The sequence below is a fragment of the Pseudomonas parasichuanensis genome (assembly GCF_021601385.1).
Classification (GTDB): domain Bacteria; phylum Pseudomonadota; class Gammaproteobacteria; order Pseudomonadales; family Pseudomonadaceae; genus Aquipseudomonas; species Aquipseudomonas parasichuanensis.
Genome location: NZ_BQHO01000002.1, coordinates 56,798 through 168,826, shown reverse-complemented (window position 1 = coordinate 168,826; position 112,029 = coordinate 56,798). Strand labels below are relative to the sequence as shown.

Annotated in this window: 102 protein-coding genes, 1 tRNA gene, 4 pseudogenes and 1 riboswitch (2 of these 108 only partly in view); of the genes and pseudogenes, 57 read left to right on the top strand and 50 right to left on the bottom strand. The window is 64.6% G+C overall.

Annotated features, from left to right (window positions below; genetic code table 11):
* The 4 genes from L6D77_RS02380 to L6D77_RS02365 all read right to left on the bottom strand — a co-directional run.
* A protein-coding gene (locus L6D77_RS02380; protein WP_232881998.1) for a DUF3422 domain-containing protein crosses the window boundary here: on the bottom strand, nt 1–675 show its 5' portion. It extends 543 nt beyond the left edge of the window; the window shows 675 of its 1,218 coding nt (coding positions 1–675); the start codon lies at nt 673–675; its stop codon lies beyond the left edge, outside the window.
* A 436-nt stretch (nt 676–1,111) separates the two neighbouring features.
* Entirely contained in the window at nt 1,112–2,542 is a 1,431-nt protein-coding gene (locus tag L6D77_RS02375; RefSeq protein ID WP_232881999.1) for an aldehyde dehydrogenase family protein, read from the bottom strand.
* Between the two features lie 13 nt (nt 2,543–2,555).
* Nucleotides 2,556–4,055, bottom strand: a complete 1,500-nt coding sequence (locus L6D77_RS02370) for a purine-cytosine permease family protein (RefSeq protein ID WP_232882000.1) — start codon at nt 4,053–4,055, stop codon at nt 2,556–2,558.
* Between the two features lie 86 nt (nt 4,056–4,141).
* Entirely contained in the window at nt 4,142–4,531 is a 390-nt protein-coding gene (locus L6D77_RS02365) for a YybH family protein (protein ID WP_232882001.1), read from the bottom strand.
* Nucleotides 4,532–4,748: 217 nt separating this feature from the next.
* Here L6D77_RS02365 and ycaC point away from each other — a divergent pair, with 217 nt between their 5' ends.
* Nucleotides 4,749–5,369 (top strand): isochorismate family cysteine hydrolase YcaC, encoded by a 621-nt coding sequence (ycaC, locus tag L6D77_RS02360; protein WP_125860386.1) that lies wholly within the window; start codon nt 4,749–4,751, stop codon nt 5,367–5,369.
* Nucleotides 5,370–5,393: 24 nt separating this feature from the next.
* On the opposite strand, the gene L6D77_RS02355 is transcribed toward ycaC, so the two are convergent.
* The 10 genes from L6D77_RS02355 to L6D77_RS02310 form a co-directional block, all read right to left on the bottom strand.
* A complete protein-coding gene (locus tag L6D77_RS02355) occupies nt 5,394–6,554 on the bottom strand; it encodes an MFS transporter (protein WP_232882002.1) in 1,161 nt (386 codons plus the stop codon).
* Between the two features lie 245 nt (nt 6,555–6,799).
* A complete protein-coding gene (locus L6D77_RS02350) occupies nt 6,800–7,096 on the bottom strand; it encodes a cupin domain-containing protein (RefSeq protein WP_232882003.1) in 297 nt (98 codons plus the stop codon).
* 166 nt (nt 7,097–7,262) lie between these two features.
* Nucleotides 7,263–8,363, bottom strand: a complete 1,101-nt coding sequence (gene ychF, locus L6D77_RS02345; RefSeq protein ID WP_232882004.1) for a redox-regulated ATPase YchF — start codon at nt 8,361–8,363, stop codon at nt 7,263–7,265.
* Nucleotides 8,364–8,386: 23 nt separating this feature from the next.
* Nucleotides 8,387–8,971 (bottom strand): aminoacyl-tRNA hydrolase, encoded by a 585-nt coding sequence (gene pth / locus L6D77_RS02340; protein ID WP_110995623.1) that lies wholly within the window; start codon nt 8,969–8,971, stop codon nt 8,387–8,389.
* A gap of 78 nt (nt 8,972–9,049) precedes the next feature.
* A complete protein-coding gene (locus tag L6D77_RS02335; protein ID WP_232882005.1) occupies nt 9,050–9,637 on the bottom strand; it encodes a 50S ribosomal protein L25/general stress protein Ctc in 588 nt (195 codons plus the stop codon).
* A gap of 121 nt (nt 9,638–9,758) precedes the next feature.
* Entirely contained in the window at nt 9,759–10,700 is a 942-nt protein-coding gene (locus L6D77_RS02330) for a ribose-phosphate pyrophosphokinase (protein ID WP_099773531.1), read from the bottom strand.
* A 47-nt stretch (nt 10,701–10,747) separates the two neighbouring features.
* Nucleotides 10,748–10,822 (bottom strand) — tRNA-Gln (locus L6D77_RS02325).
* 20 nt (nt 10,823–10,842) lie between these two features.
* Complete coding sequence (gene ispE / locus L6D77_RS02320) at nt 10,843–11,703, bottom strand: 4-(cytidine 5'-diphospho)-2-C-methyl-D-erythritol kinase (RefSeq protein ID WP_373870559.1); 861 nt, start codon at nt 11,701–11,703, stop codon at nt 10,843–10,845.
* 6 nt (nt 11,704–11,709) lie between these two features.
* Nucleotides 11,710–12,327 carry a lipoprotein insertase outer membrane protein LolB gene (gene lolB / locus L6D77_RS02315; RefSeq protein WP_110995620.1) on the bottom strand — a complete coding sequence of 206 codons (618 nt, stop codon included), beginning with the start codon at nt 12,325–12,327 and terminating at the stop codon, nt 11,710–11,712.
* A gap of 3 nt (nt 12,328–12,330) precedes the next feature.
* Nucleotides 12,331–14,055 (bottom strand): tetratricopeptide repeat protein, encoded by a 1,725-nt coding sequence (locus tag L6D77_RS02310; protein WP_232882006.1) that lies wholly within the window; start codon nt 14,053–14,055, stop codon nt 12,331–12,333.
* A 236-nt stretch (nt 14,056–14,291) separates the two neighbouring features.
* Between L6D77_RS02310 and hemA the strand changes: the two genes are divergently transcribed.
* From hemA to L6D77_RS02280, 6 genes are all read left to right on the top strand, one after another.
* Nucleotides 14,292–15,569 carry a glutamyl-tRNA reductase gene (hemA, locus tag L6D77_RS02305; RefSeq protein ID WP_232882007.1) on the top strand — a complete coding sequence of 426 codons (1,278 nt, stop codon included), beginning with the start codon at nt 14,292–14,294 and terminating at the stop codon, nt 15,567–15,569.
* A complete protein-coding gene (gene prfA / locus L6D77_RS02300; RefSeq protein ID WP_232882008.1) occupies nt 15,566–16,648 on the top strand; it encodes a peptide chain release factor 1 in 1,083 nt (360 codons plus the stop codon). The genes hemA and prfA overlap by 4 nt, the downstream gene beginning before the upstream one ends.
* Entirely contained in the window at nt 16,648–17,478 is an 831-nt protein-coding gene (gene prmC, locus L6D77_RS02295) for a peptide chain release factor N(5)-glutamine methyltransferase (protein ID WP_232882009.1), read from the top strand. The genes prfA and prmC overlap by 1 nt, the downstream gene beginning before the upstream one ends.
* On the top strand, nt 17,472–18,227 hold the full coding sequence (locus L6D77_RS02290) for a molybdopterin-synthase adenylyltransferase MoeB (protein ID WP_232882010.1): 756 nt from the start codon (nt 17,472–17,474) through the stop codon (nt 18,225–18,227). The genes prmC and L6D77_RS02290 overlap by 7 nt, the downstream gene beginning before the upstream one ends.
* On the top strand, nt 18,220–19,017 hold the full coding sequence (murI, locus tag L6D77_RS02285; RefSeq protein ID WP_232882011.1) for a glutamate racemase: 798 nt from the start codon (nt 18,220–18,222) through the stop codon (nt 19,015–19,017). Before L6D77_RS02290 ends, murI begins: the two co-directional genes overlap by 8 nt.
* 114 nt (nt 19,018–19,131) lie before the next feature.
* Nucleotides 19,132–19,650: an acyloxyacyl hydrolase gene (locus tag L6D77_RS02280; protein ID WP_232882012.1), complete on the top strand. Its 519-nt coding sequence runs from the start codon at nt 19,132–19,134 to the stop codon at nt 19,648–19,650.
* A gap of 106 nt (nt 19,651–19,756) precedes the next feature.
* On the opposite strand, the gene L6D77_RS02275 is transcribed toward L6D77_RS02280, so the two are convergent.
* The 5 genes from L6D77_RS02275 to L6D77_RS02255 form a co-directional block, all read right to left on the bottom strand.
* On the bottom strand, nt 19,757–20,443 hold the full coding sequence (locus L6D77_RS02275; RefSeq protein WP_232882013.1) for an SDR family NAD(P)-dependent oxidoreductase: 687 nt from the start codon (nt 20,441–20,443) through the stop codon (nt 19,757–19,759).
* Nucleotides 20,440–21,882 (bottom strand): deoxyribodipyrimidine photo-lyase, encoded by a 1,443-nt coding sequence (phrB, locus tag L6D77_RS02270; RefSeq protein WP_232882014.1) that lies wholly within the window; start codon nt 21,880–21,882, stop codon nt 20,440–20,442. Before phrB ends, L6D77_RS02275 begins: the two co-directional genes overlap by 4 nt.
* A 4-nt stretch (nt 21,883–21,886) precedes the next feature.
* Nucleotides 21,887–22,765 (bottom strand): MerR family transcriptional regulator, encoded by an 879-nt coding sequence (locus L6D77_RS02265; protein WP_232882015.1) that lies wholly within the window; start codon nt 22,763–22,765, stop codon nt 21,887–21,889.
* On the bottom strand, nt 22,755–23,723 hold the full coding sequence (locus L6D77_RS02260) for a YbgA family protein (RefSeq protein WP_232882016.1): 969 nt from the start codon (nt 23,721–23,723) through the stop codon (nt 22,755–22,757). The genes L6D77_RS02265 and L6D77_RS02260 overlap by 11 nt, the downstream gene beginning before the upstream one ends.
* 107 nt (nt 23,724–23,830) lie before the next feature.
* Nucleotides 23,831–24,817: an NAD(P)/FAD-dependent oxidoreductase gene (locus tag L6D77_RS02255; protein WP_232882017.1), complete on the bottom strand. Its 987-nt coding sequence runs from the start codon at nt 24,815–24,817 to the stop codon at nt 23,831–23,833.
* 187 nt (nt 24,818–25,004) lie between these two features.
* Here L6D77_RS02255 and L6D77_RS02250 point away from each other — a divergent pair, with 187 nt between their 5' ends.
* Both L6D77_RS02250 and hemH read left to right on the top strand, forming a co-directional pair.
* Nucleotides 25,005–25,910: a TIGR01777 family oxidoreductase gene (locus L6D77_RS02250; RefSeq protein WP_232882018.1), complete on the top strand. Its 906-nt coding sequence runs from the start codon at nt 25,005–25,007 to the stop codon at nt 25,908–25,910.
* 13 nt (nt 25,911–25,923) lie between these two features.
* Entirely contained in the window at nt 25,924–26,937 is a 1,014-nt protein-coding gene (gene hemH / locus L6D77_RS02245) for a ferrochelatase (RefSeq protein WP_232882019.1), read from the top strand.
* A gap of 59 nt (nt 26,938–26,996) precedes the next feature.
* Here the strand turns inward: hemH and L6D77_RS02240 are convergent, their stop codons facing one another.
* Together L6D77_RS02240 and upp are read right to left on the bottom strand one after the other, a co-directional pair.
* Complete coding sequence (locus L6D77_RS02240; RefSeq protein ID WP_232882020.1) at nt 26,997–28,271, bottom strand: uracil-xanthine permease family protein; 1,275 nt, start codon at nt 28,269–28,271, stop codon at nt 26,997–26,999.
* A 2-nt stretch (nt 28,272–28,273) separates the two neighbouring features.
* Complete coding sequence (gene upp / locus L6D77_RS02235; RefSeq protein ID WP_110994785.1) at nt 28,274–28,912, bottom strand: uracil phosphoribosyltransferase; 639 nt, start codon at nt 28,910–28,912, stop codon at nt 28,274–28,276.
* 163 nt (nt 28,913–29,075) lie between these two features.
* On the opposite strand from upp, the gene L6D77_RS02230 reads away from it, so the two are divergent.
* From L6D77_RS02230 to L6D77_RS02215, 4 genes are all read left to right on the top strand, one after another.
* Nucleotides 29,076–29,633: a hypoxanthine-guanine phosphoribosyltransferase gene (locus L6D77_RS02230; protein WP_125465523.1), complete on the top strand. Its 558-nt coding sequence runs from the start codon at nt 29,076–29,078 to the stop codon at nt 29,631–29,633.
* Nucleotides 29,634–29,635: 2 nt separating this feature from the next.
* Entirely contained in the window at nt 29,636–30,109 is a 474-nt protein-coding gene (locus L6D77_RS02225; protein WP_232882021.1) for a WbuC family cupin fold metalloprotein, read from the top strand.
* A 79-nt stretch (nt 30,110–30,188) separates the two neighbouring features.
* Complete coding sequence (locus L6D77_RS02220) at nt 30,189–30,659, top strand: hypothetical protein (protein WP_125465521.1); 471 nt, start codon at nt 30,189–30,191, stop codon at nt 30,657–30,659.
* 70 nt (nt 30,660–30,729) lie between these two features.
* The gene (locus L6D77_RS02215; protein ID WP_110994788.1) at nt 30,730–31,020 is read left to right on the top strand and encodes a PA4642 family protein; all 291 of its coding nucleotides are present in this window, start codon (nt 30,730–30,732) and stop codon (nt 31,018–31,020) included.
* 208 nt (nt 31,021–31,228) lie between these two features.
* On the opposite strand, the gene mqo is transcribed toward L6D77_RS02215, so the two are convergent.
* Nucleotides 31,229–32,734, bottom strand: coding sequence for a malate dehydrogenase (quinone) (mqo, locus tag L6D77_RS02210; RefSeq protein ID WP_232882022.1), 1,506 nt, complete (start codon nt 32,732–32,734; stop codon nt 31,229–31,231).
* Nucleotides 32,735–33,340: 606 nt separating this feature from the next.
* Nucleotides 33,341–33,574, bottom strand: coding sequence for a hypothetical protein (locus L6D77_RS02205; protein WP_232882023.1), 234 nt, complete (start codon nt 33,572–33,574; stop codon nt 33,341–33,343).
* A gap of 144 nt (nt 33,575–33,718) precedes the next feature.
* On the opposite strand from L6D77_RS02205, the gene L6D77_RS02200 reads away from it, so the two are divergent.
* Nucleotides 33,719–34,303 carry a YajG family lipoprotein gene (locus L6D77_RS02200; protein WP_110994791.1) on the top strand — a complete coding sequence of 195 codons (585 nt, stop codon included), beginning with the start codon at nt 33,719–33,721 and terminating at the stop codon, nt 34,301–34,303.
* Nucleotides 34,304–34,397: 94 nt separating this feature from the next.
* Here L6D77_RS02200 and L6D77_RS02195 read toward each other — a convergent pair whose 3' ends face one another.
* Nucleotides 34,398–34,604: a hypothetical protein gene (locus L6D77_RS02195; RefSeq protein WP_232882024.1), complete on the bottom strand. Its 207-nt coding sequence runs from the start codon at nt 34,602–34,604 to the stop codon at nt 34,398–34,400.
* 158 nt (nt 34,605–34,762) lie between these two features.
* Here L6D77_RS02195 and L6D77_RS02190 point away from each other — a divergent pair, with 158 nt between their 5' ends.
* Entirely contained in the window at nt 34,763–35,023 is a 261-nt protein-coding gene (locus tag L6D77_RS02190) for a hypothetical protein (RefSeq protein WP_232882025.1), read from the top strand.
* 218 nt (nt 35,024–35,241) lie between these two features.
* On the opposite strand, the gene L6D77_RS02185 is transcribed toward L6D77_RS02190, so the two are convergent.
* Nucleotides 35,242–36,408 (bottom strand): 1-acyl-sn-glycerol-3-phosphate acyltransferase, encoded by a 1,167-nt coding sequence (locus L6D77_RS02185; RefSeq protein ID WP_232882026.1) that lies wholly within the window; start codon nt 36,406–36,408, stop codon nt 35,242–35,244.
* Between the two features lie 125 nt (nt 36,409–36,533).
* Here L6D77_RS02185 and L6D77_RS02180 point away from each other — a divergent pair, with 125 nt between their 5' ends.
* Genes L6D77_RS02180 through L6D77_RS02170 form a run of 3 tightly spaced genes read left to right on the top strand, consistent with a single transcriptional unit; the run spans nt 36,534 to nt 37,610 of the window.
* Nucleotides 36,534–36,716, top strand: coding sequence for a CPXCG motif-containing cysteine-rich protein (locus tag L6D77_RS02180; protein ID WP_045196022.1), 183 nt, complete (start codon nt 36,534–36,536; stop codon nt 36,714–36,716).
* The gene (locus L6D77_RS02175; RefSeq protein ID WP_110994796.1) at nt 36,716–36,976 is read left to right on the top strand and encodes a putative signal transducing protein; all 261 of its coding nucleotides are present in this window, start codon (nt 36,716–36,718) and stop codon (nt 36,974–36,976) included. Before L6D77_RS02180 ends, L6D77_RS02175 begins: the two co-directional genes overlap by 1 nt.
* Before the next feature lie 13 nt (nt 36,977–36,989).
* Nucleotides 36,990–37,610 (top strand): SOS response-associated peptidase, encoded by a 621-nt coding sequence (locus L6D77_RS02170; protein WP_232882027.1) that lies wholly within the window; start codon nt 36,990–36,992, stop codon nt 37,608–37,610.
* A 101-nt stretch (nt 37,611–37,711) separates the two neighbouring features.
* Here L6D77_RS02170 and L6D77_RS27440 read toward each other — a convergent pair whose 3' ends face one another.
* Both L6D77_RS27440 and L6D77_RS27435 read right to left on the bottom strand, forming a co-directional pair.
* Complete coding sequence (locus L6D77_RS27440) at nt 37,712–38,455, bottom strand: methyl-accepting chemotaxis protein (RefSeq protein ID WP_373870562.1); 744 nt, start codon at nt 38,453–38,455, stop codon at nt 37,712–37,714.
* Nucleotides 38,456–38,569: 114 nt separating this feature from the next.
* A pseudogene (locus L6D77_RS27435) lies at nt 38,570–38,770 on the bottom strand (HAMP domain-containing protein); the annotation flags it as partial.
* Nucleotides 38,771–40,004: 1,234 nt separating this feature from the next.
* Here L6D77_RS27435 and L6D77_RS02160 point away from each other — a divergent pair.
* Nucleotides 40,005–40,820: a M48 family metallopeptidase gene (locus tag L6D77_RS02160; RefSeq protein ID WP_232882029.1), complete on the top strand. Its 816-nt coding sequence runs from the start codon at nt 40,005–40,007 to the stop codon at nt 40,818–40,820.
* Between the two features lie 134 nt (nt 40,821–40,954).
* Here the strand turns inward: L6D77_RS02160 and L6D77_RS02155 are convergent, their stop codons facing one another.
* The 3 genes from L6D77_RS02155 to L6D77_RS02145 all read right to left on the bottom strand — a co-directional run bounded on the left by L6D77_RS02155 (nt 40,955) and on the right by L6D77_RS02145 (nt 43,805).
* Complete coding sequence (locus tag L6D77_RS02155; RefSeq protein WP_208642806.1) at nt 40,955–41,539, bottom strand: TMEM165/GDT1 family protein; 585 nt, start codon at nt 41,537–41,539, stop codon at nt 40,955–40,957.
* Between the two features lie 90 nt (nt 41,540–41,629).
* Nucleotides 41,630–41,751, bottom strand: a riboswitch (yybP-ykoY riboswitch).
* Nucleotides 41,752–41,789: 38 nt separating this feature from the next.
* Entirely contained in the window at nt 41,790–42,788 is a 999-nt protein-coding gene (locus L6D77_RS02150; RefSeq protein WP_232882030.1) for a class I SAM-dependent methyltransferase, read from the bottom strand.
* A gap of 51 nt (nt 42,789–42,839) precedes the next feature.
* Entirely contained in the window at nt 42,840–43,805 is a 966-nt protein-coding gene (locus tag L6D77_RS02145) for a 2-hydroxyacid dehydrogenase (protein ID WP_232882031.1), read from the bottom strand.
* Nucleotides 43,806–44,035: 230 nt separating this feature from the next.
* Between L6D77_RS02145 and L6D77_RS02140 the strand changes: the two genes are divergently transcribed.
* The 3 genes from L6D77_RS02140 (at nt 44,036) to L6D77_RS02130 (ending at nt 49,368) form a co-directional block, all read left to right on the top strand.
* A complete protein-coding gene (locus L6D77_RS02140) occupies nt 44,036–45,718 on the top strand; it encodes a fatty acid--CoA ligase (protein ID WP_232882032.1) in 1,683 nt (560 codons plus the stop codon).
* Nucleotides 45,719–46,051: 333 nt separating this feature from the next.
* Nucleotides 46,052–47,977, top strand: coding sequence for a DUF1302 domain-containing protein (locus L6D77_RS02135; RefSeq protein WP_232882033.1), 1,926 nt, complete (start codon nt 46,052–46,054; stop codon nt 47,975–47,977).
* A 26-nt stretch (nt 47,978–48,003) separates the two neighbouring features.
* Nucleotides 48,004–49,368 (top strand): DUF1329 domain-containing protein, encoded by a 1,365-nt coding sequence (locus tag L6D77_RS02130; protein WP_232882034.1) that lies wholly within the window; start codon nt 48,004–48,006, stop codon nt 49,366–49,368.
* A 115-nt stretch (nt 49,369–49,483) separates the two neighbouring features.
* Here the strand turns inward: L6D77_RS02130 and L6D77_RS02125 are convergent, their stop codons facing one another.
* Entirely contained in the window at nt 49,484–49,636 is a 153-nt protein-coding gene (locus L6D77_RS02125) for a hypothetical protein (protein WP_232882035.1), read from the bottom strand.
* Here L6D77_RS02125 and L6D77_RS02120 point away from each other — a divergent pair.
* The 5 genes from L6D77_RS02120 (at nt 49,635) to L6D77_RS02100 (ending at nt 56,450) form a co-directional block, all read left to right on the top strand.
* Nucleotides 49,635–52,352, top strand: a complete 2,718-nt coding sequence (locus L6D77_RS02120) for a winged helix-turn-helix domain-containing protein (RefSeq protein WP_232882036.1) — start codon at nt 49,635–49,637, stop codon at nt 52,350–52,352. The genes L6D77_RS02125 and L6D77_RS02120 overlap by 2 nt on opposite strands.
* Nucleotides 52,353–52,514: 162 nt before the next feature.
* Nucleotides 52,515–54,122 carry a tetratricopeptide repeat protein gene (locus L6D77_RS02115; protein WP_232882037.1) on the top strand — a complete coding sequence of 536 codons (1,608 nt, stop codon included), beginning with the start codon at nt 52,515–52,517 and terminating at the stop codon, nt 54,120–54,122.
* Nucleotides 54,119–54,811 carry a sensor histidine kinase gene (locus L6D77_RS02110; protein ID WP_232882038.1) on the top strand — a complete coding sequence of 231 codons (693 nt, stop codon included), beginning with the start codon at nt 54,119–54,121 and terminating at the stop codon, nt 54,809–54,811. The genes L6D77_RS02115 and L6D77_RS02110 overlap by 4 nt, the downstream gene beginning before the upstream one ends.
* 179 nt (nt 54,812–54,990) lie before the next feature.
* Nucleotides 54,991–55,635 carry an MBL fold metallo-hydrolase gene (locus L6D77_RS02105; protein ID WP_232882039.1) on the top strand — a complete coding sequence of 215 codons (645 nt, stop codon included), beginning with the start codon at nt 54,991–54,993 and terminating at the stop codon, nt 55,633–55,635.
* A 95-nt stretch (nt 55,636–55,730) separates the two neighbouring features.
* Nucleotides 55,731–56,450 (top strand): YiaD family glycine zipper/OmpA-like lipoprotein, encoded by a 720-nt coding sequence (locus tag L6D77_RS02100; protein WP_125465502.1) that lies wholly within the window; start codon nt 55,731–55,733, stop codon nt 56,448–56,450.
* Nucleotides 56,451–56,497: 47 nt separating this feature from the next.
* On the opposite strand, the gene pta is transcribed toward L6D77_RS02100, so the two are convergent.
* Nucleotides 56,498–58,588 (bottom strand): phosphate acetyltransferase, encoded by a 2,091-nt coding sequence (pta, locus tag L6D77_RS02095; protein WP_232882040.1) that lies wholly within the window; start codon nt 58,586–58,588, stop codon nt 56,498–56,500.
* Nucleotides 58,589–58,620: 32 nt separating this feature from the next.
* Nucleotides 58,621–58,923 carry a DUF3565 domain-containing protein gene (locus L6D77_RS02090; RefSeq protein ID WP_232882041.1) on the bottom strand — a complete coding sequence of 101 codons (303 nt, stop codon included), beginning with the start codon at nt 58,921–58,923 and terminating at the stop codon, nt 58,621–58,623.
* Here L6D77_RS02090 and L6D77_RS02085 point away from each other — a divergent pair.
* The 3 genes from L6D77_RS02085 to L6D77_RS02075 all read left to right on the top strand — a co-directional run bounded on the left by L6D77_RS02085 (nt 58,922) and on the right by L6D77_RS02075 (nt 61,260).
* The gene (locus tag L6D77_RS02085; RefSeq protein WP_023630340.1) at nt 58,922–59,407 is read left to right on the top strand and encodes an FKBP-type peptidyl-prolyl cis-trans isomerase; all 486 of its coding nucleotides are present in this window, start codon (nt 58,922–58,924) and stop codon (nt 59,405–59,407) included. The two genes, L6D77_RS02090 and L6D77_RS02085, sit on opposite strands and share 2 nt — an antisense overlap.
* Before the next feature lie 140 nt (nt 59,408–59,547).
* Nucleotides 59,548–60,030 carry a glutathione peroxidase gene (locus L6D77_RS02080; RefSeq protein WP_232882042.1) on the top strand — a complete coding sequence of 161 codons (483 nt, stop codon included), beginning with the start codon at nt 59,548–59,550 and terminating at the stop codon, nt 60,028–60,030.
* A 126-nt stretch (nt 60,031–60,156) separates the two neighbouring features.
* Complete coding sequence (locus L6D77_RS02075) at nt 60,157–61,260, top strand: NADH:flavin oxidoreductase (protein WP_232882043.1); 1,104 nt, start codon at nt 60,157–60,159, stop codon at nt 61,258–61,260.
* Here L6D77_RS02075 and L6D77_RS02070 read toward each other — a convergent pair.
* Complete coding sequence (locus tag L6D77_RS02070; RefSeq protein WP_232882044.1) at nt 61,229–62,446, bottom strand: glycosyltransferase family 4 protein; 1,218 nt, start codon at nt 62,444–62,446, stop codon at nt 61,229–61,231. The two genes, L6D77_RS02075 and L6D77_RS02070, sit on opposite strands and share 32 nt — an antisense overlap.
* 176 nt (nt 62,447–62,622) lie before the next feature.
* On the opposite strand from L6D77_RS02070, the pseudogene L6D77_RS27430 reads away from it, so the two are divergent.
* Nucleotides 62,623–63,393, top strand: a pseudogene (locus tag L6D77_RS27430) (PAS domain-containing protein); the annotation flags it as partial.
* 114 nt (nt 63,394–63,507) lie between these two features.
* On the top strand, nt 63,508–63,939 hold the full coding sequence (locus L6D77_RS27425; protein WP_371923703.1) for a methyl-accepting chemotaxis protein: 432 nt from the start codon (nt 63,508–63,510) through the stop codon (nt 63,937–63,939).
* Nucleotides 63,940–64,029: 90 nt separating this feature from the next.
* On the opposite strand, the gene cysZ is transcribed toward L6D77_RS27425, so the two are convergent.
* Nucleotides 64,030–64,758, bottom strand: coding sequence for a sulfate transporter CysZ (gene cysZ, locus L6D77_RS02060; RefSeq protein ID WP_232882046.1), 729 nt, complete (start codon nt 64,756–64,758; stop codon nt 64,030–64,032).
* A 327-nt stretch (nt 64,759–65,085) separates the two neighbouring features.
* Between cysZ and trxB the strand changes: the two genes are divergently transcribed.
* Nucleotides 65,086–66,042, top strand: a complete 957-nt coding sequence (gene trxB, locus L6D77_RS02055; RefSeq protein WP_125465494.1) for a thioredoxin-disulfide reductase — start codon at nt 65,086–65,088, stop codon at nt 66,040–66,042.
* 62 nt (nt 66,043–66,104) lie between these two features.
* Here the strand turns inward: trxB and nadC are convergent, their stop codons facing one another.
* Complete coding sequence (gene nadC, locus L6D77_RS02050; RefSeq protein ID WP_232882047.1) at nt 66,105–66,953, bottom strand: carboxylating nicotinate-nucleotide diphosphorylase; 849 nt, start codon at nt 66,951–66,953, stop codon at nt 66,105–66,107.
* A 245-nt stretch (nt 66,954–67,198) separates the two neighbouring features.
* On the opposite strand from nadC, the gene L6D77_RS02045 reads away from it, so the two are divergent.
* The 5 genes and pseudogenes from L6D77_RS02045 (at nt 67,199) to L6D77_RS27415 (ending at nt 73,079) form a co-directional block, all read left to right on the top strand.
* Nucleotides 67,199–69,304 carry a DUF1631 domain-containing protein gene (locus L6D77_RS02045; RefSeq protein ID WP_232882048.1) on the top strand — a complete coding sequence of 702 codons (2,106 nt, stop codon included), beginning with the start codon at nt 67,199–67,201 and terminating at the stop codon, nt 69,302–69,304.
* A 77-nt stretch (nt 69,305–69,381) separates the two neighbouring features.
* Nucleotides 69,382–69,948, top strand: a complete 567-nt coding sequence (gene ampD, locus L6D77_RS02040; protein ID WP_232882049.1) for a 1,6-anhydro-N-acetylmuramyl-L-alanine amidase AmpD — start codon at nt 69,382–69,384, stop codon at nt 69,946–69,948.
* A complete protein-coding gene (ampE, locus tag L6D77_RS02035; RefSeq protein WP_232882050.1) occupies nt 69,945–70,775 on the top strand; it encodes a regulatory signaling modulator protein AmpE in 831 nt (276 codons plus the stop codon). Before ampD ends, ampE begins: the two co-directional genes overlap by 4 nt.
* 324 nt (nt 70,776–71,099) lie before the next feature.
* Nucleotides 71,100–72,221 (top strand): annotated as a pseudogene (locus L6D77_RS27420) (HAMP domain-containing protein); the annotation flags it as partial.
* 144 nt (nt 72,222–72,365) lie between these two features.
* Nucleotides 72,366–73,079 carry a methyl-accepting chemotaxis protein gene (locus tag L6D77_RS27415; protein WP_371923702.1) on the top strand — a complete coding sequence of 238 codons (714 nt, stop codon included), beginning with the start codon at nt 72,366–72,368 and terminating at the stop codon, nt 73,077–73,079.
* A 156-nt stretch (nt 73,080–73,235) separates the two neighbouring features.
* On the opposite strand, the gene L6D77_RS02025 is transcribed toward L6D77_RS27415, so the two are convergent.
* Nucleotides 73,236–74,012, bottom strand: a complete 777-nt coding sequence (locus tag L6D77_RS02025; RefSeq protein ID WP_232882052.1) for a TatD family hydrolase — start codon at nt 74,010–74,012, stop codon at nt 73,236–73,238.
* A gap of 1 nt (nt 74,013) precedes the next feature.
* Complete coding sequence (gene cra / locus L6D77_RS02020; RefSeq protein ID WP_232882053.1) at nt 74,014–75,009, bottom strand: catabolite repressor/activator; 996 nt, start codon at nt 75,007–75,009, stop codon at nt 74,014–74,016.
* Nucleotides 75,010–75,305: 296 nt separating this feature from the next.
* On the opposite strand from cra, the gene ptsP reads away from it, so the two are divergent.
* From ptsP to L6D77_RS02005, 3 genes are read left to right on the top strand one after another with little or no spacing between them, the layout of a single operon-like run.
* A complete protein-coding gene (gene ptsP / locus L6D77_RS02015; protein ID WP_232882054.1) occupies nt 75,306–78,158 on the top strand; it encodes a phosphoenolpyruvate--protein phosphotransferase in 2,853 nt (950 codons plus the stop codon).
* A 1-nt stretch (nt 78,159) separates the two neighbouring features.
* On the top strand, nt 78,160–79,104 hold the full coding sequence (gene pfkB / locus L6D77_RS02010; protein ID WP_232882055.1) for a 1-phosphofructokinase: 945 nt from the start codon (nt 78,160–78,162) through the stop codon (nt 79,102–79,104).
* Nucleotides 79,104–80,840, top strand: coding sequence for a PTS fructose-like transporter subunit IIB (locus L6D77_RS02005; protein ID WP_232882056.1), 1,737 nt, complete (start codon nt 79,104–79,106; stop codon nt 80,838–80,840). The genes pfkB and L6D77_RS02005 overlap by 1 nt, the downstream gene beginning before the upstream one ends.
* Nucleotides 80,841–80,971: 131 nt before the next feature.
* Here the strand turns inward: L6D77_RS02005 and L6D77_RS02000 are convergent, their stop codons facing one another.
* On the bottom strand, nt 80,972–81,193 hold the full coding sequence (locus L6D77_RS02000) for a DUF3820 family protein (protein WP_232882057.1): 222 nt from the start codon (nt 81,191–81,193) through the stop codon (nt 80,972–80,974).
* A 204-nt stretch (nt 81,194–81,397) separates the two neighbouring features.
* Here L6D77_RS02000 and L6D77_RS01995 point away from each other — a divergent pair, with 204 nt between their 5' ends.
* On the top strand, nt 81,398–81,874 hold the full coding sequence (locus L6D77_RS01995) for a ferritin-like domain-containing protein (RefSeq protein ID WP_232882058.1): 477 nt from the start codon (nt 81,398–81,400) through the stop codon (nt 81,872–81,874).
* On the opposite strand, the gene L6D77_RS01990 is transcribed toward L6D77_RS01995, so the two are convergent.
* Nucleotides 81,871–83,373 carry a GGDEF domain-containing protein gene (locus tag L6D77_RS01990; RefSeq protein ID WP_232882059.1) on the bottom strand — a complete coding sequence of 501 codons (1,503 nt, stop codon included), beginning with the start codon at nt 83,371–83,373 and terminating at the stop codon, nt 81,871–81,873. The two genes, L6D77_RS01995 and L6D77_RS01990, sit on opposite strands and share 4 nt — an antisense overlap.
* 948 nt (nt 83,374–84,321) lie before the next feature.
* On the opposite strand from L6D77_RS01990, the gene L6D77_RS01985 reads away from it, so the two are divergent.
* Both L6D77_RS01985 and L6D77_RS01980 read left to right on the top strand, forming a co-directional pair.
* Nucleotides 84,322–84,561, top strand: a complete 240-nt coding sequence (locus L6D77_RS01985) for a hypothetical protein (RefSeq protein ID WP_232882060.1) — start codon at nt 84,322–84,324, stop codon at nt 84,559–84,561.
* Entirely contained in the window at nt 84,558–84,809 is a 252-nt protein-coding gene (locus tag L6D77_RS01980; RefSeq protein ID WP_232882061.1) for a DUF3077 domain-containing protein, read from the top strand. Before L6D77_RS01985 ends, L6D77_RS01980 begins: the two co-directional genes overlap by 4 nt.
* Nucleotides 84,810–84,942: 133 nt before the next feature.
* On the opposite strand, the gene L6D77_RS01975 is transcribed toward L6D77_RS01980, so the two are convergent.
* The 6 genes from L6D77_RS01975 to L6D77_RS01950 form a co-directional block, all read right to left on the bottom strand.
* Nucleotides 84,943–86,268, bottom strand: coding sequence for an OprD family porin (locus L6D77_RS01975; RefSeq protein WP_232882062.1), 1,326 nt, complete (start codon nt 86,266–86,268; stop codon nt 84,943–84,945).
* Nucleotides 86,269–86,473: 205 nt separating this feature from the next.
* On the bottom strand, nt 86,474–86,698 hold the full coding sequence (locus L6D77_RS01970) for a hypothetical protein (protein ID WP_232882063.1): 225 nt from the start codon (nt 86,696–86,698) through the stop codon (nt 86,474–86,476).
* Nucleotides 86,699–86,827: 129 nt separating this feature from the next.
* Entirely contained in the window at nt 86,828–88,252 is a 1,425-nt protein-coding gene (locus tag L6D77_RS01965; protein WP_232882064.1) for a heavy metal sensor histidine kinase, read from the bottom strand.
* A 157-nt stretch (nt 88,253–88,409) separates the two neighbouring features.
* On the bottom strand, nt 88,410–89,081 hold the full coding sequence (locus L6D77_RS01960) for a heavy metal response regulator transcription factor (protein WP_232882065.1): 672 nt from the start codon (nt 89,079–89,081) through the stop codon (nt 88,410–88,412).
* A 9-nt stretch (nt 89,082–89,090) separates the two neighbouring features.
* Entirely contained in the window at nt 89,091–92,183 is a 3,093-nt protein-coding gene (locus tag L6D77_RS01955; RefSeq protein WP_232882066.1) for a multidrug efflux RND transporter permease subunit, read from the bottom strand.
* Nucleotides 92,180–93,346 carry an efflux RND transporter periplasmic adaptor subunit gene (locus tag L6D77_RS01950; RefSeq protein ID WP_232882067.1) on the bottom strand — a complete coding sequence of 389 codons (1,167 nt, stop codon included), beginning with the start codon at nt 93,344–93,346 and terminating at the stop codon, nt 92,180–92,182. Before L6D77_RS01950 ends, L6D77_RS01955 begins: the two co-directional genes overlap by 4 nt.
* A 272-nt stretch (nt 93,347–93,618) precedes the next feature.
* Between L6D77_RS01950 and L6D77_RS01945 the strand changes: the two genes are divergently transcribed.
* From L6D77_RS01945 to L6D77_RS01925, 6 genes and pseudogenes are all read left to right on the top strand, one after another.
* Nucleotides 93,619–94,167 carry a fimbrial protein gene (locus L6D77_RS01945; RefSeq protein WP_232882068.1) on the top strand — a complete coding sequence of 183 codons (549 nt, stop codon included), beginning with the start codon at nt 93,619–93,621 and terminating at the stop codon, nt 94,165–94,167.
* 64 nt (nt 94,168–94,231) lie between these two features.
* Nucleotides 94,232–94,963: a fimbrial biogenesis chaperone gene (locus L6D77_RS01940; RefSeq protein WP_232882069.1), complete on the top strand. Its 732-nt coding sequence runs from the start codon at nt 94,232–94,234 to the stop codon at nt 94,961–94,963.
* Between the two features lie 103 nt (nt 94,964–95,066).
* The gene (locus L6D77_RS01935) at nt 95,067–97,484 is read left to right on the top strand and encodes a fimbria/pilus outer membrane usher protein (protein WP_232882070.1); all 2,418 of its coding nucleotides are present in this window, start codon (nt 95,067–95,069) and stop codon (nt 97,482–97,484) included.
* Between the two features lie 58 nt (nt 97,485–97,542).
* The gene (locus L6D77_RS01930) at nt 97,543–98,610 is read left to right on the top strand and encodes a fimbrial protein (protein WP_232882071.1); all 1,068 of its coding nucleotides are present in this window, start codon (nt 97,543–97,545) and stop codon (nt 98,608–98,610) included.
* A gap of 90 nt (nt 98,611–98,700) precedes the next feature.
* Nucleotides 98,701–99,030 (top strand): annotated as a pseudogene (locus tag L6D77_RS27410) (PAS domain-containing protein); the annotation flags it as partial.
* 210 nt (nt 99,031–99,240) lie between these two features.
* Entirely contained in the window at nt 99,241–100,284 is a 1,044-nt protein-coding gene (locus L6D77_RS01925; RefSeq protein ID WP_373870561.1) for a methyl-accepting chemotaxis protein, read from the top strand.
* A gap of 134 nt (nt 100,285–100,418) precedes the next feature.
* Here L6D77_RS01925 and L6D77_RS01920 read toward each other — a convergent pair whose 3' ends face one another.
* From L6D77_RS01920 to norR, 4 genes are all read right to left on the bottom strand, one after another.
* Nucleotides 100,419–101,153: a YkgJ family cysteine cluster protein gene (locus L6D77_RS01920; RefSeq protein ID WP_232882073.1), complete on the bottom strand. Its 735-nt coding sequence runs from the start codon at nt 101,151–101,153 to the stop codon at nt 100,419–100,421.
* Complete coding sequence (locus tag L6D77_RS01915) at nt 101,153–101,461, bottom strand: hypothetical protein (protein ID WP_232882074.1); 309 nt, start codon at nt 101,459–101,461, stop codon at nt 101,153–101,155. The genes L6D77_RS01920 and L6D77_RS01915 overlap by 1 nt, the downstream gene beginning before the upstream one ends.
* 88 nt (nt 101,462–101,549) lie before the next feature.
* Nucleotides 101,550–102,449 carry a chemotaxis protein gene (locus tag L6D77_RS01910; protein ID WP_232882075.1) on the bottom strand — a complete coding sequence of 300 codons (900 nt, stop codon included), beginning with the start codon at nt 102,447–102,449 and terminating at the stop codon, nt 101,550–101,552.
* Nucleotides 102,450–102,689: 240 nt separating this feature from the next.
* Nucleotides 102,690–104,243 (bottom strand): nitric oxide reductase transcriptional regulator NorR, encoded by a 1,554-nt coding sequence (gene norR / locus L6D77_RS01905; protein ID WP_232882076.1) that lies wholly within the window; start codon nt 104,241–104,243, stop codon nt 102,690–102,692.
* Nucleotides 104,244–104,397: 154 nt separating this feature from the next.
* On the opposite strand from norR, the gene hmpA reads away from it, so the two are divergent.
* The 7 genes from hmpA to cyoE form a co-directional block, all read left to right on the top strand.
* A complete protein-coding gene (gene hmpA / locus L6D77_RS01900; protein WP_232882077.1) occupies nt 104,398–105,576 on the top strand; it encodes an NO-inducible flavohemoprotein in 1,179 nt (392 codons plus the stop codon).
* Between the two features lie 604 nt (nt 105,577–106,180).
* The gene (locus tag L6D77_RS01895; RefSeq protein WP_110995875.1) at nt 106,181–106,699 is read left to right on the top strand and encodes a disulfide bond formation protein B; all 519 of its coding nucleotides are present in this window, start codon (nt 106,181–106,183) and stop codon (nt 106,697–106,699) included.
* Between the two features lie 560 nt (nt 106,700–107,259).
* Complete coding sequence (gene cyoA, locus L6D77_RS01890; RefSeq protein WP_232882078.1) at nt 107,260–108,204, top strand: ubiquinol oxidase subunit II; 945 nt, start codon at nt 107,260–107,262, stop codon at nt 108,202–108,204.
* 3 nt (nt 108,205–108,207) lie between these two features.
* Nucleotides 108,208–110,229: a cytochrome o ubiquinol oxidase subunit I gene (gene cyoB, locus L6D77_RS01885; RefSeq protein WP_232882079.1), complete on the top strand. Its 2,022-nt coding sequence runs from the start codon at nt 108,208–108,210 to the stop codon at nt 110,227–110,229.
* A gap of 3 nt (nt 110,230–110,232) precedes the next feature.
* On the top strand, nt 110,233–110,856 hold the full coding sequence (gene cyoC, locus L6D77_RS01880) for a cytochrome o ubiquinol oxidase subunit III (protein ID WP_110995872.1): 624 nt from the start codon (nt 110,233–110,235) through the stop codon (nt 110,854–110,856).
* Nucleotides 110,856–111,188 (top strand): cytochrome o ubiquinol oxidase subunit IV, encoded by a 333-nt coding sequence (gene cyoD, locus L6D77_RS01875; RefSeq protein ID WP_153786516.1) that lies wholly within the window; start codon nt 110,856–110,858, stop codon nt 111,186–111,188. Before cyoC ends, cyoD begins: the two co-directional genes overlap by 1 nt.
* A gap of 11 nt (nt 111,189–111,199) precedes the next feature.
* Nucleotides 111,200–112,029, top strand: partial view of a heme o synthase gene (gene cyoE / locus L6D77_RS01870; protein WP_125465460.1) — the 5' portion only. Its footprint extends 58 nt past the window's final position; the window shows 830 of its 888 coding nt (coding positions 1–830); its start codon is at nt 111,200–111,202; the stop codon falls past the right edge of the window.

Genomic DNA, 112,029 nt, shown 5'->3' with positions numbered 1-112,029 from the left:
CGCCTTGGAGTCATGCCCGGCGGCGCTGGCGCCGCGTTCGGACAGGCTCACCAGGGTCTTGTCGAAGGTGTCCAGCTCGTGGCTCAGGGCCTTGGCTGTGTCCAGGGTCAGCGAGGCCATCATGCGGTAGGTCTCGATCTCCAGCAGGCGACGGATCATGCGGCCCTGACGGTAGGCGTTGAGGCGGCGGTTGATGAACAGGAAACGGTTGGTGCCGTCGGCGGTCAGGCGAAAATCGCTCCATACCGCGGCATCCCCGCCGCCGACGCAGGAACCGCAAGGGTCCTTGAAGCCGTAGCGGGTCAGGTGCAGGTCCTGTTCATCGCGCACCAGCACCTGCACCGCGTTGATCACCTGCGCCGCCTGTGGGGCGATGGCCTTGGCCAGCACCTCTGGCAGCACCTGCCAGTCGCTGTCGCTGCTGGCGCAGGGCACCACCAGGGTCAGGGTGAAGAACTCGGTATGCCGTTCCCATTTGAACGGATGGCCGTCGAGCTGGGTGATGCCCTGGGCGGAGTACGGGTCGGGCGCTTCGGGGCAGCAGCGTTGCAGCAGTGACTGGCAGGCCGCGTCGCCACCGAGCAGGGCGAAGTGGAAGACATGGGCCGGGCCGTCGAAATACAGCGACGGGCGGGCGTGCAGTTCGTTGTGCAAGGCGGTGCGTTGAGGGTGCATAGAAGGCCGGCCTGGTGTTGTGATTGTGGGGCTACCAGGGAGTGGGACTCTGCGGGGAGGGGGAAAAGTCACGGGGGAGATCGGCAGGCGATCGAGTATTGGCCGCGAAGTGCATGCCTGGGCATTTGCAGCGCCTACAAGATCGAGCGCCGCGCGGGCGGCGCTCGATCTTAAGAGCGCTGCAAGGCTTTCGCCTTGCACCAGGTCGCCGTGACACGGTCATGAGGCATGCATGTCGACCCATGCGACAAACAGGACGCCAGAAGTGGTCACTCTGCAACCCCGCGCCCCATCACCAACTCAGCGAAGGCACACTTGTGGGAGCGGCGAGCCGCCGCTCCCACTGGGGATGCGTCGCAATCACAACGGCCATTTCAAATTGAAAAAGCCACCTGTCGCACAGGTCGGCAGGTGGCTTTCTGTGATTGGGAGGGGTTTAGCCCAGGCAGCGCGTCACATGCTTCACCGAGAGATACCCCGACAACCCCCAAGGCCCGAGCTCGCGCCCGATCCCGCTGCCCTTGGTGCCGCCCCACGACGTCTCGACGAACACCGCCTGCACCGAGTTGATCCACACATGCCCCACCTCCAGCGCATCGGCCACGCGCTCGGCGCGTTCCAGGTCGGCGGAGCACACGGTGGCGACCAGCCCGAAGCGGCTGTCGTTGGCCTGGACGATGGCCTCGGCTTCCGTGACGAAGCGCCGCGCGCACAGCACCGGCCCGAAGATCTCCTCGCCCCACAGGCGGCTGTTCTCGGGCACGTCCACATACAGCGTCGGGCTGACGAACCAGCCGTCGCGGTCCAGCGCCGTGCCGCCGGCCAGGCACTTCAGGCCTTCCTCGCGGGCCGTGGCGAAGTAGCTGGCGACCTTGAGCCACTGCGCCTGGCTGGTCAGTGGCCCCATGTCCACTTCCTCATTCAGCGGGTTGCCGACGCGCAGTTTCTCCAATGCCTGCTGCAGGCGCGGCAGCAGCGCCTCGGCGATGCCGTCCTGCACCAGCAGGCGCGAAGTGGCCGAGCACATCTGCCCGGCGTTCCAGGTGATGCCGGCGACGATCCATTCCACGGCCTGGTCCACGTCGCAATCGTCGAACACCACGATGGCCGACTTGCCGCCCAGCTCCAGGGTCACCGGCCGGCATTGCGCGGCAGCCGCGCGCATCACCTGGCTGCCAACGCCGTTGCTGCCGGTGAACGACAGCTTGTCCAGGCCGTTGTGGCCGCTGAGGGCCGCGCCGGTCTCGGCCTTGCCGTTGACGATGTTCAGAACGCCTGCCGGGAGGCCCAGCACCTCGGCGATCTGACCGTAGGCCTGTTCGATCAGCGGGGTCACTTCGGAGGGCTTGAGCACCACGGTGCAGCCGGCGGCCAGGGCCGGGGCGAGCTTCCAGGCGCTGGTCACCAGCGGGAAGTTCCACGGCACGATCAGGCCGACCACGCCCACCGGCTCCAGGCGGGTGCGGGCGGTAAAGCCCGGTGCGGCCAGGGGCACGTCACGGTTTTTCGCCGGCAGCTGTTCAGCCAGGTCGGCGTAGTAGGCGAAGGTGGCGATGGCGTCGTCCAGGTCGATCTCGGCCTCGTGGCGCGGCTTGCCGTTGTTGCGCATCTGCAGGGCGATCAGCTCGTCGCGGCGCTGGCCCAGTTGCTCGGCAAAGCCGCGCAGGTAGCCGGCGCGTTCGCTGGCGGACACGGTTTTCCAGGTGCCGAGCGCGCGGCGTGCGGCGGCCACGGCCTGGTCGACCTGGCCGGTGCTGGCGGCCATCAGTTCGGCGAACGGCAGGCCGTCGGACGGGTTGTGTACAACGATGCAGTCGCTGCCCTGGCCTTCGACCCAGCGGCCGTCGATGTAGTGAGAGGTGGTCATGGTCGGTTTCCAGTCAGGCCATTTCGGCGGTGGTCACGGGCTTCACGGGCGTGCTTTTGCAACGCACCCAGCGCGGGCCTTGCGGGCCGTACACGCCAGCCGGTTCAGGGAACAGGTTGAGCAGAATCAGGTACAGCACGCCGGCGATACCCAGGGTGACCGGCAGGCTCAGGTCGATGCCGCCGGCCAGTTCACCCAGCGGGCCGACGAACTGCCCGGGCAGGTTGACGAAGCACAGGCCAACCAGCGCACTGGGGATCCACGCCCCCATGCCGCGCCAGTTCCAGCCGTGGCAGAACCAATAGTGGCCGCCTTGCTGGCCGCGAGTGAACACCTGCAGGTCGTCGGCGTGGTAGAAGCCGCGGCGGGTGATCAGGCCGAGGATCATGATCACCATCCACGGGCTGGTGCAGGTAATGATCAGCACCGCGAAGGTCGACACGCTCTGCACCAGGTTGAAGGTGAAGCGGCCGATGAAGATGAAGCCGATGGCCAGCACGCCGATCAGCAGGGTGGCGGCGGCGCGGCTGAGCAGGCGCGGGAACACGCTGGACATATCCAGGCCGGTGCCGTACAGCGCCGTGGTGCCGGTGGACATGCCGCCGATCACCGCGATCAGGCACACCGGCAGGAAGAACCAGCCCGGCGAGATCGCCAGCAGGCCGCCGACGTAGTTGTTGGCGGCGATGTAGTCCGGCGCCTGGCTGGCCACCAGGGTGGCGGTGCACAGGCCGAACAGGAACGGGATCAACGTGGCCACCTGGGCCAGGATCACCGCCAGCATGATCCGCGATTTCGGCGTGGCGCGCGGGATGTAGCGCGACCAGTCACCCAGGAAGGCGCCGAACGACACCGGGTTGCTCATGGCCAGGATCGCAGCGCCGACGAAGGCTGCCCAGAAGCCCGGCTGGCCGAGGTTGACGCTGCCGGCGAAGCCCGCGTCGAACGGCCCGGCAAAGGCGAAGATGCCCAGCAGGAACAGCAGGCTCGATGCCCACACGGCGATCTTGTTGACCCACAGCATGAAGCGGAAACCGAAGATGCACACCACCAGTACCAGCACCGCGAACAGGCCGTAGGCCAGGCCCAGGGTCAGGTCGGTTTCCGGCAGGCCGACCAGGCGCTTGGCGCCGCCGACCAGGGCATCGCCCGAGCTCCACACCGACAGCGAGAAGAACGCCACCGCAGTCAGCAGCGACAGGAACGAGCCGACGATGCGCCCGTGCACGCCAAAGTGCGCACCGGACGACACCGCGTTGTTGGTGCCGTTGAGCGCGCCGAACAGGCCCATCGGTGCAAGGATCAGCGCGCCGACGCCGACGCCGAGCAGGATCGCCCACACGCCCGCCTGGAACGACAGCCCGAACAGCACCGGGAAGCTGCCCAGCACGGCAGTGGCGAAGGTGTTGGCACCGCCGAAGATCAGGCGGAACAGGTCAAGCGGGGCGGCGTCGCGTTGATCGTCGGGGATCTGTTCGACGCCATTGGTCTCGATACCGGTCGAGTGGCTCATGGTGATGCTCCAGCGCGTATGTTGTCGGCCTCGAGGGGCCTTGTTGTGGGTGCGATGGCAGTGCGGCAAGGCCGCTTTCAAAGTGATCAGGCGGGTGAAACGACCGACAGGTGTTCGTGGCAGGCCAGCCAGCGCTCGCCGTGCCGGCGCAAGACGATGGTCTCGCGCTCGTTCAGGGCAAGCTCTTCGCCAGCGATGCGCAGGCGTGTGGCCACGTCGTGCATGAAGATCGCCACGTCGCCTTGCAGGCTCACCTGCACATTGCTGGATTCGCAGCCGAGCACGGCAAAGCCGTCGGCCTGCCAGGCGGCCCAGAGTTCCTCGTAGGCACGGCGCGACAGCAGCGGTTGCGCCAAGGTGTGGAAAAGGAAGGTGGCGTCTTCGCTGAAGCAGGCGAAGTAGCGGGCGGTGTCATTGCTGGCGAAGGCGGCAACGAGCTCGGCAGCGGCCTGCCGAACCTGGAGTGTCTGGTCCACGGGAGTGGCCTCACGATTATTGTGATTGTTGGTGAAGCGATTCTGGTGGTGGCGGCGGAGGGGACAAATCGCTGCGGGCAAATAATCAGTTCAGGAATTTGTGAACCAATGGATGAGAGGACCTGGATCTGCAGAAACCGGCCGACTGACGGTCGGCCCAATGTGTGTTGATTGCCTACGCTGGAAACTCCCTACCTGCAAAGCAAGGAGTTCAGCCATGGCGTTCCAATACAAGCGACTGGACAAGAACAACGCTGCCGTCCTGCTGGTCGACCATCAGGCCGGGTTGCTGTCGCTGGTACGCGACATTGACCCCGACCGGTTCAAGAACAACGTGCTGGCGCTCGCCGACCTGGCCAAGTACTTCAAGCTGCCGACCATCCTCACCACCAGCTTCGAGACCGGCCCCAACGGCCCATTGGTACCCGAGCTCAAGGCGCAGTTCCCCGATGCGCCGTACATCGCTCGCCCCGGCAACATCAACGCCTGGGACAACGAAGACTTCGTCAAGGCGGTGAAGGCCACCGGCAAGAAGCAACTGCTTATCGCCGGGGTGGTGACCGAGGTCTGCGTGGCCTTCCCGGCGCTTTCGGCGCTGGAGGAGGGCTTCGAGGTCTTCGTGGTCACCGATGCGTCCGGCACCTTCAACGAGTTGACCCGCGATTCGGCCTGGCGCCGCATGGAGGCTGCCGGCGCGCAACTGATGACCTGGTTCGGCGTGGCCTGCGAACTGCATCGTGACTGGCGCAACGACATCGAAGGGCTGGGGACCTTGTTCTCCAATCATATCCCCGACTACCGCAACCTGATGACCAGCTACGACAAGCTGGCCAAGTAGGCCTTCGACTGGCGCCGTGAGTGATCACTGCGCCATTTTCAACGCGCCAGCCCGTGGCATGGCCGACCAGATCGCCAGCCCCGCCGCCAAGGTCGTCAGCAGCGCTCCTGCCCAAGGTGTGGCGGCCAGCGTCGAGCCGCTTATCACCACGCCACCGATAGCCGACCCCAACCCGACCCCCAGGTGCATGGCCGACATGTTCAGGCTCATCCCTGCCGGGAAGGTATCCGGCCCGCGGGTGGCCAGGTAGCTCTGCACCACCGGCGAGGTGGTCCAGCTGAGCCCGCCCCAGAGCATCATCGCCGGCAGGAACAACCACGGCGTGCCGGCGCTCAGCGGCAGCAGCAACAGGCTGGCGAGGTACAGCAGCGGCGCCAGCATGATGGACTTGCCGGCGCCAAGCCGGTCGGCCATCCAGCCGCCCACGTAGCCGCCGCAAACACCGGCGATGCCAAACGCCGCGAACACGGCCGCCAGCCACTGCGCCGGTACATCGGCGACGTGCTGGGCATAGGGGGCGAGGTAGGCGAACACCGTGAAGTGCCCGGCGATCATCAGCAACGACACCGCCTGCGCCGCACTCAGGCGGCTGTCACGCAGGTGGCGCAGGTAGCTGCCCAGCGCGATGCGTTCGTTGCTGCGCAACTGTGGCAGGCCGCGCCAGGCCAACAGCAGCACGGCTGCCGCCAGCGCGCCCTGGCCGGTGAACACACCGCGCCAGCCCAGCACGTCGCACAGCAGCATGCCGGCCGGTACGCCCAGCACCAGCGAGCTGCAGATGCCCATGAAGATCGCCCCGATGGCACGCCCGCGCAGGGCTTCGGGTGCCATGCGCGTGGCCATCAGGGTGCAGGTGAGGCAGGTCAGCGCGCTGGTCGCTGCCATGCCGATGCGGGCGATCAGCAACGCGGTGTAGCCCGGTGCCAGTGCTGCCGCCAGATTGCACAGGGCGAACAGTGCCAGTGCCGCGCACAGCAGGCGGCGCAACGGCAGACGGGTGGTCAGCAGGGGCGAGAAGGGCGCGGCGAGGGCGAAGCTGAGGGAGAAGACCGTGGTCAGTTGCCCGGCTATGCCAAGCGGTACGGCGAGGCCATCGGCCAGTGCCGGGAGAATCCCGACGGTGATGTTTTCGGCCATGCCGGTGACGAAGGTCGCCAGGGCCAGCAGCCAGATACGCGGGTTCATGTGTTGCCTCCGATAAACAGGCCGGCCAAGGTCCGGACCCATTTGTCCCGACGGTTGACCGGCAGTGGTCAGGTCCATCGGGTTTCGAGGCAGTGCTTCGGTTATCCCGGTGTAGGAGCGGCCTTGTGCCGCGAACGGGCCGCAAGGCGGCCCCGGGGTTTCAGCGTTGAGGCTGCAACTGCTGGGGCTGCTGTGCAGCCCTTTCGCGGCGCAAGGCCGCTCCTACAGGTTCTGCGTGGTCCATGCTATTTCAACTCGGTCTCGATGAACACCACTTCATGGTCGCTGGCATTGATCACGTTGTGCTCGACGCCGGCCTTGCGGAAGTAGCTCTGGCCCGCCACCAGCGGGGCGCGTTTCTCGCCCTCGGGGGTTTCCAGCAGCAAGGTGCCGTTGGTCATGGGCACCACCACGTAGTCGTGGCCATGCAGGTGGCGGCCGGTCTCGGCACCGGGGGCGAAGCGCCATTCGGTGACGATCACTTCGTCGGTGTCCACCTGCACGGTGGGTACGGCCTGGGGGCGTTGGGTTGGCTTAGGCATGAGGCGGTCCTGTTCACGGTAAGGCGCATAGCCTGGAGCAGGGCCGGGGGGCGTTAAATGCATGTTTGCTGGCAGTCAGTCGTGCAAACACTCACCTAAGGCCCAGAAACGACAAAGCCCCTTGAGCGCGGGCGCTCAAGGGGCTTTTCATGTCAGGCCTGCTGGCTTAGACGTTGAAGCGGAAGTGCATCACGTCGCCATCCTTGACGATGTAGTCCTTGCCTTCCAGGCGCCATTTGCCGGCTTCCTTGGCACCGCCTTCACCCTTGAACTGGATGAAGTCGTCGTAGGCCACCACTTCGGCGCGGATGAAGCCTTTCTCGAAGTCGGTGTGGATCACGCCCGCGGCCTGTGGCGCGGTGGCGCCGACACGTACGGTCCAGGCACGTACTTCCTGCACGCCGGCAGTGAAGTAGGTCTGCAGGTTGAGCAGCTCGTAACCGGCACGGATCACACGGTTCAGGCCAGGCTCTTCCAGGCCCAGGGCCTCGAGGAACATGTCTTTCTCTTCGCCGTCGTCGAGTTCGGCGATTTCGGCTTCGATCTTGTTGCACACCGGCACCACGACCGCGCCTTCTTCCTCGGCGATGGCCTTGACCACGTCCAGGTGCGGGTTGTTGTCGAAGCCGTCTTCGGCCACGTTGGCGATGTACATCACCGGCTTGCTGGTCAGCAGGTGGAAGCCGCGGATGACGGCTTTCTCGTCGTCAGCCATGTTTTTCATCAGGCTGCGCGCTGGCTTGCCTTCGGTGAAATGCGGGATCAGCTTTTCCAGGATCGCCTTCTGCGCCAGGGCGTCCTTGTCGCCGCCCTTGGCGTTGCGGGTGACTTTCTGCAGTTGCTTCTCGCAGCTGTCGAGGTCGGCGAAGATCAGCTCGAGGTCGATGATCTCGATGTCGCGCTTGGGGTCGACGCTGTTGGAAACGTGGATCACGTTCTCGTCTTCGAAGCAGCGCACCACGTGGGCGATGGCGTCGGTCTCGCGGATGTTGGCGAGGAACTTGTTGCCCAGGCCTTCACCTTTCGAGGCACCGGCCACCAGGCCCGCGATGTCGACGAATTCCATGGTGGTCGGCAGGATGCGGTTCGGCTTGACGATCTCGGCCAGTGCATTCAGGCGCGCGTCGGGCATCGGCACGATGCCGCTGTTCGGCTCGATGGTGCAGAAGGGGAAGTTCTCTGCCGCGATACCGGACTTGGTCAGGGCGTTGAACAGGGTGGACTTGCCGACGTTGGGCAGGCCGACGATGCCGCAATTGAAACCCATGGGTATTCCCCTTACTAGAGTTGTCAGGCCTTCTGGCTGTGCAGCTCGCGCATCGCCTTGGCGAAGTCGCCAGCGAGCACGTCCGGCAGCACGCCGAGGGCATAATCGATGCTGGCGTCGAGCTTCTCCTGTTCGGCGCGCGGTGCGCGGCCCAGGACGAAGTTGGAGACCAGTTTGGCGTCGCCCGGGTGGCCAATGCCAAGCCGCAGGCGGTGGAAGTCGTTCTGGTTGCCGAGCTGCGCGATGATGTCGCGCAGGCCGTTGTGCCCACCATGGCCGCCACCGCGCTTGAGCTTGGCGACGCCGGGAGGCAGGTCGAGTTCGTCGTGCGCCACCAGGATGGCCTCCGGTTTGATCCGGAAGAAATTGGCCAAGGCCGCCACGGACTGGCCGCTACGGTTCATGTAGGTGGTGGGGATCAGCAAACGAACGTCGTTGCCCTGATGGCTGAATTTAGCCGTCAGGCCGAAATATTTGCGGTCAGCGGTCAAGGAGACGCGCTGGGCGCTGGCTACGCGTTCAACGAAAAGAGCCCCTGCGTTATGCCGGGTCTGTTCGTATTCGGGGCCGGGGTTACCCAGGCCAACGATCAACTGGATGGCGGTCACGTCAGGGGCTCTTCCTTGGAGTTGGTGGGTTACAGCGCTGGGCACTGTAACCCGGTCAACACCGGCATGCCGAGTGGATTACTCAGCAGCGCCTTCAGCGGCTACGCGCGGGGCGTGGACGTTGGCAACAGCTTTGTCATCACCGTGGGCCAGAGCGACGAACTCAACGCCTTTCGGAGCTTTCAGGTCCGACAGGTGGATGATCGCGCCGACTTCGGCGTTGCTCAGGTCAACTTCGATGAACTCAGGCAGGTCCTTGGCTTCGCAGGACACTTCGATCTCGGAAACAACGTGCGAGATCTCGCCGCCTTTCTTGATCGGGGCTTCTTCGCCGACGAAGTGAACTGGAACCTTGGCGGTCAGCTTCTGGCCAGCAACGACGCGAACGAAGTCGGCGTGCATGATGAAGCCTTTGGCCGGGTGACGCTGCATGGCCTTGACCACGACGTTCTGCTTGGTGCCATCGACGTTCAGTTCGATAACGTGGCTGAAGGCAGCTTCGTTTTCGAACAGCTTGGCGATTTCCTTGGCCACGATGGTCAGGGATTGGGCTTCTTTATCGCCACCGTAAACAACGGCAGGGATGTTCAGCGTGTGACGCAGGCGGCGGCTCGCACCTTTCCCCAGGTCAGTACGCGCTTGGGCGTTCAGGATGAAATCAGTCATTTTGCTTCTCCAAAATAGCCCCCCGAGGGCGTTTGCGACCAGCGCCAACGGGGATGGCAAAAAAGCCCCGCCCCGACAACCAGTGTCGGGGCGGGGCGCTTTTCGTCAGCAGGTGTTCCGCTTAGCGGAACATCGCGCTGATCGATTCTTCATTGCTGATGCGGCGTACCGCTTCAGCCACAACCGGTGCGATATCCAGCTGGCGGATACGGTCACAGGCTTGAGCAGCGGCGGACAGCGGGATGGTGTTGGTCACCACCAGTTCGTCCAGTACCGACTTCTCGATGTTCTCGATCGCGCGGCCCGACAGGACAGGGTGCGTGCAGTAGGCGTAAACCTTGGCAGCGCCATGTTCTTTCAGGGCCTTGGCCGCGTGGCACAGGGTGCCGGCGGTGTCGACCATGTCGTCTACCAGGATGCAGGTGCGTCCTTCGACGTCGCCGATGATGTGCATAACCTCGGAGTGGTTAGCCTTCTCGCGGCGTTTGTCGATGATCCCGAGATCAACACCCAGGGACTTGGCGACGGCACGGGCACGTACCACACCACCGATGTCCGGGGAGACGATCATCAGGTTCTCGAAACGCTGGTCTTCGATGTCGTCGACCAGTACGGGCGAGCCGTAGATGTTGTCGACGGGGATATCGAAGAAACCCTGGATCTGGTCAGCGTGCAGGTCGACGGTGAGTACACGGTCGATACCTACGACAGTGAGCATGTCAGCGACGACTTTGGCGCTGATGGCTACACGTGCCGAACGCGGACGGCGGTCCTGGCGGGCGTATCCGAAGTAAGGAATCACGGCGGTGATTCGGGAAGCTGAGGAGCGGCGGAAGGCATCGGCCATCACTACCAGTTCCATCAGGTTATCGTTGGTCGGGGCACAGGTCGGCTGAATAATGAAGACGTCTTTACCGCGGACATTTTCATTGATCTCAGTGCTGATCTCGCCGTCGGAGAACTTACCGACAGAGACGTCACCGAGAGGGATATGCAGCTGACGTACGACACGCCGAGCCAGATCGGGGTTAGCGTTCCCCGTAAAGACCATCATCTTGGACACGCGCAGTACCTGAAGGCTGAGGGTATACCTGGATGAGTATAGGAAAATGGCAGGGGCGGCTGGATTCGAACCAACGCATGGCAGGATCAAAACCTGCTGCCTTACCGCTTGGCGACGCCCCTGTATCTGTTGCTGCGAGCTCTTATGAACTCGACTTCTTGAGCAGACTTTGCAGCTTGCGATGCAACATCGAAACGTTGCTTCCTTTCGCCACAAACCCTGTTTGGGTCGCTGAAAGAAGGGCCAGAACTTTATCAGCTTCGGCTTTGCTTGGGAAGGCCCCAAACACACAACTTCCAGTGCCGGTCATTCGAGCTTCCGTATATTTACCTAATGAAATCAGCGCATTGCGAACTTCAGGGTAACGTTGCTCTACCACCGGTTGGCAGTCATTTCGACTGTTTCCCTCGGGAACGGGGCGCATCTTAAGGGGGAGGGAATCACGTGTCAACTCTGGATGCGAAAAAATTTCCGCTGTGCTGACAGACACTTGCGGCACCAGTACGACGTACCAGGGTTCGCTGGGGTCGACCGGCGTCAGCTGTTCGCCGACGCCCTGGGCAAAAGCGGCATGGCCACGGACGAACACCGGTACGTCGGCACCCAGGCTCAGGCCCAATGCGGCCAGGCGATCTTCATCCCAGTCCAGTTGCCACAGGTGGGCCAGCGCCAGCAGGGTGGTCGCGGCGTCCGAGCTGCCGCCGCCGATGCCGCCACCCATGGGCAATACCTTGTGCAGCCAGATGTCGGCGCCCAGTGAGGTACCGGATTGCTGTTGCAACTGGCGCGCCGCACGAACGATCAGGTTGCTGTCGTGGGGCACGCCCTCGATTTCGGTCTGCAGACGGATCTGGCCGTCGTCGCGCAGCGCGAAGCTCAGCTCGTCGGCGTGGTCGAGGAACTGGAACACGGTTTCCAGCTCGTGGTAGCCGTCTGCGCGGCGGCCGGTAATGTGCAGCCACAGGTTGAGCTTGGCCGGGGCGGGGAGGGTGAGCTTTTCCATCAGGTGTCAGTGCCCCAGCTGGCGCGGTTGCCAGTCCTTGACCACCAGGGTCACGTCGATGTTCTCGCCATGCAGTTTCAGGCGCTCGGGCAGCCAGTAGCCATTCTGTTCGGTATAGCTCAGGTACTGCACCTGCCAGCCATCCTGCTTGAGGCTGGCCAGGCGGCTGTCGCCGTCGAGGGTGAGCTGGCTCTTGCTGTCCGGGGCCGGCAGGCCGCGCACCCACCACACCAGGTGCGAGACCGGCAGGCGCCAGCCAAGCTGTTCTTCCAGCAGGGCCTCGGGGTTTTCGGCCTGGTAGCGGCCCTGGTTGGCCACTTCAAGCACCACGCCGCCGGGGCGCCCGGTCAGGCGTGCGGCACCGCGGCCGAGCGGGCCGGCCAGGCGGATGTCGTAGTAGTCCTGGCGTTGCAGCCAGAACAGCGTGCCACTGCCGGAGTCGCGCGGGGCGCGGATGCCGACCTTGCCGTTGATCTGCCAGCCATCGAGGCTGGCCAGCTGTTGCTTGTGCTCGCGCCACAGTTGCGGGCTGCCTTGGCCTTGTACGGCCTCTTTGCTGCCGAAACCGGCGCAGCCGGCAAGCAGGGCGATGAGCGAGAAGGTGATGCAATGACGCAGAAACATGGTTTACAGGCTCTCGGATCCGGTCAGGCGCAGGAGGGTCTTGCGCAGGATGGGGCTGTCGGGCTGCGCTTCGAAGCCTTTGGCCCAGAACTGTTTGGCCTCGCGGCGCTTGCCGTTGGCCCACAGCACTTCGCCCAGGTGGGCGGCCACTTCATGGTCGGGGAAGCGCTCGTAAGCCTGACGCAGCAGGCGCTCGGCTTCGTCGAGCTTGCCCATGCGGTAGTTGACCCAGCCCAGGCTGTCGAGCACTGCCGGGTCATCCGGGGTGAGCTGGTGGGCCTTGTCGATCAGCGCCTTGGCTTCGCCGTAGCGGGTGGTGCGATCCGCCAGGGTGTAGCCCAGTGCGTTGAGCGCCATGGCGTTCTCCGGCTCGCGGGCAATGATGGCGCGCAGGTCTTTTTCCATCTGCGCCAGGTCGTCGCGTTTTTCGGCGAGCATGGCCCGGGTGTAGAGCAGGTTGAGGTCGTCGGGGTAGCGCTTGATCGCCTGCTGCAGCACCTGGTCGGCCTGGGCCTCCTTGCCGTTGTTGCCCAGGCTCTCGGCCTCGATCAGGTACAGCTGGATGGCGTAGTCGGGCTGCGCCTCGCGGGCTTCGGCGAGCAGGCGTGAGGCTTCGGCGCTGCGGCCGTTGGCGATGAGAATGTCGGCCTGGCGCAGTTGCGCCGGCAGGTAGTCATTACCGGCACCCACCAGGGCGTACTCACGCAGTGCGGCCGCGGGCATGCCGCGTTCTTCGCGCAGGCGGCCGAGGTTGAAGTGGGCGGCGTCGACGTTGGCGTCGCGCTCGACCATTTCCTGCAGGTAGCCTTCGGCTTCATCCCAGTGCTTGGTTTCCAGGCAAACCAACGCCAGCGAATAGCGGATCTCGTCGTCTTCGGGGTATTGCTGCAGCAGGCCTTCGAACTCGGCCTTGGCGTCGTCGATACGGTCCTGCTCGACCAGGGTGCGCGCGTAGGTAAGGCGCAGGCGCTTGTCGTCCGGGTTGTCGCGGATCGCGCCGCGCAGCAGCGGCAGTGCTTCCGGGCCGCGGTCCAGTGCTTGCAGCAGGCGGGCACGCAGCAGCACCGGGGCGATCTCACCGTTCTGTGGCGGGTGGCTTTCGAGCAGCTCCAGCGCCTGGTCGGGCTTGTTGTCCTGGTTCAGCAGCAAGGCCTTGCCGAACACCAGCTGGCTGTTGTCGGGGTACTTGAGCAGCAGGCGGTCGAAGCTCTGCATCAGGCCGTCGCGGGTGCTCTGGTCGGTCTCGACGGCCGACAGGGCGAGGAAATCGAAGTGGGTGTCGCCCTGGCCTTGCAGGACCTTTTCCATATAGGTCATGGAATCGTCGTAGCGCCCGGCGCGGGCCAGCTGGATGGCGGCGGCGCGCTGGGCGTCCAGGTTCTGCGGGTCGTTGCGGGCCCAGATCAGCGCAGTGTCCAGGGCCGGCTCGTCGGCCCCGAGGTATTCGGCGATGCGGTAGGCACGTTCGGAAACGCCAGGGTCCTGGGTTTTCTCCGCCTGGTCGACGTAGTTTTTCAGGGCGATGTCGAAGCGGTTGCGCTGGCCGGCCAGCTCCGCCACCAGCAGGCTATAGACGGTCTCCTGCTTGAACGATCCGTACACCACGGGCTTTTCCGCGCTCTTGCCGGCATCGGCGGCGGGTGTCTGGCCGCCCGACGTGTGCGGGGCCAGGCTCTGGCAGCCTTGGAGCAGGGCGAGGGCAAGCAGCAATGCGTAGGATTTGTTCATATAAGGCTTTGGGGGCTAACCGGCGGTCGGAGCATGATGACACAAGCGCAGTGGCAAACCCACCTGCGAAGCGTTAGGTTGATTGCGACCATCGCGGGGGGCGCAGGTTCATCTTTTCTGCGGTTGCCAAGTCACGGGGCAGGGTGTGCGCTATCACCACAATAGCGAACGGTGGTTGTTCTAAAACCTGCGAAGTAGGACAATTATCGGCTTCACGTCCCAACCAGCGACCTTGCATGGCCTTTCTTGCACTTGGTATCAACCATAAGACTGCCTCGGTAGACGTACGCGAGCGCGTGGCGTTTACCCCAGAGCAGCTGGTGGATGCCCTGCAGCAGCTCTGCCGACTGACCGCCAGCCGCGAGGCGGCGATCCTGTCCACCTGCAACCGCAGCGAACTTTATATAGAGCAGGACCAGCTCGGCGCCGACGCGGTGCTGCAATGGCTGGCCGACTATCACCAGCTGAGCCTCGATGAGCTGCGCGCCAGCGCTTACGTTCACGAAGAGCACGATGCGGTGCGCCACATGATGCGGGTGGCTTCTGGCCTCGACTCGCTGGTGCTGGGCGAGCCGCAAATCCTTGGCCAGATGAAGTCGGCCTACGCCGTCGCCCGCGAGGCCGGCACCGTTGGCCCGCTGCTCGGTCGCCTGTTCCAGGCCACCTTCAGCGCCGCCAAGCAGGTGCGCACCGATACCGCCATCGGCGAGAACCCGGTGTCGGTGGCGTTTGCCGCGGTCAGCCTGGCCAAGCAGATCTTCTCCGACCTGGGGCGCAGCCAGGCGCTGCTGATCGGTGCCGGCGAAACCATCACCCTGGTCGCCCGCCACCTGCACGAGCAGGGCGTGCGCCGCATTGTCGTGGCCAACCGCACCCTCGAGCGCGCCAGCATGCTGGCCGAACAGTTCGGCGCCCACGCCGTGCTGCTGGCGGATATCCCGCAAGAGCTGGCCAACAGCGACATCGTCATCAGCTCCACCGCCAGCCAGTTGCCGATCCTGGGCAAGGGCGCGGTGGAAAGCGCGTTGAAGCAGCGCCGGCACAAGCCGATCTTCATGGTCGACATCGCCGTGCCGCGTGACATCGAGCCGCAGGTCGGCGACCTGGATGACGTCTACCTGTACACCGTCGACGATCTTCACGACGTGGTCGCAGAAAACCTCAAAAGCCGCCAGGGCGCGGCCCAGGCCGCCGAAGAGCTGGTGTCGGCCGGTGCCGACGATTTCATGGTGCGCCTGCGCGAGCTGGCCGCGGTCGATGTGCTCAAGGCGTATCGCCAACAAAGCGAGCGCCTGCGCGACGAAGAGCTGCAAAAGGCCCAACGCCTGCTGGCCAACGGCGGCAACCCCGAAGAGGTACTGGCGCAACTGGCCCGGGGGTTGACCAACAAACTCCTGCACGCGCCCAGCGTGCAACTGAAAAAGCTCTCTGCCGAAGGCCGCCTCGATGCGCTGGCCATGGCCCAGGAACTCTTCGCCCTCGATGAGGGCTCGACGGACAAAACCCCGCAATGAAAGCGTCGCTGCTGAACAAACTGGACACGCTCCAGGACCGCTTCGAGGAACTCACCGCGTTGCTGGGTGATGCCGAAGTCATTTCCGACCAGACCCGCTTCCGTGCCTATTCCCGCGAATACGCCGAAGTCGAGCCGGTGATCGGCGCCTATCAAGCGTGGCGCAAGGTCCAGGATGACCTCGAAGGTGCCCAGGCGCTGCTCAAGGACGCCGACCCCGACCTGCGCGAAATGGCCGTCGAGGAAGTGCGCGAGGCCAAGGAACAACTGCTGGGCCTTGAGTCGAAGCTGCAGCGCATGCTGCTGCCCAAGGACCCCAACGACGGGCGCAACGTATTCCTGGAAATCCGCGCCGGCACCGGCGGTGACGAGGCGGCGATCTTCTCCGGCGACCTGTTCCGCATGTACTCGCGCTATGCCGAGAAACGCGGCTGGCGCCTGGAGATTCTCTCCGAGAACGAAGGCGAGCACGGCGGCTACAAGGAGATCATCGCCCGGGTCGAAGGCGACAGTGTGTACGGCAAGCTGAAGTTCGAGTCCGGCGCCCACCGCGTGCAGCGTGTGCCCGAGACCGAGTCGCAAGGCCGCATCCACACCTCGGCCTGCACCGTGGCCGTGCTGCCCGAGCCCGACGAGCAGGTGGCGATCGAGATCAACCCGGCCGACCTGCGCGTGGACACCTACCGCGCTTCCGGCGCCGGCGGCCAGCACGTCAACAAGACCGACTCGGCGATCCGTATCACCCACCTGCCGACCGGCATCGTGGTCGAGTGCCAGGAAGAGCGCTCGCAGCACAAGAACCGTGCGCGGGCGATGTCCTGGCTGTCGGCCAAGCTCAACGACATGCAGACCAGCGCCGCGCAGAACGCCATTGCCAGCGAGCGCAAGCTGCTGGTCGGTTCGGGCGACCGGTCCGAGCGTATCCGCACCTACAATTATCCACAGGGCCGGGTGACCGACCACCGCATCAACCTCACCCTCTATTCCCTCGACGATATCCTCGCCGGCGGTGTGGACGCGGTGATCGAACCGCTGTTGGCCGAGTATCAGGCCGATCAGCTGGCCGCCCTGGGGGATTGATGACCATCATTGCCAGCCTGCTGCGCAACGCGCAGTTGCCGGAGTCGCCCACCGAGCGCCTGGACGCCGAACTGTTGCTGGCCGCTGCCCTGGGCAAGTCGCGCAGCTACCTGCACACCTGGCCCGAGCGCATCGTCAGCAGCGAGGCCGCCGAGGCGTTCGCCGGCTTTATCGCGCGCCGTCGCGCCGGTGAGCCGGTGGCCTACATCCTGGGCCAGCAAGGCTTCTGGAAGCTCGACCTGGAAGTGGCGCCGCACACCCTGATCCCGCGCCCGGACACCGAGCTGCTGGTGGAGGCCGCGCTTGAGCTGGTCCCGGCCACGCCTGCGCGGGTGCTGGACCTGGGCACCGGCACCGGCGCCATCGCCCTGGCCCTGGCCAGCGAGTGCCCGGCCTGGCAGGTGACGGCGGTGGACCGTGTCGACGAGGCCGTGGCGCTGGCCGAGCGCAACCGTCAGCGGCTGGGCCTGGGCAATGCGCAGATTCGCGCCAGCCACTGGTTCGATGCCCTGGCCGGTGAGCGCTTCGACCTGATCCTCAGCAACCCCCCCTACATTCGCGCCGCCGACCCGCACCTGGTGGCCGGCGATGTGCGCTTCGAGCCCAGCAGTGCCCTGGTGGCAGGCGAAGATGGCCTGGACGACCTGCGGGTGATCGTCGCCCAGGCGCCGCAGCACCTGCTGCCCGGCGGCTGGCTGCTGCTTGAACATGGCTACGACCAGGCCGCGGCGGTGCGTGAACTGCTGGCGGCCGCCGGCTTTATCGAAGTCGCCAGCCGTGTCGACCTGGGCGGCCACGAGCGCATCAGCCTGGGGCGCCTGCCATGCTGAGCGACCTGGAGCTGTTGCGTTACAGCCGGCAGATCCTGCTGTCGCAAGTGGACATCGACGGCCAGCTGCGCTTGAAGCACGGCAAGGCGCTGGTTATCGGCCTGGGCGGCTTGGGCTCGCCGGTGGCGCTGTACCTGGCCGCCGCCGGCGTGGGCCAATTGCACCTGGCCGATTTCGATACCGTCGACCTCACCAACCTGCAGCGCCAGGTCATCCACGACACCGACAGCGTCGGCATGAGCAAGGTGGATTCGGCAATCAAGCGCCTGCAGGCGATCAACCCGGAAATCACCCTGGTCGCCCATCGCCGCGCGCTGGACGAGGATTCGCTGGCCGCCGCCGTGGCGGCGGTGGATGTGGTGCTGGACTGCTCCGACAACTTCGGCACCCGCGAGGCAGTCAATGCCGCCTGTGTCGCGGCCGGCAAGCCGTTGGTCAGCGGCGCGGCGATCCGCCTCGAAGGCCAGCTGTCGGTGTTCGACACGCGGCGCGACAACAGCCCCTGCTACCACTGCCTGTACGGCCATGGCAGCGAGGCCGAGCTCACCTGCAGCGAAGCCGGCGTGCTGGGCCCGCTGGTGGGACTGGTTGGCAGCCTGCAAGCGCTGGAGGCCCTGAAGTTGCTGGCCGGCTTCGGTGAGCCGCTGGTGGGGCGCCTGCTGTTGATCGATGCACTGAGCACCCGCATGCGCGAACTGCGGGTCAAGCGTGACCCGGCCTGCGCCGTGTGCGCCACGCGCCATGGCTGAGCGTTCGGCGCCGGTAGGCGTGATGGATTCGGGGGTCGGCGGCTTGTCGGTCCTCGCCGAAATCCAGCGCCTGCTGCCGAATGAATCGCTGCTGTATGTGGCCGACAGCGGTCACGTCCCCTATGGCGAAAAGTCCCCCGACTACATCCGCCAGCGCCTGCGCCATATCGCGGGGTTCTTCCGCGAACAGGGCGCCAAGGCGATGGTGCTGGCCTGCAATACTGCCACCGTGGCGGCGGTCGCCGACCTGCGCGAGCTGTACCCCGACTGGCCGTTGGTGGGGATGGAGCCGGCGGTCAAGCCAGCGGCGGCAGCGACCCGCTCCGGCGTGGTCGGCGTGCTGGCCACCACCGGCACGCTGCAGAGCGCCAAGTTCGCCGCCTTGCTCGACCGTTTCGCCAGCGATGTGCAGGTGATCACTCGGCCTTGCCCAGGGTTGGTGGAATGCATCGAGGCCGGCGACCTGGCCAGCCCGGTCCTGCGGCAGTTGTTGGCGGGCTATGTACAGCCTTTGCTTGACGCTGGCTGTGACACCTTGATCCTTGGCTGTACCCACTATCCCTTCCTGCGCCCGCTGCTGGCCGAGATGGTCCCGGCGGACGTGGCGATCATCGACACCGGCGCCGCCGTGGCGCGGCAGTTGCAGCGCTTGTTGGCAGTACAAGGCTTGCTGGCCGACGGCCCGGCGCAGCCCACTCGGTTCTGGAGCAGTGCTGAGCCGGATGCCCTGAAAAAAATCCTGCCGTTGCTGTGGAAGAAATCCGACAGCGTGCAAAGCTTGCCCTTATAAAAAGTGTGAAGAGCGTCAATCGCCGTTGGAACTATTGTTTCGCTGTCGACTTCTACCGCTCTGCCTGCACGCCGGGCAAACACTGACAACAACATCAGGAAGAAGGGGTTGTTCATGCGTAAGCTGTGCGTCTTGGCGGCAGTTGCCGCCGTTTCTCTGGGGCAGGCAGTAGCAGTGCAGGCCGCCGATGTTTCGTTTTCCGTGGGGCAGACCGGGGACTCGACCCAGGTCTATCGGCTGGGGCTGCAGTCGAACTGGGACAGCAGCTGGTGGCAAACCCGGGTCGGGCGCCTGACCGGGTATTGGGATGGCGCCTACAGCTACTGGCAGGGCGACAAGACGGCCAGCAACCACAGCCTGTCGTTCGCACCGGTGTTTGTTTATGAGTTCGCGGGCGAGTCGGTCAAACCCTACATCGAGGCGGGGATTGGTGTAGCGGCATTCTCCAGCACCGAACTGGAAGACAACCAGTTGGGCTCGTCATTCCAGTTCGAGGACCGCATCGGCTTTGGCCTGCGTTTTGCGGGCGGGCATGAGGTGGGGATCCGCGCCACCCACTATTCGAATGCCGGGTTCAAGGAGCCCAACGACGGGGTGGAAAGCTACGCCCTGCATTACCGCATGCCGTTGTAGGGCCGAGTTCCGGCTGATAATCCTGGGGCCGCTGCGCGGCCCCAGCATGCTCAAGCCAGGCGCCCTTTCGGAACACCTCGAAACCATCGTCTGTATGGCTTGGCGTTCAGCCGGGCAACGGCCAGAGGCTGTTCAAGCTCAGCGCCTCAAGCACCAGCTCGGGTTGTCGCTGTTCCAGGCGCGCCAGCAATTCATTGGCGGCGCTCTGTGGCGTCCAGTTCTCGGGGATGGCCTGGGCCAGGGTCACCGGGGTTTTCAACGACTGCGGCGCGACGATCGTCAGGTCCACGCCCAGGGTCTTGAGGGGCGCGCGTTGTTCACGCAGCCACTTTGGCAGGCTGTTGAGGCCGCTGGGCGGTTGGTTCGGCTCGAACAGCTGCGACGCCGAATAACGGCTGAGAACCACCATCACCTGCGGCCTGTCACCCTTGGCCAGCAAGGGCAGTGCCGCCGCCAGGCAATGCTCGGCGGCGCGCAGGTTGCTGACGACGATCATGTCGAACAGGTCGGAGCCCGCCACGTCGTCGGCCAGGTAGTCGCAGCTCCCGGCGTTGATGATCAAGGTGTCGAGCGCGCCCCACCGGGCCTGCAGTTGCTGGCTGGCGGTATCGGCCTGGCTGACCTCCTGCAGCTGGCCCGGAAGGCACAGCAGCTGTTTGCCCAGCGCCTGGAGTTGCTCGCTGTCCCTGCTGCTGGCGGCGACCCGTTGCCCTTGATCGAGCAAGCGTTCCACCAGGGCCAGACCAAGCCCGTTGGTAGCCCCCGTTACCCAGAAACTGCGCGTAGTACTCAAATTGTTGCCCTCTGATCCTGCCAGGTGGACAAACCCTTGAAGGCGTCCAATGCTCGCTGGCGACTGCGTTCGAGATCGACTATGGGACTGGTGTAATAACTTGTAGCAAACAGATCCGCAGATTTCACCGGGAAATGAATGTATTTATCATCCATCTGCGCCAGCTCGGGTAGCCAGTGGCGTATGAAAATGCCTTTGGAATCGAAACGTTGCGACTGTGTGACCGGGTTGAAGATGCGGAAGTAGGGGACTGCGTCCGTTCCCGTCGAGGCGCTCCACTGCCAGCCGCCGTTGTTGGCGGCCAGGTCGCCGTCGATCAGGTGGCGCATGAAATGCCGCTCGCCCTCGCGCCAGTCGATCAGCAGGTTCTTGCTGAGGAACATGGCCACGATCATGCGCAGGCGGTTGTGCATCCAGCCGGTGTGCAGCAGCTGGCGCATGGCGGCGTCGATGATCGGGAAACCGGTGCGGCCTTCTTTCCAGGCTTGCAGTTCCTCAGGTGCGTTGCGCCAGGGCAGGGCCTCGGTGTGGGCGCGGAAGGCGCGGTGCCGGGACACCTGTGGATAACCCACCAGGATGTGCTTGTAGAACTCCCGCCAGAGCAGTTCGTTGACCCAGGTCTGCACACCGGCGTTGCCGCTGTCGAACTCGCCCTGGTTGCTGGCCAGGGCGGCATGCAGGCACTGGCGCGGCGAGATCACCCCCGCGGCCAGGTAGGGCGAAAGCTGGCTGGTGCCGGCCTTGGCGGGCAGGTCGCGCTGCTGTGGGTAGTCTTCGACACATTCGTCGAGGAAGCGGGCCAGGCGCCGGTGCGCCTCGTCCTCGCCGGCCGGCCAGTGCTCGCGCAGGGCCGGGGGCGTGCCGTCAAAGCCTTCGATGTGTGCAGGTATGGGGTCGCTGGCGATGTCCACGGTGCCCTGGCGCTGAACACGCGGGGCGCGGGCGGGCAGGCTGCGGTGCAAATGTTCCAGGCAGACCCGTTTGAACTGGCTGAACACCTGGAAGTACTGGCCGCTGCGGGTGAGCACGCTGCCGGGCTTGAACAGCAACTGGTCGAGATGGCCATGGGCACCGATCCCGGCCTGTTCCAGCAGCCGTGCGGTGGCCTGGTCGCGCCGGGCTTCGTTGACGCCGTATTCGTCGTTCCAGTGCACGGCCTCGATGTTGTGCTGGCGGCACACCTCGAGTACCGCTTCAGGCACTTCTGCCCAGGTGTCGGTATGGCGCACCAGCAATGGGATGTTCAGGGCTTGGAGCGACTGGCGCAGCTGGCGCAGGTTGCGTAGCCAGAAGTCGACCTTGCAGGCGGCGTCGTCATGGCTTTGCCACTGCCCGGGGCTGGCGATCCACAGGGCCGCGGTGGGGCCGCGCTGGCAGGCGGCCGAGAGGGCGGTGTTGTCGTCGATGCGCAGGTCGCTGCGCAGCCAGATCAATTGCATGGGGTTAGCGGCCTGTCGAATGTTGGAGGCGGTGCAAGGCGGCCTGTGGGCTGTCGAACAGCTGCAGGTCGGGCAAGTCCAGGGCGTGAAGCTCAGCCTGGTGCAGGCCGACGCTGTAACCACCCAGGAGTTTCGCGGTGTTCATGTCCCGCAGGGTGCGGCCGAGGGCTGCGAGGTCCGGGCGCCGGCCAAGGTAGAGCAGCAGCGCGCGTGGCTTGAGCAGCTCGACGGCTTGGCGCAATTGGCGAGGTTCCACGGGCCATTCGAGGATCTCCAGCGGCTGGCCACTGCTGCTGAGCAGCCAGGCGCAGAGCCAGAATTCGGCATCGAAGGGGGTGTCAGCGGTGCGTGCCAGCAGCACGCAAGGCCCCGCCAGAGAGTGACTGTCGTGGTACACCCGGGCGCCCAGCTTGCTGCGCAGCCAGGTGTAGAAGAACGCCTGCTCAAGGCCTGCGTCGAAGTGCGTTTGCCAGCGCAGGGCCAGTGCGTCGAGCAGCGGCAGCAATAGGCGTTCGCACACGGTGACGGCCGGATACAAGGCCATCGCCTGATTCAGCAGTTGGTCGAGTGGGCGTTGGGCCAGATGGGCAATCGCCTCTATCAGTTGTTCGATGCGCTCCCCCCATTCGCCCTCGACCGGGGTGCTGGCATCCGTTGCGTTGTCCAGCAGTGCGCGCACCTGGCTTACCGCTGCGCCGCGTTCGAGCCAGCGCAGCACCGCCTGGACGCGCTGAACCTGGTCCTGTGGATAAAGGCGGTGGCCCTTGGGCGTGCGTTGCGGCTTGATCAGCCCGTAGCGGCGCTCCCAGGCGCGCAGGGTGACCGGATTGACGCCCGTCAGCCGGGCCACTTCGCCGATGGGCAGCAGGTCTTCAGATGGCATTGCGCAGCCCGAGGCGTTCAGGGTGAGGTTGCAGGTAGGCCTGCTGCAAAAGATAGGGGTCGGGGTGGCAACGCAGGTGGTGCTTGATCAAGGTCAACGGCACCACCAGCGGCACCACGCCTTGCTGGTACTGGCCGATGAGCTGCTGCAGCTCGGCCTTGTCGGCCTGGTCCAGGCCGTTGCGCAGGTAACCGCTCAGGTGCTGCAGCACGTTGCCATGGGTGCCGCGGCTGGCACAGCGGCGCAGGGCCTGCATCAGCTGGCTGAAATAGGCGCGGCCAAACTGTTCGGGGTCGTGCTCGCGGGTCATGCTGCCCAGCAATTTGCCCAGGCTTCGATACGCCTGCGGGTTATGGGCCATCAGCAGGTATTTGTAGCGGGCGTGGTAACGGATCAGCGCGCCACGGCTGAGGCCGCCCTGCAGCACCTGCTGCCAGTCGGCGTAGGCATACACGCGGCTGATGAAGTTCTCCCGCAGCACCGGGTCGTGCAGGCGGCCTTCTTCTTCGACCGGCAGGTCCGGGCGGCTGGCGCAGAAGGCGGCGGCGTAGGCACCACGGCCGCCCTGGCTGGCCGGGTAGCCATTGTCCTGGTACACCTTGACCCGCTCGAGCCCGCAGGAGGGCGATTTCTGCATGAAAATGTAGCCGCAGATATCGTCGAGTTCGCTGGCCATCTGCTGGCCGTAGGCGCGCAACGGGCCCGAAAAATCGGTGCTGCTGTCGCGGGTGCCGGTCACGGCCGGGTGTTCCGGGTCGCCGACCAGGCGGATCGGCTCGCGGGGCACGCCAAGGCCGATGGCGACTTCCGGGCACACCGTTACCCATTCGAAATGCTCATCGAGCAGCTCGTGGCACAGGTCGGAGTGCTTGTGGCCGGCGTTGTAGCGCACGTTGAGGCCGGTGAGGCAGGCGCTGATGGCCAGGCGTGGCTTGCCGCTCGGGTAGGGAAGGGTCATGGCGGGCTCCGGAAGTACTTGTACAGGCATCAGGGTTTGTACAAGGCAATTCCAGCACATTTGAAAACTTATACAAGAACTATTTCTTGTATAAGTTTTCTATCCGGCTATTCCAGGTGTTCCAGCAGCCGCCGGGCTGCCTCCTGGCCGCTGAGCCAGGCGCCTTCGACACGCCCTGACAGGCACCAGTCGCCACAGGCATAGAGGCCCAGGTCGGCATCGGCCAGGGCGCCCCACTCATGGTTCACCGCGGGCCGGGCATACAGCCAGCGATGGGCGAGGGCGAAGGTCGGCGCTGGGACCACGCATCCGACCAACTCGGCGAATTCGCCCCACAGCTGTTCGATCACGTCTTCCTTGGGCAGGTCGATGTGCTGCTTGCTCCAGCTGGAGGTGGCGTGCAGCACCCAGGTGTCGAGTTGCGCGTCACGCCCAGGCTTGCTGCGGTTGCGCGCCAGCCAGTCGAGCGGGTTGTCCTGTACGAAGCAGCCTTGCATGGGGGTATCGAGCGGGGTTTCGAAGCCCAGGGCGATTGCCCAGGTGGGCTCCATCTGCACGCCCGCAGCGACCGCGGCAAGCTTTGGTGTTGCGGTCAGCAGTTGCGTGGCCTGGGGCGCCGGCACGGCGATCACCACCCGGCTGAACGGGCCGTGGCTGCAGCCTTCGGTGTCCTGCAGGTGCCAGTAGTGCTTGCCGCGGAACACTTCGGCGATGCGGCAGCCGAAGTTGACCGTGACGTCCTTGAGCAGCCCACGGGTGATGGCGCTCATGCGCGGCACGCCAACCCAGCGGGTCTGTTCGTCAGGGGAGGGGGTGAGTTCGCCATCGCGGTAGTTGTACAGCTGCGGCTTCCATTGTTCGGCCCAGCCGTTGGCCACCCAGTGCTGCACCTGTTCGACGAAACGCCGGTCGCGGGCGGTGAAGTATTGGGCGCCGAGGTCAAGCGCACCGGCCTCGCTGCGCTTGCTGGCCATGCGCCCGCCGCTGCCGTGGCCTTTGTCGAACAGATGGACGGTGTGCCCGGCTTTCTGCAAGGCCTGGGCGGCGGACAAACCGGCGATGCCGGCACCGATGATGGCGATAGGTACTGTCATGATGGCCTCTTCGAACCTCGCTGTTGGCAGCCTACGCTGCCAGGCAAACCTGTACAATACGCAATGTTTGTATAAGGTTATTCCGCTCGATAGGGCAGCTTGGCCTATGTTTATCCGAGAGCGTTCGGTCAAAAAAGTGCCTTGATCTTAAAAATAGACCACGGCCGCCAACTCTGAGGACACAGTCATGCATATATTGCTGACCGGCGGTACAGGCCTCATCGGCCAACACCTGTGCCAGCTGTGGCGAGGGCAGGGCCATCGCCTGACCGTGTGGAGCCGCACCCCCGCGCAGGTGCCGAAACGCTGCGGCAGCGACGTGCGAGGTGTCGCCCGGCTGGAGGATATTGCCGCGGATGATGCCGTGGACGCAGTGATCAACCTGGCCGGCGCGCCGATCGCCGACCGGCCTTGGACGGCCGGGCGGCGTAACCTGCTGTGGGCCAGCCGCATCACCCTCACCGAGCAGTTGCTGGCCTGGCTCGAGGGCCGCAAGCAACGCCCCGAGGTGCTGATATCCGGCTCTGCGGTGGGCTGGTATGGCGACGGTGGCGAGCGTGAGCTGACCGAGGCATCGCCGCCGGTGAAGGAGGATTTCGCCAGCCAGCTGTGCATTGCCTGGGAAGAGACCGCCCTGCGCGCCCAGGCCCTTGGCATCCGCGTGGTGCTGGTGCGAACCGGGCTGGTGTTGGCCAGCGACGGCGGCTTTTTGTCGCGCCTGCGCCTGCCGTTCAAGTTGGGGCTGGGCGGGCCTTTGGGTGATGGCCGGCAGTGGATGCCGTGGGTGCATATAGACGACCAGGTTGCCCTGATTGATTTTCTGTTGCAGCACAAGGAGGCCAGCGGTCCCTATAATGCCTGCGCCCCGGAGCCGGTGCGCAATCGCGAGTTCGCCAGGCGCCTGGGCCGTGCCCTGCATCGCCCGGCGGTGATGCCGATGCCGGCCTTGCTGCTCAAGGCCGGGCTGGGCGAGTTATCCACCTTGCTGCTTGGCGGCCAGCGCGCCCGCCCGGTACGGCTGCTGGCGGCAGGCTTCACGTTCCGCTTCAACGATCTGCAATCGGCGCTGGGCAACCTGTCCAGCCGCCTCTGACATAGGACGCTGCATGACCGATCACGCCCTGCTGCTGGTCAACCTGGGCTCGCCGGCCTCCACCTCGGTGGCCGACGTGCGCCGTTACCTCAACCAGTTCCTCATGGACCCTTATGTGATCGACCTGCCTTGGCCGGTGCGGCGCCTGCTGGTGTCGCTGATCCTGATCAAGCGCCCCGAGCAGTCGGCCCATGCCTATGCCTCGATCTGGTGGGACGAGGGTTCGCCGCTGGTGGTGCTGACCCGCCGCTTGCAGCAGGCGATGACCGCCCATTGGCCCCATGGCCCGGTCGAGATCGCCATGCGCTATGGCCAGCCGGCGCTGCCCGAGGTGCTTGAGCGCCTGGCTGCCGAGGGCGTGACCAAGGTAACGCTGGCGCCGCTGTATCCACAGTTCGCCGACAGCACCGTGACCACCGTGGTGGAGCTGGCCAGGCAGACCATCGCCGAGCGCAAGCTGCCGTTGCAGACCCGCACTCTGCAGCCGTTCTACGACCACCCTGACTACATCGATGCGCTGGTCGCCAGCGCCCGGCCGCACCTGGAGCAGGGCTACGATCACCTGCTGCTGAGCTTCCATGGCCTGCCCGAGCGTCATCTGAAGAAGCTCGACCCTACCGGCAACCACGATTTCCAGGCCGCCGATTGCTGTGCCGGTGCCAGCGCCGAGATGCGCGCGGTGTGCTATCGCGGCCAGTGCCTGGCCACCGCCAAGGCCTTCGCCCAGAAGATGGGGATCCCGGATGGCAAGTGGTCGGTGTCGTTCCAGTCACGGCTGGGGCGTGCCAAATGGATCGAGCCGTACACCGAAACGCGCCTGGATGAGCTGGGCAAGGCGGGTGTGCAGAAGCTGCTGGTGATGTGCCCGGCATTCGTTGCCGATTGCATCGAGACGCTGGAAGAGATCGGTGATCGGGGCAAGGAGCAGTTCATCGAGGCGGGTGGCAAGGAGCTGGTGCTGGTGCCGTGCCTGAATGATCACCCGGAGTGGGTGAGGGTGTTGGCGGGGATGTGCGAGAAGGCTTGAGAAACCTGTTTGTCTTTGAATAGAGGGGCTGCTTTGCAGCCCCAGGGAATCAGTGATGCCTAAGGCAACTGATCATCCAGCTTCTTGTGTTTCCAGCCATCGTTGCCCGGCAAAATCAGGTTCAGGGCAATGGCCACAATGGCGCACAGGGCGATGCCCTTCAGGCCCCAGTCATCCGGGCCGTCGCCGCTGCCGATCAGTACGCCGCCGATGCCGAACACCAGGGTCACCGACACGATCACCAGGTTGCGCGCTTCGGCCAGGTCGATCTTGTGGCGGATCATGGTGTTCATGCCCACCGCCGCGATCGAACCGAACAGCAGGCAGAGGATGCCACCCATCACCGGTACCGGGATGCTTTGCAGCAGTGCGCCGAACTTGCCGATGAAGGCCAGGGTGATGGCGAAAACCGCCGCCCAGGTCATGATCTTCGGGTTGTAGTTCTTGGTCAGCATCACCGCGCCGGTCACTTCGGCGTAGGTGGTGTTGGGCGGGCCACCGAACAGGCCGGCGGCGGTGGTCGCCAGGCCGTCACCCAGCAGGGTGCGGTGCAGGCCGGGTTTCTTCAGGTAGTCACGGCCGGTCACGCTGCCGACGGCGATCACCCCGCCAATGTGTTCGATCGCTGGCGCCAGGGCGACTGGAACGATGAACAGGATGGCCTGCCAGTTGAAGGCCGGGGCGGTAAAGTTCGGCAGTTCCAGCCAAGGGGCCGCAGCGATCTTGGCGGTGTCGACCACGCCAAAGGCGAACGACAGGGCAAAGCCCACCAGCACGCCGGAGATGATCGGTACCAGGCGGAAGATGCCCTTGCCGAACACCGCCACGATCAACGTGGTCAGCAGCGCCGGCATGGAGATCATCATCGCGGTCTTGTATGGCATCAGCGCAGCGCCGTCACCACCCTTGCCCATGGCCATGTTGGCGGCGATCGGCGCCATGGCCAGGCCGATGGAGATGATCACCGGGCCAATGACTACCGGCGGCAGCATGCGGTCGATGAAACCGGTGCCCTTGACCTTCACCATCAGGCCCATGAAGGTGTAGACGAAGCCTGCGGCCATCACGCCGCCCATGGTCTCGGCCAGGCCGAACTGGCCCTTGGCGAGGATGATCGGGGTGATGAAGGCAAAGCTCGACGCCAGAAACACCGGGACCTGGCGGCCGGTCACCAGCTGGAACAGCAAGGTGCCGATACCGGCGGTGAACAGCGCGACGTTAGGGTCGAGGCCGGTGATCAGCGGCATCAGCACCAGCGCGCCGAATGCCACGAAGAGCATCTGCGCGCCCGAGACGACCTGGCGCCAGAGCGGGTCGTTGAAGCCGTCCTGCATGGTCAGGCGTCCTTCTGCTTGGTGCCGAAGATCTTGTCACCGGCATCGCCCAGGCCGGGGACGATGTAGCCGTGTTCGTTCAGGCGCTGGTCGATCGAGGCGGTGTAGATCTTCACATCGGGGTGGGCTTTCTCCACCACTTCGATGCCTTCGGGCGCCGCGACCAGCACCATGGCGCGGATCTCTTTGCAGCCGGCTTTCTTCAGCAGGTCGATGGTGGCGACCATCGAGCCGCCGGTGGCGAGCATCGGGTCGATGATCAGCGCCAGGCGCTGGTTGATGTCCGGCGCGAGCTTTTCAAGGTAGGTGTGCGCTTCGAGGGTTTCCTCGTTGCGGGCAACGCCCACCGCACTGACCTTGGCGCCGGGGATCAGGCTGAGCACGCCGTCGAGCATGCCGATGCCGGCACGCAAAATAGGCACGACGGTGATCTTCTTGCCGGCGATTTTCTCGACCTGCACCTTGCCGCACCAGCCGTCGATCTCGTAGGTCTCGAGTGGCAGGTCCTGGGTGGCTTCATAAGTCAACAGCGCGCCGACTTCCTGGGCGAGTTCGCGAAAATTCTTGGTGCTGATATCGGCGCGGCGCATGAGGCCGAGCTTATGGCGGATCAGCGGATGGCGGATCTCACGAGTAGGCATAGGGGGGGCTCCGGAAGGCGGGCAAAAAAACCGCGCTAGATTAATCTATTCAGTCCTGACTGTCGTGCGGTCATTGTGCACGTTAGTCCATAAAGGCTTGATCTGGGACGAGCGGATGCGTACCTTTGCCCGCTTTTCCAAAACGCACCCCCTGGAGAGCGCCATGTCCGCCGATCTCGAGCATATCCGTCAAGTGATGCACGAGGCTGATTGCCTGTACAACGAAGCCGAGGTCGAGGCCGCCATCGCCGAGGTCGGCAAACAGATCTGCAAGGACCTGCACGACAAGAACCCGGTGGTCTTCTGCGTGATGAACGGTGGCCTGATCTTCGCCGGCAAGCTGCTCACCCACCTGCAGTTCCCGTTGGAAGCCTCGTACCTGCACGCCACCCGCTACCGCAACCAGACCAGCGGCGGTGAGCTGTTCTGGAAAGCCAAGCCCGAGGTGTCGTTCATTGACCGTGATGTGCTGATCGTCGATGACATCCTCGATGAAGGCCACACCCTCAGCGCCATCATCGAGTTCTGCAAGCATGCCGGCGCCCGCTCGGTGCACACCGCCGTGCTGATCGACAAGGATCACGACCGCAAGGCCAGCCCGGACCTGAAAGCCAACTACGTCGGCCTGCCGTGCGTCGACCGCTACATCTTCGGCTATGGCATGGACTACAAGGGCTACTGGCGCAACGCCAACGGCATCTTCGCCGTCAAGGGCTTGTAATCATGCGCCAGCCCGCGTTTATCGATCAGTCGTTGTTCGCCGGGCTGGCAGCACAGTCAGCGGCCAACCCGCGTGGCCGTCAGCACCATAACTTCCATGAGATGGAAGACCCCTGCCACCGCCTGGCCATAGGCTTGCAGCCGGATACCTACATTCCGCCTCACCGGCACCTGAGCGCGGACAAGGCCGAGGCGTTGATCGTGCTTAAAGGGCGCATCGGCCTGTTGATCTTCGACGAGCAGGGTGCGGTCACCGACAAGCGTGTCATGGAGGCCGGCGGCGAGTGCCTGGGTGTCGATCTGGCGCCAGGGACCTACCACGGGTTGGTGGTGCTGCAAGCCGACAGCATGCTGTTCGAGTGCAAGGCCGGCCCTTACCGCCCGGTGGGCGAGGGCGAGCTTGCCCACTGGGCACCGCGCGAAGGCGAGGCCGGCGTGGCCGAGTACCAGGCCTGGATGCGCGCGCAGTTCGACTGAGCGCAGGCGGCCTCGCTGAGCAGGCCGCTACGGCCAAACAGACCATGCTAGAGTGCTCTTTCATGCCAAGGAGCCTCTCATGCGTGCGTTCGTCCCTCTCCTGCTGGCGGTGAGCCTGCCGCTATCTGCTGCCCCGCTGCACAGCCAGTTCCTGCCCCCCGACGACCTCGCCCTGCGCCAGGAAGCACCGACCAGCCAGCAGCTGCTGCAGGTCACCGACTATTCGGTGGTGGTGGGCACCCAGCGCCAGTCCGACCAGCAACCCATCCCGATCACCTCTTCGTTGCAGATGCGCCTTAAGGGCAAACCCTTGAGCAAGGGCTCGACCATCGGCGAGGTGCTGATCAACTTCGACGGCGAGGGCGGCAAGAGCCTGAAAAAGCCGGCTTATGACGACAAGCGCCGCACCCTGACCCTCAATTACCCGATGGCCGATTATCGGGTGATCATGGACCTGCTGCGCAACGAGACCCTTTACGTGCAGTTCCTCACTTACGGCAACGGCCATGTCTGGGCCGATCTGCACACTGGGACCGTACGTACGCGTTGAGGCCCGCAGGTGCAGGGCGGTACACTGCCGGCCTTCGAAAATGTCCTAGACAGTCCAGTGGGAGTCCTTGATGCGTAAAGACAAGAAACAGGTGATTGGTGACGAAATCAGCGACGAGTACATCAAGAGCTTCCTGCAGTTCGAGCCGGCCGATGGCCTCACCTCGCCGTCGCACCACAAGCTGATCAAGGGCTACCGCGGCCTGCGCATCGACGACTTCGAGCGTTATGTCGGTTTCTTCCTCGAGGCCGGGTATGACCTGGATGGCAAGGACGAGCACGGCAAGACCTTCGTCGAGGTGATCGCCGACCAGCGCAATGCCCCTGAGTACATCGAAATCATCGACAACGCCCGCGGCTGAAAAAGCTTGTTGGCAATGATCCTGTAGGAGCGGCCTTTTGCCGCGAAAGGGCTGCGAAGCGGCCCCAGGTTCTCGGCATTATTGCAAAAATCGCCGGGGCCGCGATGCGGCCCTTTCGCGGCACGAGGCCGCTCCTACAGGGCGATGCAGGCCTGGCGGTCCAGGCACAAAAAAACGCCCCGAGGGGCGTTTTTTCGTTTCAGCCGGTTCAGGCGTAGTGCTTGGCCGGGCTGTCCTGCGCCAGGTCCAGCGCCAGGTCGTTGTCGGCGCTGATCTTGTGGTACAGCGCAGCGTCGGTCGCCAGGACCTTCTCGCGGGCCGGGAAGATTTCCTTGAGCTTGGCAGCCCAGGCACCCTTCGCCTGCTCGGGGAAGCAGCGCTCGATCAACTCGAGCATGATCGACACGGTCACCGAAGCGCCTGGCGATGCGCCGAGCAGCGCAGCCAGGCTGCCGTCCTCGGCCGAAACCAGTTCGGTGCCGAACTGCAGCACGCCGCCTTTTTTCGGGTCTTTCTTGATGATCTGCACGCGCTGGCCGGCCACTTCCAGGCGCCAGTCCTCGGCTTTCGCCTCGGGGTAGAAGCGACGCAGGGCTTCCAGGCGTTGCTCCATCGACTGCATCACTTCGCTGACCAGGTACTTGGTCAGGTCCATGTTGTCGCGGGCCACGGCCAGCATCGGGCCGATGTTGCCCATGCGCACCGACAGCGGCAGGTCCATCAGCGAGCCATGCTTGAGGAACTTGGTGGTGAAGCCGGCGTAAGGGCCGAACAGCAGCGAGGTGTTGCCATCGACCACGCGGGTATCCAGGTGCGGTACCGACATGGGCGGGGCGCCAACCGCGGCCTGGCTGTAGACCTTGGCCTGGTGCTGCTTGACGATTTCCGGGTTGTCGCAACGCAGCCACTGGCCGCTGACCGGGAAGCCGCCGAAGCCTTTGCTTTCCGGGATGCCGGAGGCTTGCAGCAGGGGCAGTGCGGCGCCGCCAGCGCCGAGGAAGACGAAGCGGGCGTCGACTTCACGGCTGCCGCCGCTGTTGACGTCCTTGATGCTCACGGTCCAGCCGTTGCCGTTACGGCGCAGGCCGACGACCTTCTTGCTGTACTTGACCTGGGTGTCCGGGCTGTTGCCCAGCAACTTGAGCAGCTTGTTGGTCAGGGCGCCGAAGTTGACGTCGGTGCCTTTGGCCACGCGGGTCGCAGCGATGCGCTGGTCGGCTGGGCGGCCCGGCATCATCAGCGGCATCCAGTCGTTCATCACGGCCTTGTCTTCGGTGTATTCCATCTCCGAGAAGGCGTGGTGCTGCTTGAGCAGCTCGAAACGCTTCTTGAGGAAGTCGATACCCTTGTCACCCTCGACGTAGCTCAGGTGCGGAACCGGGTTGATGAAAGCACGCGGCGAGCCGAAGTTGCCCTTCTTGCTCAGGTAGGCCCAGAACTGGCGCGAAACCTCGAACTGGGTGTTGATGTGCACGGCTTTCTTGATGTCGATGCTGCCATCGGCGGCCTGCGGGGTGTAATTCAGCTCGCACAGGCCGGCATGGCCGGTACCGGCGTTGTTCCAGGGGTTGGAACTCTCCGCGGCTCCGGAGTCCATCGCCTCTACGACCTCAAGCTTCAGGGTCGGGTCGAGCTCCTTGAGCAGTACGGCCAGGGTGGCACTCATGATGCCCGCGCCTACCAGTACCACATCAACCGATTCGTTCTGCGCCATTTAACGCGTCTCCACAATCTACAGCTACCTAATTGACAGCACAGGATCCCTGGGTTTGCCAGGATCGCCATGTCCGACTCTTCGCAGTTCTTGCAACTTCAGCGGACACTGCCAACCAGTCTTGGGTGTTCAGGTATTGAACGCCGTTTGCCACGGGTGCGGCAATTCGACTTATGGTCAAGTGATCCGTCATGCGTTACGGGCCGGCCTCAGGCTCCCATCCAGGATGAGCGCTTGTGCCGTCTGCGCAGGGCTGTTTGTGAAAGATCTGCTGCTTTTACACATGCCAGACTGTTCATTGCTCGCCACACTCTCGTGAAGTTGTGAAAAACCGTTTTTTCACGCTCTTTTGGAGACGTGAACCTCAAAAGTGGACTGCACGATGGCAACCCGCAGGTTCATGCGCAGCAGAAGGCCGGAAACAGCAGGCACGACAGCCAATGCAAGACCTGAGTGGAAGGCTCTCTGTGGGCGAAGCGTAGAAGGTGCCGGGGTCAGTCGGCGAATGCGGGGCCCGATCAGGAGACGTCCTTATAATCGGGGGCAGATTATAGCGAGGTCGCGGGCAGAAAGGTCGGTCTTTATGGGTTTTTATTGCAGCGTTTGTCAGGCAGCGAGGGGGCGGCGCTGCCAACGGCTGGTTGCGTGGGTGCAAATCCGGGCGCTGGCAGGCAGCGGATGGCCCAGCCAGCCAAGGTGCGCCTCGCTGACCAGGACCCAGCCGGCGGCCGTTGGCGGCTGGCGCGTCTGTTTGAAGCCCAGGCAGATGCCATTGCTGTCGAGGTGGGCGTAAGTGAGGTGGCGCTGACGTTTGAAAAGCAGGTTCCAGAGCGAGGCCATGGCGGATTGTCCTGTCAGGTCGGGCTGGCGCAAGCATAACGGCGAGGGCATGAAACCATTGTGACAAGCGGGACAGGGCGATGACTGGCCGGTGGCGGGCTGGGTATACTGTGGGCCTTTGCCGCTTTTTCTGGAGAAATGCGCATGTTGCAACGTCTGTTGGTCGGTTTGTTCGCGGTGGCCAGCCTGAGCCTGGCCGGCTGTGCCCACAGCCCGCAACAACTCAGCCCGCAACCCAAGCTCACTCAGCAACTTGCGCCGGTCGGCCATGGCCAGCCGGTGGTGGTCAGGGTGGTCGACGGCCGGGCCTCGCAATCGCTGGGCACCCGTGGGGGCATGTACCCTGAAACCAGCACCATCAGTGTCAGTGGCAATGATGTGGTGCCCAAGCTGCAGGCCCAGGCCGAAGCTGCAGTGCGCTTGCTGGGCTTCACCCCGACGCCCAACGCTGGCAACGTACCGCAGCTGACCGTGACCCTGGCCGAGCTGAAATACCAGTCGCCCAAGGACAAGATGTACGTGACCGAGGCCACCATCGGCGCCACCTTCCGCGCGGATGTGTCGAACGCCAACCGCCGCTACAGCGGCCGCTACGGTGCTTCGCTCGACCAACGCTTCGGCATGGCGCCGAACCAGGAAACCAACACCAAACTGGTGAGCGATGTGCTCAGCGATGCACTGACCCGCCTGTTCAAGGACCCGACCATCGGGCAGGTGCTGGGCGAGTAAGGCATTTGTAATGAAGAAGCCCGCAGCCTGTACGCAGGCTGCGGGCTTTTTTGTGGCTGTTTCGCGGGTGAGGCCGCAAAGCAGGCGACGCGTATCAGGCGGCTTCGACGTGAAAATCCAGCAGGCTGATGCCGGTCTGCAGATCGACCTCTGGCAAGTCTTCATGGACATGCCCACCCAGCGCGCAGTAGACCAGCCACTGGCGGTCCTGGACATTGATCGAGAAGCTGTCGATCAGCGCCTGTTGCTCATCGCTCTGGGCAACGAGGTACAGGCGGTCCTGGTTTTCGGCGTGCAGCATGACAAGCTCCGTTACGGTGAAAGGCCGACAGGGTGGCCTGTCCTGATGACGAGCGTGTGACAGATGAAATTAAGTGACACTTTGTCGCAAAAAGCGGGAAGGGCAGGCCGGCTTGGGTAGAATGCCGGGCTTTGCTGTCGTGATACCGAGGTCGTGCGATGTCGTTGCAAGTGCTCTGGGGCTTCCTGGCTGCCCACCCGGCCAAGCTGATCAACCTGCTGGCCCTGTTCATAACCTGCCCTGGCGGGCTGCTGCTGCACAGTGCCCGGCGCCGCGCCAGCATGACCCGTGAAAGCCTGGCGGTGGACGAAGGGCTGGTGGATGCCTTCGACCTGCGGGTGCCGCGTTATTACTACATCCTCGGTTTTGCATGCCTGGCGATGGCGTTGTTGCTGTCGTGGTTCAGCACCTGGATCTGAAGAAGTCGCCGTCTGCGTGGCGGGAGCGGCCAACCGTCGCTCCCACACGCACGGCACGACAATTGTAGGAGCGGCCTTGTGTCGCGAAAGGGCTGCACGGCAGCCCCGGCGATCTTTGTTGCGTAGCTGAAAACTGAGGCCGCTTTGCGGCCCTTTCGCGGCACAAGGCCGCTCCTACAGAAAAACTGCGCAAGGCAGTTGCTCTCACAACGGCTAGTTCAGGCAGATTCGGGCTGCAGCTTCACCTGATACTGGTTGCGCACCGGCGTTGCATACTGCTGCACCAGGTACGGCTGCTGCTCCACCGGGCACGCGTCCAGGCGCCGCTGCCATTCTTCCTTGGCCTTGGCCAGCTCGTCAGCCGGGAACAGCTTCTCGGCGCTTGGCACCTCGAGCGCCGCATCTTTCTCTGCCCACATCGCATAGGCCAGGTAGTGCACCGGGAACAGCCGGTAGCCACCGAGAATCTGCCGGTCGATGGCGAGTGCCAGCTGCTTGGTGTCTTCGTGGTACTCGGTCACCGGTGGGGCAAAGTTGATGTGCACTCGCCCTTTGTAGCCGGTAATGCCCTGGGCGATGCTGTTGTCGTCCTCGCCCGGGGCCTTCTTGTAGCTGCCGGTAGTGGCGCGGATGTACAGCTCGCGGGCCTTGGCCTGGTCGCAAGGGTCGTATTCGTAGCTGATCGACACCGGGATCAGGTTCAGGCTCTGGATCACCGCGCCGAACGGCTCGTCCTTGCGGCTCATGTGGAACATTTTGAGAATGGCCGAATCGGTGCGGTCGTCACCGTCCTTGGCGCGGCCTTCGGCCTGGGCGATCCAGATCGAGGCGCCGTCGTTGCGGATCGAGTGGTTGATATAGGCCGACAGCAGCTGGTAGGCGGCCAGTTTTTCGCGGCGCCCGCTGATCGAACGGTGCACGATGAAGCTCTTGTTCAGGCGCATCATGTCGCTGACGAATGGCTTCTGCAGCAGGTTGTCGCCGATGGCGATGCGCGGCGTGGGCAGGCCCGCGTGATAGACCGCGTAGTTGACGAAGGCCGGGTCCATGACGATGTCGCGGTGGTTGGCCAGGAACAGGTAGGCGGTGCCCGACTTGAGCTGCTCGACGCCGGAATAGGTGACGCCGTCGGTGGCCCGGTCGATGGTGCGGTCGACGTAGTACTCGACCTTGTCCTGCAGCGTCGAGACGCAGGTAACACCGGCGAATTCTTTGCGCAGGCGCCGGGCGATCAGCGGTTTGAGCAACCAGCCGAAAGCGCCCGCCGCGCGCGGGAAGCGGAAGTGGGTGAGGATATCGAGGAATGCCGGGTCGCTGAGCAGGCGTGCCAGAACGGCAGGGACCTCAGCGTCGTCGTACGGTCGGATGGCATCGAATTCGCCCATCATGCTCTCTTGTTGGAAACGGCTAGGGTAATAAGGTAGGGGCGGGGTCGGAAAAACGGCTCGGACACACACAGCCCCTGTAAACAGACCGGCAATTATACGCACAAGTCACTCGGGAGGCCGCGATGCTGGAAACTGCGCTCTACGATTGTCCGTATTGTGGTGAAGAAGTCGAAACGACGGTGGACCTGTCCGGCGGCGATCAGGAGTACATCGAGGACTGTCAGGTGTGCTGCAAGCCTATCCGCTTTGTGCTGCAGGTCCATGGCGAAGAGTGGATGCTGGATGTCTACGGCGAGAATGATTGATGCAGCGAATCTATGACCCGGAAAGCCTCCTGGAGGCGCAGATGCTGGTGGGCATGCTGGCCAGCGAGGGGATCGAGGTGCACCTGGTCGGGCGTGACCTGATGGGCGGTGTGGGCGAGCTGCCGATGCAGGGCCTGCTCGGCCTGGCAGTGGCCGATGAGCAAGCCGGCTACGCGCGACAGCTGATCGATGCGTACAATGCCGCCCAGCCACTTGCCGGCGACGAACCGGAGAGTTATCCGGGCACCCTGATCTGTTAGGTTTTATTCGCCCATGTGTGGACGCTACGCCCTGTTTCGCTGGTCCCAGGCCTTCGCCGGCTTGCCGGGGTTCCCCCCGGGCCAGCAGCCTCAATGGAACATCTCGCCCGGTGCCTCGGTGTTGATACAGCGCCAGCTCGAAGGCCAGCTGCAACTGGCCAGCGCCCGCTGGGGGCTGACCCCGGCCTGGCTGACCGACCTCTCCCGCACGCCCGCCCAGGCCCGCGCCGAGACCCTGGCCGAGCAGCCGATGTTCCGTGAGCCGTTCCGCCAGCGGCGCTGCCTGATGCCGGCCAACGGCTTTTACGAATGGCGCGGCACGGCGCGCAAGCGCCCCTATTGGGTGACGCCGGGAGAGGGTTCGGCGCTGTTCTTCGCTGCGGTCTGGGAGATGTATCCGGTGCAGGAGCAGGTCTGGCTGAGTTGTGCGGTGATCACCCAGGCGGCCATGAACCAGCGCCGGCCGCTGATCCTGGATGAGGCCGAGCAGGCGCTATGGCTCGACCCGGATACACCGCTGCCGCGTTTGCACGAGCTGCTGGCCAAACCGCCCGGCGCCCTGCGCGAGCGGGCGCTGGCGCTGTTCGTCAACGACCCGAAGCTCGATGGGCCGGAGTGCCTGACCCCGGCTTGAAGGTTTACTTGTGCTGGCCTCATCGCTGGCAAGCCAGCTCCCACAGGGTTCGGCACAATTGCTGTGGGAGCCGGCGAAGCCTGCGATGAGGCCTGCGCGGTTTACACCCTGAACTGATTGATCAAGCGCCGCTGCTGCTCGGCCAGCTTGGTCAGCTCGGCGCTGGCCTGGCTCGACTCGTCGGCACCGCCGGCCACTTCACCGGCCACCTGGCCGATGCTGATCACGTTGCGGTTGATATCCTCGGCCACCGCGCTCTGCTGCTCGGCGGCGCTGGCGATCTGGGTGTTCATGTCGTTGATCACCGACACCGCCTGGGTGATGCTCTCCAGCGATTGCGCCGCGCGGCTGGCCTGCTGCACGCTGACGTCGGTCTTGCCCTGGCTGTCTTCCATCACCTTGACCACCTCGCGGGTACCCTGCTGCAGCTGCTGGATCATCTGCTGGATTTCCTGCGTGGCCTGCTGGGTCTTCTGCGCCAGGTTGCGCACTTCGTCGGCTACCACGGCAAAGCCACGGCCCTGCTCGCCGGCGCGGGCGGCCTCGATGGCGGCGTTGAGCGCCAGCAGGTTGGTCTGTTCGGCAATGGCGCGGATCGCCACGAGGATGGCGTTGATGTTCTCGCTGTCGCGTGCCAGCTCCTGCACCACGGTCACGGCGCGGCCAATCTCGCCGGCCAGTGCGCTGATCGAGTGCGAAGTGTCGCGCACGATCTCCAGCCCCTGGTTGGCCGCACGGTCGGCCTCGCTGGCGGCCTGGGCCGCTTGGGTGGCGTTGCGCGCCACATCCTGGGCGGTGGCGGTCATTTCCTGCACGGCGGTGGCCACCTGGTCGATCTCGACCATCTGCTTGTGCACGCCCTGGTTGGTGCGGATGGCGATGTCGGCGGTGTGCTCCGACGAGTCGCTGACTTTCTGCACCGAGCTGACCACCTGGCTGATCATGGCCTGCAGCTTGACCAGGAAGGTGTTGAAGCCCTTGGCAATGGCGCCCAGTTCGTCGGCGCGATCGCTTTGCAGGCGGCGGGTCAGGTCGCCTTCGCCCTGGGCGATGTCGTCGAGCATCGCCACCATCTGCCGCAGTGGGCGGGCGATGCCGTGGGCCAGCAGCCAGATCACCAGCAGGCCCAGTGCGGCGATGCCCAGGCCGACAACTGTCATGCCGGCAATGTCGGTGCGGCGTTGTTCGGCCAGGTCCTTCTGCAACTGGTTGACGTCGGCCATCACCGTGCTCAACGGCAGCTCCAGCAGCAAGGTCCAGCGCGCATCGGTGCTGGCGACCTTGAACGGCAGGTACAGCTCGATGCGGTCCTTGCTGGTGTTCACTTCATAATGCAGCGCTTCGCCGCTGAGGCTGTTGAGGGTGGCCGCCTCTTCGCTGGCGAGTACATCGCTGGCCTTTTCGCCGAACTTCGCCGGGTCTCGGGTGTAGGCCACCAGGCGACCGTTGCTCGACACCAGCGCCAGTTCGCCGGCACCGTCGTAGAGCTGGCGGTCGGCGGCGTTGAGCAGGTCCTGGATGAAATTCACCGACAGGTCGGCACCGGCCATGCCCTGGAACTGGCCATCGACCATGATCGGTTCGACGAACGACGCCAGCATGACCATCTTGTCGCCGACCTTGTAAGGGGCCGGGTCGATCACGCAGGCCTTTTTCGACTCTTTCGGGCACAGGTAGTACTCGCTGGCGCGCACACCGGTGGCCAGCACCGTGCGGTCATTGACGTCGGCCAGTTGGTCCTGGCCGAGGCTGCCGTCGTCGTTGCGGAACCACCAGGGCAGGAAGCGGCCGTTGGCGCTGTCGATGCCGGCCAGCTTGCTGCCGACGTAGCGGGCGTCGTCATGGTCGAGGGCATTGGGCTCCCAGCCCAGGTACGCACCCAGCACCGTCGGGTTGACCTCCACGGTGCGCTTGAGCTGGTTGATCAGGTGTTCACGGTCGACCCGCATCAGCGGGCTGCCATCGGCGGCCTGCATGCCGAGCATGGCATTGCTGGTGGCCAGGCCGCGGGCAATCGACAGGGGCGCCTCGAGGCCGCGCTGGATCTCGCTGACCTGGGTGCGGGCCAGGGCCGCCAGGCGCTGCTCGATCACGCTTTCGAACTGCTTCTGTGTGCGCTGTTCCACCAGCGCCTGGGTGCGTTGCCCGGAATACACGGCGTAGAGCACCAGCGCCGCGACAATACTCAACACGATGGCACCGGCCAGGGCGGCCACGGAAAACTGGATCGACTTGAACTTCATGAAAAGCTCCGCGCGCAAGGAGGTCGTATCCCAGGGTTATCGGCGGGCTAATACCAAAGCATGAGGGGGGTGTAAGAAATCTTACCTGCGGCTCTGGTCGAGGCAGGCGACTGGGCCTAGGATACGCGGCATGTAAAAAGGGAGTGTTTTCATGCGTAAGTCATTCGTTGTCAGCATGTTGAGCGCCAGCGTCCTGCTGGGCGGCTGCCAGGCGGTCAATACCACCAGCGGCGGCGCCGTGGGCGTCGAGCGCAAGCAGTACATGTTCAGCATGCTCTCGACCGATGAGGTCAACCAGATGTATGCCCAGTCGTACCAGCAGACCCTCGGCGAAGCGTCGAGCAAGGGCGTGCTGGACAAGAGCAGCGCCGACGCCAAGCGCGTGCAGGCCATCGCCGACCGCCTCATCGCCCAGGCTCCAGTGTTCCGGCCGGATGCCGCGCAGTGGAAGTGGGAAGTCAACGTGATCAAGAGCGACGAGCTCAATGCCAACTGCGGCCCGGGCGGCAAGATCATCGTCTACACCGGCCTGATCGATCAGCTCAAGCTGACCGACGCCGAGATCGCTGCGGTGATGGGCCACGAAATCGCCCACGCCCTGCGCGAGCACGGCCGTGAAGCGATGTCCAAGGCCTATGGCGTGGAGATGGCCCGCCAGGGCGCGGGTGCCTTCCTCGGCCTGGGCCAGGACAGCATGGCGTTGGCCGACACCGTGGTGAACTACGCCATGACCTTGCCCAACAGCCGCAGCAACGAGAACGAAGCCGATTTGATCGGCCTGGAACTGTCGGCCCGCGCCGGCTACGACCCGAACGCCGCGATCACCCTGTGGAACAAGATGAGCAAGGCTTCCGAAGGTGCGCCGCCTGAGTTCATGAGCACCCACCCGGCTTCCAGCAGCCGGATCGCCTCGCTGCAGGCAGCGATTCCGAAGGTGATGCCGCTGTATCAAGCGGCCAAGAAGTAAGCCGTTTCAACGGGGCGCTGTGCGCCCCTTTTCCTAACGGGTCTGCACGTCAACTGTAGGAGCGGCCTTGCCGGTCCGGCGCCCCGGCAAGGCCGCTCCTACAAAAAGACCGTTGCTCCCGTCTCTTGCCACTCTCAGCCTATCCAGCCACTGGTCTTCATCGCCGAATACACCGCGACGATCGCCAGTACCACGAACGCCGCCGCCGCCAGGCGCCGGATCAGCGTCAGCGGCAGTTTCTCGGCCGCGAAGTTACCCGCCAGCACCACCGGCACGTTGGCAATCAGCATGCCCAGGGTGGTACCGATGATCACCATGATCAGGTGCGGATATTGCGCCGCCAGCATCACCGTGGCGACCTGGGTCTTGTCGCCGATCTCCGCCAGGAAGAACGCGATCAGGGTGGTCAGGAACGGCCCGAAACGGCGTGCATTGCTGCTTTCGTCATCGTCCATCTTGTCCGGTACCAGCGTCCACAACGCTGTGGCGGTGAAGCTTGCGGCAAGGATCCAGTGCAGCACCGATTCGGTGAAGAAGCTGCTCACCCAGGCACCCACGGCGCCAGCGGCGGCATGGTTGGCCAAGGTCGCGGCGACGATGCCGGCGATGATCGGCCATGGCTTGCGAAAGCGAGCAGCGAGGATAAGGGCGAGCAATTGCGTCTTGTCGCCGATTTCGGCGAGCGCAACGATGGCGGTGGGGACCAGCAGAGATTCCAGCATCAGGTTTCCTACGGGGGCGGGTCGACACGGCTATGACACGTACAGCCTCCCCGCCCCGGGTAAGGTGTGCGTGTCATAGGTCTTGTCAAACCCTGGATCCGTCTGCGCGGATCGTGGGTCGTACGCGCCATGGCCTGTGGGCCAAGTGTGTTGACGCGTACCGGGCGAGCAGGGCGCTCGCGGGAGACTACTCCCCTAGGACGGAGCGGATTCTGCCTACACCGGGCTCATTCGGCAAGCGCTGTTTTCAGCCGCGGGTTGCCCGGTAGATGCGAAAGCCCTGTGCTTCGGCGCGAATTTCGCAGTTGCCGAGCGCGCCTTCGATCAAGGGTTGGTAGCGCAGGAAGCTGTTGGCGACCAGGCGAATTTCGCCGCCTTTTCGAAGATGTTCGCCCGATTTTTTCAGCAGGTTCTCCGAGGCTTGGTAGTCGGTATGCACCCCGGTGTGGAAGGGCGGGTTGCTCAGGATCAGGTCCAGGTCGGCCGGGGCGGCATCGATGCCGTCACCGCTGATCACCTCGCCTTCTAGATTGTTGGCCGCCAGGGTCAGGCGGCTGGCGGCAACGGCGAAGGCATCCACATCCAGCAGGGTTATCCGGCTGTGGGGGTAACGCCGTTTGACCGTTGCACCCAGCACGCCGGCGCCGCAGCCGAAGTCCAGCACATGGCCGCCCGCCAGGCCGTCGAGGTGCTCCAGCAACAGTGCCGTGCCCTTGTCCAGGCGGCCATGGCTGAATACGCCGGGCAGGCTGATGACCTGCAGCGGGCCATCGGCCAGCGGCAGCTCGAAGCGCTCGGCCAGGCTGTGCAATGGCTTGGCCTCTGGGGCGTTGTCGACGGTGACCTGCCACAGCTGGCAGTGCCGCGCGCTGTCCAGCTTGCGCGGTTTGCCAAAGGCCTGCAGCAGCTTGGCCGCACCTTCGATACCGCCGCGTTTTTCACCCACCAGGTACAGCACACGGCCGGCCATGCCGGACGCCAGTGCGTTGAGCAGGTAAGCGGTCAGCTCGCGGGATTTGGGCAGGAACAGCACAGCGCAGTCGAAGGCCACCGCGGGCACCTCGACGCCATAGTGGCTGCGCCCGGCGAAGCGGTTTTCAAGTACCGCCTGATCGCCGGCATGCCAGGTCCAGGCATGGGCCGCAGGCAGCTGGCCAAGCAGGCCATCGGCCTGGGCGCCAGCGATCAGCAGCGGGCCCTGGAACAGGTCCGCCTGGCGGAGCAACACTTCACTGCGCGGGTCCATGGACGATGCCTCCTGAAAAAAGTGGCGCAGTGTAGCAGAGGCTTGCGTCGATCAGCCGACCACTCGCCGTGGCTGGCCGGCGAAGAAGGCCAGGGCGTTTTCGGCCAGCTGGCCGACGATGCGCTGGCGCGATTCCACCGCGCCCCAGGCGCTGTGTGGGGTGATGATCAGGCGCGGGATGTCGCCGGCCAGCAGCGGGTTGCCATTGACCGGTGGCTCGACGCTCAGCACATCGGTAGCCGCACCGCCCAGATGGCCGCTGCGCAGGGTGTCGGCCAGTGCCTGCTCGTCGATCAGCCCGCCGCGGGCGGTATTGACCACCAGGGCGCCCGGTTTGAGCAGCGCCAGTTCGCGGGCGCCGATCATGTGCCGGGTCTGGTCGTTGAGCGGGCAATGCAGGGTGAGGGCGTCGACTTGTGGCAGCAGCTCTTCCAGCGGCAGGCGATCCGCGCGGGGTGGGCGCCCGGGTATCTGCCCGGTCAGCACGCGCATGCCGAACGCCTCGGCCAGCCGCGCCACCGCGCCACCCAGTTCGCCATGGCCGAGCAGGCCGAGGGTCTTGCCCTCCAGCTCGACGATGGGGAAGTCCAGCAGGCAGAACTGGCTGGCCTTGGCCCACTGGCCGACGGCCACCGCCTGGTTGTAGTCGCACAGCCGTGTGGCCAGCGCCAGCAGCAGCGCCAGGGTGTGCTGCGCCACCGACGGGGTGCCATAGCCCTGGCAGTTGCACACGGTGATGCCCTGGGCGCGGGCGGCGGCCAGGTCGACATTGTTGGTGCCGGTGGCGGCAACCAGGATCAGCTTGAGCTGTGGGTTGGCCGCCAGCGCCTCGGCATCGAGCATGACCTTGTTGCTGATGACCGCGGTGGCACCCTGCAGGCGTTCGGCAACCTGGTCCGGGCGGGTCGCGGCATGCAGTTGCAGTTCGTCGAATTGAGCGTGCAGGGGCGAAAAGTCGAGGTCGCCGAGGTCGAGAGAGTGGTGATCAAGAAACACGGCACGACGTGGGCTGGGCATTTGCGGCTCCGGTCAGGGCAAAGGTGTTCGGCTAAACGCGGGTTTGCCCCGCGCAGAGGCCTCAGGATGCTGCACGCAGTGTCAGTTCCGCAGGCGCCGCTCGTCAACGACGGCGGCCCGACTCATACCTGCGCCAGCCAAATCATTCCTTCGGCTGATTTGACCGATGCGTCACCGTTCTACAGTAAGTGCCTGAATTGTCCGGCCCGCTTTCCAGAAAAGGGATACCCATGCTGCAGACGCGCATCATCAAGCCCGCCGAGGGCGCTTACCAATATCCACTGCTGATCAAGCGCCTGCTGATGTCGGGCGTGCGCTACGAGAAGACCCGCGAAATCGTCTATCGCGATCAGTTGCGTATCACCTACCCGCAACTGAGCGAGCGCATTGCGCGCCTGGCCAACGTGCTGAGCGCTGCTGGCGTGAAGGCTGGCGATACCGTGGCGGTCATGGATTGGGACAGCCACCGCTACCTGGAATGCATGTTCGCCATCCCGATGATCGGAGCGGTGGTACACACCATCAACGTGCGCCTGTCGCCCGAGCAGATTCTCTACACCATGAACCACGCCGAAGACCGCTTCGTGCTGGTCAACAGCGACTTCGTCGGCCTCTACCAGGGTATCGCCAGCCAGTTGACCACCGTGGAAGGCACCGTGCTGCTGACCGACGGGGCGGACAAGAGCGCCGACCTTCCAGGCCTGAAGGGCGAATACGAGCAGTTGCTGGCGGCTGCCAGTGCGCAGTACGACTTCCCCGATTTCGACGAAAATTCGGTGGCCACCACGTTCTATACAACCGGCACCACCGGTAACCCCAAGGGCGTGTACTTCACCCACCGCCAGTTGGTGCTGCACACCCTGGCCGAGGCCTCGGTGACCGGCAGTATCGACAGTGTGCGGCTGTTGGGCAGCAACGACGTATACATGCCCATAACCCCGATGTTCCACGTGCATGCCTGGGGCATCCCTTACGCTGCCACCATGCTGGGCATGAAACAGGTGTACCCGGGGCGCTACGAGCCGGACATGCTGGTCAAGCTGTGGCGCGAGGAAAAGGTCACCTTCTCCCACTGCGTGCCGACCATCCTGCAGATGCTGCTCAACTGCCCATCCTCCCAGGGTGAGCACTTCGGCGGCTGGAAGATCATCATCGGCGGCAGCGCGCTCAATCGCGCGCTGTACGAGGCAGCCCTGGCCCGGGGTATCCAGCTGACGGCGGCGTATGGCATGTCGGAGACGTGCCCGCTGATCAGCGCCGCGCACCTGAACGATGAGCTGCAGGCCGGCAGCGAGGACGAGCGGGTCACCTACCGCATCAAGGCCGGGGTGCCGGTGCCGCTGGTGGAGGCGGCGATCGTCGATGGTGACGGCAACTTCCTCCCCGCCGATGGCGAGTCCCAGGGCGAGCTGGTGCTGCGTGCGCCTTGGCTGACCATGGGTTACTTCAGGGAGCCGGAAAAGAGCGAGGAGCTGTGGCAGGGCGGGTGGCTGCATACCGGTGACGTCGCGACCCTGGACGGCATGGGGTTCATCGATATCCGCGATCGCATCAAGGATGTGATCAAGACCGGCGGCGAATGGATCTCGTCCCTCGACCTCGAGGACCTGGTCAGCCGGCACCCTGCGGTGCGCGAAGTGGCGGTGGTCGGCGTGGCCGATCCGCAATGGGGCGAGCGCCCGTTCGCACTGCTGGTGGTGCGCGAAGGGCAGAGCATTGACGCGCGTTCCCTGAAGGAACACCTCAAGCCGTTCGTCGAGCAAGGGCACATCAACAAGTGGGCGATCCCCAGCCAGATCGCCATTGTTACTGAAATTCCCAAGACCAGCGTCGGCAAGCTCGACAAGAAGCGCATCCGCCTGGACATCATTCAGTGGCAGGCCAGTAACAGCGCTTTCCTTTCCACGCTCTGACTGTGTAACGGCCCGTGCCTGATAGGGTGCGGGCCGCATTCTAGAGCGGTCTTGGCCTTGCCAAACGAAAATAATGGGCCATGCTTGAGCACTGCCAGCACAAGGGCCGCTCGTTCGAGGCGGGCCGCAAGCAGGGCGCGCAAATCACACTTTAGAGGGATCAAGCACCTGTGACCGCTGGCTATAGTCGGGCCAGGGGATTTTCAGGAATGGGGGAGGGTGTCGCGCATCATCAATGTGCGGCGCCACGGGCAGGAGCCGGCTTTACCAGGCGCTCGAGCCGTTCTTGAAAGGACTCACTGCCATAACAATAAAGTACATGGAGTAGCGTCGATGACATCTGCAAACCCGTTCTGGCGCCGGGCTAAATTGCCACTGGCAGTCAGCCTCGCTTCTACGCTCGCAAGTCCTGCTTTCGCTGTCAGCTTCAACATCGGGGAAATCGAAGGCCAGTTCGACTCGTCGCTCTCCGTGGGCGCCAGCTGGTCGGCGGCCAACCCGAACAAGAACCTCATCGGTGCCAACAACGGCGGCAGAGGGTTGTCGCAGACCTCCGACGATGGCCACCTGAACTTCAAGAAGGGCGAAACCTTCTCGAAGATCTTCAAGGGTATCCACGACCTCGAACTCAAGTACGGTGACACTGGCGTGTTCGTCCGTGGCAAGTACTGGTACGACTTCGAACTCAAGGACGAAAACCGCGAGTTCAAGAACATCAGCGACTCCAACCGCAAGGAAGGCGCCAAGTCCTCGGGTGCCGAGCTGCTCGATGCCTTCGTCTACCACAACTACAACATCGCCGACCTGCCGGGCACCGTGCGCCTGGGCAAGCAGGTGGTGAGCTGGGGCGAGAGCACCTTCATCGGTGGCGGCATCAACGCCATCAACCCCATCGACGTCTCGGCGTTCCGCCGCCCAGGTGCGGAGATCAAGGAAGGCCTGATCCCCGTCAACATGTTCTACCTGTCGCAGAGCCTGACCGACAACCTCACGGCAGAAGGCTTCTACCAGATCGAGTGGGACCAGACGGTCGTCGACAACTGCGGCACCTTCTTCTCGCAGCCCGACGTAATTGCCGATGGTTGTGACAACAACCTGGCCGTGCTGGCCACGCGTAACAACGTAGCCCGGGGCCTTGGGGCGCTCTCGGGGCCGGCCCTGCGTGCGCTGACGGCACAAGGGGTGAGCTGGGGTTCGCCTGACGAGGGCGTGATCGTGCGTCGCGGGCCCGACCGTGATGCACGCGACAGCGGTCAGTTCGGTTTGGCCCTGCGCTACATGTACGAGCCTCTGAACACCGAGTTCGGCGGCTACTTCATGAACTATCACAGCCGTGCACCGATCTTCAGTGGTCGTGGCGCAGCGTCCCGCTTCTACAACCCGGCCAACCTGGCAGGCGCGCTGATCGGCGCTGGGGTGCCACCCGCTGCGGCAACCAACCCGGCCTTGCTCCAGCAGCTCATGCCGCTGTATGTCGCGGGCAACTCCAGCTACTACGTGGAGTACCCAGAGGATATCCGCCTGTACGGCCTGAGCTTCTCCACCACCTTGCCTACCGGCACGGCCTGGAGCGGTGAAGTCAGCTACCGGCCGAACGCGCCGGTGCAGTTGAACACCACCGACATCCTGTATTCGGGCCTGACGCCGCTTGACCCTAACGCCTCGGTCCTCAAGGGCACGGCGAACACCGATCAGCCAGGCTATCGCCGTAAAGAGATCACCCAGCTGCAAACCACCTTCACTCACTTCTTCGACCAGGTGATGGGTGCAGAGCGCCTGACCATGGTCGGTGAGGTGGGCTGGACCCATGTGGGTGGCCTGGAAAGCACCTCCAAGGCGCGCTATGGCCGTGACCCGGTGTACGGCCCAGGGCCGCTGCCCAATGGCCGTTGCCAAAGCCTGAACGCCAGCACCCTGGCGGCCGCCGACAAGAACAACCTGTCGCGCTACTGCGAAAACGACGGCTACACCACCTCCGACTCCTGGGGTTATCGCGTACGCGCCATCTGGGACTACAACAACGTCTTCGCCGGCGTGAACCTGCGCCCCAGCGTGGCCTGGTCCCATGACGTCGATGGCTACTCCCCTGGCCCTGGCGGCAACTTCGAGGAAGGCCGCAAGGCCGTCAGCCTGGGCCTGGACGCCGAGTACCAGAACACCTACACCGCGAGCCTGTCGTACACCAACTTCTTCGACGGCAAGTACACCACCGTGGATGACCGCGACTTCGTCGCCCTCAGCTTCGGCGTGAACTTCTAAGAACATTGATCCAGGACGACAACAGAATGAAAACGACCACACGTCTGCTGCAAGCCGGTGTACTGGGCCTGTCCCTGTTGGCAACCAGCGTCATGGCTGCGGTTTCCGCCGATGAGGCGGCCAAGCTGGGCGCATCGCTGACCCCCATGGGCGCGGAAAAAGCCGGCAACGCCGATGGCTCGATCGGCCCGTGGGAGCCGCTGTCGAAGAGCGCCGGCAGCGCCGACAGCAAGGGCTTCCTCTCCGACCCTTACGGCAGTGAAAAGCCACTGTTCACCATCACCGCGCAGAACGTCGACCAGTACAAGGCCAAGCTTTCGCCAGGCCAGCTGGCAATGTTCCAGCGCTATCCGGACTCCTACAAGATCCCGGTCTACAAGACCCATCGCGGCTCCACCGTGCCAGACGACGTTTTTGCGGCGATCAAGCAAAACGCCACCAAGACCACCCTGGTAGCCGGCGGCAACGGCCTGGAGAACTTCCAGACCGCCGTACCGTTCCCGATTCCCAAGGATGGCCTGGAGGTGATCTGGAACCACATCACCCGCTACCGCGGCGGTAGCGTGACCCGTCTGGTCACTCAAGCCACCCCGCAACAGAATGGCTCCTACAGCCTGGTGTACTTCCAGGACCAGTTCGTCTTCCGCGACAAGATGAAGGACTATGACCCCGCCAACCCGGGCAACATCCTGTTCTACTTCAAGCAGGAAGTGACAGCACCAGCCCGCCTGGCCGGTACCGTGCTGCTGGTTCACGAAACCCTCGACCAGGTCAAGGAACCGCGCAAGGCGTGGATCTACAACGCCGGCCAGCGCCGGGTACGCCAGGCGCCACAGGTGTCGTATGACGGCCCGGGTACCGCCGCAGACGGCTTGCGCACATCCGACAACCTGGACATGTTCAACGGTGCCCCGGACCGTTACGACTGGAAGCTCGAAGGCAAGAAGGAGATGTATATCGCCTCCAACGCCTACAAGCTGGATGATCCGAAGCTCAAGTACTCGGACATCATCAAGGCCGGGCACATCAACCAGGACCTGTCGCGGTACGAGCTGCGCCGTGTCTGGCACGTGGTCGCCACGCTCAAGCCGGGCCAGCGCCACATTTATGCCAAGCGTGACTTCTACATCGACGAGGACACCTGGCAGGCCGCAGTGATCGACCAGTACGACGGCCGCGGGCAACTGTGGCGTATCTCCGAGGCCCACGCCCAGCCGTACTACAACGTGCAGGTGCCGTGGTACACCCTGGAAGCCATCTACGACCTGCAGTCTGGCCGTTACCTGGCCCTGGGCATGAAGAACGAAGAGAAGAGTGCCTACAACTTCGGCTTCAGTGCCAGCAAGGCTGATTTCCAACCCGCTGCCCTTCGCCAGGCTGGGGTGCGATGAACTGACAGCCAAATACTCCGCGTGATCTCCCAGAACGCCCCGGCTTGCCGGGGCGTTTCTGTTGGTGGGTGGGCCTAATGTCGGGTGACTTCGGGCCTTTTCGATTTATGGCGAGTCATCGACCTGCTTGATGTCCATGGGGAATGTTTCTTTTTGTCGTAGTCTTTTTTGCTAAATCGCCGCCATCATCTTCAAATGCATAGCATTTGCCGCTAGTCTCGCAAAATTCCATACCGCCGTAGTCTTCCAACCAGAACGAGCCGGCCATGACAGACCTGTCCCGTATGCATGGAGTCGCCAGTCAGGCCTTGGGCCTGCTGGACGGGCGTTTCTTCAGGCCACCCCTGCCCGACGCCCACGTACCCAGAGCACGCTTGTGCCAACGCCTGCAGGCAGGGCTGGATGGGCGCTTGCTGTTGGTCAACGCGCCGGCTGGTTTTGGCAAGAGTTCGCTTGCCATCGAGTTCTGCCAGGAGCTGCCTGGCCACTGGCGCAGCCTCTGGCTGGGCCTGAGCCAACGCGACGCCGACCCTGGCCGATTCCTCGAGCGCCTGCTCGAAGGGCTGCAGCAGTTCTGCCCGGCACTGGGCGGGCAGGCCCTGGGGTTGCTGAAGATGCGTCAGCGCCACCAACCCTTTGCCTTCGAAGAGTGGCTGGATGGCCTGCTGGACGAGCTTGCGCTCTATCTGCAGCCCGACACGCCGCTGCTACTGGTTCTGGACGACTACCACCTCGCTCAGGGCGCGGTACTCGATCGCTGTCTGCAGTTCTTCCTCAATCACCTGCCTGCCGGGCTGGTGTTGCTGGTCACCAGCCGCCAGCGGCCAGACTGGCACCTGGCGCGCCTGCGGCTGTCGCGCCAATTGGTCGAACTCAACGAGCAGGACTTGCGTCTGACCCCCGATGAAGCTTTGGCGGTGATTGGCCGCCAACCCACCGGTTTGCGAGGCCAGGCGCTCGACAACCTGATCCAGCGCAGCGACGGCTGGGTGGCCGGGCTGCGTTTCTGGCAACTGGCTGCCAGTGAGTCGGGTGATGAGCATGCCTTGCCGCAGGCATTGCACGGTGGTGAAGGCTTGATCCGGGACTACCTGCTCGAGGAAGTCATCGACATGCTGCCTGCGCCCGTGCAGGGGTTTCTCTACGACACCGCGTCCCAGGAGCGCTTTTGCGCTGAGCTGTGCGACGCACTGCGCGAGCGTGAGGACAGTGCAGAAGTGTTGCGCTACCTGCAGGCCCACCAGGTCTTTCTGGTGCCGCTCGATGAGCACGGGCACTGGTTCCGTTACCACCACCTGTTCTCCGACCTGTTGCGCAGCCGACAAGCCAGCGAGCCTCTGGCGAGCTTGCATTTGCGAGCCTGTCGCTGGTTCGAGGGCCAGGGGCTGCTGGATGAAGCGGTAGAGCAGGCGTTGCGTGCCGGGCATCTCGACGTGGCGGCGGACCTGGTGCAGAGCTTGTCCGAGGAGCAACTGCTGGCCGAGCAGAACGTCGGCATGTTGCTGCGCTGGAAAATGGACCTGCCTGACAGCCTGCTGATCAGCACACCCCGGCTGATCGTGCTGTACAGCTGGGCCCTGGGCTTGGCTTGCCAGCTGGATGCGGCCGAAGAGCTTGCGGGCTATCTGAGCCGCTTCCTGCCGGCACCGTCGGCCACGGCGCAGAAGTCGATGCTGGCCCAGTGGCTGGCGCTCAGCGGTGTGATTGCCCGCGGCCGCGGCGATCGCGAGCGCACCCTGGCTTACTGTACGCAAGCCCTGCGCAGCCTGCCGCGCAAGCGCTACGGGCAGCGCCTGGTGTGTTTGTCCACGCTGTCCAACCTGGCCATCGCCGACGGTGATTTCTGGCGGGCACGTGGCTGGAATCGCGAGGCGCTGGAGTTGGCCCAGCGCGTCGGCAACCCGCTGTTCGAGGCGTTGGCGCATTACGATCGTGCCCGCGTGCTGCATGCCCGTGGCGAAGTGCGACGCGCACTGGATGAAGTGCGTCAGGGCCTGCAGAGGCTGCAGGGGCTGTCGGGGCAGCGGCTGTATGCCGTGCGGGCCCGCCTCACCTTGTACGAAGGCTATCTGCTTGCGGCAAGCCTGCAGCCCGGCCAGGGGCGCGCACGCTTGCGTGCGGGCCTCAGCGAGGCACGTTCCTGCCGTGATATCAGCGTGCTGATCGGCCATTGCGTGATTGCCTCGCTCGATGGTCGTGAAGGGCGCTTCACCGAAGCATTTTCGGAATTGGCCGAGGTGGAGCGGCTGATGCACATCTGGGATGTTCCGCCGATCTTCTACCTGGCCATGATTACCCTGGTGAAGTGCGAGCTGTGGATCGCCCAGGGGCGCACAGACCTCGCCGAGTCCTGGCTGCTGCGCCTGGGCCAGACATACGGCGGCAAGCTGCCCGCCGCCGCGCCGGAGTTCCACCCGTTGCTGCCGTTGCACATCGAGCTGCAGCAGGCGCTGCTCGATCGCGTGCTGCAGCGCCCGCGCGAGGCCGAGTTACGCTTGCTGGCACTGGTCGAGCGTGGCCAGGCCAACGGCGGCATGACACTGGTGGTCAGTGCATTGTGCCAACTGATCGAGCTACTGCTGGCCGAAGGCCGTGAGGCCGAAGCCTGCAAACGCCTGGCGCACGCCATGGAGGCTGCGCAAGGGGGCGCGTTGCAAGCCTTCGCGCGGCTTGTCGAGGAGCACCCGCAGTGGTTGCGCGATCAACTTGAACCGCGAGCTGCCTGCCCGGCCCAGGCTGAGCTGCTGGCGCGCTTGCCCGAGGCGCTGACTATCGCCGTTGGGGCCGCAGAAGCGTTGAGCGCGCGCGAGCTGGCGGTGCTGGAGCTGATTGCCCAGGGCTGTTCGAACCAACAGATCAGCGAGCGGTTGTTCATCTCGCTGCATACGGTCAAGACCCATGCCAGCCATATCAACAGCAAGCTGGGGGTAGAGCGGCGCACGCAGGCCGTCGCCAGGGCCAAGTCACTCGGCGTGCTGGCCTGACGGCTGGCCCAGGTGCGCGCAGGCCGTTAACATAGTGGCCACTGGCTATGTTGGCGTGTTGCCTTTCCGGCTCATCTTTGAACAAAAGCTGCCGATATCCATTTCGGCGCCATGCATTGTCACGCGCCTCCTCCCCAATCCTTCCCTTTACAGGTCGTGTTGATGCTGCAGTACGGGCAAAAAAGCTTTCTGATCGTCGACGACTTCACGGACTTTCGCACGTCGACACGCTCCATGCTGCGCGAACTGGGTGCACGCGACGTGGACACCGCCGACAGTGGCGAGCAGGCGCTGCGCATGTGCGGGCAGAAGCGCTATGACTTCGTGTTGCAGGACTTCCACCTGGGCGACGGCAAGAAGAACGGCCAGCAGGTGCTTGAAGACCTGCTGCTCGACAAGCTGATCAGCCATGAATGCGTATTCATCATGGTCACCGCTGAAAGCAGCCAGGCCATTGTTCTGAGCGCCATCGAGCACGAACCTGACGCTTACCTGACCAAGCCATTCAACCGTGTCGGCCTGGCCCAGCGTCTTGAAAAGCTGGTTCAACGCAAGACCCTGCTCAAGCCGATTCTCCAGGCCCTTGACCGCGGCCGCCCGGCCGAAGTGATGACGGCCTGTGCCGAACTGTGCAAGCAGGACCCACGCTTTGCCCCGCTGTGCCTGCGCTATCGAGCCGATGCGCTGCGCGATCTCAACCGCTTCGACGAGCTGGAAAAGTTCCTCAAGGGCATCCTCGCCAGCCGCCCGCAACCTTGGGTCTACGCGGCGCTGGGCAGCCTGCTGCACAAGCGCGGCCAGTATGCCCAGGCGCAGGGCGTCTACGAACAGGCGCTCAAGGCCTTCCCGATCATGCCCAGCCTGTATGACGGAATGGCCGAGGTGTTGGTGGCCCAGGGTGAAAGCCGGCGTGCCCAGCACATGCTCGAAGAAGCGGTGCGCCTGTCGCCGCTGGCGGTGCGCCGGCAAGCGGCGCTGGGCAAGTTGGCGTTGGACAATGCCGACTTCGAGGGCGCCTCCAAGGCGTTCCGGCATGCGGTCAGCCAAGGGCAGAGCTCGCGCTACAAGAATGCCGAGACCAACCTGGGGCTGGCCCAGGCGTTGATGAGCAAGAATGCCGGCAATGGCCTCGACGCGCGCACCCGGGTCGAGATCAACAGCGTGCTCAGCGAAGTGGCCAAGGAAAACGTCGAGGACCAGGGCCTGCAGGTGCGGGCGCGCTTGATGAAGGCGGCCAGCCTGCAGCAGGCAGGTGATGCAGAGACCGCCGCCAAGCTCACCGAGCAGGCGATGCAGCGGTTGGAGAAGATGGAACAGTTCTTCTCGGTCGAGGCGGCGCTGACCGTGGCCAAGCAGCTGCAGCAGCTGGGCCAGGATGCGGCGGGCAGCTCGATCCTCAAAGGCTGCGTGGAAACCTACGGCGATGATCCCAAGGTCATGCAGAGCGTGGCCAAACTCACCGATGACCCGACGGTGCTCGGCGCAGTGACCGAGGCGGTCGACCTCAACCGTCAAGGTGTGCGCAGCTACCAGGGCGGGCAGCTCAGCGAGGCGCTGGGCATGTTCCGCAAGGCCCTGTCGCTGCAGCCGAAGAACATCAGTATTGCCCTCAATACGGCCCAGGCGCTGCTGCGTATCGGCGGTGAGACACCGCCGCCAGCATTGATGGAGGAGTGTCGCAGCTGTCTTACCAGTGTGGCTGGCATCCCCGCCAGTGACAGCCGCTACGATCGCTACCGCAAACTGCACATTCGGGTCTTTGGCGCATGAACCAGGACAACCAGGGGCTGGATTTCTCCATGGTGATCGCCTCCACCGTGCACGACCTGAAGAACTCGCTGTCAGCGTTGATACAGGCGCACAACCAATGGCTGGCGCGGATGCCCGAGGCCCTGCGTGGCGGTGCCGAGCAGGGCGTGATGGAACACGAATTCCGCCATCTCAACGGCATGCTGGTGCAGATGCTGGGCTTGTACAAACTGGGGGTTAACCAGCTCCCGGTTTGCCCCGACTACCACGAACTGGACGATTTCATCGAGGCCCAGCTGGCGGCGCAGGAGGAAGTGCTCAAGCATCGCGACATCCTCGCCACCTGGCGCATCGAGACCCAGAGCCCGTTGGGCTTCTTCGACCGTGAACTGGTGGCATCGGTGGTGGCCAACGTGCTGACCAACGCCATGCGCTATGCCGGCCATGCGCTGCTGATCAGCATCGAGGAAGAGGGTGAGCAGCTGGTGATCAGCGTCAACGACGATGGCGCCGGTTATCCACAGCGCATGCTCGAGCGCCAGCAGGATTATGTGCAGGGCATCGATCAGCAGAGTGGCAGTACCGGGCTGGGTTTGTACTTCGCCGCGCGCATTGCCGCACTGCATGAGCGCAATGGGGTGCATGGGCGAATCGAGATCGCCAATGGCGGGGCGCTGGGGGGCGGGTTGTTCAGGTTGTATCTGCCCTGAGTGCCGGTTTGCGGTTACCCTGAGCGGCGTCGATACCCATACGCTAGCTGTGATGCTGCGTATGGCAGGCCTTGAAGCGAAGGGTGCCAAACGCATCGAATCCGCTCCTGAAGCCGTGATCCTGGACGCGCTGGCCCGTGTTCAAACCCTCTTCGATTAATTGTGTGCAGTGTCTTGTCATGGAAAAACCATCCGTAGCGCTCATCCGCGAAACCTTCCCCGTTGGCCCCCTGCAGTGCAACTGCACGCTGATCGGCGACCCGGTCAGCAGGAAAGCCATCGTCGTCGACCCGGGCGGTGACGAGCAGAAGATCCTCGCCCGCCTGCAGCACCATGGCCTGACCCTGGTGAGCATCATCCACACCCACGCCCACTTCGATCACTTCCTCGCCTCGGGCAAGCTCAAGGAGCTCACTGGCGCCACCTTGCACCTGCACAAGGATGACCAGCCGTTGTGGGACAACCTCGAGATGCAATGCCAGATGTTCGGCATGCCTTATACGCCCGTGCCCGCACCGGACCGCTGGCTGAGCGACGACGAGGAACTGGCCTGCGGCTGTGGCGTGGCCCTGCACACGCCAGGGCATAGCCCAGGTTCCATGAGCTTCTGGTTCGCCGAGCAGAAACTGCTGATTGCCGGCGACACCCTGTTCCGCCGTGGAGTCGGGCGCACCGATTTGTGGGGTGGTGACCAGCGGACTATCGTTCGTTCCATCAAGGAGCGCCTGTACCGCCTCGATGAAGATGCCATCGTGGTGACCGGCCATGGCCCGGAAACCCGCCTTGGCGATGAGATGCGCGAAAACCCGTTCGTGCGTGCCTGAAGTTGCAGGGAATTTTTCCCCTTTGCTGCAATCCAAGGCTGGCACAGATCCGTGAGTGATCCGCCGCACTTTTGAATTTCAGTAGGAGCTTGTCCATGTTCACCATGCGTCGTCTGATTATCGTCGCTACCGCCGCTGCCCTGATGTCCGGTTGTGCCAGCCCCAACCCGTACGACAACCAAGGCCAGGCGCAAGGCTCCACAGGGATGAGCAAAACCGCCAAATACGGCGGCCTGGGCGCGCTGGCCGGCGCCGTCGCCGGTGCCGCCATCAACCACAACAACCGCGGCAAGGGTGCGTTGATCGGCGCCGCCGCCGTGGGCGCCGCGGCCGCTGGCTACGGTTACTACGCCGACAAGCAGGAAGCCGAGCTGCGTGCACAAATGGCCAACACTGGCGTCGAGGTGCAGCGCCAGGGTGACCAGATCAAGCTGATCATGCCGGGCAATATCACCTTCGCCACCGACTCGGCGAATATCGCCCCAAGCTTCTACTCGCCACTGAACAACCTGGCCGGTTCGTTCAAGCAGTTCAACCAGAACACCATCGAAGTGGTCGGTTTCACCGACAGCACCGGCAGCCGCCAGCACAACATGGACCTGTCGCAGCGCCGTGCCCAGGCCGTCAGCAGCTACCTGACCTCGCAAGGTGTCGATGCATCGCGGGTGACGGTGCGTGGCATGGGCCCTGACCAGCCGATTGCCAGCAATGCCGACGCCAACGGTCGCGCACAGAACCGTCGGGTCGAAGTCAACTTGAAGCCGATCCCTGGCCAGCAGTATGACCAGCAGGGTACCGTTCAGCAGTATCCGTAAGTCGCAGGCAGAGGGCTGTTGGGGCTGCGTTGCAGCCCCTTTTCGTTTCAGCGCACGGTACTGGCCTGGATCGCCGTCAGTGCGATGGTGTGCACGATGTCATCCACCTGGGCCCCGCGCGGCAGGTCGTTGACCGGCTTGCGCAGCCCTTGCAGCATCGGCCCGAGGCTCACGCAATCAGCACTGCGCTGCACCGCTTTATGGGTGGTGTTGCCGGTGTTCAGGTCGGGGAACACGAACACCGTGGCGCGCCCCGCCACCGGGCTTGCGGGGGCGAGCTGGCGGGCGATCTCGGGGTTGGCGGCGGCGTCATACTGCAGCGGGCCGTCGATCAGCAGGTCGTGCTCGGCCTGCTGTGCCAGCCGCGTGGCTTCGCGAACTTTTTCCACTTCCTCGTCACTGGCGGCCGAATCGCTGGAGTAGCTGAGCATCGCCACCCGCGGCGCGATACCGAACGACTCGGCCGACTCGGCGCTCTGCCGGGCAATCTCGGCCAGCTCGGCGGCGCTGGGGTGCGGGTTCATCACGCAGTCGCCATACACCAGCACTTGGTCCGGGAACAGCATGAAGAACACCGACGACACCAGGCTTGCGCCCGGCGCGGTCTTGATCAGCTGCAAGGCCGGGCGGATGGTGTTGGCAGTCGAATGCACCAGGCCCGAGACCAGGCCATCGACCTCACCCAGGGCCAGCATCATGGTCGCGATCACCACCGGGTCTTCCAGTTGCTGCTCGGCCATTGGCGCGTTGAGGTTCTTGCTCTTGCGCAAATCGACCATCGGTTCGACGTAGCGGCCACGGATCAGGTCGGGGTCGAGCACTTCCAGGTCGGGCGGCAGGGTGATGCCCTGGGCACGCGCCACCGCTTGCACCGCTTCGGGCTTGGCCAGCAGCACACAGCGGGCGATACCGCGGGCCTGGCACAGGGCGGCGGCCTGCACCAGCAAGGGCTCGGCGCCTTCGGGCAGGACGATGCGCTTGTTGGCCTGCTGGGCGCGCTGAATCAGCTGGTAGCGGAATACCGCCGGTGACAGGCGCAGCTCGCGCGGCGTGCCGCAGCGCTGGTGCAGCCAGGCGGCATCGAGCTGGCTGGCGACGAAGTCGGTGATGAACTCGGCGCGTTCGCGGTCGTCCACCGGGATTTCGCGGTTCAGCGAGTTGAGCTGGTTGGCGGTGTCATAGGAGCCCGTACTGACCGACAGGATCGGCAGGCCGGCCTGCAGTGCGCCGCGGCACAGTTCAAGGATGCGCGGGTCGGGCTTGCTGTCGCTGGTCAGCAGCAGGCCGGCCAGGGGCACGCCATTGATGGCTGCCAGGCTCACGGCGAGGATGATGTCGTCGCGATCCCCCGGCGTCACCACCAGGGTGCCCGAGGTCAGAAGCGGTACGGTGTTGGCCACGGTGCGGGCGCAGATGATGATCTTGTTCATGCGCCGCTGGTCGTAGTCACCGGCATTGAGCACCTGGGCGCCCAGCAGCTCGGCAACGTCACGGGTGCGCGGTGCATTGAGATCGGGCTGGTAGGGGATGCAGCCAAGCAGGCGGAAGTCGTTGCCACGCAGCAGCGGCGAGTGCTCGCGCAGGCGCGTGGCGAAGTCGGCCATGCTTTCGTCGGTGCGTACCTTGTTGAGGATCACCCCGAGCACCTTCGGGTCACGCGGGCCACCGTACAGCTGGGCCTGCAGTTCGACGCGCCCGGACAGCTCGCTGAGCACCTCGTTCTCGGGCGCCGACACCAGGATCACCTCGGCATCCAGGCTCTTGGCCAGGTGCAGGTTGACCCGGGCCGCATAGCTGGCATGACGGGTCGGCACCATGCCTTCGACTACCACCACGTCCTTGCCCACGCACGCTTGCTGGTACAGGCGAATGATCTCTTCGAGCAGTTCGTCCAGCTGGCCGTCACCCAGCATGCGCTCCACATGGCCAAGGCTCAGGGGCAGGGGCGGCTTGATGCCATGGGTGCGGGCAACCAGCTCGCTGGAGCGCTCAGGACCCGTATCGCCGGGGTGCGGCTGGGCGATCGGCTTGAAGAAGCCGACCTTGAGCCCGGCGCGTTCCAGGGTACGGATCAGGCCCAGGCTGATGGAGGTGAGGCCGACACCGAAGTCGGTCGGCGCAATGAAAAATGTCTGCATGCGTGCTTCTCGAAATAAGCGGTGCAAGGAAATCAACGGCCAAGGGTATCGCTAACCGCACCCTGGGCGCACCAGCCGCAGTGGAATACCTGGCCGATACGGCGCTCGCGCTCAACCGGGTCGAGCACCCAGGGCCTGGCCTGCCAGGGCGGCTGGTGGCGCAGATGCTGGGTGTGGCCGCAGGACAGCTCTACCACCCAGTGGTCTTCCTCGTCCTGATGGAAGCCGGTGATCAGACTGACGGGCCTCCCTTCGTCCATGGTCGGTTCGCAATCGGACGATGCCTTGGTTACACTTCCCCGCTCTACATTCTTTTGCAAAAGGTCCTGCCCCATGCTGATCGCCGCCAACAAGGCTGTCTCCATCGACTATACCCTCACCAACGACGCTGGTGAGGTCATCGACAGCTCCGCCGGCGGTGCGCCGCTGGTTTACCTGCACGGTGCCGGCAACATCATCCCGGGCCTGGAAAAAGCCCTGGAAGGCAAGCAGGCCGGTGACGAGCTGACCGTTGCCATCGAACCCGAAGAAGCCTACGGCGAATACTCGGCCGAACTGGTCAGCACCCTGAGCAGCAAGATGTTCGAAGGCGTCGACCAACTGGAAGTCGGCATGCAGTTCCACGCTTCGGCGCCGGACGGCCAGATGCAGATCGTCACCATCCGCGACATCGACGGCGACGACGTGACTGTCGACGGCAACCACCCGCTGGCCGGCCAGCGCCTGAACTTCAAGGTCAAGGTTGTTGATGTGCGCGACGCCAGCGAAGAAGAAATCGCTCACCGCCACATCCACGGTGAAGGTGGCCATCACCACTGATTTTCTGCGCTAAGCTCAGAAAGTCGCCAGGCGCTCGGGCAAGCCGGACATCCTTAAGGGAGTGGACGGTTTGGCTGCGCGCCTTTTTAGTGGGCGCGATTCGCCCCAGCGACAACCGGGAACCTGAGAGGGGAATCAACATGAGTGTATTTCACGACCTGACGTTGAAGGCGCTGAACGGCGAGGACCTGCCCCTTGCACCGTTCAAGGGCCAGGTGGTGCTGGTGGTCAATGTCGCCTCCAAGTGTGGCCTTACCCCGCAATACGCGTCGCTGGAGAAACTCCAGCAGCAGTTCAAAGGCAAGGGGTTCAACGTGCTGGGGCTGCCGTGCAACCAGTTTGCCGGCCAGGAGCCTGGCAGCGCGGATGAAATCCAGGCGTTCTGCAGGCGCAACTATGGCGTGAGCTTCCCGTTGAGCGAAAAGCTCGATGTCAACGGCTCGGAGCGTCATGCGCTGTACCGGTTGCTGGCCGGTGAAGGTGCCGAGTTTCCTGGCGATATCACCTGGAATTTCGAGAAGTTCCTGGTGGGTAAGGATGGTCGCGTGCTGGCGCGATTCGCGCCGCGTACCGCGCCGGACGATCCAACCGTGGTGCAGGCGATCGAGAAAGCGTTGGCCTGAGATGCCGAGGGGCTGCCCGACAGCCCCTGACTCGATACCCCTCAATCACTGCAATCAATAATGCTGTGCCCGGCATCACACCCCCCCTAAGCTCAGGCGCATTTCCTCACCTGTCGGGAGCGCCGCATGTCCAGCAACCCTCTGTTCCAGCCCTTCACCCTTGGCACCCTCGACCTACCGACCCGCGTGGTCATGGCGCCGATGACCCGCACCTTCTGCCCCGGTGGCGTGCCCCATGACGGCGTGGTCGAGTACTACCGACGCCGCGCTGCCGCCGGCGTTGGCCTGATCATCACCGAAGGCACCACGGTCGGCCACAAGGCCGCCAACGGCTACCCCAACGTGCCGCGCTTTCATGGCGAAGATGCGCTGGCCGGCTGGGAACGCGTGGTCGACGCCGTGCATGCCGAAGGCGGGCGGATCGTGCCGCAACTGTGGCATGTGGGCAGTGTGCGCCGGCTGGGCACCGAGCCGGATGCCAGCGTGCCGGGCCATGGCCCGAGCGGCAAGGAAAAGGACGGCCAGGTCGTTGTCCATGGCATGAGCCATGACGATATCCGCGAAGTGATTGCCGCCTTCGCCCAGGCCGCCCGTGATGCCCAGGCCATCGGCATGGACGGCGTCGAGATCCACGGCGCCCACGGCTACTTGATCGACCAGTTCTTCTGGGACGCCAGCAACCGCCGTGATGACGAATATGGCGGTGACCTGGCCGGGCGCTCGCGCTTTGCCATCGAACTGATCCAGGCCGTGCGGGCTGCGGTGGGGCCAAGCTTCCCGATCATTTTCCGCTTCTCCCAGTGGAAGCAGCAGGACTACAACGCACGCCTGGTGCAAACGCCGCAGGCGTTGGCGGCGTTCCTTGAGCCACTGTCCGAGGCGGGTGTGGACATCTTCCATTGCTCCACCCGACGGTTCTGGGAGCCGGAGTTCGACGGCAGCGAGCTGAACCTGGCCGGCTGGACCCGCCAGCTCACCGGCAAGCCGACCATCACCGTGGGCAGCGTCGGCCTGGACGGCGAATTCCTCCAGTTCATGGTCGATACCGACAAAGTGGCCAAGCCGGCCAGCCTGGAAGGGCTGCTACGCAGGTTGCAGGCCGAAGAATTCGACCTTGTGGCCGTGGGGCGCGCCTTGCTGGTGGACGCGCAGTGGGCGCAGAAAGTGCGTGACGGGCGTGAGGCCGACGTGCTGCCGTTCAGCCGCGAGGCGCTGACGACCCTGGCTTGATCGCCAGGGCATGGGCTGGCGCCTGCTCGCTCACCCGCACGCCAGCCTGGCAGGCGTCGCCCAGGTAACCTTCGAACTGCTCGACGATCGCCGGCCAGCCCTGGCGGCTGGCATGTTGGCGGGCGTTGAGGCGCACCCTGCGCAAGGTTTCGTTTTCTTCCAGCAGCCAGCAGGCGGCATCGATGAACGCCGCCTGGTCACCCGGCATGGCCAGGGCGCCGCTGTGGCCATGGCGGATGTGCTGGGCAGCGGCGGCCTCGTCGTAGGCAACCACCGCCAGCCCGGCGGCCATCGCTTCGAGCACCACGTTGCCAAAGGTTTCGGTGAGGCTCGGGAACAGGAACAGGTCGCCGCTGGCGTAGTGTTCGGCCAGCCGTTCGTCGCGCTGCACGCCGCAGAACACCGCATCCGGCAGCTGCTGCTCAAGGCTGGCGCGCAGCGGCCCGTCACCCACCATCACCAGGCGCAAGCGGCGCTGTGGATAACGCGTTTGCAGGGCGTCCAGGGCAGGGCGCAGCAGGGCAAGGTTCTTTTCCGCCGCGAGGCGCCCGACGTGCAGCACGGCAATATCATCGGCCGCTAGCCCCCACTGTTCGCGCAGGGCCTGGCTGCGCCGCGCCGGGTTGAACAGGCAGGCATCGACCCCCCGCGCCATCAGGCCCAGGCGTTCGAAGCCACGCCGCTCCAGTGCCAGGCGCTGGCTGGCGCTGGGTACCAGGGTGATGGCCGTGCGCCTGTGGAACCAGCGCAGGTAGTGGGTGAGCAGCCGCGTCAGCAGGCCCAGGCCATACTGGCCCGAGTACTGCGGAAAGTTGGTGTGAAACCCGCTGACCACCGCGATCCCCAGGCGCCGGGCGGCGCGCAGGGCACTCAGGCCCAGCGGGCCTTCGGTGGCGATGTACAGCACGTTCGGGCGCTGCCGGCGCCAGCGGCGCAGCAAGGTGTGCATCGACACTTCGCCCCACTGCAGCCCGGGGTAGCCCGGCAAGGGCCAGCCACGGCACAGCAGCAGTTCCCCTTCCGCCTCGGGTACGCAGTCACCTGCCTGGCGCGGGCGAATCACCTCAACCTGATGGCCTCGCTGGCGAAGCCCGGCATCGAGGCGGCCAAGGGTATTGGCCACACCGTTGATTTCTGGTGGGAAGGTTTCGCTGACCAGGGTGATGCGCAGGGAGGCTGTATTCATGTCAAAAAGTGTCCGCCGCACCCGTTGCGGACATGTGACGCCTTTGTGACGTCTGGATGACGCCTGATTCTCGGCACCTCGCGCAGTGAATATTTCCCATTGCACCGCTCAAGAACCCTTGAGGCTCAGCCGATGCAGATGCATTCGACTATGGTGTGCGCTCCGGGAGAGCGGTGATGTTCAACAGCAAACTGAAGAAAGAAATCCAGCAGCTGCGCGAAGAGCTGATGTCCATCGAACAGGTGAAGAACAGCCTCGACAGTGAAATGCTGGTACTCCAGCTCGATCCCCAGGGGCGCATCGAGTCGGTCAACGGCAATTTCGAGACCGAGATGCTCTACCGCGCCGAGCAACTGATAGGGCGCAACATTGAGGAAATCGTGCCGACCCACGTCAAGAAGCTCGATTTCTACCAGCGCATGAAAACCGCAATCACCCGCGGCGAGCATCTGAACGGCGCATTCCGCCTGCTGCGCGGCAACGGTGAAGAAGCCTGGCTGCGCTCGATCTTGCAGCCGGTGAAGACCCGCGACGGGCAGATCAAGTATTTCACCCTGCATTCCAGCGACCTGACCCGCACCATCGAAACCTCACGCGAGCACGAAAGCCTGATCAAGGCATTGATGCGCTCTACCGCCGTGATCGAATTCAACCTCGACGGCCAGGTGCTCACCGCCAACGACCGGTTCCTGCAGGGCATGGGTTACAGCCTGGAGCAGGTGCGTGGCAAGCATCACCGCATGTTCTGCGAGCCGGAAGAGGCCAACTCGGCCCAGTACAAGGCGTTCTGGGACAAGCTGCGCCGCGGCGAATATGTGGCCGAGCGCTTCAAGCGCATTGATGCCCATGGCCGCACGGTATGGCTGGAAGCCTCGTACAACCCGATCATCGACGCCCACGACGTGCTCTACAAAGTGGTCAAGTTCGCCACGGTGATCACCGACCAGGTCAACCAGGAACTGGCGGTGGCCCAGGCGGCGGACATCGCCTACAACACCTCGCTGGCAACCGACGACTGCGCGCGCAAGGCCACCGACGTGGTGACCCAGACCGTTGACGTGATGCGCGGCCTGGAAGGCTCGATGCAGGACGCCGCCGACGGCATCCAGGCGCTGGACAAGCAGTCCAAGGTGATTGGCGCGATCATCAAGACCATCAGCGACATCGCCGGCCAGACCAACCTGCTGGCGCTCAACGCGGCCATCGAGGCCGCCCGCGCCGGTGAGCAGGGCCGTGGCTTTGCCGTGGTCGCCGACGAAGTGCGCCAGCTGGCGTCGCGTACCAGCAGCGCCACCGAAGAGATTGCCAAGGTGGTGCAGCAGAATGAGCAACTGGCCCAGGCCGCGGTGGACATCATCGACACCAGCAAGCGCCAGGCCGAGCAAGGGCTGGCCCTGGCGGCCGATACCGGCGGGGTGATCGTGGAGATTCAGGAAGGGGCGAAGAAAGTGGTGGATGCGGTGGGGCAGTTTTCCAGCCAGTTGAGCCACTGATCCATTCGCATGACCTGCAATGGCCTCATCGCCGGCTTGCCGGCGATGAGGCCATTGCAGGCAACACAAGGCAGTTGTGCCCTCGTGCGCTCAATTGCGCTCGCGCACCCAGAACAACGTAGCCCCGGCCACCGCCGCCGGCATCATCACCACGTTGACCCCAGGGATCATCAGCGCCAGGTAGGTGATGCCGCCAAAACCCAGCGACTGCCAGCGCTTCTGGCGCAGCCAGGCCAGCATGTCCTGCCAGCTCATCTTGTTGTTGTCCGCCGGGTAGTCGATGTACTGGATGGCCATCATCCACACGCCGAACACCAGCCACAGCGGCGCGGCGATCACGTTGACCACCGGGATGAACGACAGGATGAACAGGCCGATGGCGCGCGGCAGGAAGTAACCGAGCTTGCGCATCTCGCGGCCGAAGGTGCGCGGCACCATGGCGATCAGCTCGCCCCAGCTGAAGGCCGGGAAGGTGTCCTGGCCGCGCACCACCACTTCGACTTTTTCGGCGAGGAAACCGTTGAAGGGCGCGGCGATGACATTGGCCAGCATCGTGAAGGTGAAGAACACCATCAACAACACCAGGGCAACGAACAGCGGCCAGAGAATGTAGGACAGAAAGCTCAGCCAGTCGGGCAGGCTGGGCATCAGCGCGTCGACCCACAGGCTGAACTCGTGGCCGGCGAACCAGATCAGCCCGCCGAACAGCAGCAGGTTGACCGCCAGGGGCAACAGCACGAACAGCCGCAGGCTCGGGCTGAGGATCAGTTTCAGGCCTTCGCGCAGGTATTGCGGGCCAGAAAGGACGGGGGCTTGCATCGGAACGCTCCGCAGAAGGAAAACGCGCTGACCTTACCGAGTTTGCCGTTTCGACGAAAGGCGCCCGCTGCCTGCGAAACGGCCTGTAACAAAGCGCATGGACAATCCCTATCGGTTTTCTCCATGGATAGAGGTTGTCTATAAGGTGGATTGTCGAAGGATATTTCCTTAATCTCTGCGGCCTCGCTACAGTGCGCTCAACTTTTCGTTTTCGGACCGACGCGTTGTAGCACTTCCCCAAGTGCTGCGTGGGTCCCTTTTAATTCCAGCTGGCACAGCCGGCATCCCGATGCCGGCCCGCTGCGGCCCGCTCGACAGGAGTTCGACATGTCTGAAGTACGTCATTCGCGCGTCATCATTCTGGGTTCCGGCCCTGCCGGTTACAGCGCCGCGGTGTATGCCGCCCGCGCCAACCTCAAGCCGCTGCTGATCACCGGCATGCAGGCCGGCGGCCAGCTGACCACCACCACCGAAGTCGACAACTGGCCGGGCGACCCCCATGGCCTGACCGGCCCGGCCCTGATGCAGCGCATGCAGGAGCACGCCGAGCGTTTCGAGACCGAAATCGTCTTCGACCACATCAACGCCGTCGACCTGGCCAACAAGCCGTTCACCCTGCGTGGCGACAGCGGTACCTACACCTGCGACGCACTGATCGTCGCCACCGGTGCCAGCGCCCGCTACCTGGGCCTGCCGTCGGAAGAAACCTTCATGGGCAAAGGTGTTTCGGCCTGCGCTACCTGCGACGGCTTCTTCTACCGCAACAAGCCGGTTGCCGTGGTCGGTGGTGGCAACACTGCCGTGGAAGAGGCGCTTTACCTGGCCAACATCGCCAGCAAGGTCACCCTGGTGCACCGCCGCGATACCTTCCGCGCCGAGAAGATCCTGATCGACAAGCTGCACGCCCGTGTGGCCGAAGGCAAGATCGAGCTCAAGCTCAACGCCACCCTCGACGAAGTGCTGGGTGACAACATGGGCGTGACCGGTGCGCGCCTGAAGAACAACGACGGCAGCTTTGACGAGATCAAGGTCGACGGCGTGTTCATCGCCATTGGCCACACCCCGAACACCTCGCTGTTCGAAGGCCAGCTGACCCTCAAGGACGGCTACCTGGTGGTGCACGGCGGCCGTGAAGGCAACGCCACTGCCACCAACGTCGAGGGCGTGTTCGCCGCCGGCGACGTGGCCGACCACGTCTACCGCCAGGCCATCACCTCGGCCGGTGCCGGTTGCATGGCCGCACTGGACGTCGAGCGTTACCTGGACGGCCTGGCCAACGCTTGAGTCTGATCCAGCCATAAAAAAAACCGGCCATCTGGCCGGTTTTTTTGTGCCTGTGGATAACCCTACAGGCTCAGGCGCATCGACAGGTCGACCGCCTTCACGTCCTTGGTCATGGCGCCAATGGAGATGTAGTCCACGCCGGTCTCGGCGATCACCCGCAGGGTGGTCTCGTTGACCCCGCCGCTGGCCTCGAGCTTGGCCTTGCCGGCGTTGATGCGCACCGCCTCGCGCATTTCATCCAGGGTCAGCTCATCGAGCATGACGATATCGGCCCCGGCATCCAGTGCCTGGCGCAGCTCATCCAGGCTCTCCACTTCGATTTCCACCGGCTTGCCTGGCGCAATGCGGTGCGCCGCAGTTACCGCCTCGGCCACGCCACCACTGGCGGCGATATGGTTTTCCTTGATCAGGAAGGCGTCGTACAGGCCGATGCGGTGGTTGTGGCAGCCGCCGCAGGTAACCGCGTACTTCTGCGCCAGGCGCAGGCCCGGCAGGGTTTTGCGGGTGTCGAGCAGGCGCACCTGGGTGCCCTCGACCAGGTCGGCGAGAAAGCGTGCGCGGGTGGCCACGCCCGAGAGCATCTGCAGGAAGTTGAGCGCCGAGCGCTCACCGCTGAGCAGCGAGCGTGCCGGGCCTTCGAGGTGGAACAGCACCTGGTTGGCGGTGGCCCGTTCACCGTCCGCCACCTGCCAGTGCACCGCCACCCGTGGGTCGAGCTGGCGGAACACCGCATCCACCCAGGCCGTGCCGGCAATCACGCAATCGTCGCGGGTGATGATGGTCGCCTTGGCCAGGCGTTCGGCCGGGATCAGCTGGGCGGTGATGTCGCCGCTGCCGATGTCTTCGAGCAGCGCGCGGCGCACGTTGGCTTCGATTTCGGCGGTCAGGTCGGCGAGGCGTAGGTTCGGCATGGTCGGCTCCACAAGCTAGATGGCGGCGATTATAGGGCAGGGGGGCGGTGTGTACAGCAGCGCGGGCAATGACCGTTGGTCGGGCTCTGTGAGTGATTGCTGTAAGGCACGGTCTGTTGAGTCGTGCGAAAGCCACGCTGGCAGCTGTAATGATTTTCACAGATAATGGCGCCTTGTAATTGGCGTCATAGCTTTGACGATTTATTTGCGCGGTCAAGCACGCAACATCCATCAAGGAGTCCGGGATGCAAGATGAAGGCACGGTGGTGCCCTTGGCGGCGGCCATCGACCGAGGTGCGCAAACGCCCTCGCCCTGCCTTCCGGTGGTGCTCCTGCAAGTGCGTGACAAGGCTGCGCTGCAACTGCGCCAGGGCCTGCAGGCGCTGTTCGACAATGCCGACGACACCTTGTTCGAGATGGCCGACAAAGCCTGCGGCCGGCTTGATCAGAACCTGCACTTCGAAGCCATGCGTGACTTGCGCCTCAAGCGCAAGAGCATCGAGCGCGGCTTCCTCGATACCTTCTATCAGGCCTTCGCCCGGGTCGGGCAGGCCGATGCCCTGGCACCACCGGCGCATTCCGCTGCCGTGCAGGCGATGGTCGATCGTGTGCATTCGCGCGACGGTTTCCTCCTGCAGCAACTGAACCAGCGTTGCGCGGCGATGCTCGAGCAGGGCCTGGACCCGGCATGCAACCCGCTGGGGCCTGGCAACCTGTGCGGTTACTTCCTTACCGCCGGGCGCAACCTGGGCGTGGGCGCCGACGTCAAGCAGGTCCTGCTCAAACTGTTCGAACGCTATGTGTTGCGCGACCTCGACCTGCTCTATGGCGAGGCCAACCAGTTGCTCGTCGCCGCCGGCGTGCTGCCAGACCTTGAGCCCGCGCCACGTCGTCGCGCTGACGATCGGCGCAGTATCCCCCGGCGCGTGGCGGCCCGCCCGGCACAGGTCGGCGAGGCTGGGGAAGACGCTGCCGGCCAGGCGTTCTTCGCGGCCCTGCAACACCTGCTGGCGCCCGCTCGCGGGCGTATCGCGCCGCGCCTGCAGGCGGCCAGCGCAGCGCAACCGATCAGCAGCGCCGACCTGCTGCGCCTGCTGACCCACCTGCAGCACTTTGTGCCGGCCCCCGGCGAGGCAGACGACTTCGACCTGGGCCAGCAGCTCGAACAGCTGCTGTTGCGGGTCAGTGTGCGCAGCGGCACACGCCGGCGTATCGACACCTGCGACGAAGACATGATCAACCTGTTCGGCCTGCTTTTCGCCTACATCGACGCCGACCACAACCTGCCAGCGAGTGTGCGCGCGCTGGTTGGCCGCCTGCATATCCCGCTGCTCAAGGTTGCCCTGATCGACAAGGGCCTGTTCAGCCGCGCCAGCCACCCGGCGCGCCGCCTGCTCAACGAGATCGCCGCCGTAGCGATCGGCTGGGAGGCTGACAGCGAGGCCCTGTACCGGCGCGTCGAGCGCATCGTCCAGCGGCTGCTCAAGGATTTCTGCGAAGACTGCCAGCTGTTCGACGAACTGCTCGACGAGTTCCTCGCCTTCGGCCAGGACGAACGGCGGCGCAACGAACTGCTCGAGCTACGCACCCGCGACGCCGAAGAAGGGCGCGTACGGGCGCTGCAGGCCAACCGGCGGGTGCAGCAGGCACTCAACCTGCGCCTGCGCGGTCGGGTGTTGCCGCAGGTCGTGGTGCAGATGCTGGAGCAGGCCTGGAGCCAGGTACTGCTGCTGGCCTGGTTGAAGCAGGGCGAGGCATCAGCGGCCTGGCGCGATGGCCTGGCCACGGTTGACCAGCTGCTGGCCAGCATTGCCCCGCAGCCCGAGCCGGCGCAGTTGCTGGAGCAGCTGCCCGGCTTGCTCAAAGCATTGCGCGAGGGGCTGGTTGGCGTGGCGTTGGACGCCGCGGCCACCCGTGATTTCTTTCAACACCTGGAGCAGTTGCACCAGCGCGCCTGTGGCGGCCCGTGGGTACCTGATGAGGCGTTACAGGAGGTGCGCGTTCAGGCCGATATCGTCCTGGCCACTGCCGACGAAACCCCCGCTGCAGATCTCGACGTCGACAACCTGGCCCCCGCGCAGCGCTTGGTGGAGCGCTTGCGTATCGGCGCCTGGGTTGAGGTGCTGGACGACGAAGAGCCCCTGCGCTGCAAGCTGGTGGCCCGCATCGACGGCAGCGACCGGCTGGTGTTCGCCAACCGTACCGGCATGAAGGTGCGCGAATGGAGCCACGCGGGCCTGGCCCTGGCGCTGTGCCATGGCCAGGTGCGCACGCTCGATGACGGCCAGTTGTTCGAGCGCGCACTGGAGGCGGTGCTGGCGCAACTGCGCGCCGAGCAGGGCATTGGCTGAACAATCATTTACATGCAAGCGCCGCACGTGCGCGGCATACTGACCGCCTGCCCCCGGCGTCATTCAGGATCTGCCCCATGCAATTGGACCATGCGACCGGCTGGTTCACCGGCGTAAGCCACTGCCCTTCACCGAACTGCAATGCCCGCCCCGACGGCGAGGCGATCTCGCTGCTGGTGATCCACAACATCAGCCTGCCACCGGCCTGCTTCGGCACCGGCAAGGTCCAGCAGTTCTTCCAGAACCGCCTCGACCCCAACGAGCACCCGTACTTCGCCAGCATCAGCCACCTGACGGTGTCGGCGCACCTGTTCGTCGAGCGCGACGGCGCGGTGACCCAGTTCGTCTCGCTGCTCGACCGCGCCTGGCACGCCGGGGTTTCCCGCTTCGAGGGCCGTGAAGGCTGCAACGATTTCTCCATCGGTATCGAGCTGGAAGGCACTGACGACGTGCCCTACACCGATGCCCAGTACGCCACCCTGCAACAGTTGACCTGTGAGATTCGCGCAGCCTGGCCGCGGATCGACCTGCAGCGCATTTGCGGCCACAGCGATATCGCCCCGCAACGCAAGACCGACCCGGGCCCGGCCTTCGACTGGCCGCGTTACCGCGCAGACCTGCAACGCAACGAGGACAAGGCATGAGTTTTCTGGTGTTGGTGCTGGCGCTGTGGTTCGAGAAGTTCTCGTCACTGCGCCAACGGTTGCAACGCGACGGCTTCTATCTGGGTGAGCTGGTGCGTCTTGAGCGCAGCGGCAAGGTTCATCCCTGGTGGACCCTGGCCATCCTGATCCTCGCGCCGGTGGCGCTGCTGGTGTTGCTGCTGCATGTGCTGGAGCCGGTGGCCTACGGGCTGTTGGCGCTGCCGGTGCACTTGCTGGTGCTGATCTACAGCCTGGGCCGCGGTGACGTCAAAGCCGCCCTTGGGCCGTTTCGCGACGCGTGGCGCCGTGGCGACGACCAGGCCGCGCTGCACGTGGCCGAGCGCGACCTGGGGCTGGCTGCCGACGATGCCGCGAGCCTGATCAAGCGGGCCCAGGGGCACCTGCTGTGGCAGGCCTACCAGAGTTTCTTCGCGGTGATTTTCTGGTACTTCCTGCTCGGGCCGGCGGCGGCACTGGCCTACCGCTTGCTGGCCCTGACTGGCGAAAACAGCCGCCAGCCGGCGCTCAAGACCCTCGCCGAGCAACTGCGCCATGCCCTGGACTGGTTGCCGGTACGAGTGCTGGCGGTGAGCTTTGCCCTGGTCGGCAACTTCGTCGCGGTCACCCGGGTGATGCTGCACGAACTGCTCGACTGGCACATCAGCGCCGGCCACTTGGTGGCCAAGGTTGGCCGGGTGGCCGACGACATTCCCGAGGAAGAAGACCGCCAGCGCGGGCTGGAGCGGCTGGACAGCCTGTGGGAGCTGCTGCTGCGCAGCGCGGTGCTGTGGTATGCCTGTTTCGCCCTGTGGACGGTGTTGGTTTGACGGGGTTTACGTGGGAATAACTGTCTTGTTGTAGGAGCGGCCTTGTGCCGCGAAAGGGCCGCAAAGCGGCCCCGGCGTTTTCGCATTCACGCGACAATCCTGGGGCTGCTCTGCAGCCCTTTCGCGGCACAAGGCCGCTCCTACAGGATCCTGCGCGGGGCAGGTACCTTCACGCGGTCCTGCTTAACCATAAGTTACAAACCTTGAATTCATTCTGCGTTATACAAAGTGTTTGGCCCTCGATGGCCAAGTGCTACCCCGCAGAACAACAAGAATTCAAGGAGGTGACCTGTGAAGCGTCTGCTCTATCCGGCCATCGCGCTGATGAATCGGCTGAGCTTCGGCATGAAGTTCAGCCTGATCAGCGTCCTGTTCTTCCTGCCCATGCTGGTCACCAGCTTCTATCTGGTCCGCGACGCCTATAACCAATTCCACGCTACCCGCGTCGAACTGCAGGGCCTGGCGCCGCTGGGCGAGAGCCTGGCGCTGCGGGGCGACCTGGAAACCCTCGGCAACCTGCTGCAAATCAATGCCGTGCTTGGCCAGTCGGGCCAGGCCGGTGATGTCGAAGGCCGTATCGCCAGTTTGCAGGACAAGGTCCAGGCGCGGCTCGACGCGCTCAAGGGCAGCGACCCGGCGCTCGAAGCCAAGCGCGCCGAGCTGGCCGACGCCTTCACCCGTGCCCGTGGCGAAACCTCGTTGCAGAACAAGGCCGCGTTGTTCGAAAAACTGCTCGCCCAGGCCCAGGTGCTGGGTAAGCTGGTCGCCAGCCAGTCGGGTCTGAACCAGGACAATCAGGCCTCGGTGCGCCAACTCGGCGAGCTGATCGGCAGCGCCACGGCGCAGGTTACCCAGGCGATCGGTGAAGGGCGGGCAATGGGCTCGGTGGCCTTGGGCCGTGGTTTCATGGACTCCGCCGGTAGCGCGCGTTTCGAGGACCTGCTGCAGCGCCTGGAGCGGCTGTCTGCCGACTACAGCATCCGCCTCGACGACGCCCTGGCCGCCGACAACCGCGCCAAGGCGGCGCTGGCGGCCAGTGCCCAGGCCAGCCAGGCCACGGTCAAGCAGGCCGCCAGCCTGTTCGAGGACCAGGTGGTGGTAGCCGAGACCCTGGACGCGCCCTGGGCCGGTTTCTACCAGCAGACCACCGAGCTGATGGCCCAGACCTACCGCCTCAACGACGCCGTGCTGGCGCAATTGAACGGGCAGTTGGAAGACCGCCTCGCCCAGCACCGTTTGCGCATGATTGCCCTGGTCGCCGCGCTGGGCACGGTGTTCGTGCTGATCATCTACCTCTACAGCGGCTTCTATGTGTCCACCCGCGAAACCCTGGGCAAGCTCGGCAGCGCCATGGACAAAGTGGCCGCTGGCGACATGACGGTGAGTTTCCAGGCCAGCAGCCAGGACGAGTTGGGCGAGCTGGGGCGTGGCTTCAGCGAGACCGTGCGGCGCATCCGCGGCTTGATTGAGCAGGTCGGCCACACCGTGGCCACGGTCGAGGAGCAGGCCGGCCAGGTGTTGTCGGTGTCGGCGCGCAGCAACCAGGCGGTTGGCGGCCAGCGCGAACAGATCGAGCAGGTGGCCACGGCCATGAACCAGATGACCGCCACCGCGCTGGAAGTGGCGCGCAGCGCCGCCCTGGCGGCCGAGGGCGCACAACGGGTCAACCATGAAAGCGCCTCGGGCCGCGACCTGGTCGAAAGCCAGCAGGGCAGCATCGCCCGCCTGGCGGGTGAAATCGACCAGAGCGTGGTGGCGGTCAACCAGTTGGCTGCCGACAGCCAGGCCATCGGCCGGGTACTGGAGGTGATCCGCAGCATTGCCGAGCAGACCAACCTGCTGGCCCTCAACGCCGCTATCGAAGCCGCCCGGGCCGGCGAGCAGGGCCGGGGTTTTGCGGTGGTGGCCGATGAGGTGCGCACGCTGGCCAGGCGCACCCAGGATTCCACCGAGGAAATCGCCCAGATGATCGAGCGCCTGCGCGAGGGCGTCGGTGCCGCGGTGCGGGTGATGGGCAGCAGCCACCAGATGGCCGCCGGCACGGTGGACGAGGCGCGTCAGGTGCAGCAGGCGCTGGGCAACATCCTTGGCGCGGTGAGTGGCATCGTCGAGCAGAACCAGCAGATCGCGGCGGCGGTGGAGCAGCAGACCGCGGTGGCCCACGACATCGACCAGAACATCGTGGCAATCAACAGGGCGGCCCAGGACACCACCGAAGGCGCCTGCCAGACCGAGGATGCCAGCCGGGCCTTGTCGGTACAGGTGGTGGAGTTGAAGCGGTTGATCGGGGCGTTCAGAGTCTGACCCCGTTCGCGGTCCCCGTGTAGGAGCGGCCTTGTGCCGCGAAAGGGCTGCAAAGCAGCCCCAGGATTTCCGTGTTAACACAAAATCGCCGGGGCTGCTCTGCAGCCCTTTCGCGGCACAAGGCCGCTCCTACACAGGGACCGCATCGCCTGGCAGTTACCAGCCAAACAGCTCGCCGGCATTACGGCTACTGGCCTCGGCCAGCACTCCAACCTCAAGCCCCATCACCTCGGCCAGCGCCCCGGCAATCTCCGGCAGGTGCTCCGGGCTGTTGCGCACCCCCGGGTACATCACCGGCGCCATGTCCGGTGAGTCGGTCTCCAGCACCACGCTCTCCAGCGGCAAGCGCGCCAGGGTCTTGCGCAACCGCAATGCCTGCGGCCAGGTCGCAGCGCCCCCCAGGCCCAGCTTGAACCCCAGCTTGATGTACTCGCGCGCCTCTTCATAACTGCCGGCGAAGGCATGGACGATCCCCGCCCGCTTCGGTTTGTAGCGCTTGAGCGTGGCGATCACCTGGGCATGGCTGCGGCGCACGTGCAGCAGGGCCGGCAGTTCGAAGTCGCAGGCCAGTTGCAGCTGCGCCTCGAACAGGTCCTGCTGGCGCTGCGGGTCGAGCTCCGGCAGGTAGTAATCCAGGCCGAACTCACCCACCGCACACAGGCGTGGGTCGCCGCGCAGGCGCTCCAGCCAGTCGCGCAGTTGCACCAGGTGCTCCGGGCGATGCTGGTCGAGGTAGACCGGGTGCAGGCCGAGCGCGGCGTACAGGCGCGAGTCACTGCAGGCCAGGTCCCACACCCGCTGGAAGTTGGCCTGGTACACCCCCAGCACCACCATCCGCTCCACCCCGCGCGCCGCCGCACTGGCCAGCAACTGCGGGCGGTCGGCGTCGAAGTCGGGGAAGTCGAGGTGGGTGTGGGTGTCGATCAGGCGCATGTCAGGCGCCTGGAATGCGTTGCTTGAAGGTGCGGCCGATGGCGTGCACGCCGGGCTCGTAGCGCTTCTCTTCGATGGCGGCCAGCGCCAGCTCCAGGGCGGTGGCGGCGATCAGGCCGTGCTGCTGGGCCATGGCGTTGACCGGTAGCGGCAGGAAGTCGAGCAGTTGGTTGTCACCGAAGGTGCCCAGTTGCAGCTGGCGCGAATCGGCCGGGCGCGCCTGCAGGATGTCGAACACCCCTTGCAGCAGCACATAGGAGGTGGTCACCAGGGCGTCCGGCAGGCCGCCGTGCTCGGCGATCAGTTGCTGCATCAGGCGCTGGCCGCATTCGCGGCTGAAGGCTTCGCCCTGATAGCGGCGCACTTCACCGGCGTAGGCCTGCATGGCCTCGTCGAAACCACCGGCGCGGGCCTGGCTCACCGACAGCTCGGGGCGAGCGCCGATCAGCGCGATGCTTTTGGGGCGGGTCTTCAACAGGCTCTCGGCCAGCTGGCGGCTGGCGTCGCGGTCGTCGCTGATGACCGAACAGAAGTGCGCCGGGTCCAGGCGCCGGTCGATGGCGATCACCGGCAGGCCCTTGTCCTGCAGCTCACGGTAGCTGTCGTCCTCGGGCGGCAGGCAGCTGGCGACGAACAGCGCATCGCAGCGGCGGGCGCGGAACAGCTGCTGCAACTGGTGCTCGCTGTCGGGCTGGTCGTCGCTGCTGGCGATCAGCAACTGGTAGCCACGGGCGCGGGCGCCCTGTTCCAGCTGCTTGGCGATGCGGGCGTAGCTGGGGTTCTCGAGGTCGGGGAGAATGAAGCCCAGGGTGCGGGTATGGCGGCTGCGCAAGCCGGCGGCCTGCGGGTTGGGGGTGAAGCCATGGGCCTCGACCACCGCGCGCACGCGCTCGACGGTACTGTTGCTGATGCGCTGCTGCTCGGCCTTGCCATTGATGACGTAGCTGGCCGTGGTCACGGACACACCGGCCAGACGGGCGATATCGCTGAGTTTCACCGAATTTTCCTTGTTATTTCCGGGGCTGACTGCTTGCCTGACCGGGTAGTTTCACCCAGGCGCAGGCCCGCGCGCAGACGACCATTGTCGCAATTGTCCGACAGGATGGGGCTTTTTCGTCGGCAGATTATCGAGTAACGTGGCCGCTTGGTCAGATTAATCGTTTCAGCTTGGCTGAATTTTCCTGCTTGCCACATCCAGCCTGGCCACTTGCGCTGATCAATTGAACGGCTTTTGCCGGAAAAATCCACAACAATACCTCGGTACCCCACCTGGGCGCCGGAAAGGAGAAGGTCATGCTCGAGCTTGCCGTGGAGCAGATTGCCATGGGCCAGAAGGCTGCCGACAAAGGCGAGGCGCTGGCCTTGCTGGCCGCGCGGCTGGTGGCCGACGGGCTGGTTGCCGAGGGCTACGTCGACGGCTTGCGCGCCCGCGAGGCGCAGGGCTCGACCTTCCTCGGCCAGGGCATCGCCATCCCCCATGGCACGCCGCAGACCCGCGACCTGGTGTTCGCCACCGGCGTGCGCCTGCTGCAGTTCCCCGAAGGGGTGGACTGGGGCGACGGGCAGATCGTCTACCTGGCCATCGGCATCGCCGCCCGTTCCGACGAACACCTGCGCCTGCTGCAACTGCTGACCCGCGCCCTCGGCGAGACCGACCTGGCCGAGGCCTTGCGCCGCGCCGGCAGTGCCGAAGCCTTGCTCAAGCTGCTGCAAGGCGCCCCCCAGGAACTGGCGCTGGACGCGCAACTGGTCGGCCTCAACCTGGCCGCCGAAGACTTCGACGAACTGGCCTGGCGCGGTGCACGCCTGTTGCAACGCGCCGGCTGTGTCGACAGCGGTTTCGCCGCAGTCCTGCAGCAAGCCGAGCCGCTGCCCCTGGGCGAAGGCCTGTGGTGGCTGCACAGCGAGCGCCAGGTGCGCCAGCCGGGCCTGGCCTTCATCACCCCGCAACACCCCCTGCGCTACCGCGACCAGCCACTCAATGGCCTGTTCTGCCTGGCCAGCCTCGGTGCCGCGCACCAGGCCTTGCTCGAACGCCTGTGCGAAGTGCTGATCGAAGGCCGCGGGCAGATGCTCTACCAGGCCACCAGCAGCCGCGCCGTGCTCGAAGTGCTCGGCGGCGAAGCGCCCGCCGACTGGCCCAGCACCCGGGTGGTGCTGGCCAACCCCCATGGCTTGCATGCCCGCCCGGCCAAGGAACTGGCGCAACTGGCCAAAGGGTTCGAGGGCGAGATCCGCGTGCGCGTACTCGACAGCGCCCAGCCCGCCGTTTCGGTCAAGAGCCTGAGCAAGCTGCTCAGTCTGGGTGCCCGGCGCGGCCAGGTGCTGGAGCTGATCGCCGAGCCGGGCATCGCCAATGACGCGCTGCCGGTGTTGCTGGCCGCCATCGAGCAAGGCCTCGGCGAGGACGTGGAGCCGCTGCCGCAGGCCACCCCGGCTGCCGCCGATACGCCCGCGCCGGCGCTTGCAGCACCGCTGCCCGGCACTACGTTGCAAGGTGTCGCAGCCGCTCCCGGCATCGCCAGCGGCCCAGCCTGGGTGCGGGTCGAGCGCGATATCGACTACCCCCTGCGCGGCGAGTCCCCCGCGCAGGAACGCCTGAAGTTGCGCACTGCCGTGGCGGCGGTGCACGCCGATCTGCAGGCCCTGGTACAGCGCAGCGACAAGGCCATCGGCGAAATCTTCGTCACCCACCAAGAGATGCTCAGCGACCCGGCCCTGATGGACGAAGTCGAGCTGCGCCTGGCCCAGGGCGAAAGCGCCGCCGCCGCCTGGATGGCCGTGATCGACGCCGCCGCGCGCCAGCAGGAGGCCCTGCACGACGCCCTGCTGGCCGAGCGCGCCGCCGACCTGCGGGACATCGGCCGGCGGGTGCTGGCGCAGCTGTGTGGCGTGCAGCAGGCTGCCGAGCCCGCACAACCCTACGTGCTGGTGATGGCCGAAGTCGGCCCCTCGGACGTAGCGCGCCTGGACCCGGCGCGGGTCGCCGGCATTGTCACCGCCCAGGGGGGCGCCACTGCCCACAGCGCCATCGTCGCCCGTGCCCTGGGCATCCCGGCGGTGGTCGGCGCGGGCGCTGCGATCCTGCTGCTCGACAGCGGCACGCCGCTGTTGCTCGACGGCCAGCGCGGGCGTGTTGCCGTCGCTCCGCCCGCCGATGAGCTGCAACGCGCCCTGGCCGAACGCGACGCCCGCGAGCGGCGCTTGCAGATCGCCTGGGCCAACCGCCACGAACCGGCGGTGACCCGCGACGGCCACCGCGTCGAAGTGTGCGCCAACATCGGTGAAAGCAGCGGCATCGACAAAGTGGTGGAGCAGGGCGCCGAAGGCGTCGGCCTGCTGCGCACCGAGCTGATCTTCATGGCCCACCCGCAGGCCCCCGACGTGGCCACCCAGGAAACCGAATACCGCCGCGTGCTCGATGGCCTGGCCGGGCGGCCACTGGTGGTGCGCACCCTCGACGTGGGCGGCGACAAGCCCTTGCCCTATTGGCCGATTGCCCAGGAAGAAAACCCCTTCCTCGGCGTGCGCGGCGTGCGCCTCACCCTGCAACGCCCGCAGGTGATGGAAGAGCAGTTGCGCGCCCTGTTGCGCGCGGCCGACAACCGCCCCCTGCGCATCATGTTCCCCATGGTCGGGCAGGTGCACGAGTGGCGAGCCGCCAAGGCCATGGTCGAGCGCTTGCGCCTGGAGATCCCGGTCAGCGACCTGCAGGTCGGCATCATGGTCGAGGTGCCGTCCGCCGCACTGCTGGCCCCGCAGCTGGCCCGCGAAGTGGACTTCTTCAGCATCGGCACCAACGACCTCACCCAGTACACCCTGGCCATCGACCGCGGCCACCCGAGCCTCTCGGCCCAGGCCGACGGCCTGCACCCCGCGGTGCTGCAATTGATCGACATGACCGTGCGCGCCGCCCACGCCGAAGGCAAGTGGGTGGGCATCTGCGGCGAACTGGCGGCCGACCCGCAGGCGGTCGCCGTGTTGCTGGGGCTGGAGGTGGACGAGCTGAGTGTCGCCGCCCGCAGCATCCCCGAAGTCAAGGCACTGGTGCGCCAGGCCACCCTATCGACGGCCCGCGCCCTGGCGCGCGAAGCCCTGCAACAAGACAGCGCCGAAGCGGTTCGGGCGCTGGTGGAGCGTTACTGAAATGGCCAAGATCCTCACCCTTACCCTCAACCCGGCGCTGGACATCACCGTCAGCCTCGACCGCCTGCAAGCCGGTGCGGTCAACCGCAGCCAGGCCCAGCACAGCCATGCCGCCGGCAAGGGCCTGAACGTGGCCCAGGTGCTGGCCGACCTGGGCCACAGCGTCACCGTCGGTGGTTTTCTTGGCCAGGACAACCTGCAACCCTTCGAGGCGCTGATCGCCCAGCGCGGCTTTGCCGATTGCTTCGTTCGCGTGCCCGGCGAGACCCGCAGCAACATCAAGCTGGTCGAGGCCGATGGCCGGGTGACCGACATCAACGGCCAGGGCCCGCAGGTCGATGAGGCCGCCAGGAACGACCTGCTGCACCGCCTGGCCCAGGTCGCGCCCGGGCATGACGCCGTGGTGGTGGCCGGCAGCCTGCCACGGGGGATCAGCCCGGGCTGGTTGCGCGAGTTGCTGCAGATGCTCAAGGTGCAAGGGCTGAAAGTGGCCCTGGACAGCAGCGGCGAAGCCCTGCGCGCCGGGTTGCAGGCCGCGCCCTGGCTGGTCAAGCCGAATACTGATGAACTGGGTGAAGTGCTCGGGCTGCCGGTGGATGACCTGGCGCAGCAACGCGCCGCCGCCGGCCAGTTGCTGGCCAGTGGCGTCGAGCATGTGGTGGTGTCCCAGGGCGAACACGGCGTCACCTGGTTCGCCGCAGATCTGGCGTTGCATGCCCAGCCACCGCAGGTGCGTATCGCCAGCACCGTGGGCGCCGGTGATTCGCTGGTGGCGGGCATGGTCCATGGCCTGTTGCAGGGCGAGGCGCCGGCCAGCACCCTGCGCCGCGCCACCGCGATCGCCGCCCAGGCGGTCACCCAGGTCGGTTTCGGCATTCACGACCGCGAACAACTGGCGCAACTGGAAGCCGCCGTGCACCTGACAGAACAACAAGAGGGCTGCTGATGAACATTGCCATTGTCACCGCCTGCCCCAACGGCCAGGTGTCCAGCGTGCTCAGCGCGCGCCTGCTGGCCGCCGCCGCCCAGCGTCGCGGCTGGAGCACCAGCGTCGAAGTGCAGGAGGCCGAACACCCCGAACGGCGCCTGACATCCGCGCAAATCGCCGAGGCCGACTGGGTGCTGGTGATCAGCACCGGGCCAGTGGACCTTGCACGTTTCACCGGCAAACGCTTGTACCAGAGCACCCCGGCCCAGGCCTTGGCCGACCGCGAAGGCTTTCTTGACGAAGCCGCCGCCAACGCCAAGGTGCAGGCGCAGGACAGCGCCCCCAGCGCCCCCAGCGCAACAGCCAGCACGCCGAAGATTGTTGCAGTAACGGCCTGCCCGACCGGCGTGGCCCATACCTTCATGGCCGCCGAGGCGCTGCAGCAGGCCGCCCAGGCCCTTGGCTACACGCTGACCGTGGAAACCCAGGGCTCGGTAGGGGCCCGCAACCCCTTGCCGGCCGAGGCCATCGCCGCCGCCGACGTGGTGCTGCTGGCTGCCGACATCGAAGTGCCCACCGCACGCTTCGCCGGCAAGCGCATCTACCGTTGCGGCACCGGCATCGCCCTCAAGCAGGCCCGCGCCACGCTGGACAAGGCACTGGCCGAAGGCAAGGTGGAAAGCGCCGGTGATGCCGCCAGCGCCCCGCAAAAAGCCGAGAAGACTGGCGTCTACAAACACCTGCTCACCGGCGTGTCGTTCATGCTGCCGATGGTGGTGGCCGGCGGCTTGCTGATCGCCCTGTCGTTCGTGTTCGGCATCGAGGCCTACAAAGAGCCCGGCACGCTGCCGGCGGCATTGATGCAGATTGGCGGCGAAGCGGCATTCAAACTGATGGTGCCGTTGCTGGCCGGGTACATCGCCTGGTCCATCGCCGACCGCCCGGGCCTGGCCCCGGGGATGATCGGCGGCCTGCTGGCCGGCACCCTCGGCGCCGGCTTCATCGGCGGCATCGTCGCCGGCTTTCTCGCCGGCTACAGCGCCAAGGCCATCGCCCGCTGGGTGAACCTGCCCAGCAGCCTCGAAGCGCTCAAGCCGATCCTGATCATCCCGCTGCTGGCCAGCCTGTTCACCGGGCTGGTGATGATCTATGTGGTCGGCCAACCGGTGGCGGCCATGCTCGCAGGGCTCACGCATTTTCTCGACAGCATGGGCACCACCAACGCCATCCTGCTCGGGCTGCTGCTCGGCGGCATGATGTGCGTCGACCTGGGAGGCCCGATCAACAAGGCTGCCTATGCGTTTTCGGTGGGCTTGCTGGCGTCGTCCAGCTACGCGCCGATGGCGGCGACCATGGCCGCCGGCATGGTGCCGCCGATCGGCCTGGGCATCGCCACCTTCATCGCCCGGCGCAAGTTCGCCCAAAGCGAGCGCGAGGCCGGCAAGGCGGCGCTGGCACTGGGGTTGTGCTTCATCTCTGAAGGCGCCATCCCGTTCGCCGCCAAGGACCCGCTGCGGGTGATCCCGGCGAGCATCGCCGGCGGCGCCTTGACCGGCGCGCTGTCGATGTACTTCGGCTGCAAGCTGATGGCGCCGCACGGTGGGCTGTTCGTGCTGCTGATCCCCAATGCGATCAACCACGCGCTGCTGTACCTGCTGGCGATCCTGGCCGGCAGCCTGGTGACGGCGGTGGTGTATGCGGTGATCAAGAAGGGCGAGCAGGTGGAGATGGTGGTGGCGCCGGTCAAGGGCTAGCGCCTGGCTTGTGATGATTGCACTGGCCCTATCGCCGGCAAGCCGGCTCCCACAGGAGCAGCGTATTTCTTGGATCTACGCGGTCGAGGTGGGAGCCGGCTTGCCGGCGATAGGGCCAGTGCAGGCAACCCTCAGCGTACCGTCTTGCTCCGCAATGGCTTGAGCAAATCCCCCAGCCCGTTGTGGTCGATCTCGTGCATCAACGCCAGCAACGCACCCAGCTCCCCAGCCGGGAAGCCCTTGCGCGCAAACCACGCCAGGTAGTCGCCCGGCAGGTCGGCAATGATTCGCCCCTGGTACTTGCCAAAGGGCATGGTGCGGGTGACCAGCAGTTGCAGGGATTCAGGTTTCATTGGCGCGGTAGCCTGTGGCGGGTGATGCGCGGACGATACTGCAATCTGCACGACGACCCAAGCGGCGATCATGCAGAACGCACCAGCGCGCGGTTTTTGAGCTTTTTGTAAGGTGCTGATTTTTATCGGTTTTTTATAAACAGAAAGCCTGGCATGAAGCCTGCTCCAGTCAAGGTGACTATCACCTGCCAAGGAGTTGTTGCCATGAGTAATCCCAACAAAGACGTCATCGATGTGCTCAACGACCTGATCGAGTACAGCAAGGACGGCGAGAAGGGCTTCAAAACCTCTGCCGAGGACGTGAAGAACCCACAACTCAAAGCCTTTTTCGTTCAGCGTGCCGGCGAGTGCGCCAATGCCGCGGCCCAACTGCAAAGCGAAGTACGCCGCCTGGGTGGCGACCCGGAAACCAGCACCAGCATCAGCGGCGACCTGCACCGTGGCTGGGTCAACCTCAAGTCGATGCTCACCGGCAAGGATGAAGCGGCGGTGCTCAACGAAGTGGAGCGGGGCGAGGATCACGCCCTCAAAGCCTACAAGGATGCCCGCGAGAAACTGGTCAAGCTGGGCCGCACTGCCAGTGACCAGACCTACATGCTGGTGGAAAACCAGCTGCAGGGCGTACAGCGTAACCACGACCAGGTGAAGGCGCTGCGCAACGCAGCCCGCGCGGCTTCTTAAGCCTGAGGGCCCTCTACCCGGTTGCGGCCATTGGCCTTGGCCCGGTAGAGCGCCTCGTCCGCGTCACCCAGCAGCCGGGTCAGGTCGTGCTGGGTGCCGGGGATGTGCAGGCCGATGCCGACGCTCACCGTCACCGAGCGTTCGTCCGCCCCGAACGGTGGCATCGACTCGACGCTGGCGCGAATTCGCTCTGCCAGCAGCAGTGCGCCGGCCAGTTCGGTCTCCGGCAGCACCACCTGGAACTCTTCCCCGCCATAACGTGCCGCCAAATCTGCCGGGCGCCTGATGCAATGCTCGATGGTCTTGGCTACTTCGCGCAGCACATGGTCGCCACCGGCATGGCCGTGGCGCTGGTTGAACGCCTTGAAGTGATCCACATCCACCATCAGCACCGCCAGTGACTTGCGGTTGCGCTGGGCGCGCGCCCATTCCAGGCGCAGCACCTGGTCGAGCCGGCGGCGGTTGGCCAGGCCGGTGAGGCTGTCGGTGGCGGCCAGGGTCGCCAGGCCCTGTTCGGCATCGTGGCGCCGGCGCAGCTCGCGGCCCAGCATCAAGGTCAGCCAGAGGATGCCCACGCACAGCACGCCGGTGGCCACGCTGACCACGATTGCCGTGCGCCGCCAGGACTGGAACACCTCGTCGGTGGAATGCACCACCAACACGATCAACGGCAGGTCGGCGACCCGGGCGAAGGTGTACATGCGCTGGGCTTCGCGAATGCTCGACCTGGCCGTGAAGCTGCCGCTGCGCTCGCCGAGGATGCGCTTGAAGTTGGGCCGCTCGCTGAAGCTGGTGCCGATCAGCGGGTCCTGTGGCCGGGAAGGCTGGCGGGCCAGCAGCTGGCCGTCGGTGTTGAGCAGGTTGATGCTGCTGTCGTCGCCGATGTCCAGGCGCTCGAACAGCCGGCTGAAATACGACAGGCGCAGGGCCCCGGCGGCCAGGCCGAGGAATTCGCCGTTGTTGCCGGAGATCCGCCGGCTGAAGCTGATGCACCAGTCCAGGTCGCCCAGCCGGGCCTTGAACGGCGGGCTGATCAGCAGGCCCAGGCCAGGGTGGTCGCGGTGCCGCTGGAAGGGGATGGTGTCGGCGAAGTTGGCCTGGCGGGGCACCACGCTGGTGGAGTCGCCGACCACATCGCCCTTGGCGTCGAGCCAGAGAATGTCGCCGCGCACCGGTGCCGAGATCGCCTGGCTGAACAGGATCTGCTGGCGCAGGCTGGGCTGGACGGTGAGTAATTCAGGGTGTTTGACGGCCCAGATCAGGCCTTTGAGCGATTGGTCGTAGAGCTCGACGTTGCGCAGGATGTCGCTTTCGATCAGCTGCACGATGTTGCCCGAGGAGCGGACCGCCGATTGCTCGACGCTGTCGCGTTCGCGTGCCAGCAGGTAGCTGACGATGCCCACTATGGCGAGCACGGCAAGGCAACTGCCCAGGTTGAGGATCAGTTCGGGGTGTGACTTGTACAGGGCGGAACGCGGTGATGGGGTTACTGACGTCATGCTCGCTACTGCATAAGCCCCTTGATCCATGGGGGATGGGCCATTAAGCGGCGGCGGTATTCTAAGGAAGGTGGGATTGTCGGACAAGAATTATGGTGTGCCGTCCGACGAAATCGTGAGGGGAGGGAGGCCGAGGGCTCTTTTGCTGGCCCTGGGTCGCATGATGGCCGCGGGGTGTCTGGCTGTTGATTGCATCAGGGCATGCAGGTGGCTGGCTGTAGGTTGCATCAGGGCATACAGGTGCCTGCCACAGCCCTTGCAGCGCCTATGAGATCGAGCGCCGCCCGCGCGGCGCATCGCTGGCAAGCCAGCTCCCACATCTGTTTCGGGCCAGTTACTCCTGAGCTATCTCCACTGTCCGCCTTGTTGGCATGACGCGGTATCGAGGTGGGCGTTGCCGGCCTCTCACAAGGCTTGAGACATGCACCAAGGCGGGCAGCGGTACCCTCGCAGGCATAACTGGCCCGAAACAGATGTGGGAGCTGGCTTGCCAGCGATGCGCCGCGCGGGCGGCGCTCGAGCTCAAGAGCGCTGCAAAAACACCGGCAAACACCTGGTGGCCCTGACCCAATCTCTCGACATGCACTTGGTGGCCATCACCGGATCCTGATCAATCCCCCCAATGCGATGTACGACTTTTCCGAATCTGAAACCAAATACTTCAGCCAAGCAATGTCTGGGACATATCCTACGCGCCTGCCGGAAGCTTCCAGATAGGCCGGGACAATCATCAGGGATAACTTCCTCTGGTCGCCGATCCAGGTGACCGGGCGTGAGAAACCCGAATGATGTTGGTCCCGCACCCTGTTATGGCAGTCGTGCATGGGCAGGCTCAGGCCTGGCCGGGTTCCAATATCCTCGGTTTTCTCACCCCATGTACGGCTGCCACCCTTGTCTCGTGAGAAAGGATGAGCTGGCGGTTTCCTTTTTCGATATTGGAAATTGCATATGAAAAAGCTAGTCCCCGACCCCCCAATCCCCTACATCACCATCATCGACCACCTGACCCACGACGCCGCCATGGCCCACGCCGCCGTGCTGATGTCGACCATGAGCAGAACCCTGGAAGCCTACCGCGCGTTCGACGAAGATGACCGCCCCATGGTCCTGATGGAAAACGTGGCCATCCTCAGCCAGTTGCTGCGCTGCCTGTTCGACCATGCCCGGTCACTGCAGGTGACCCCATGACCGACAAGCCCGAACCCGCCTTCACCGCAGGCGTCGAGACCTTCCTTGAGCTGTACCGCATCCAGCCCGATATCCCCTTCAGCCGGGCATTCGACGAGCTGTCGATGTTGCAGGGCTGCATCCTGCACCTGACGACCGAGGCGGAAATGGAGGGGGATTTGCTGGCCGGCAGTGCGGCGCGGATTCTCAGTGCCATGGCCAAGGCGCTGGTCAATGACCTGGAAATCGGGTTGAACAGAAATCGCTGAACGGGGGCCGCGTTGCGGCCCATCGCTGGCAAGCCAGCTCCCACAGGGTAGGCGCATGGTTTGAGGTTGGCGCGATCCCTGTGGGAGCTGGCTTGCCAGCGAAACGAGGGCGAAGCCCTCGCCGGGCCTCAGTTCAGAACACGTTCACCGGGTAATCCACGATCACCCGCAGCTCATCGTTATCCGACTCCGCCGCATAGGCCGCATTGGCCCGGTGGCTGGCATAACGCAGCAGCACCGACAAATCCTTCAGCTGGCCTTCCTGGAACACGTACTTCAGGTCGAAGTCACGCTCCCAGTGGGTGGCGTGCTTGCCGTCGGCGTTGTAGTAGTCGTAATGCGTGGTGTCCTGGGTGGCCTTGGTCAGGTCCGCCTCACCGCGCGAGTACGACAGCGAGCTGGTCAGCCCGGGCACGCCGACACCGGCGAAGTCATAGTCGTACTGCAGCTTCCACGAGCGCTCGTTGGGCGCGTTGAAGTCCGAGTACATGCGCGAGTTGTCCAGGTAGATGCTGTCGCCCAGGTTGATGTAGTCGAACGGCGTGTTGCCGTTGACCCGCTGGTAGGCGGCGGTGACGCTGTGGAACCCGGCGGCCACGGTGAAGTGCACGCTGTAGGTGTTGTTGTCGATCTTGCCCAGCAGCGACTGGCCGGTGTCCTGGGTGTGGTAGTAGTGCACGCCCGGGTTGAGGCTGACCAGGTCGTTGACCTGGTAGGTGTAGTCGAAGTCGGCGTAGTACTGGTTCCAGATGTCCTTCAGCTCGGCGGCGTAGACATTGGCGGTGATGTTCTCGGTACCGCTCCAGGACGCGCCGGCCCAGTTCAGGTGCTTGCTCTTGTCGCCGTCTTCCAGTGCACCGTAGTAGGTGTCGATGCGGCGGTGGCCGCTCTGGTTGTAGGGCTTGGTGAAGCTCACCTGGCCACCTTCGAGCATCAGCCCGTCGATGCTGGTGTTGGTCAGGGCAAAGCCGCGGAATGTCTGCGGCAGCATGCGCGATTCGCCGCCGGCGATCACCGGGTTGGTGAGGAACAGGTCACCGGCCTTGAACTCGGTGTCGAAGCCCTTGAGCTTGATCGCACCTCCGGCCGTGGAGAACGAATGCGGCGCGGCGCCCTGGCTGCCATCGTCCTTGACGTGGTTGGGCAGGATCGAGGTGCCGGCATGGCCCGCACCGCCGTCGAGCTTGAGGCCGAGAATGCCGTGGGCATCCAGGCCGAAACCGATCACGCCGGGGGTGTAGCCGGACTCGAAGCGCGCCACGGCGCCCTGGCCCCACTCGCGCTTGTCGCGCACGTCGCGGTTCAGTTCGTTGCGGTTGAAGTAGGCATTGCGAAAATGCAGGTTCAGCGTAGAGCCTTCGATGAAGCCATCAGCCTTGTCTTCATCGGCCTGGGCGGCCAGGGGCATCGTTGCGGACAATGCAAGGAACAGCGGGGTAAAACGAAACGCGAAAGACACCGGTACAAACTCCTTTGGTCAAGCGGTGGGGCAGTTTTTATTGTCGTATCTGCAAGTTTCTTATTAGAGACGTAACAGCCGGGCTGATAATTTCGACACATAAAAAAAGCCGCTGATCGGCAGCGGCTTGGAAAGGCTAACATATCGTCGCGGGCAACGCCCACGGTGTAGCCAAGGGAAAATCAGGAAACTGGAGAGTGGCTGATCAGCTGTCGGCGCTATCGTCGGCGGACACCTTGGAAGCAGTCTGCTGCGAGCCTTTCGCGGCGTCGGCTTTCTGCGCGGCAATGGCTTCGCGCGCCTGCTGATGGACTGCTGCAACTTCTGCGTTACGGTTTACGAAGGCCGAGGATTCTTCCGCCATGGCCAGGGGCGACAACAACAGGGACGACAGGATAAATACGCTGGCAACACCCATACTGTTGGACATTTGAAACAACCTTCTTGCTAAGCAAGTGCTAGTGGAGATGGCGCTAAATTAATCCCGCAAGGCCCCGTGAAACAGGGCCTGTTCAGATAAGCACTGTTGCGCAAAAAGTAATGATTGCCGCAAATACCCTCAGAATTTTACCGCAAACCCGCGTAGTTGAGCGCTTGGCAGGCTGATGCCAAAGGTATTGGCGCCGGCTTCGCTGCGTACAAAAACACTGCCGCCATGCATCAGCGCGATGGCCTTGACGATCGCCAGCCCCAACCCATGGTTGTTGCCGCCACTGTTGGCGCGCGCCGCATCCACCCGGTAGAAGCGTTCGAACAGCAAGGCCAGGTGCTCGTCGGCAATGGCAGGCCCCGGGTTGCTCACGGCGATGCTCACCTGCTGTTCATCGGCGTTGATGCGCACCTCGATCACCTGGTTGGGCGCGGTGTGTTGCACGGCATTGTTGAGCAGGTTGATCAGCGCCCGGCGCAACTGGGCTTTTTCGATGCGTGCCTGGGCGTCGCCGCTGACCGTCACGCGCACCTGGGCGTCTTCGAGGATGTAGTCCAGGTAGTCGAGGGTGGTGGCCACCTCTTCGGCCAGCGAGGCCTCGGCCAGCGCGGTGGCCTTGCTGCCCTGGTCGGCACTGGCGAGGAACAGCATGTCGTTGATGATGCTGCGCAGGCGCTCCAGCTCTTCCAGATTCGATTGCAGCACTTCGAAGTAGTGCTCGGCGCTGCGTCCGCGGGTCAATGCCACTTGGGTCTGGCCGATCAGGTTGGTCAGCGGCGAGCGCAGTTCGTGGGCGACGTCGGCGTTGAAGGCTTCGAGCTGCGTGTAGGCCTGGCTGACCCGGTCCAGCGCTGCGTTGAAGGCACCGGCGAAGCGGGCCAGTTCCGGCGGCAGGGCTTCGGTTGGCAGGCGCCCGTCCAGGCGCGGCGGGGCCAGCCCCTGGGCTTGGTCGGAGAGCGTGAGCAAAGGCTTCAAACCGATGCGCGCTACCCAGTAGCTGAGCAGCGAAGCCAGCACCACGCCGAGCGCTGCCAGGCCGACGATCGCCACCAGCAGGCTGTGTTGGGCCTGCCAGAAGGTTTCGGTATTGATGCCGATCAGAAAACGCAGCGGCGGGCGTTCGCCCAACGCCGGCAGCTCGCTGACCAGCACTTTGTACGGGTAGGGGCTGTCGGCCAGGCGCAGCTCGCGCATGCCTGGCGGGCCTTCGGCGAAGGCGCGGACCAGCTCGGTGGGGTGGCCGTATTCGTAGTTGGGGTTGCTGCCGACCGCCCAGAAGCGGATGCGCTTGTCCTCTTCGCCGAGCAGGTTGAGCTTGTTGTTGATCTTGGCCCAGTGCTCGGGCGTGCCGTAGCGGTTGAGGGCGGACTCCAGCACGCTGAAGCGGGCGTCCAGTTCGGCGGCGGGCAGCAGGTCGAGGCTGCGGTCGACCTGGCGGTACAGGGCGCTGCCGATCAGCACGAACACGCCCAGGGCGACCAGGGTGAACAGGGCGCCGAGGCGCAGGGCGATGGAGTTGCCTGCTTTTGTGCGGAAAAGGCCTTGAGTACTCATTTACAACCACTCAGTGGGGTTGGCTTAAGTCAGTTAAACCACGCGGGACATGTGGGAGCGGGTTTACCCGCGAAGCAGCCAACGAGGTGTTTGGCACCGGCTTTGCCGGTGTTCGCGGGTAAACCTGCTCCCACGGGATGTGTGCAACGGCCATTCACTACGCACGGTTTTCCAGGACATAGCCCATGCCTCGAATGGTATGCAGCAGCTTGTTGTCGAACGGCCCGTCGAGCTTGGCGCGCAGGCGCTTGATCGCCACCTCCACCACATTGGCGTCACTGTCGAAATTGATGTCCCACACCAGCTCCGCAATGGCGGTCTTGGACAGGATCTCGCCTTGCCGGCGGGCCAGCACGCTGAGCAGCGAGAACTCCTTGGCGGTCAGCTCCAGCCGCTGGCCTGCGCGGGTGGCCTTGCGCGCCATCAGATCGATCCACAGGTCGGCCACCTGCACCTGCAACGGTTCGTGGCTGCTGCTGCGACGGGTCAGGGCCTGCAGGCGGGCGACCAGTTCAAGGAACGAGAACGGCTTGCCCAGGTAGTCATCGGCGCCTTCGCGCAGGCCGTGGATGCGGTCTTCAACCCGTTCACGGGCGGTGAGCATGATCACCGGCGTCTGCTTGCGCGCCCTCAGCGCACGCAGCACGCCGTAGCCGTCCAGGCCCGGCAGCATCACGTCGAGCACGATCACCGCATAGTCGCCTTCCAGGGCCAGGTGCAGGCCGTCGATGCCGTCCCGCGCCAGGTCCACGGTAAAGCCCTGCTCGGTCAGGCCGCGGTGCAGGTAGTCGGCGGTTTTTTCTTCGTCTTCGATGATCAGTACACGCATGGTCTTGTCTCAGCGGGCGGTCGGCGCGGCGGCGATGGCAGCCTGGCGGCGGTGGAACAGGCGCTCCAGGGCCAAGTATATGACCGGGGTGGAGAACAGCGTCAGCGCCTGGCTTACCAGCAGCCCGCCCACCACCGCGATACCCAGTGGCTGGCGCAGCTCGGCGCCGGCGCCAAAGCCGAACATCAACGGCACCGCGCCAAGCAGCGCGGCCAGGGTGGTCATGATGATCGGGCGAAAGCGCACCAGGCACGCCTGGCGGATCGCCTGCTCGGGCGTCATGCCATGCTGGCGCTGGGCTTCGAGGGCGAAGTCGATCAGCAGGATGCCGTTCTTCTTGACGATGCCGATCAGCAGCACCACGCCGATCAGCCCCATGATGCTGAAGTCCTGCCCGGTGCCCCACAGCAGGATGATCGCCCCCAGGCCCGCCGAGGGCAGGGTGGAGATGATGGTCAGCGGGTGCACGAAGCTCTCGTAGAGCACGCCGAGGATGATGTACACCGCCACCAGCGCAGCGAGGATCAGGTACGGCTGGCTCGACAGCGAACTCTGGAACGCCTGGGCCGCGCCCTGGAAGTTGCCGGCGATGGAGTCGGGCATGCCCAGCTCGCGCTGGGTGCGTTCGAGGATCTGCACCGCATCGCCCAGGGCCACGCCGGGGGCCAGGTTGAACGACAGGTTGGCGGCCGGGAACAGGCCGTCGTGGCTGATCGACAGTGGCCCGGTGCTGGGCGGCGCCACATGGGCCAGCGCCGACAGCGGCACCATCTCGCCCGACAGCGGCGAGCGCAGGTAGAAGTAGTTGAGGCTCTCGGCCTTGCCGCGCTGACGGGCGTCCAGTTCGAGGATCACCTTGTACTGGTTGGTCTCGGTCTGGAACTCGCTGATCTGCCGCTGGCCGAAGGCGTCGTACAGCGCCTGGTCGACGTCGGTGGTGGTCAGGCCGAAGCGCGCCGCGGCCTGGCGGTCGATGTCGATGCGGGTCACGCTGGCGCCCAGTTGCAGGTCGTTGGACAGGTCACGCAACGCCGGGTTTTCCCGCAGGCGGTCGGTCAGGCGCTGGGTCCACAGGTTCAGCGCCACGCCGTCGTTGCTCTTGAGCACGTACTGGTACTGGGTGCGCGAGGGGCCGGAGCTGAGGTTGATGTCCTGGCCTGCGCGCATGTACAGGACGATGCCGGGCACCTGGGCCAGCTTGGGCCGCAGGCGGTCGATGAATTCGCTGGCCGAGACATCGCGCTCGCCGCGCGGCTTGAGCGAGATCCAGAAGCGGCCGTTGGCGATGGTCTGGTTGCTGCCGGTCACCCCCACCGAATGGGAGAACGCGCGCACCGCCGGGTCGTCGCCGATGATCTTGGCCAGGGCCAGGTGTTTTTCGATCATCAATGGGTAGGACACGTCCGCCGCCGCCTCGGTGGTGCCGAGGATGAAGCCGGTGTCCTGCAGCGGGAAGAAGCCCTTGGGGATGCCGACATAGCCGACCACCGCCAGGGCGAGGGTGATGCCGAAGATGCCGAGGGTGAGGCGTTGGTGCGCCAGGGCGCGGTCCAGGCCTTTCTCGTACCAGCCCAGCAGGCGCTGGCCGAAGCCGCCGTGCTGCTCCTGCGGCGGCTTGCGCATGAACAGCGCGCACAGCGTCGGCGCCAAGGTCAGCGACACCACCACCGAAATCAGGATGGTGGCCGTGGCGGTGAGGGCGAATTCCTTGAACAGCCGCCCGACCACACCGCCCATGAACAGCAGCGGGATGAATGCGGCAATCAGCGAGAAGCTGATCGACACCACGGTGAAACCGATCTCGCCGGCGCCCTTGAGCGCGGCGGTGCGGCTGTCGTCGCCGGCCTCCAGGTGGCGGTGGATGTTTTCCACCACCACGATGGCATCGTCGACCACGAAGCCCACGGCAATCACGATGGCCACCAGGGTCAGGTTGTTGAGGCTGAAACCGAACACGTACATCAACGCGCAGCTGGCGATCAACGACACGCCCAGCACGCTGGACACCACCATGGTTGCCGACCACTGGCGCAGGAACAGCGCCATCACCCCGATCACCAGGGCCACGGCGATCATCAGCGTCAGCTCCACCTCGTGCAGCGAGGCGCGGATGGTCTGGGTGCGGTCTTGCAGCACCGACACCTCGACCGACGCCGGCAGCATTTCCTGCAGGCGCGGCAGGGCATCGAGCACCCGGTCCACGGTGTCGACGATGTTCGCCCCGGGCTGGCGGAAGATCACCAGGTTGAGCCCCGGCTGGTCACCCGACCAGGCCTTGACGTAGGCATTCTCGGCGCCGTTGATCACCTTGGCCACGTCGGCAAGGTGCACGGGCGCGCCTTTGCGGTAGCTGACGATCAACCGCGCATAGTCCTCGGGGTGGAACAGCTGGTCGTTGGCGGCAATGGTCGACACGCTGTGTTCGCCGTACAACGCACCCTTGGCCAGGTTGAGGCTGGTCTGCTGGATGGCCAGGCGGATATCGGCGAGGGTCAGGCCGATGGCGGCGAGTTTCTCCGGCTGGGCCTGCACGCGGATCGCCGGGCGCAACTGGCCGGTGATGTTGATCAGGCCGACCCCGTCGATCTGGCTGAGCTGGCGCGCCAGCAGGGTTTCGGCGTAGTCGCTGAGCTCGTTGCCGGGCATCTGCGCGGAGCTGACGGTAAGGATCAGCACCGGGCTGTCGGCCGGGTTGACCTTGCGCCAGGTCGGCGGGCTGGGCATGTCCTGGGGCAGGCGCGCGGTGGCGGTGTTGATCGCCGCCTGCACTTCCTGGGCGGCGGTGTCGATGTTCTTGTCGAGGGTGAACTGCAGGATCAGGTTGGTCGAGCCCAGGGCGCTGCTGCTGGTCATCTGGGTCATGCCGGGGATGGCGCTGAACTGCACTTCCAGGGGTGTTGCCACCGATGAAGCCATGGTTTCCGGGCTGGCGCCGGGTAGCTGGGCGGTGACCTGGATGGTCGGGAAGTCCGCTTCGGGCAGCGGCGCCACCGGCAGGCGCGGGAAGTCGATGGCACCCAGCAGCACCAGGGCGAAGGTCAGCAGCAGGGTGGCGATGGGGTGGTCGATGCACCAGGCCGAGACGCCGTTGCGGGTGTTCATGGCTGGCTCCTGCGGTCGGCCATTTCAGCCGGTGCTGGGGCGTCGGGGGTGACTTCGACCTTGGAGCCGGGCTTGAGCCGCGACTGGCCATCGAGCACCAGGCGGTCGCCGGGCTTCACCCCGGCGACGATATTCAGCGTGCTGTCCTGGTACAGCACTTTCACTGGCACGCTGGTGACCTTGTCGCCGTCCAGGCGATAGACGAAGTGCCCGTCGATGCTGCGTTGCACCACCGGTGGCGGCACCACCAGGGCGTTCTCGTCCACGGCGGTGCGCAGGCGCACGGTGACCAACTGGCCCGGCCATAGCTGGCCGTCCTTGTTGTCGAACTCGGCCTTGACCCGCACCGTGCCGGTATTGGCCGAGACCTGGTTGTCGATCAGCATCAGCTGGCCCTTGGCGAGCAGGCTGCGCTCGCCGTCGGCGTCCATGTAGGCCTCGACTTCGGCGGGCGAGGGCGCCTTGAGCAGGTGCTGCAGGGTCGGCAATTGTTGCTGGGGCAACGAGAACTCCACGGCGATGGGGTCGATCTGGGTGACGCTGAACAGGCTTTGCGTATCGCTGGTGCGCACCAGGTTGCCGGGGTCGACGTTGCGAATACCCACCCGCCCGGTCACCGGCGAGCGGATCTGCGTATAGCTGAGCTGCACGGCGGCATTGTCGATGGCCGCCTGGTTGCCTTTGAGGGTCGCCTGCAGCTGATTCACCAGCGCCTGCTGCTGGTCCAGGGTCTGCTTCGACACCCCGTCATCGGTACTCAACAACTGGTAGCGCTTGAGGTTGACGTTGGCCACCTGCACCTGGGCCTGGGTCTGGCCGAGCTGGGCTCGGGCCTGGTCGAGGTTGGCGCGGATCGCCCGGTCGTCGAGGGTGGCCAGCAGGTCGCCGGCCTTCACCCATTGCCCTTCCTTGACCAGCACCTGCGTCAGTACGCCTTCGACCTGCGGGCGCACCTCGACGCTGTGCAGCGACAGCACCGAGCCGATGGCGCTCAGGTAACGCGGCACATCCTGTTGGGCGACGCTGACCACCCGCACCGGGATGGCGTTGGCGCCGCTGGGCCTATGCGGGGTGTCCGGGGCCAGGCGCAGCCACAGGGCGGCGGCGATCAGCGCGGCGACGACCAGCAGGATCAGGGGTTTGCGTAGCGGGGGTCGGGTCATGTCGCGGCGGCCGGTCAAGGGGAGGGGATGGTTTCTTATAGCCTGTGCTTCGGGTCGCCAGCATGACCGCTGGCTGACACCGTTGTCAGTTTCCTATAGGCCTTGGGAAATTTCCCGATTGACTTGGGAAATCGCGGCCCTCGGCTTGCTCCGTTTCGCCAAGAGCCGATGCGCTGCGCTCGGCATGATGGTTCCCGTACCCGGCCGCCACTTGGCTGCCGTTGCACAGGACCATTCATGCGCACAACGCGCAGTATCAAAAGGGAGCATCCATGAAAAAGGTAACCTTGAGCGGCCTGGCCGCCGCAGTGGCATTGGTGGGCGCGAGCCAGTTCGCACAAGCTGCCGATGGCGAGATCAGCTTCGAAGGCACCATTATCAACAGCACTTGCGCCATCGAAATCGGCAATGGCACCGGTGGTGCCAAGGGCGTGGTCAAGCTGGGTGACCAGGTGCCGGTGAGCAGCCTGGCCAAGGCCGGCGACGTGGCCGGCGGTGGCGCGTTCACCCTGCAGGTGGACGCCAGCGACCCGGGCTGTGACATCACCGGCAAGGCCGCCACCGTGACCTTCCTGCCGATCAGCGGTTCCGCCGGCGCTTCGGGCCAGTGGCTGGCCCTGGAGCCGGTTGCCGGTGCGGCCAGCAACGTGGCGGTGCAGCTGCGTGACTACTCGGGTACTGAACTGGCGGTTTCCGAACCGTCCGCCCAGTACGCCAACCTCAGTGAGCCGATGCGCTTCACCGCCAACTACATCGCCACCGGTGCCGCCACTGCCGGCCCGGCCAACGCCAAGGCGCAGTTCACCGTGAACATCCAGTAAACCTGGCAGTGCCTGCGCCTTCGCCCGAGGGCGCAGTTCGCCTCCAACCGAAAAGGGGTCTGTGATGTTTCGCACTTATCCACAGCGGCTGCTGGCCGCAGCGTTGCTGCTGGCGCTGCTGTCCGCCAATGCACAGGCGGGTGTCACCCTGAGCGGCACCCGCATCATCTTCGATGCCAGCAAGCGCGATGCCTCGATCACTGCCGGCAATGGCACCGACAAGCCCTATGCGGTGCAGGCCTGGATCAACACCGAAGCCGACGACCACGCCGTCAGCGCGCCGTTCATCGCCACGCCGCCGCTGTTCCGGCTGGATGCAATGAAGGAGCAGTTGGTTCGCATCGTGCCCACCGCGCATGACCTGCCCAGTGATCGCGAGTCGGTGTTCTACTTCAACGCCCAGGAAATCCCGGCGGCCGGCAGTGACGACGGCAATACCCTGAAGATCGCCCTGCGCACCCGCATCAAGCTGTTCTACCGGCCCAAAGGCCTGCAAGGCAGCCTGCTGGAAGCCTTGCCGCGGTTGGAATGGGCCATCCGCCAGGAGGCCGGTCACGCGCAGTTGCAGGTGCACAACCCGACGCCGTTCCACGTCTCGTTCATCCATATCAAGGTCGCCGATGGCGCGCGCCACAGTGAGATCGACAAGCCGGTGATGGTCGCACCGTTCTCCACCCGTCAGTACGCCATCGCCCCGCGCCTGGGCTGGACGCCCAACAGCGTCGAGTTTTCGGTGATCAACGACTACGGCGGCTACACCACACCCGAACGGGTCAGCCTCAGCGCTGCACGTTGATTCTTGCCCGCACTCTGATCGAGTAACCGTAATGCCCAAGTATTCCTGCCACCGGCTTCGTGCCGGCGGCCCAGCCCTGCTCGCCTGCCTGGTTAGCGTCAGCATGCCTTGTACACAGGCGGCGACGTTCGACAGCAGCTTCATGCAGCCCTTCGGCGGCGGCTCGGCGGGCCCCAACCTGGACCTGGAGGCCATTGCCCACAACGCCCAGGTAGCCCCGGGGCTGCACCGGGTGAGCATCCGCCTCAACCAGAGCTTCTATGACCGCCGCGAGCTGCGTTTCGACGATGCAGGCAAGGGTGAGGTGCGTGCCTGCCTGAGCCCGGCGATGCTCGACGGGATGGGCGTGAAACTGGCCGCCTTCATCGACCAGGCCGCACTCGACACGCTCGACTGCGTCGACCTGCAGGGGGTAATCGAGGGGGCGCTGGTCACCTTCGACCCCGCCTACCTGGCGCTGGACATCAGCGTGCCACAGGTGGCCCTGCGCCGTGATGCGGCGGGCTATGTCGCGCCAGAGGAGTGGGACGCGGGGATCAACGCCGGTTTGCTCAACTACCAGTTCACCGGCACCCAGGGGCACAGCGCCGGGCAGGGCAATCACAACCAGTTCAGCCTGTATCTCAATGGCGGCTTCAATCTCGCCGGCTGGCGCCTGCGCTCCAGCGGCAACTACAACCAGGATCAGCAGGGGCGCCGGCAGTGGCAGCGCTCGACCAGCTACGCCCAGACCGACCTGCCCGGCAGCTTCGGCACGTTCACCCTGGGCGAAAGTTTCACCGCCGGGGATGTGTTCGACAGCCTGCCGTTTCGCGGGGTGCAGCTGGCCAGCGACATTGGCATGCTCCCCGACTCGATGCAGGGCTACGCCCCGGTGATCCGTGGCGTAGCCGAAACCCGCGCGCGGGTCGAGGTGCGCCACAACGGTTACTCGCTGTACTCCACCTTCGTGCCGCCCGGGCCGTTCGAGATCAACGACCTCAATGCTTCCAGCGGCAGCGGCGACCTGGAGGTGATCATCACCGAGGCCGATGGCCGCGAGCGGCGCTTCACCCAGCCTTATGCGACCCTGGGCAACCTGCTGCGCGAGAACACCTGGCGCTATGGCCTGACTTTCGGTGAATACAACGCCGCCGATGAAAACGGCAACCGCCCGGGGCTGGCACAGGCCACGCTCGCCTATGGCCTGCCCTATGACTACACCCTGTCCGGCGGGTTGCTGGGCAACGATTTCTACCGCGCCACGCAGGTGGGCCTGGGCAAGAACCTGGGCAGCCTGGGCGCCGTTTCGCTGGACCTGACCCAAGCCCGCACCGAGGGCCGCGATGGGCGCACCGACCAGGGCCGCAGCTACGGCATCCGCTACGGCAAGGCCTTCGCCACCGGCACTTCGGTGCGCTTCGCCGGCTACCGCTACTCCACCGAGGGTTACCGCGACTTCAGCGAAGCGGTGTGGCAGCACCAGGGCGATGACTTCAACCGCATGACCAAGCGCAGCCGGGTGCAGGCCAGCATCAACCAGAACTTCGGCAACACCTCGCTCTACCTGAACCTCAGCCAGCAGGACTACTGGAACACTTCGCGCCGCGAGCGCCAGCTGCAGCTGGGCGTAAACACCGTGTACCGCGGCGTCAGCTATGGGGTGTACGCCAGCAAGAGCCTGGTGGACTCGTTCGGCCAGTCGAGTTTCATCAGCTTCAACGTCTCCATCCCGCTGGGCGGTGGCAGCAGCACCAGCCTGGCGCTGAGCCGTAACAACGACGGCAGCTTCGACCAGCGCGCCGGTTACCGGGGGCGCGCCGGCAACCTCAACTACGCCGTCGATGCCAGCCATGCCGAGCGCTCCGGTGGCAGTGGTTCGGCGTCGCTCAACTACCTGGCACCGTTCGCCCAGTTGGGGGCCGGGGTGAGTGCCGGCGAGCACTATCAGCAGGTCAATCTCAGTGCGTCGGGTTCGTTGCTGGCCCACGGCGGCGGCGTCGCCCTTGGCCACACCCTTGGCGAAACCGTGGGGCTGGTGCACGTGGCCGACACCCCGAACGTCGGTTTGGCCAACGCGCCAGGCACCCGGACCAACAGCAGTGGCTACGCGCTGATCCCGTACCTCACGCCCTACCGCAAGAACCGCGTGAGCCTGGACACCAGCGGGCTGGACCACCACACCGAGATCGACAACGGCGTGACCAACGTGGTGCCGCGCCGGGGGGCGGTGGTCAAGGCCGCGTTCGCCGCCCAGCAGGTGGAAAAGGTGTTGCTCAACCTGCGCCTGGAGGATGGCGGGCTGCCGCCGTTCGGGGCGCAGGTGGTGGATGGCGAGCAGCGCACGGTCGGGGTGGTCGGGCCGGGGGGGCAGGTGTTGCTGGCGCTGGAAGTGCAAGCAGGGGCAGTGACGGTGCGTTGGGGGCGGGCAGCATTCCAGAAGTGCCAGGTATTGCTGACTGCGGCGGGCGATAAGCCGGCGCAGGGCTACAGGCAGATGAACAGCATTTGTCGGGTGGGCGACGTGGTGTCCGGTCATTGAGTTCATCACACGCAGATGGCTGGGTACGCAGATGAAACGCAACAAGCAAAGGTGAACGATGAAACTGTCTTGCAAATGCACGTTCAGGGTGGCCGCAGCGGTTGCCCTGTGGTTCCCGCTGCAGGTGTTGGCCTGCGATTTTCCCGCCGGTTTCTTCTCCCGGGTATCGATCAACCCAGGTGATTTGTTTGTTGGGCGAGATGCGCCGCTGGGCGCGGTCATTCGGCCATCCCTGCCGAATTACGAGTGGCAGAGTATTCACTCGGAGTTGATCTGGTGTGCTGGAATCAATCGCTTCGAAGTGACGTCGCCAATGCCCCTGATCTACGGATCGGGGTTGGTCGCGCCGGGTGAGGTGATTCTGCAGACTCGAGTTCCCGGGATCGGCGTAGTCATGTCGGCATCCCACGGTTATCCCGTGCCGGCCAGTGGATGGAACTACACGCCCGGTCACGGACGTTTTGGGTGGGGAGTACCACACACGCTGGCCATGACCCCTTCTTCCGACAGCATCACGCTGGGCTTTCGAACGTTGAGATGGGATTACCGCATCATCAAGTTCGGTCCGGTCGACGTTGGCGTCGGGCCTCAATCCCTGGGCGGCCATACCTTGGTTGAAATTGCACATGAGAGGGCTGGCAAAGTGATGGAGATCGTCTTTTCCGGCGGTTCGATCAACACCGCTATGTGCGGTTTGCCTGGAGCACCCGGTACTCAGGTCAGCGTTCCCCTGGGCAGTTGGAGGGCGGACGAGTTCAAGGGGGAGGGCAGTGTTGTCGACACCCAGGCCTTCATCGTGCCGGTGCGTACTTGCCAGGCCGGTACCGAGCCGGGCAACGAAAATTTCGCCCATTTACGCCTGGACCCACGCAATGGCTCCAGTGTGCTGGATGCTCAGCGCGGCATACTGGGGCTCAACAGTGACTCCGATGCACGCGGGGTCGGCGTCCAGGTGCTCAAGGCCGACCTCACACCCATGGCGTTGACCGAAGAAGTGCAGATGGTGCGCATGAGCAATGGCGACATGAACATCGCCATGGCGGCGCGCTATATCCAGGTGGGCAAGGACCGCCCGACCGGCGGCGTGGCCAACGCCTCGGTGGGTTTCACCCTGACCTACAAATGAGAAGCGATTGAGCTGGATCAATGGTTGATCGCAAATTGCCACTAATCTCGGACGCCCTGCCGCTGTTCCCCATAACAACGAGTGCCTCCGATGAAGTGCAATTTGCCCGTTACCGGTCGCGAAGTGGATTACCCCGGCGACGCCAACATCCTGTCCACCACCGACCTGGACAGCCGCATCACTTACGCCAATGACGTGTTCATCAAGGTCAGCGGTTTCTCCCCCGAGGAACTGCTGGGCCAGCCGCACCATGTGGTGCGCCACCCGGACATGCCGCCCCAGGCCTTCGCCCAGATGTGGCAGGCGCTCAAGGCCGGGCGCTCGTGGATGGGGCTGGTGAAGAACCGTTGCAAGAACGGCGATCACTACTGGGTCAGCGCGTTCGTCTCGCCGATCAGCAGTGGCGGGCAGGCGCTGGAGTACCAGTCGGTGCGCACCAAACCGGGCAGGGCGCAGGTCGAGGCGGCCGAGCGTTGCTACGCACGGTTGCGTGAAGGCACGCGCAGCTGGCGCGGGCGCGTACCGGTGGTTGGCCTGGGCGGGCGGCTGGCGCTTTCGCTTGGCGCGATCCTGGCCCTGGTGATTGGTTTGGCACAGTGGTGGCAGGGCGCACCGTTGCTGCTGTCGCTGATGGAAGTGCTGGTGGCGGCGGGCCTGAGCAGCCTGGCGGTCTGGTTGTTGCTGCGCCCCTATGAGCGCTTGCGCCGCCAGGCCTTGGCGATTGCCGACAACCCACTGAGCCAACAGTTATACACAGGCCGGCGCGATGGCCTGGGCCAGATCGAGTTCGCCATGCGCATGCTCAAGGCGCAACTGGGCGCGGTGGTCGGGCGCATCGGCGACACCTCGTCACGCCTGGCCGGGCACTCCGGCTCGCTGGTCGAGGCGCTGCACAGCAGCCATGCCAACAGCCTGGAGCAACAGAGCGAAGCCGACCAGGTGGCCACGGCCATCCACCAGATGAGCGCCAGCGTGGCCCAGGTGGCCACCAGCGCGCAGATGGCTTCGATGGCTGCCGACCAGGCCGAAGACGAGACCCAGGCCGGGCACCAGCTGGTCGATCGCAACCGCTGCGCGATCCAGGACCTGGCGGGCTCACTGGTCGAGGCCAGCCAAGTGATCCAGCAGCTGGAAAACCACAGCAGCGAGATTTCCGGGGTGCTCGATGTGATCCGTGGCATCGCCGAGCAGACCAACCTGCTGGCGCTCAACGCCGCCATCGAGGCGGCGCGGGCGGGGGACCAGGGGCGGGGGTTCGCGGTGGTCGCCGATGAGGTGCGCGGCCTGGCCAAGCGCACCGCCCAGTCCACCCACGATATCCAGCACATGATCACCGCCCTGCAGGACGGCGCCCGCGCCGCGGTGCAAGTGATGCGCGAGAGCAGCGCCCACGCCGGGCAGAGTGTCGAGCAGGCGCAGCTGGCCAGCGATGCGCTGGACAGCATCAGCGTGCGGGTCAACCAGATCAACGAGATGAGCCTGCAGATCGCCGCGGCGGTGGAGCAACAGAGCCAGGTCAGCGAGAACATCAACCGCAACATCATCAGCATCCGCCAGGCCAGCGAGGCGACGGTCAGCGTTGGCCAGCGCAGCCATGGCAGCGCCAGCGACGTGGCGGACCTGGCGCAGGACCTGCGGCGGCTGGCGGATGAGTTCTGGCGGCGGTGTCAGTAAGCGACTGATTCCTGGGTTGCCTGACCTGGCCCAATCGCCGGCAAGCCGGCTCCCACAGGTACAGCGCCAGCCTCAGGCCCTGCACTGTACCTGTGGGCGCCGGCTTGCCGGCGATTGGGCCGGAATAGGCGTCATCAGAAGCCGATATAGGCGAAGTAGACGGGAGTATCTGAAATGGTCTGCAGGCGATGATCCTGCAAGGTTGCTGCAATCACTGTATCAGGTACATGCACCTGCCACTCGGCACCATTGTCCGCCGGCACCGTTTGCAGCACCGCCGCGAACGCCCCCATCTCCGGCAACCAGGCGGTAAAGCCGTTGCCCTTGAGCGCACTGGTGGTGATCCCCAACGCCTGGCAGATCGCGACCTTGGCGGCGATATCGTCACGGTCGGCCTGGCGCGACGCTTCGATCAGCGCCTTGAGTTCGTTGTCCATCAGCTGGCCGCCGTGGATCAGTTCCGGCCCCTGTTCCCAGGCCTCGGGCGGGCAGTCCTTGCCTTCCGGGCGCAGGGGCAGGTGCGGGTTGATCTCGGCCGGGTAGATGCGGCACACCAGCGGGCGGCGGTCATAGATGGTGCACAGGTCATCGGCGTCGAGGTTGCGGCAGCGCCCGGGGTTGAACGCGGCGAAGGTCACCGATACGCGCAGCTCGCCGTCACCGCAGCGCACCGGGTGCGAGCGGCGCAGTACGTGCTCGCGCTGCTCGGCCGGCATGCCCGGGCCGTCGCTCACGAAACCTTCGATCAGCACCACCACCTGGCCGCCGGACACCGCCCACTGCTGGGCTTCGCTGAGGGTCAGCGGCACATGGTGGCCGGTGCAGCACTTGCCGCAACCGGTGCAGGCAAAACGAATGCTGTCGCCCATCACTTGGCTGCTTGCCATTCGGTGACGAAGGCCTGCTGGCGCTGGCGGTCGTACAGGCACAGCTCGGTGCCGGTGCGGTTGTTCATGTGCTTTTGCGGGTAGACGCCTTCTATCAGCAGGGCGCTGTAGCCGACCCGGTCGTCGAACTCGGCGGGTTTGCCCAGGGCGTGGGCCTGCTTGAACTGGCTGGCGGCCAGGCAGGCCTTGAGCATCTGCTGGCGCTGGTCGTGCCACGCCTGGTTGCTCGAGGCGTGGGCTGCGCCGCTGAACAGGGCGCAGGTGAACAGGAGGGTGCTGAGGTATTTCATCGGCGATACCAGCCATGAACGAGCGAAGGGCGCGAATTATGCCCGAACCTCTACCTGCATCAAGCACGGAAAATCCTGACTTGATATGTCAATGCTCGGCGAACACCACCGCCCGCGCCGCGACCACCAGGCAGTCGGTCAGCTCTGGCGACGAGAACTTGGTGAGGATTGCGTTGGCGCCGGCCGTCTTGGCCTTTTCGCCGCTCATGGTGCTGTCCAGCGAGGTGTGCAGAAGGATGTACAGGTGCTGGAAGTCCGGGGTGTCGCGCAGGGTCCGGGTGAAGGCGAAGCCGTCCATCTCGGACATCTCGATGTCGGAGACGATGATGTTGATCTCCCGCTCGGTGCCTTGCAGCTCCAGCAGCACGTTCATCGCATCCTTGGCGCTGCGCGCGGTGTGGCATTCGATGCCGAGGTTGCGCAGGGTGTGCACCGACTGCTGCAGCGCCACCTGGCTGTCGTCGACCACCAGGATGTTGGCGGCGGCCAACAGGCTTGCGTCTTCTTCGCTGAGCTCGCCCGGTTGCGGCTCGTGGCGCGGCGGGGCGATGCCGTGGATGACCTTTTCGATGTCCAGCACCTGCACCAGGGTGTTGTCGACCCGGGTCACGCCGGTGATGAACGAGCGGTTGCCCGAACCGAATGGCGGCGGTTTGATGTCGGTGCTCAGGCAATGGACGATGCGGCTCACCGCCTGCACGTGCAGGCCCTGGCGCGAGCGGCTGATCTCGGTGACGATCAGGCAGCCGCCGTCGGGGTCTTCCAGCGGGCGTTCGCCGATGGCGCGGGACAGGTCGATGACCGACAGCGAGTTGCCGCGCAGGGTGGCCACGCCTTTGACGTGGGGGTGGGCCTCCGGCAGCTTGGTCAGCGGCGGGCAGGTGATGATCTCGCTGACCTTGAGCAGGTTGATTGCCATCAGCTTGCCGCTGCGCAGGGTGAACAGCAGCAGGGACAACGAGTCCGCGCGGGCTTTTTGCGTGGCCATGGGCAACCTTTGGTTCGGATGGGGAGAATGCCGGGTTATCGGCTTTTTGACGTCAGGCTTTAGCGTAGTTTGCTATTCAGGGTCACATCACTTTGGTTTGCGCGCACGCTGTAGGAGCGGCCTTGCGCCGCGAATGGGCTGCGCAGCAGCCCCCGGCAATTCAGGTGACAAGGCAAACACCTGGGGCTGCTTTGCAGCCCATTCGCGGCACAAGGCCGCTCCTACAGAGGGCACTCAACCTTATTGGCGCAACCCCAAACGTTTGGCCAGCCGGCTCAGGTTCGCCCGATCCAGTCCCAGTTCCCGCGCCGCGGCCGCCCCGTTGTCGCCATGGCGCTTCAGGCACTCCTCGATGATCTGCCGCTGGTAGTCATCCACCGCCTCACGCAATCCGCCCTCGGGCAGCGGTGCGTCGGCCTGAACCACAGGCGTGGGCAGGTGAGCCTCTGGCCGTGCCGCCCGCAAGTCCAGGTCCGCCGCCTCCAGGGTAAGAATCTTCGGCCGTTGCCCATGCTGCCCCAGCGCCTTGAGCGCCGAGCGCCCGATCAGGTGTTCCAGCTCACGCACGTTGCCCGGCCAGTCGTAGGCCAGCAGCGCCGCCTGGGCCTCGGCGGACAGGCGCAGGCTGCCCAGGCCCAGGCGCGAACGGTTCTGTTCGAGGAAGTAGCCGGCCAGCATCAGCACGTCACGGCCGCGCTCGCGCAGCGGGGGTACTTGCAGCGGGTAGACGCTTAGGCGGTGATAGAAATCGGCGCGGTAGTTGCCATTGCGCACCTCTTCGGCGAGGTCGCGGTTGGTGGCGGCGATCAGGCGCACGTCCACCTGGTGATCGCGGTCCGAGCCCAGCCGTTGCAACTGGCCGCTCTGCAGCACCCGCAGCAGCTTGGCCTGCACCGCCAAGGGCAGTTCGCCGACCTCATCGAGAAACAGCGTGCCGCCGTTGGCCAGTTCGAACTTGCCGCGCCGCTCGCCGTGGGCGCCGGTGAAGGCACCGCGCACGTGGCCGAACAGCTCGCTTTCCACCAGGGTGTCGGGGAGGGCGGCGCAGTTGAGGCTGATCAGGGGTTTGTCGGCGCGCTTGCTGGCGCGATGCAGGGCCTGGGCCACCAGCTCCTTGCCGACCCCGGTTTCGCCAGTGATCAGCACAGTCAGGTCGCTGCCGCCGACCAGGCGGATCTCTTCCACCAGGCGCTTGTGTGCCTTGCTCTGGCCGATCAGCTCCTTGTCCTGGCCGCTGGCCTGGCGGTACACCTCGGCGCGCTGGTGTTCATCCTCGGCGCGCAGGGCCAGGTGCTCGATGCGCTCGGCCACGGTGACGGTGGCGGCGGCCAGGCTGGCGAAGGCCTGCAGGGCCTCCAGCTCCAGGCTCTGGAACTGGCCGGGGGTGAGGGCATCGAGGGTCAGCAGGCCCCAGGGCTGTTCGTCGACCATCAACGGGCAGCCCATGCAGTCGTGCACTTCCAGGTCGACGTGCTCGGCATTGACCAGGCCGTCGTAGGGGTCGGGGAGGGGGCTGTCGCTGGCGAAGCGGGTGGGTTCGGGGCGGCTGAGCAGGATCTGGAAGCGCGGGTGCTCGCTGACCCGAAAGCGCCGGCCGAGGGTGTCGGGCGACAAGCCGTCCACCGCCAGCGGCACCAGCCATTCGCCATCCAGGCGCAGCAGTGCCGCGGCATCGCACGGCAACAGGCCGCGCATGGCCTGCAGCAGGCGGCGGTAGCGTTCCTGGTCGGGCAGGTCGCAGGACAGGTCGCTGACCAGGGGCAGCAGGGCGGTGAGCAGGGGCTTTGCAGTCATATGGACTCCATTTGGTCGAAATGACTATACGCTTGGGTGTGTCTTTTTGACACTTATATGTTCAAGAGCCTGATTTTATTGAGTTTTAAAGTTGGCACGATTGCTGATAAGTCAAAGGCAACCATTCGAAGCCAAAGGCTCAGGAGTTGTTGCAATGCTCAATGCCGAACAACGTGCAATCATCAAGGCCACTGTTCCCCTGCTGGAAAGCGGCGGCGAAGCGCTGACCACCCACTTCTACAAGATGATGCTCAGCGAGTTCCCCGAGGTGCGCCCGCTGTTCAACCAGGCCCACCAGGCCAGCGGCGACCAGCCGCGCGCCCTGGCCAATGGCGTGCTGATGTACGCCCGCCACATCGACAAGCTTGAACAGCTTGGTGGGCTGGTCGGCCAGATCATCAACAAGCATGTGGCCCTGCAGATCCTCCCCGAGCATTATCCGATCGTTGGCAGCTGCCTGCTGCGCGCCATCGAGGAAGTGTTGGGCAAGGAGATCGCCACCCCGGAAGTGATCGCCGCCTGGGGCGCCGCCTACGGCCAGCTGGCCGACATCCTGATCGGCGCCGAAGAGAGCCTCTATAAACAGAAAGAAGAAGCCACTGGCGGTTGGCGTGGTGCCCGCGAGTTCCGCCTGGTGCGCCGCGAGCAGGAAAGCAGCGAGATCGTCTCGTTCTACTTCGCCCCGGTCGACGGCAAGCCGGTGCTCAAGGCCGAGCCGGGCCAGTACATTGGCCTGCAGCTGTTCATTGAAGGCCAGGAGCAGCGCCGCAACTATTCGCTGTCGGCCCTGTGCGATGGCGAGCAGTACCGCATCAGCGTCAAGCGCGAAGCGGGCGGCAAGGTGTCCAACTACCTGCATGACGGGCTGATGGTGGGTGACACCCTGCAGCTGTTCCCGCCGTCCGGCGACTTCACCCTGGCGGCCAGCGACAAGCCGCTGGTGCTGATCAGCGGCGGCGTGGGCATCACTCCGACCCTGGCCATGCTCGAGGCTGCGCTGAAAACCCAGCGTCCGGTGCATTTCATCCACTGCGCACGCAATGGTGCGGTGCATGCCTTTGCCGAGTGGATCGACGGCCTGGCCGCGCGCCACCCGCAGCTCAAGCGCTTTTATTGCTACGCCGAAGACGACGGTAGCCAGGCGGCCGATGCCGTGGGCCTGCTGAGCCAGGAGCTGCTGGCCGAGTGGCTGCCGCGCGAGCGTGATGTGGATGCCTACTTCCTGGGGCCGAAGGGCTTCATGGCGGCGATCAAGCGCCAGCTCAAGGCGATTGGTGTGCCGGAAGGGCAGAGCCGCTATGAGTTCTTCGGGCCGGCGGCGGCTTTGGAGTAACAGGGTTAGTTGAAGATCGCCGGGGGCGCTTTGCGCCCCTTTCGCGGCACGAGGCCGCTCCTACAGAGGATCGTGTCCCTTTGTGGGAGCGGCCTCGCCGGGGCGCCGGATCGGCCGGAAAGGGCTGCAAAGCAGCCCCAGCGATCCCATGACCTGACTCGCCATCCCAATCGCTGCGGTTCGGCGTTCTGCCCGGCCGGCCCTGCACGCCATGCTCCCGCCCGTGGGTAATCGAGAACGAAACGGACGTCTGCATTCCGCGTGCAAGGCCGGACGGGCCGAGCGCCGAACCGCAGCGATTGGGCCCAGCCCCTTCTTCTATATAAGGAAGCGATGAACGCGGTTACACCCGCCTTCATCTTTAATCCTCCTTTAATCACTGTATCCTTCACTCCCGAGTGTCGAGGGGCTTGCTCCTGTCCGGCGCTCGGGCTGCCGTGTTTTTTACGCGCAGCGGTGAACCGAAACCGACCCGCTCGGTCCTAGGTCATCAAGGGATAGCCGCGCTCACCGTTCCTCGACGCAGTCACAGGTCCACTCCAGCGTGTAGACTTGGCGCCCCTCGGGCAGCCAGCGCTGCCACTCTCCATCGAAGGAATCGGCAATGAACGAACTCTCATCGCGCCTGAACCGCGAACGGCGCTTTCTGGTGCTCCTTGGCCTGATCTGCCTGGCGCTGATCGGCGGTGCCCTGTACATGCAGGTGGTGCTGGGCGAAGCACCATGCCCGCTGTGCATCCTGCAACGCTACGCCTTGCTGTTCATCGCGATCTTCGCCTTCATCGCCGCGGCCATGCCCGGGCGTAAAAGCCTGACACTGTTCGAGGCACTGGTGGTGCTGAGCGCCATCGGCGGCATCGTTGCAGCCGGCAACCATGTGTATATACTCGCCAACCCCATGGTCAGCTGCGGTATCGATACCCTGCAGCCGATCGTCGATGACCTGCCGCTGGCCAAGCTCTGGCCGCTGGCGTTTCAGGTCGACGGCTTCTGCTCCACGCCGTACCCGCCGATCCTCGGCCTGTCGCTTGCCCAATGGGCCCTGTTGGCGTTCGTGCTGACGGCCATCCTGGTGCCGCTGGGGATCTACCGTAACCGTCGCCACGAACGCACCGTTCGTTAGACCAAAGTCCTTGTTTGACCCAGGTCTATTGCGCGGCGAGATAAGTAGGAAATCAGCCCCCAGGGTTGCTCTGGATCAACCCCCAGGCCTTGCGCTACAAGGGTTTCAGGGCTACTGCGCGGGGTGCGACAAACTGTCGCGAAGTTGATTTTTAGGGTGCTATTGTTACGGATTCTGTAAAAGACTGTTGCTCAATAAGTCATAGTCAATGGGGGGCGACCTATCTACAATCGCCCCCAATTTCCGTTCGGCACTGCTTGCGAGTCGCAGGATTGAAGGAAGCCGCAGCGCTTTCTTATTGCTGACTTCGACAAGTTTCGCCCAACGGCGATCCGGGCGGACACCCCTCCGCGTTTTCCCGCACCAAATGGACTTGGTCTGAAGTACAGGCCGTTTGCCTACGAAACCATAAAGCTCCGTATACCCGCTCGCGCCCAGGTCCAGCAGTCGGACCCCAGGCAGGGGCGAATTCGGGCTCGAAATGCTAACGCTTGGCAGGACGAAGTGTTGGCTACCAAAACACAAATTGCATTGAAGCAAGCTGATCTAGAGGTCGTGAGATGAGTAAAAAGCGTTACCCCAGACTGTTTGGCATATTGCCCTTTTTAGGCATGCTTTTACTCAGTGGGTGCAACTGGACCCTGCTCGACCCGAAGGGCCAGGTAGGCATTGAGCAGAAGAACCTGATCCTGATCGCCACCGGCCTGATGCTGCTGGTGGTTATTCCCGTGATCATCATGACCCTGGCGTTCGCCTGGAAGTACCGTGCTTCCAACAAGGGCGCCACCTACACCCCCGACTGGTCGCACTCGACCAAGATCGAGGCCGCGGTGTGGATCATCCCGATCCTGATCATCATCGCCCTGGGTTATGTCACCTACCACTCCACCCACAAGCTGGACCCGTACCGTCCACTGGATTCCGATGTGAAGCCGGTGCAGATCGACGTGGTCGCGCTGGACTGGAAATGGCTGTTCATCTACCCGGAACAAGGCATTGCCACGGTCAACACGATCGTCTTCCCGGCCAATACCCCGGTCAACTTCCGTGTCACCTCGGACGCCGTGATGAACTCGTTCTTCATCCCGGGCCTGGGCGGCCAGATCTACGCCATGGCTGGCATGACCACCAAACTGCACCTGATCGCCAACGAGAACGGTGTGTTTGACGGTATCAGCGCCAACTACAGCGGCGCCGGTTTCACCGGTATGAAATTCAAGGCAACCGCCACTTCGCAAGCTGACTTCGATGCATGGGTCGCGCAAGTGAAGGCCTCGCCGAAGAAGCTGGACAAGGCCGAATACGAAGCCCTGGCCAAACCAAGCGAAAACAACCCGGTCGCGCTGTACAGCGAGGCACCGGCTGACCAGTTCCAGCGCATCGTCGACAAGTACGAAGGCATGAACCGCGGCAAGCCGGTCCACGAAGAAGCAGGCAGCAAAGATCTGGCCACTACCAATGGGGTGGAATCGAGTATGCAACCAGCTGCCGGTGCAGAGGAGTAAGAGATGTTCGGTAAATTAACTCTGGAGGCGATACCGTATCACGAGCCGATAGTCATGGTGACGCTTGCCATGATCGCGCTCGGTGGTATCGCTGTCGTTGGTGCCATCACCTATTTCCGCAAGTGGACCTACTTGTGGACCGAGTGGCTGACCACGGTCGACCACAAGAAAATCGGCGTGATGTACATCATCGTCGCTATGGTCATGCTGCTGCGCGGCTTTGCCGACGCCATCATGATGCGTACCCAGCTGGCTGCCGCTACCGGTGGCTCCGAAGGCTACCTGCCGCCTGAACACTATGACCAGATCTTCACCGCCCACGGTGTGATCATGATCATCTTCATGGCGATGCCGTTCTTCACCGGCCTGATGAACCTCGCGGTTCCTCTGCAGATCGGTGCACGTGACGTTGCCTTCCCGTTCCTGAACTCCCTGAGCTTCTACCTGCTGCTGGCAGGCGTGCTGCTGGTCAACATCTCGCTGGGCGTTGGTGAATTCGCCAAGACCGGCTGGGTTGCCTATCCGCCGCTGGCGGGCATCCAGTACAGCCCTGGGGTGGGTGTCGACTACTACATCTGGGCGCTACAGCTCTCAGGCTTGGGTACGACGCTTACCGGTGTGAACTTCCTCGTCACCGTGATGAAGATGCGCGCACCTGGCATGAAGCTGATGGACATGCCGATCTTCACCTGGACCTGCACCTGGGCCAACGTGCTGATCGTCGCTTCGTTCCCGATCCTGACCGCCGCTCTCGCGCTGCTGACTGTTGACCGTTATCTGGACTTCCACATTTTCACCAACGAGCTTGGTGGGAACCCGATGATGTACGTCAACCTGTTCTGGGCGTGGGGTCACCCTGAGGTTTACATCCTGATCCTGCCGGCCTTCGGCGTGTTCTCGGAAGTGACTTCGACGTTCTCTGGCAAACGCCTGTTCGGCCACCACTCGATGATCTACGCATCGGGCGCTATCGCCATCCTTGGCTTTGCGGTCTGGCTGCACCACTTCTTCACCATGGGTGCCGGCGCCAGCGTCAACACCTTCTTCGGCCTGGCGACGATGCTGATCTCCATTCCGACCGGTGTGAAGCTGTTCAACTGGCTGTTCACCATGTACCAAGGCCGTGTGCGCTTCACCGCACCGATGCTCTGGACCCTGGGCTTCATGGTCACCTTCTCCATCGGTGGCATGACCGGCGTACTGCTAGCCGTTCCAGGTGCTGACTTCGTTCTGCACAACAGCCTGTTCGTTATCGCTCACTTCCACAACGTGATCATCGGTGGCGCGGTATTCGGCTACATCGCCGGTTTCGCCTTCTGGTTCCCGAAAGCCTTCGGTTTCACCCTGAACGAGAAGTGGGGCAAAGCTGCCTTCTGGTTCTGGCTGTCGGGCTTCTACGTTGCGTTCATGCCGCTGTACGCCCTGGGCTTCATGGGCATGACCCGTCGTCTGAACCACTCCGACAACCCACTGTGGGAACCCTACCTGTACGTAGCCGTTGTCGGCGCCGTGCTGATCCTGTTCGGTATCGCTTGCCAGCTGATCCAGATCTTCGTGTCGGTTCGCGACCGCAAAGACAACATGGACGTCACTGGCGACCCATGGGGCGGCCGCACCATCGAGTGGTCCACTTCGTCGCCACCTCCGTTCTACAACTTCGCTCACATGCCTGAGAAAGTTGGCCTGGACGCCTGGCACGAAGCCAAGGAAGCCGGCGTTGCGTACAAGGTTCCGGCCAAGTACGAAGCGATCCACATGCCGAGCAACACCTCCACCGGTCTGTTCATGGGTCTGTTCCTGACCGTGTTCGGCTTCGCCTTCATCTGGCACATCTGGTGGCTGGTGGGCGCGAGCCTGTTCGCAACCATCGCGGTCTTCGTTCGCCACGCTGCACGTGACGACCAGGGCTACATGGTTCCGGCCGAAGAAGTGGCGCGCATCGAAGGCGAGCGCATGAAGGCGCTGGCCAAGGCTGGTGTACTGCCTGCCGGCGGCGCACGTGTCGAATCGTTTGAACGGGTGTAATCAATGTCCAGTCAAGTAATCCACGGTGCTGCTCATGGTCACGACCATGGGCACGACGAGCACCACCACGACTCGGGCCAGATGACCGTACTCGGTTTCTGGCTGTACCTGATGACCGACTGCATCCTGTTTGCGTCGCTCTTCGCCACCTATGCGGTGCTGTCCGGCGGTTTCGCCGGCGGCCCGTCGGGTCACGACATCTTCCAGCTCGACTTCGTGCTGGTTGAAACCGCGTTCCTGCTGCTGTCCTCGATCACCTTCGGCTTCGCCATGCTGAAGATGTTCGACGGCAAGAAAGCAGGTGTACTGGGCTGGTTGGCCGTGACCTTCCTGTTCGGTGCTGGCTTCATCGCGATGGAAATCTACGAGTTCCATCACCTGATCGCTGAGGGCTACGGCCCGCAGCGCAGCGGCTTCCTGTCGGCGTTCTTCGCGCTGGTCGGTACCCACGGTCTGCACGTGACCGCCGGTCTGATCTGGATGGCGATCATGATGTACCAGATCAACAAGCACGGCATCACGCCGACCGCCAAGACCCGCATGAGCTGCCTGAGCCTGTTCTGGCACTTCCTCGACGTGGTCTGGATCTGCGTATTCACCGTCGTCTACCTGCTGGGGGTTCTGTAATGGCTAACGCACACGACACTCATCACGAAGGTAATCACGGCAGCGTGAAGTCCTACATGATCGGCTTCGTACTGTCGATCATCCTGACCGCGATCCCGTTCGGCCTGGTGATGTACCCGAGCCTGCCGAAGAACCTGACCGTCCTGATCGTGGTGGCCATGGCCGTCATCCAGGTGGTAGTGCACCTCGTGTACTTCCTGCACATGGACCGCTCGAAAGAGCAGCGTTCCAACGTGTCGACGTTCCTGTTCACCGTACTGGTAATTGCACTGCTGGTCGGCCTGTCGCTGTGGATCATGTTCAGCATCCACTTCGAAATGATGGCCAAGTGAGGTAAGACTGCATGTCCGTGAAGCACTTTATCCAAATCACCAAACCGGGGATCATTTTCGGTAACGTGCTTTCCGTGGCAGGCGGGTTCTTCCTTGCCGCGAAGGGCCAAGTGGACTTCGCCCTGTTCCTGGCAGTGGTGATCGGTACCTCGCTGGTGGTCGCGTCCGGATGCGTGTTCAACAACTGCATCGACCGTGACATCGACCACAAGATGGAGCGCACCAAGAACCGCGTCATGGTGCAGGGCGGCATGTCGCTGCCCCTCGCGCTGATCTACGCCACCCTGCTCGGGGTGGCCGGTTTCAGCCTGTTGTATGTGCAGGCCAACCCGCTGTCGGCGTTCTGCGCCCTGGTTGGCTTCGTGGTCTACGTCGGTTTCTACAGCCTCTGGCTGAAGCGCAAATCGGTGCACGGCACCCTGGTCGGCAGCCTGTCCGGTGCCATGCCTCCGGTGATCGGCTACTGCGCCGTGAGCAACAGCTTCGACCTGGCTGCAGTGACCCTGCTGGTGATGTTCAGCCTGTGGCAGATGCCGCACAGCTTCGCCATCGCCATCTTCCGCTTCAAGGACTACAGCGCCGCCAACATCCCGGTCCTGCCGGTGGCACGCGGTATCCTCGCAGCCAAGAAGCAGATCGTGCTGTACGTGCTGGCCTTCGTGCTCGCCACCCTGATGCTGACCCTGGGCGGCTACGCCGGCCTGGGCTACCTTGCCGTGGCAGCGGCCATGGGCCTGTACTGGTTGTACATGGCCTGGGGCGGCTACAAGGCCGAGGACGACAGCAAGTGGGCGCGCAAGGTGTTCGGCTTCTCCATCCTCACCGTCACTGCCCTGAGCGT

Excerpts from the sequence above, each read along its gene's own strand:
- L6D77_RS02180 (WP_045196022.1), top strand. The coding sequence starts at position 36,534 with ATGCTGGAAACTGCGCTCTACGATTGTCCGTATTGTGGTGAAGAAGTC.
- L6D77_RS02000 (WP_232882057.1), bottom strand. The coding sequence starts at position 81,193 with ATGAAACCTGAATCCCTGCAACTGCTGGTCACCCGCACCATGCCCTTT.
- L6D77_RS27440 (WP_373870562.1), bottom strand. The coding sequence starts at position 38,455 with ATGGTCGAGATCGACCAGGTGGCCACCGCCGTGCAGGAAATGACCGCC.
- upp (WP_110994785.1), bottom strand. The coding sequence starts at position 28,912 with ATGCCTACTCGTGAGATCCGCCATCCGCTGATCCGCCATAAGCTCGGC.
- prfA (WP_232882008.1), top strand. The coding sequence starts at position 15,566 with ATGAAAGCGTCGCTGCTGAACAAACTGGACACGCTCCAGGACCGCTTC.
- L6D77_RS02110 (WP_232882038.1), top strand. The coding sequence starts at position 54,119 with ATGAACCAGGACAACCAGGGGCTGGATTTCTCCATGGTGATCGCCTCC.
- L6D77_RS02145 (WP_232882031.1), bottom strand. The coding sequence starts at position 43,805 with ATGCCCAGCCCACGTCGTGCCGTGTTTCTTGATCACCACTCTCTCGAC.
- prmC (WP_232882009.1), top strand. The coding sequence starts at position 16,648 with ATGACCATCATTGCCAGCCTGCTGCGCAACGCGCAGTTGCCGGAGTCG.
- L6D77_RS02150 (WP_232882030.1), bottom strand. The coding sequence starts at position 42,788 with ATGGACCCGCGCAGTGAAGTGTTGCTCCGCCAGGCGGACCTGTTCCAG.
- L6D77_RS02070 (WP_232882044.1), bottom strand. The coding sequence starts at position 62,446 with ATGAATACAGCCTCCCTGCGCATCACCCTGGTCAGCGAAACCTTCCCA.
- L6D77_RS02195 (WP_232882024.1), bottom strand. The coding sequence starts at position 34,604 with ATGCTGCACGCCGAAAACCAGGACCGCCTGTACCTCGTTGCCCAGAGC.
- L6D77_RS02220 (WP_125465521.1), top strand. The coding sequence starts at position 30,189 with ATGCGTGCGTTCGTCCCTCTCCTGCTGGCGGTGAGCCTGCCGCTATCT.
- murI (WP_232882011.1), top strand. The coding sequence starts at position 18,220 with ATGGCTGAGCGTTCGGCGCCGGTAGGCGTGATGGATTCGGGGGTCGGC.
- L6D77_RS02205 (WP_232882023.1), bottom strand. The coding sequence starts at position 33,574 with ATGGCCTCGCTCTGGAACCTGCTTTTCAAACGTCAGCGCCACCTCACT.
- L6D77_RS02260 (WP_232882016.1), bottom strand. The coding sequence starts at position 23,723 with ATGACCCTTCCCTACCCGAGCGGCAAGCCACGCCTGGCCATCAGCGCC.
- L6D77_RS02125 (WP_232882035.1), bottom strand. The coding sequence starts at position 49,636 with ATGGCCGGCTCGTTCTGGTTGGAAGACTACGGCGGTATGGAATTTTGC.
- L6D77_RS02005 (WP_232882056.1), top strand. The coding sequence starts at position 79,104 with ATGAACATTGCCATTGTCACCGCCTGCCCCAACGGCCAGGTGTCCAGC.
- L6D77_RS02265 (WP_232882015.1), bottom strand. The coding sequence starts at position 22,765 with ATGCCATCTGAAGACCTGCTGCCCATCGGCGAAGTGGCCCGGCTGACG.
- L6D77_RS01990 (WP_232882059.1), bottom strand. The coding sequence starts at position 83,373 with ATGACGTCAGTAACCCCATCACCGCGTTCCGCCCTGTACAAGTCACAC.
- L6D77_RS02255 (WP_232882017.1), bottom strand. The coding sequence starts at position 24,817 with ATGACAGTACCTATCGCCATCATCGGTGCCGGCATCGCCGGTTTGTCC.
- L6D77_RS02140 (WP_232882032.1), top strand. The coding sequence starts at position 44,036 with ATGCTGCAGACGCGCATCATCAAGCCCGCCGAGGGCGCTTACCAATAT.
- L6D77_RS02350 (WP_232882003.1), bottom strand. The coding sequence starts at position 7,096 with ATGCCTAAGCCAACCCAACGCCCCCAGGCCGTACCCACCGTGCAGGTG.
- L6D77_RS02225 (WP_232882021.1), top strand. The coding sequence starts at position 29,636 with ATGCGCCAGCCCGCGTTTATCGATCAGTCGTTGTTCGCCGGGCTGGCA.
- L6D77_RS01970 (WP_232882063.1), bottom strand. The coding sequence starts at position 86,698 with ATGTCCAACAGTATGGGTGTTGCCAGCGTATTTATCCTGTCGTCCCTG.
- L6D77_RS01980 (WP_232882061.1), top strand. The coding sequence starts at position 84,558 with ATGACCGACAAGCCCGAACCCGCCTTCACCGCAGGCGTCGAGACCTTC.
- ychF (WP_232882004.1), bottom strand. The coding sequence starts at position 8,363 with ATGGGTTTCAATTGCGGCATCGTCGGCCTGCCCAACGTCGGCAAGTCC.
- L6D77_RS02085 (WP_023630340.1), top strand. The coding sequence starts at position 58,922 with ATGCTGATCGCCGCCAACAAGGCTGTCTCCATCGACTATACCCTCACC.
- L6D77_RS01915 (WP_232882074.1), bottom strand. The coding sequence starts at position 101,461 with ATGAAATACCTCAGCACCCTCCTGTTCACCTGCGCCCTGTTCAGCGGC.
- L6D77_RS02335 (WP_232882005.1), bottom strand. The coding sequence starts at position 9,637 with ATGACTGATTTCATCCTGAACGCCCAAGCGCGTACTGACCTGGGGAAA.
- L6D77_RS27415 (WP_371923702.1), top strand. The coding sequence starts at position 72,366 with ATGAACCAGATGACCGCCACCGCGCTGGAAGTGGCGCGCAGCGCCGCC.
- L6D77_RS02310 (WP_232882006.1), bottom strand. The coding sequence starts at position 14,055 with ATGAACAAATCCTACGCATTGCTGCTTGCCCTCGCCCTGCTCCAAGGC.
- L6D77_RS02190 (WP_232882025.1), top strand. The coding sequence starts at position 34,763 with ATGTCGTTGCAAGTGCTCTGGGGCTTCCTGGCTGCCCACCCGGCCAAG.
- L6D77_RS02045 (WP_232882048.1), top strand. The coding sequence starts at position 67,199 with ATGCAAGATGAAGGCACGGTGGTGCCCTTGGCGGCGGCCATCGACCGA.
- L6D77_RS01935 (WP_232882070.1), top strand. The coding sequence starts at position 95,067 with ATGCCTTGTACACAGGCGGCGACGTTCGACAGCAGCTTCATGCAGCCC.
- L6D77_RS02115 (WP_232882037.1), top strand. The coding sequence starts at position 52,515 with ATGCTGCAGTACGGGCAAAAAAGCTTTCTGATCGTCGACGACTTCACG.
- L6D77_RS02250 (WP_232882018.1), top strand. The coding sequence starts at position 25,005 with ATGCATATATTGCTGACCGGCGGTACAGGCCTCATCGGCCAACACCTG.
- L6D77_RS01920 (WP_232882073.1), bottom strand. The coding sequence starts at position 101,153 with ATGGGCGACAGCATTCGTTTTGCCTGCACCGGTTGCGGCAAGTGCTGC.
- L6D77_RS02105 (WP_232882039.1), top strand. The coding sequence starts at position 54,991 with ATGGAAAAACCATCCGTAGCGCTCATCCGCGAAACCTTCCCCGTTGGC.
- hemH (WP_232882019.1), top strand. The coding sequence starts at position 25,924 with ATGACCGATCACGCCCTGCTGCTGGTCAACCTGGGCTCGCCGGCCTCC.
- L6D77_RS02075 (WP_232882043.1), top strand. The coding sequence starts at position 60,157 with ATGTCCAGCAACCCTCTGTTCCAGCCCTTCACCCTTGGCACCCTCGAC.
- L6D77_RS02200 (WP_110994791.1), top strand. The coding sequence starts at position 33,719 with ATGTTGCAACGTCTGTTGGTCGGTTTGTTCGCGGTGGCCAGCCTGAGC.
- norR (WP_232882076.1), bottom strand. The coding sequence starts at position 104,243 with ATGACTGCAAAGCCCCTGCTCACCGCCCTGCTGCCCCTGGTCAGCGAC.
- L6D77_RS02355 (WP_232882002.1), bottom strand. The coding sequence starts at position 6,554 with ATGAACCCGCGTATCTGGCTGCTGGCCCTGGCGACCTTCGTCACCGGC.
- L6D77_RS02120 (WP_232882036.1), top strand. The coding sequence starts at position 49,635 with ATGACAGACCTGTCCCGTATGCATGGAGTCGCCAGTCAGGCCTTGGGC.
- L6D77_RS02170 (WP_232882027.1), top strand. The coding sequence starts at position 36,990 with ATGTGTGGACGCTACGCCCTGTTTCGCTGGTCCCAGGCCTTCGCCGGC.
- L6D77_RS02280 (WP_232882012.1), top strand. The coding sequence starts at position 19,132 with ATGCGTAAGCTGTGCGTCTTGGCGGCAGTTGCCGCCGTTTCTCTGGGG.
- pfkB (WP_232882055.1), top strand. The coding sequence starts at position 78,160 with ATGGCCAAGATCCTCACCCTTACCCTCAACCCGGCGCTGGACATCACC.
- L6D77_RS01940 (WP_232882069.1), top strand. The coding sequence starts at position 94,232 with ATGTTTCGCACTTATCCACAGCGGCTGCTGGCCGCAGCGTTGCTGCTG.
- ptsP (WP_232882054.1), top strand. The coding sequence starts at position 75,306 with ATGCTCGAGCTTGCCGTGGAGCAGATTGCCATGGGCCAGAAGGCTGCC.
- hmpA (WP_232882077.1), top strand. The coding sequence starts at position 104,398 with ATGCTCAATGCCGAACAACGTGCAATCATCAAGGCCACTGTTCCCCTG.
- lolB (WP_110995620.1), bottom strand. The coding sequence starts at position 12,327 with ATGTTTCTGCGTCATTGCATCACCTTCTCGCTCATCGCCCTGCTTGCC.
- L6D77_RS02160 (WP_232882029.1), top strand. The coding sequence starts at position 40,005 with ATGCGTAAGTCATTCGTTGTCAGCATGTTGAGCGCCAGCGTCCTGCTG.
- L6D77_RS01995 (WP_232882058.1), top strand. The coding sequence starts at position 81,398 with ATGAGTAATCCCAACAAAGACGTCATCGATGTGCTCAACGACCTGATC.
- L6D77_RS02090 (WP_232882041.1), bottom strand. The coding sequence starts at position 58,923 with ATGGGGCAGGACCTTTTGCAAAAGAATGTAGAGCGGGGAAGTGTAACC.
- L6D77_RS02135 (WP_232882033.1), top strand. The coding sequence starts at position 46,052 with ATGACATCTGCAAACCCGTTCTGGCGCCGGGCTAAATTGCCACTGGCA.
- cyoA (WP_232882078.1), top strand. The coding sequence starts at position 107,260 with ATGAGTAAAAAGCGTTACCCCAGACTGTTTGGCATATTGCCCTTTTTA.
- hemA (WP_232882007.1), top strand. The coding sequence starts at position 14,292 with ATGGCCTTTCTTGCACTTGGTATCAACCATAAGACTGCCTCGGTAGAC.
- ycaC (WP_125860386.1), top strand. The coding sequence starts at position 4,749 with ATGGCGTTCCAATACAAGCGACTGGACAAGAACAACGCTGCCGTCCTG.
- L6D77_RS02215 (WP_110994788.1), top strand. The coding sequence starts at position 30,730 with ATGCGTAAAGACAAGAAACAGGTGATTGGTGACGAAATCAGCGACGAG.
- L6D77_RS02080 (WP_232882042.1), top strand. The coding sequence starts at position 59,548 with ATGAGTGTATTTCACGACCTGACGTTGAAGGCGCTGAACGGCGAGGAC.
- L6D77_RS02240 (WP_232882020.1), bottom strand. The coding sequence starts at position 28,271 with ATGCAGGACGGCTTCAACGACCCGCTCTGGCGCCAGGTCGTCTCGGGC.
- cysZ (WP_232882046.1), bottom strand. The coding sequence starts at position 64,758 with ATGCAAGCCCCCGTCCTTTCTGGCCCGCAATACCTGCGCGAAGGCCTG.
- L6D77_RS02025 (WP_232882052.1), bottom strand. The coding sequence starts at position 74,012 with ATGCGCCTGATCGACACCCACACCCACCTCGACTTCCCCGACTTCGAC.
- L6D77_RS27425 (WP_371923703.1), top strand. The coding sequence starts at position 63,508 with ATGCGCGGCCTGGAAGGCTCGATGCAGGACGCCGCCGACGGCATCCAG.
- nadC (WP_232882047.1), bottom strand. The coding sequence starts at position 66,953 with ATGCCGAACCTACGCCTCGCCGACCTGACCGCCGAAATCGAAGCCAAC.
- L6D77_RS01945 (WP_232882068.1), top strand. The coding sequence starts at position 93,619 with ATGAAAAAGGTAACCTTGAGCGGCCTGGCCGCCGCAGTGGCATTGGTG.
- ampD (WP_232882049.1), top strand. The coding sequence starts at position 69,382 with ATGCAATTGGACCATGCGACCGGCTGGTTCACCGGCGTAAGCCACTGC.
- L6D77_RS02185 (WP_232882026.1), bottom strand. The coding sequence starts at position 36,408 with ATGGGCGAATTCGATGCCATCCGACCGTACGACGACGCTGAGGTCCCT.
- L6D77_RS01950 (WP_232882067.1), bottom strand. The coding sequence starts at position 93,346 with ATGACCCGACCCCCGCTACGCAAACCCCTGATCCTGCTGGTCGTCGCC.
- L6D77_RS01930 (WP_232882071.1), top strand. The coding sequence starts at position 97,543 with ATGAAACTGTCTTGCAAATGCACGTTCAGGGTGGCCGCAGCGGTTGCC.
- L6D77_RS01985 (WP_232882060.1), top strand. The coding sequence starts at position 84,322 with ATGAAAAAGCTAGTCCCCGACCCCCCAATCCCCTACATCACCATCATC.
- L6D77_RS02370 (WP_232882000.1), bottom strand. The coding sequence starts at position 4,055 with ATGAGCCACTCGACCGGTATCGAGACCAATGGCGTCGAACAGATCCCC.
- L6D77_RS02130 (WP_232882034.1), top strand. The coding sequence starts at position 48,004 with ATGAAAACGACCACACGTCTGCTGCAAGCCGGTGTACTGGGCCTGTCC.
- cyoB (WP_232882079.1), top strand. The coding sequence starts at position 108,208 with ATGTTCGGTAAATTAACTCTGGAGGCGATACCGTATCACGAGCCGATA.
- phrB (WP_232882014.1), bottom strand. The coding sequence starts at position 21,882 with ATGCAATTGATCTGGCTGCGCAGCGACCTGCGCATCGACGACAACACC.
- L6D77_RS01895 (WP_110995875.1), top strand. The coding sequence starts at position 106,181 with ATGAACGAACTCTCATCGCGCCTGAACCGCGAACGGCGCTTTCTGGTG.
- L6D77_RS02375 (WP_232881999.1), bottom strand. The coding sequence starts at position 2,542 with ATGACCACCTCTCACTACATCGACGGCCGCTGGGTCGAAGGCCAGGGC.
- L6D77_RS01925 (WP_373870561.1), top strand. The coding sequence starts at position 99,241 with ATGGAAGTGCTGGTGGCGGCGGGCCTGAGCAGCCTGGCGGTCTGGTTG.
- L6D77_RS02175 (WP_110994796.1), top strand. The coding sequence starts at position 36,716 with ATGCAGCGAATCTATGACCCGGAAAGCCTCCTGGAGGCGCAGATGCTG.
- L6D77_RS01955 (WP_232882066.1), bottom strand. The coding sequence starts at position 92,183 with ATGAACACCCGCAACGGCGTCTCGGCCTGGTGCATCGACCACCCCATC.
- cyoD (WP_153786516.1), top strand. The coding sequence starts at position 110,856 with ATGGCTAACGCACACGACACTCATCACGAAGGTAATCACGGCAGCGTG.
- L6D77_RS02100 (WP_125465502.1), top strand. The coding sequence starts at position 55,731 with ATGTTCACCATGCGTCGTCTGATTATCGTCGCTACCGCCGCTGCCCTG.
- L6D77_RS01910 (WP_232882075.1), bottom strand. The coding sequence starts at position 102,449 with ATGGCCACGCAAAAAGCCCGCGCGGACTCGTTGTCCCTGCTGCTGTTC.
- pta (WP_232882040.1), bottom strand. The coding sequence starts at position 58,588 with ATGCAGACATTTTTCATTGCGCCGACCGACTTCGGTGTCGGCCTCACC.
- ampE (WP_232882050.1), top strand. The coding sequence starts at position 69,945 with ATGAGTTTTCTGGTGTTGGTGCTGGCGCTGTGGTTCGAGAAGTTCTCG.
- L6D77_RS02230 (WP_125465523.1), top strand. The coding sequence starts at position 29,076 with ATGTCCGCCGATCTCGAGCATATCCGTCAAGTGATGCACGAGGCTGAT.
- cyoC (WP_110995872.1), top strand. The coding sequence starts at position 110,233 with ATGTCCAGTCAAGTAATCCACGGTGCTGCTCATGGTCACGACCATGGG.
- ispE (WP_373870559.1), bottom strand. The coding sequence starts at position 11,703 with ATGGAAAAGCTCACCCTCCCCGCCCCGGCCAAGCTCAACCTGTGGCTG.
- L6D77_RS01960 (WP_232882065.1), bottom strand. The coding sequence starts at position 89,081 with ATGCGTGTACTGATCATCGAAGACGAAGAAAAAACCGCCGACTACCTG.
- L6D77_RS02290 (WP_232882010.1), top strand. The coding sequence starts at position 17,472 with ATGCTGAGCGACCTGGAGCTGTTGCGTTACAGCCGGCAGATCCTGCTG.
- trxB (WP_125465494.1), top strand. The coding sequence starts at position 65,086 with ATGTCTGAAGTACGTCATTCGCGCGTCATCATTCTGGGTTCCGGCCCT.
- mqo (WP_232882022.1), bottom strand. The coding sequence starts at position 32,734 with ATGGCGCAGAACGAATCGGTTGATGTGGTACTGGTAGGCGCGGGCATC.
- L6D77_RS01965 (WP_232882064.1), bottom strand. The coding sequence starts at position 88,252 with ATGAGTACTCAAGGCCTTTTCCGCACAAAAGCAGGCAACTCCATCGCC.